The sequence below is a fragment of the Peribacillus butanolivorans genome (assembly GCF_001273755.1).
In the GTDB taxonomy this organism is placed as follows: domain Bacteria; phylum Bacillota; class Bacilli; order Bacillales; family DSM-1321; genus Peribacillus; species Peribacillus butanolivorans.
Genome location: NZ_LGYA01000001.1, coordinates 1,492,710 through 1,608,052 on the forward strand (window position 1 = coordinate 1,492,710; position 115,343 = coordinate 1,608,052).

The following is a 115,343-nucleotide window of genomic DNA, read 5'->3' on the forward strand; positions in this document are numbered from 1 at the left end:
AGTAGACGCAATGAAAGTAACCAATGAAAATAATCAATCATTGATTGGTGAATACAAAGAAAAAATTGATTCGTTAAGCGGGCAAGTAGACGCAATGAAAGTAACCAATGAAAATAATCAAGCATTGATTGGTGAGTACAAAGAAAAAATTGATTCGTTAAGCGGGCAAATAGTTGAACGAGAAGTGCAGCTAAAAGATTTAAAAGAGGTATTAGCTGCAAGACTTGAAAACAGCACAAAAAAAAATGCAGAACTTCATAAGCAAAAAGGCAAAATGAAAGCAACCAATAAAAATAATCAAACATTGACTGAGTACAAAGAAAAAGTTGATTCGTGGCTAGTATCTCAATCAACCAACCATCAAAGTGAACCACAAGCTAAAGAAGAAAAATCGTTGCAGAAAGCAAAAACAGAGCGGAAATCTAAAAAGAAAAAGCTTAAACAATTGCTGAAAGAGCACCCAAAAGCGACAGAAAACGAATTAGCGGAACTATTAGGGGTAGACAGTTCATATATAATCGAGCTTCGAAAAGAATTTTGAATTTGAATAATGTGTTTCGCCCTTAAATTAATTGGAGGATGCAATATAGTAGACCACAGCAAGTGGTCTCTTTTATTTGTTTTCGGGTTTCAAAAAATCCTTTTGTCCTAATTTGTGAGGACCTGGAAGGATACTCGAAAATTTTAAACGGATTGTACCGGAGCAAATATAAGCCGAAGTCGCTGCTAGGAAGCTTGAAAACATTTGAAGTTCGATATAATTTCTCAACTGTTTTCTTAGCTCCTGGTGCAACCGGCAATTACATTTACCATCATTTTACTATATGACTCGTGAGTTGTTGAAAAGAGGTTTTATATGATCAGTTCTGTATCTACTAATCAATTAAATAAATCGATAGAGTTGCAAAGGGGTTATTTTAAATCTGAACTTTTGAAAATGAATTATTTCAAAACTCCTGAGGGTCGACAATTATATGAACTTTCCTTATCCGAATAAGAAAGCATATTTGATACTTAAAAAGCAAAAGCCAAAGCGAGGAAAATACATGACTCGTAAAGGAAAACGTCGGTTGAAGAAGTCTCTGGTAAAGAGAAAAAAGGATAGGTTGACTCGTGCATTCAGAAACATTTTTGTTATGTCGGGTTATTTGGAAGAGTAGAGGAGGACTGTTATTGATGGCAAAAAAAATTCAACCGGTTATCATTCGTCGTCAAAGGAAGTATGAAGCTGAGCAAGCTATTAATGATGTTATTTCTCCTTTTAAACAGCAAAATCCTCAATCTGAAGTGCTTCATAATCTTTTATTCGAACAGAGGAGATTCAAGGTAAAAGAGGGAGAAATAGGTGTTCTGCTCATTTTAATATATGTGTCAAAGATTGAAAGATAAAAATATTATCTGTTTTGATGGAAAGGCTGTATAAAATGTTCATATTCCAACATTCCCAGTTTGAAATATTACTTATTACACCGTTTTTTAATCTGATAATCCTCAACGAACTGTAAAACAATTTTTCACTTGATAGGCTTCTTTCCTCTCTCTTGTTAGTGGTAATCAGACTTTAAGTGCCTGTCATTACAACATAGTAGGGCCTGACTAATCCAATTTTACTAATTTTAAGGCAGATGGGAAAAGGCAGATTATTTAAGACGTTTAGGATAAGATGAGTCCCCTTCTTTAATTTTGGAAAAAAGATTTAATCTTGTTTCATCAGGTTTATTTTCTGATTGCATTTTCGAATTAATATTTAATTTGGTGGAGAGTTGTGTAAGTGCATGCTGAATTTTTTCTATATCTTCTTTGGTTGCGAATTTCTTATTATTAGTAAGTAAATATCCTAATTGTCCACTGGGTTCGATAGTGGCCCATTGTACATCTTTTATATTTTCTATCCCATTTTGTCGTAGGAGCATTTCAAGTGCATCAACAGAAAGTCGAAGTTTTATTAAATTTTTTTCATTTATTGAGCCATTCTCGATAACAATCTTTGACTTGCCAGTTAAAAAAATTTCGGCAACATCCCATTTCATTTGGATGTATTCAATTAGTAGTAAAGTTCCAATGAGAATGGTTGCAATCGCAAAAGTAACCCAAAGATTTTCGCCAATAACAGGGTGTATTAAAAGGGTCCCTATAAAAATCATGATAACAGTTGTTTCAGTAGTCATTTTGGAGACAGACCTTCTACCTGAAATGCGTATTAATAATATTCCAAAGATGACAATTAACATCGTTTTCCATATCCAACTTATATCCATAATATAGCACCGCCACGTTACTTGGTGCTATATAGTCTTTGATTAATAGTTAGTTGATATACAGTTTTGATAAAAATAATGCGGGACACAGACGAACGATATCGCAGATCGAGGGAAAGGAAGGTATCAACGATATGGGCTATTCCCGAGAAGAACAAGAAACTTTGTTGATTGATTTTTGACAACAGTACAGGCAAGTGGAGCGTTTACTTTACTTTACTTTACTTTACTTTACTCTACTGTTCCTAAACACATTTGAAAACTCTCTAATTTCCGTCCTTGTGTTCAAATGTGTAATAAAAGGTCTTGATATATATCGTTAGCCTGTTTTAACTTAGGGCTGATAGAAAGGCACTTATTTAGCACTTCTGATTCAGTGCCGATGAAGCGGTCGCAAGAATGAGTACACAATTGGCAACCATTGCAACTGATATGAATCATCTATATAATTAGATGAATTACGTATAAATGGAATCCCTAATAAGGGCCATTTACTCGATTTCATAGATGAAATAAATATGATGGATGTGCATCGGCGAATCAGTTTAAACTCGTAAATGTGAATGATGACAAATTCAAAGCTTAACAAAATCGGAGGAATAAAAATGGCAAAACCAAACATGTGTCAAAGCTGTGGAATGCCCATGAAAGTGTCAAGTGACTTTGGAACTGAAAAGGATGGGACACCGTCAGAAAAATACTGTCACTATTGTTACGAAAATGGTAAATGGATACAGCCTGATGTAACATTCGATGAATTTTATGCATTCAGTTTAAAAAGGTTTCAGGAATCAGATATGAATCGGGTTGAAAAATTTTTTCTCAATAAAATGTATACAAAAAAATTCTTAAAAAAATTAGAGCGCTGGCGCTAAAACACAAAATTGTGCAGGTGATGAATATGAAAACAAAATCAAAACCAAAATCAGGTGGTTGGAATATTACCTAATCAAACAATCCCATCCGTCCGAGAAAAAAACTGGAATCTTAAATTATTGGAATAACGCAGGAGTTGTAATTCTCTAAGGTGCATGAGTAGAGTTCTAACTGCCAATTGGAGGGCTTTTTTTATTTCACTAACGAAGAATTTATGTAAATTACTTCAACTAACAGATGCTTATCTTCAATAAGACAACTAAAAGATATTCCGTAATCGGGCGCTTTAATGAAGTAACTAAAGCCTAATTTCTCGGTGTTAAAAGCGAGAGGCTTTTTATATTTGGATTTCTTTACCGTTGTAAATCTGTATTTTCCTGATGTTACTCCCTTAGAGTATGTTTTTTTCAAAATATTGGTTATACACCTTTATGTAGATACGCTAAAAGCGACAGCCTTCACACCCTAAAAGAAGGGGAAAGGTTTGTTTCAACAACTTAATTACTTTCCTCTCGATCGCCTTGTTCGTTAAAAAAATGCAAGGCAATATACTGTGACAGTAAGCCATGACCAAAATAAAAAAGCATGGACTTCCAGCCTTCTGAATCAGGAAAACCTACATTTGGATAAAATATAAGATGAAAACCTATCAACACTCCATATAAAAACGAAAGCGTGGAAGATACTACAAAAATTCCTTTGACTATTCTCTTAATCATTCCAATACCACCTTTTTATATGCTAGGGGTACAGACATATCCCGATCAAGCTAAGAAACAGAAATCAGGTCACCGCCAAAACAATAATGTTACAAGTAGTCCAAAATTTCGTTTTGTGGGTGCATAAAATTTAACTTGATGGCGATGTGGTAGGACCCCATGAAAGGACCATAGAAGTGAATGAAGGAACCAAAATACAGATTCATTGTCCAATTGAGTTTACACTCACGAACCGAAAGTTTTTTTTCGGAGTGTATCTACAGCTAAGAGCAGCAGAGGCAGTAAAAGACCGAACGTAGCAGTAAATATATACCCCGTTTTTAGAGTATACTCACCAAGATACGCCGTATTCGGTACCGACACAAGGGAAAAAGCCAATAGAATCATACCCAAAGGTAACGTTAAAAAACGATAGTCTTTCAAGTTCAATATCTGGGCTATACCCAAATTCAATACATAGAACAACATGCTCATCTTAAAAAAGGTCGATATAAACCATATTCCAGCAACAATCGCTTCAATTCTTGTAACAAAGTCACCAACATTTATTTTTTTTGCCAAAAAGTAAGTTGAATAAATTTGTCTTGCTGCCTGATCCACGCCAAGAACCAGAATTGATAAGAATATAATGACGGATAAAAAAATTCCCCCGAGCAGTATTGCTCTATATAAAGATTTTCCGGCCTTTTGGGTCCAATTTACATAAGGAAAGATCATTAAAAAAATAACAGTATCAAGAAATGGAAAACTGAGGAAATGGATCCCAGCGATCAGTACAGGTTTAATCCCTTCCTCGAACACAGGTTGAAGGTTTTCAAACTTTAGCTCTGGAGTTATAAACACAACTAGAAGGAGAAAAAGAAAGATGACCAATGGGAATAAAATTTCCCCAGAACGTGCTAAAACTTCAAGTCCAAGCCTTACGCCCATAAGGGTAATTCCAAAAGCAAGAATGTAAATAGCTTCAATAGGGGTTTCGGGCATAATTTGTGTTTTCATAAAATCCCCTATGTTATAGAGCGTAAGGGAAGCAGCGACGACTGGAAAAGTCAAAAACAAGAGAGAAACCGTTTTTCCCAACCATACACCTAGAATTTCCTCCGTATATTCGATAAGGGTCATATTAGGGAAGCGTCTACCCAACAGTACGTATAAGGACATAATGGACAGCGCTACCCCTACTGTCAGTATAGCCGTTATCCAGGCATCCTGTTTGGCCAGGGAGACAAGAATTGATGGAATCACTAAGATTGCGCTACCGATGATATAAAGAATCACCAACACTATAAATTGCCTTTCCGTAATTTTCACGTTATCCATCATCTTTTTCCCCCCTTTACAAAAAAATTATTTCATTTCACATTATTATCAAATACGCTACAGAATAATCATCCATCACCGCCCGCCACCTATTCCGTTACCGTAGTACAAAAAAGTTGATCATGCAATCACCCTATAGAGAACATATTTCCTAACCAACTCAACAAGAGTAAAGCCAATAAGGATTCCTATAATCGGTATAAAGATTGGTGAAATTTGAATGGTAACAGTACTGACCGTTTGTTGTACGTCGGCATTTTTGTCATAGGTATCGCGTCTTGGTTGGACTTTCTCGGGGTTGTTAAAGGATTGTGGATATATCATGTAGACGTGCTCTTTACTATTCCAGCCTACATACTATGGGATTTCTCCGTTCTACCCGTGACTGTTATGTTTTTGCTGCAATTTCAGCCGCAAGTTCATCCGTTCTGGAAAGCATTGTTTTTAGCTGGCGGTTCAGCTTTTGTGGGGGAACCTTTTTTTAATTGGATAGGATTCTTCGAACCGTTGAAATGGAGTCCTTTATTTTCTTTCCCGATATATGCCACGGCTTATTACTTATCGATCCGGGATCGGTTTGAGCCTCTTCGTTAGAAGGCTTCTTTTTGTAATAAAGGATAGCTTTTTTCGTTTTGGGGTATTCGAAAATTTTTGCTTGATGGGCATGTGGTAGGACCCCAATAGGAACAAACTGTGCGGTAACTAAAAAACTAAATCGCAACAAAAGTCGTCTCTAAATTTTGAAACGGCTTTTTATTATGCATAAATAGAGCGTTCAAGGAGGTCATGTTTTGACAATTGAAATCGGTGTAATAATCGCAACTGCTAGTGTTATTATTGGCTTCTTTACATTTAACAGAAATAGGGACAAGGATGTTAAAAGTGATGCTACAGAATCGGCAATTATAAGAACAAAATTAGACAATATTGGTCAATCAGTTGATTCAATTAGGATTGATTTTAAAGCTAGTGACCAACGTTGGACTGCATTGTCAGAGACTGTTATTCGTATAGATGAAAGTACAAAACAAGCACATAAGCGCATTGATCAAATCGAAAAAAAAAGAGATGTTTAATATAGAAAACGAAGTCATGCATCAAGTATTAATTTTTACAACTATTTTAGCACCAATAGTAGCAGCAGTGGTTCAAGTCGTTAAGCAAACCGTTACTATACCAAACAATATTTTTACCTAACTTAAGCTTGGTAATCGGACTAGGAATAGGTTCAGTTTCTTTTCCATTCACATATATGGATATTGTTTTGAGGTTATGGGCTGGTGCATTCGCTGGTCTTGTGGAACAGGGCTTTATGAGTTAATAGCAAAAAGAGAAGGAACTTCAAAATAAGCTGCCCGTTGGGTGGCTTTTTATTTTAGGATCTGTTAATGGATGTTGTTGATTTTCTTATGGAACTAATGGGGCAAATTAGATAAAAAAGGCCGACCAAAAAAGGTCGGCTTTTTTCATACTATTTTTAACAACAGGCGCCATATCCGTAACCGCCGCCGTAACCGCCGCCGTAACCGCCGCCGTAACCGCCGCCGTAACCGCCGCCGTAGCCGCCGCATCCACCAACAAAGCTAGCTCCAACAATGATTAAGAGTATGAACAAAACGACTATAAAGGCGAAACCTCCACCAAATCCAAAGCCGTCGTCACACCTTGATTCACAACCTGACATAAAAACATCTCCTTGTTTGTTTTTAAGGAGGAAATACTTAAATGGGTTATATTACCTTATGCTCTAATCAGGAAAATGACACTTAATGTGTAACAAAGCCTTATTTAAATAAAAAGGAGACGATGAATGATGAACTTTACTAAACTACCCCAATTAGTCGATATGCGAGGGGAATTAAAATCTAAAGGCATGTATTCAAAACGTTCTAAAACAATCGCTCACCGTGTATGGCATCATTCACTTACAAAAAAACATTTGCCCGGATCTGATGCAGCAAGTTTCGCGGATTACCATGTAAACACGATGGTGTGGCCCGGGATAGGATATACATTCATCATTGAACCTAAGAATGTTATTAACACGCCGAACGGAAAAATGGCTATGATTGTATATGCGAATGATATAGACAAACGCACTTATCATGTAGGGAACAGCAATCAATTTTCGCTTGGTATCTGTGTTGCTGAAGACTATCGATATAATATAGATGAAGCCACACTTGCAAGTATTGCAGAACTTCACACTGCACTTGTTAAAAATGGGATAGGGAAGTGTGATAAAGCCCATAATGAAATGCCAGGTTATAGTTGGAAAGCTTGTTGTGAGTATAACTACAGAGAAGTTTTTGATTGGAAAGGTTCAAAGAACACCAGCTAAACCATCTCCGGCACCTGATGTTTACACTATCCAAGAATGTGAGAAAAGACGGGTGTCTGTAAATTATACACAATCTGGATTATAACCAATTCAAAGGGGTATTTTAACCTTATTTTGCATCGGAAAGGCAAACAAAAGTGGATGAATTAATAGCTCTATTTTAGAGGGAACGATTTCCGAACGATAAACGGACACTGATTCATTTTGCATGTGATAAAGTAATAGTATGGAAGTTTTGAAGAAGACTTCTAAATAAGGCGTGATGGTTTTTAGCTGTTGCACCTTTCCCTTTTTACCTGAATGATTTATCATTTCCCGCCAGAAGACAAAGTTATTTTTTGGCAAACATACGTTCGATAGTTAATAATAACTATAAGGAGGTGAAACCAATGGTCGTAAACAAAGCTTATAAATTTCGAATCTATCCAACTAAAGAACAACTAGTTCTAATCAATAAAACGATCGGCTGCTCCCGTTTTGTCTTTAACTTCTTTTTAGGCAAACAAAAGGAGAAAGATGCCTACTGGTATATTTGTGAAGAAATGAAGCAGAACGGCCAATTACCCTCTAATGAATGGAAAGGTTCTTTTCTGGATAAATACGCAACAATCAAAGAACTTCCGGCTTTAAAGAAAGAGTATTCTTTCCTGAAAGAAGTAGACAGTATTGCCTTACAGAAATCGGTGGAAAATTTAGCAGATTCCTATAGTCGATATTATAAAAAGCAAAATAAGTCACCACGCTTCAAATCGAAAAAGAATCCTATCCAGTCCTACACGACTAAACATACGAATGGAAATATCGGAATGATTGGAAACAAAATCAAATTGCCAAAACTCGGTCTAGTTCGTTTTGCTAAAAGCCGCGAAGTCGAAGGGCGAATCATCAATGCCACAATCAGGCGGAACCCTTCGGGTAAATATTTCATTTCCGTTTTAGCGGAAACCAATGTACAAGTACTTCCTAAAACGAATCGTTCGTGCGGTGTAGATGTTGGTTTGAAGAACTTTGCTATTCTTTCAGATGGTACGGTCTATCAAAACCCAAAATTCTTCCGGACGGTCGAAAAGAAATTGGCCAAAGCACAACGGATTCTTTCAAGACGACAAGAAATAGCTTTGAATCAAAATAAACCATTGGCTGAAGCCAAAAACTATCAAAAACAAAAACGAAAAGTGGCTATCCTACACGAAAAAATTTCAAATGCCCGAATGGATTACTTACATAAAGTTTCTACCGAAATCATCAAAAACCACGATGTTATTGGAATGGAAGACTTGCAAGTGTCGAATATGATGAAAAATCACAAACTAGCTAAAGCTATTAGTGAAGTATCTTGGTACCAATTCAAAAAAATGTTGGAATACAAAGCAAAATGGTATGGTAAACAAATCGTGACCGTATCTAAAACGTTTGCTTCTAGCCAATTGTGTTCTAGCTGCGGTTACCAAAATAAAGACGTTAAACATCTGAATCTTCGTGAATGGGATTGTCCTTTTTGTTCTACTCACCACGATCGAGATATTAACGCAGGGCTCAATCTAATGAATGAAGCCATAAGGCTTCCCCAAGCAACCACGAATATTGAACTACCCACCACTTATCGACCTTACGGTCTGATTGAAGTGGGGGATTCCTAAGAACATTAGCCTATCGGCCAATTTTTAATGCTTGATAAAAAAATCATGATGAAGGATAGCAAGAGAAACGCTTCTGAAGCTATCGTCAAAGTTACCAGATTGCTCATAATAATTCACTCCTAATCATAGTTGCATAAATGGAATACATTTTTTTAGATGTGTTCCCTTATATCTATGTTCCATTTCGTCCCTTTTTCATAAATCCCAAAATATTTTTTATTTACCTTTGTTTGCTGCTGATTATAGAAACTACTGCGGCAGATGCATAACTACATGATCGTTTAACAAGTGACCCGGTTAGTGTAGCCGTGCTGTCTGGTTTAGAGTGAATATTGGCATCACTCAATACCAAGCAGGGTTGAGAATCAAAAAAACCTTTTTTTTTGCCTAAACAGTTAGACATAAAAACTTTATTGTTCAACTCGATTATTTAAGGGGCCTGAAAGCTTTATAAAGAAACGTTTTGACGATACGATGGTGACGAGTTAATCTCCTTATGTCTTGAAGATAACTCAGAGGGGTGTTTTTGGCTAGATTCAAGCGGAATTCGATATGGAATAGTAATGTTTATACATATAAAATCGAAACAATGACCGTACAAAACTTCCATTAATTTGGGTGTTAAAGATTAGCCTAAGTCATAACCGAATTTACAAAGTGACTCGTTTGAGTCGCTTTTTTGTTTAAAAAAAGAGGCAGTCCAAATCAAAGAAATGGAAAATGTGCGCTAGGAGCATCACCCTCCAATTTTAAAATCCCAATTAGTAACAGCTGAATGGATTGTTTATTGGTTTTAATTACTGTATTTTACCAATTGGCTCCAGTGATGAAGTGAATCATTTGAAAATTAACCACTTTTCATATAATCTTACACATAATGGTTACTAAAAGTTAGCTTTCTCAATAAATAAGAGGTTAACAGGAGGAATTCAAATGAATCAAATAAAAACTAAGCTTTTTGAACCTGTAACAATTGGTGCATGGGACTTAAAAACAAGAACAGCAATGGCTCCTATGACCCGGTCGTTTGCTGATGATAAAACTGGTGTTGTGAATGACCTAACCGTAGAGTATTACCGAAAGCGAGCTCAAGATGGAATCGGACTTATCATTACAGAAGGTGTTGTGATTTCACCAAGAGCAAAGGGTAATCCTGGCGTTCCAGGGCTCTACACTCAAGAACAAATTAATGGTTGGAAAAAAGTTACCGAAGCTGTACACGCTGAAGGCGGAACCATTATTGCGCAAATCTGGCATGTCGGCCGTGCAAGCCACCACGAAATTGCAGGAGGACTTCCACCACAGGCTCCTTCCCCTTTTGCTGCTGAAGGAAAGGTTTCAAGATTCGGAAAACCTTTTGATATTCCTGAGGAAATGACAGAGACAGATATTGCAGAAGTAGTCAACCAATATGCGCAAGCTGCAAAAAATGCGATGGAAGCTGGCTTTGACGGCGTGGAAATTCATGGTGCACACGGCTACTTAATCGACCAGTTTAACTCTGACACTTCCAATAAAAGGACGGATCGGTACGGCGGTGATTTAAAACAACGCCTGACATTTATGAAGGAAGTGCTAACAGCAGTCATTGATACGGTTGGAGTAGACCGTACCCTTATTCGTTTCTCGGCTTTAAAAATTGACCAGCCATCTTACATGTGGGAAGATCCTGAATCAGCGATTCAAACGTTTATTGAAGCTTTTAAAGAAACAGGCGTCAAAATGATTCACCCTTCTACAATGGAATTTACCAAACCGATTGCCAGAGGGATAACCATGCATGAATTGGTACGTCGCCACTGGGATGGAGTTATAGTTGGTGTAGGCGGGCTTGATGCTGAAACAGCAGAGGACGCACTAAAAAAAGGCACCATTGACGTTGCCGCGATTGGCCGTCCGCTTATCGCCAATCCGGATTATCTTGCACGAATTAAGCAGGATAAAAAACTTGTTGATTACGAAGCAAAAAAACATTTAATTCAATTGGTTTAATAGAGAAAAAACAGGAAGCTGACTTGTTCATGTCAGCGTACCTTCTTTTCGGGGCAGGTTAGTTTTGAGGTTAATTAGGGGATTTGCAGGAATGGGAGTAAGTATGGTAGGTACAATTATACTTGGAATAAGCCTAATAATCCTAATTTTAATATTAATTACAGATTCAAATAAGAAAGAAAATTGAAAAGAACCATTTGATTGATTAATGATGTTCTTCTTAAACTAACGAGAGCGATACTTCAATAAGAGGTATCGTTTTTCTTATTGAGTTAACAGGTGCGTGAAGGATTCCTAGACAAAATGAAAGAACGAGCTTTGAACATCCTTGAAGGAAAAGACCTGGATGACCCTTTATTCCCTTTCATCTGCAAAATTGATGACCCTAACGAGGTTGATAATCCCGACTTTTGGGAAAAGGCGAATCCTATGTTCAGCGAACCAAGGAGCCCATATGCCAAAGGATTATTCAAAAGGTTTTAACTCAATTTAAGCAACTTGCTAATAATCCAGCCAACCGAGAAGAATTCATGACCAATCGGATGAATCTTCCGGAAGTGGACTTGGCAAAAAGTGTAGCCAGCTGGGAAGATATCCTGGCCACAAACAGACCATTCCCTGACTTATCGCACCGAACCTGTGTAGGCGGTTTGGATTTTGCCAGTATCAAAGACTTTGCTGCAGTCGGGTTGCTTTTTAAAGTCGGTGAGGATTACGTTTGGAAATCCCATTCATTCGTAAATGATTTTTGGATGCCGTTACGCTAAAAGTACCTATCAAAGAATGGGAACGCCTAGGGCACCTCACTATTGTGGATGAGCCTGTTATTGATATCCGTCATATTGTTAATTGGTTTGTAGAGATGCGTGAGCAATACGGACTGACGAAAATTGTAGCTGATACTTTCCGTTTGGATTTAGTAAGAACCGCATTAGAAGCAGAGGGATTTGAATTAGAATTTATCCGTAATCCTAAAGCCATTCATTCATTGAAGGGGCCTACGTAAATTCTTCAGATCAGAATATTATAAACTTTGGACCAGCTTATTATGGAACCACCTTTGATAGATTACAAAGAATAAAAGCCAAGTATGATCCCGAAAATCTTTTCCACTTTCCGCAAAGTATACCTCCTAAATTTTAAATCTATCTTTTGTATTTATCATTTTTTATGTATTCAGATATCTAGAATTGTTAGTAGGAAGTAACAACTTCCAAAAACCCGCATTATAGTACGACTAAGATCAACATTAATGTTAAACAAAGCCTTAAAAAAAGGAGGTGAGAAATTGGGATTTCTGGATTTCGTGAAAAGCAGAAATAAAGAACTTGAATTCATGTTGGACTTTGATTTAATCGAAGACACTTCCAAGAAATTTCAAAATGAAACAATTATCCATTCAACCATGTATCAATATGATTGGCCGCACTATCAGCCAATCAGAATTTTATGTATCCCATTCATCCACGCCTGTTCCTTGGGAAAAAACCAAAGTTCCACAATGATCAATCTTTTTTTAAAATAACAATCTTAAATCTGCTGGAGAAGAATCCATTTTGATCAATCTTTGAACAGCTCCCTGTCAAGTAGACAGTGGAAATAATAAAAAAGCTTTAAGCGACTTGAGCCCTGTATTCCAATGGGCTTAAGCCGTTTAATCTTTCTTGGTAACGTTCGTTATTGTAAAACTGGATATAATCATTTACCGCTTGTTGTAACGCTTCAAATGTCTCATACTTATGTAAGTAATACTTTTCACATTTCAACGTCCCCCAAAACGATTCCATTGGTCCATTATCTATACATTTTCCTACACGTGACATGCTATGAATCATTTTTGCTTTTTCTATTTTTCTCTTAAACCCATGTGATGTATATTGATACCCTCGATCACTATGAATCAATGGATGTTCATTCTCTTTTAATATAGTGATAGCTTGATTCAATGTTTGAAATACCAATTTATTATTGTTTGAATGTCCCAATACATAACTAATAATGGAGCCATCGTAAAGATCTAAAATGGCGCTTAAATACGTTTTCCTTCCGTTTCCTAATTTGAACTCTGTGNTGCATAGATAAATGCGTTTTATGTGAAGTTTCTAATGTACCGAAAAAAGAATGGAGGAATAAAGCTTATGTGCTGTAAGAAGAGAAGGAGGAACTCATGAATTGGTTTAGCATTTTATCACATGAATCATACATGCTCCACCATTATTTTAAAACGTTCTCTTATTCTAAAAAGCTCGTATTAGCCGCCCTTTTTTCTGCACTTGCAGCTATCCTGCAGTCAACCGGAAACTTTCTCCCAGGGATCGGTTATTTAATCAGTCCTTTTGCCACTCTCCCTATCTTGATTTGTACCATTATATCTATTCCCTTTGGGCTTCAAAGTTATGTTTTAACGTTTCTTTTATTGATTCTGATCCAACCTGGCGAATCATTTGTTTTCCCGTTTACAACAGGGATAGTAGGTTTAGGACTTGGAATAGCTCTTCTTATTTTAAAAAGACGAATTGGCATCATAGTTTTTACGTCTATATTATTAATGGGTGGAATTTGTTTTCTTCTATCTTTAGAATATTTCATTCGAGCCATAGAAAATACTCCCCTTAGATCAACAGATTTTTATTTTTTATCTGTCTACCTAATGGGGAGCATATCATCTTTTTTCAAAATGGATTCTTTTTATTAAACGAAAAATATGGGTTTGCGAGATATTTTTTGATTAAACTTTATTTAAAAGCTACAAAAGAAGCTGCATAGGAGGTAAGTATGAGTGAGAAAAAGGAATTAACAAAAGAGGAATTGCAACAGAGAGTCAAATGCTTAGAATATGATCTAAATAAATGGATTAAAATCGAAAATAAATTAATAGAGAAGATAGCAAGGAAAGAACATGAGAATACTATTATATCTGTTAAAATAGAAGAAATTTCAGAAGGCTTTGTAGCCTTGCAAAAACAACAAGAAATTACTGAAGACACTAAGGCCTAATTAAAGGCTTTTTTTATTGTCCTTAAGGAGTGTAGAAATTGAAGAATTAGAAGATGAAATAAAAAATAAAAATAATTAAGCACTAAGAAAAAGAGTGATTTTATCAAGAAGAGATTTATCTGGTATTAAGTAGAATTTTATAGTTATAAATCATGGAACAATTTCAAAAACAGTACCTTGGTTAAAATCAGTCACTTTCATAGAGCCATAAACCCCTAAATATAGTCTTGTTTGATCCAGATTCGTTCCCAAATTAACATAATAAGCTGATTGAGACCCAAAATTATAATCGGTTTCAATAACACTAAAATCATTTAGTTTACAATCTGTACTTACCGTGGTATAAGCTAAAACCCCTCTAACCGGAGGCTGAGATTCTTTATCCTTGGCAAGATCGGTAAACACAACGCTTCCCGTTAAATTGGGGATTCCATTTCCCATATATGGCTGAACTCCTGTAAGTGCAGTTCCTCCAAACTTATCGGGGCGGGGATCTTTATGAAAATAACTAGTAATAGGCTGAATACGCTTCACTGAAGAATTTATTGCTTCATTGTAATAAGCAATTGTTTTCTCATCCAAAGTTGGATTTGCAGAGCAGCCCCTTATAAACGAAGTAGGAAAAGCACCTTCCCAGCCTCGCCAGCCAAAGTTAATAAATCCTTCTAGGTCAGGTTTAGATTTCATTAAAGAAGCTTGAATAAGCTGAGTAACCGGTATTGGTTTATAATGAACGAATGAAAAAATCGACTCTACCAAATCCTGTCCGACATTTCCCACATATTTGATATACTGATTATAAAACTTTTGAAATGAAATGCCTGGTATATTGCGAACCCCTTTGGCAATTACCGTAAGCGTTTCCTGAATAGGTGCGGGAAGTTCATTAAAACGTGTGATTACCGGTGGATTATAGATAAATGTATTCTTAACTACATCAATTTCAATTATTTTACCAGCTATTTCCATATCATCCTGGCTTAAATTAAATGGATCATAGCCTGATCCACCATCTCCGGTTGTTAAAACAAGGTTTCCGGTTTCAGGTGAAAAGTTTAAGCTATTGACACCATTATGATTAAAAAATGGTCTTCTTAAGTTAAGTAATGTTCGGCGTTTTTGAGGTTGACCATTCGATTGTAAATTCCATTCTTCAACTGTATCAATATGATCATATTGATTTTCTCTATTTATCCATCTTAGGTTTAAAGTTCTGGGATCACACGGGTTAGGCCTAAAAGGTTCAGAAAGAGCACCTGGACCTTGTGTTCCAGCTACTGAATAATGAAGATAAAACAGACCGTTATAATAAAATTCTGGATGAAACGCTAGCCCTAGCAATCCTCGTTCATCATATCCACCACGAGAAACACCTAGTTCAGAATCACCAAGTTTTATGATTCGCGGGCGAATATCTAAAAAAGTCCTTATAACCCCGTTTCCTATGTAAAAGATCTCTCCTACCTGAGTTGCAATAAATAATCTTTCAATTGAGTCACCCGGAAGTATTGCTGTTTTCAAAACAGTGGGTAAATTTATTTTACTTACAATGGGCCGTAAACTAACCTTAACTTTTATCAACTAACTTTACACTCCTTCTTATTGTTTTCTTTTTTAAGAATATGATTAGAGCTGTTCTATTAGAATCAAATTAGGGCCGGGGAATTTCGGGAATTTACTTAATAATATAAACATATATAGAACAATCTCTTTCTAAACATCTTCAATATGAATTTCAGCTTGAATCCGTATTTTTGTCGGTTGTCCTTCATAAATAACATCTAAGGTTCCAATTTCTTTTACTTCGTTATTTTCTTTCATTAAATAGTATTGATTTCGTCTTAACTAAAAACTGAATCCAATATTGAAGATGATAGCGTTTTAAAAAAAGTTCTCCCTCTTCAAGACCAAAATTCAATCCTGCTGCAAATGATGCTTCTTCGTAGTCATTTGTATTACTTTTTTGTTAACGATAAAAATAGCCGGACAAACGTTGGCTCGTTTTGAACGTCACAGTTCATCAAATATATTCGATTTTTCAACTCAACAGTCATTCGGCCATGTCGGTGAAAGGTTTATCGACCAAACCAGGGATATGGACTTTGTATCCGCGGAAAGAACTTTGGATTTAAAGTCGTACGAGTCAATCTTAAAACCGGCAAATGTTAGTAGGTATAAGTGATGTAATGATGGCGATTGCATAGATAAATGCGTTTTATGTGAAGTTTCTAATGTACCGAAAAAAGAATGGAGGAATAAAGCTTATGTGCTGTAAGAAGAGAAGGAGGAACTCATGAATTGGTTTAGCATTTTATCACATGAATCATACATGCTCCACCATTATTTTAAAACGTTCTCTTATTCTAAAAAGCTCGTATTAGCCGCCCTTTTTTCTGCACTTGCAGCTATCCTGCAGTCAACCGGAAACTTTCTCCCAGGGATCGGTTATTTAATCAGTCCTTTTGCCACTCTCCCTATCTTGATTTGTACCATTATATCTATTCCCTTTGGGCTTCAAAGTTATGTTTTAACGTTTCTTTTATTGATTCTGATCCAACCTGGCGAATCATTTGTTTTCCCGTTTACAACAGGGATAGTAGGTTTAGGACTTGGAATAGCTCTTCTTATTTTAAAAAGACGAATTGGCATCATAGTTTTTACGTCTATATTATTAATGGGTGGAATTTGTTTTCTTCTATATATTGTCCATTTCCCTGTTTTAGGACCAATCGCCAGTACATCTCTTTCATTAAAAGTTATAGGATTTATTTACATTTTTTCTTTTATATATAGCTGGGTATGGGTTGAATTAAGCAGGTTTATCTTTAAGAAATGGTATAAATTGATGGGGAAAAAATAGGTAAGCAAGTTTAGGGCGCATTGCCAGGAATAAGAAATGCGCTCTTTCTTTGTAAAGGTTCATATAGTTTAATAAGATGTTAGTCACAAAAGAATTTCTTGTAAACAAGTAAACTCATATTAGGATCATTTTCGCTACTCCGCTAACGGGCTCTTTAATGAAGTAACTAAAGCCTAATTTCTCGGTGTTAAAAGCGAGAAATTAGGCTTTATATATTTGGATTTCTTTACCGTTGTAAATCTGTATTTTCCTGATGTTACTCCCTTAGCGTATGTTTTCCGCATTTTGTTGGTAGGACCCGAATAGGAACAAACTGTGCGGTAACTAAAAAACTAAATCGCAACAAATTTCAAGTCGTCTCTAAATTTTGAATCGGCTTTTTATTATGCATTGAGCGTTCAAGGAGGTCATGTTTTGACAATTAAAATCGGTGTAATAATCGCAACTGCTAGTTTTATTATTGGTTTCTTTACATTTAACTGAAATAGGGACAAGGATGTTAAAAGTGATGCTACAGAATCGGCAATTATAAGAACAAAATTAGACAATATTGGTCAATCAGATGATTCAATTAGGATTGATTTTAAAGCTAGTGACCAACGTTGGACTGCATTGTCAAAGACAGTAATACGCATAGATAAAAGTACTAAACAGGCACATAAACGTATTGATCAAATCGAAAAAAAGGGAGAGATTTAAAATGGATAACGAAATCATGCAGCAAGTATTAATCATTACAACTATATTGGCTCCCATAGTCGCGGCCGTGGTTCAGGTCGTAAAGCACACAGTCAATTTACCAAACAACGCTTTACCTATACTAAGTCTAGTAATCGGGCTAGGGGTAGGTTCTGTTGCTTTTCCTTTCACAGATATGGATATTGTCTTAAGGTTATGGGCTGGTGCATTCGCTGGTCTTGGTGGAACAGGGCTTTATGAGTTAATAGCAAAAAGAGAAGGAACTTCAAAAAAAAGCTGCCCGTTGGGTGGCTATTCTTTTAAAAAAAGAGGAGGAGATTAATATGACAACTATAAAAGGAATTGATGTTTCACATTGGCAAGGTGTAATTAATTGGAACAAAGTCGCAAAAGATGGTGTGAAGTTTGTATTTATTAAAGCTACCGAGGGAACGAGTTATTCTAAGCTTTCCTACTTTAAAGAAAATGCTCCTAAAGCTTTGGCAGCGGGATTAAAAGTGGGGGCCTATCACTATGCTAAGTTTGCTACTGTAGCAGAAGCAAAGGCTGAGGCTGCGTATTTTATAGATTCTATCAGTTCTATTGGTTTAAATTACCCTGCTGTTCTTGACCTTGAAGAAAACAAAAAAAAGGCAAAGAAAAAGACACTAACTGACGCCGCTATTGCATTTTTAGAGGCCATTGAAGATGCAGGACATACTGCTATGTTATATACAGGTAAATCCTTTCTTGAGAATGCTTTAGATGAATCAAGATTGAAGAAGTATACTTTGTGGATTGCTCGATACAACAGCACATTGGGACGTAGCGCAGATATTTGGCAACATTCTGATTCAGGTAAAATAAATGGTATTAGCACAAAGGTAGATTTAAATGTAGCCGATAGGGATTTCACGGACACAGAAAATACTGTTAGCCCGCCCAATACATCCAGTACATCCACAACAACTTATACTGTAAAAAAAGGCGACACACTTAGCTTGATTGCAAAAAAATACAAAACAACAGTAAAAGCCCTAGTAAGTCTTAATGGAATTAAAGACCCAGGCAAAATTAATATCGGTCTGAAACTAAAAGTCACTGGATCAGTATCAACAAATAGTACAAAAAAATATCATACTGTTAAAAGTGGCGACACCGTATCAGCATTAGTTAAAAAATACGGAAGTTCCACAGCCCAAATTAAAAATTGGAATAGTTTAAAGAATATCGATAAAATTTATGTCGGACAAAATTTACGTGTGAAATAAGTAAAAGCCCTTCTCTTAATTGAGAGGGGACTTTTTAGTATTTAAGTCTTATAATTTAAAATTTTTACCATTTATATTGATTGCTATTTCTTCTTTTTTCTGATTTTGTTTTGGAGCTTCTTCTGGTTTTACACGACTTGTATTCGGTGTGTAAGTTTGGCGAGTTATAGGATGAGGTGGTCCAATTACGACTGATTCTTTAATTGGAGTTAATACATCGGCTATTTTTGTAGCATCAACACCATATGCTAGTTGGAAAACTTCTGGAGGTGTTAGTCGTAACGTATCAGAACCTTCTGCTGTTTCACGTTGGTCATTGTTAAAAAAGAGGTGGAGATGCAATTTTTCTGATTTAGGTATAATCCAATGCCACCAAGCCATCGGAATAAAAACAACTTGACCAGGTTTCACCATATAGGTATGCAATTTATTAGTATCTGGGTCAATAAGTGAGATTTGGGCTTCACCTGAAACTATAACATCTAACTCCCAAGCGTTAGGATGCCAATGAGGTTCCCGAATATGTCCCTTTGTAAGATAGAGGTCTGCAAAAGCACCTCCCACCATTGCAGGAATTTGGGTCGAGGTTATCTCATATAAAACATTTTCAGGGTCTCTTTGGTGGAAGATACTATTCTTTGAGTCAAAAAAGAGATTAGGTGTTCCGCTTGTTTTTTTTATGTTTGTATTGTCAGGGACAAATCCAGTGTTCCTGTTCAAAGGTTGGTGAGTTAAAGGAATAGGCGGTCCAATTACGACTGATTCTTTAATTGGATTTAATGCACTGGCAATTTTGTTAGCATCAACACCGTATGCAAGTTGGAAAACTTCTGGTGGTGTTAGTCGCAACATGTTAGAACCCTCTGCTGATTCAAATAGGTCATTGTTAAAGAACAGGTGCATATGCAATTTTTCTGACTTAGGTAAAATCCAATGCCACCAAGCCATGGGAATAAAAACAACTTGACCAGGTTTTGCAATATAGGTATGCAATTTATTAGTATCTGGGTCAACAATTGAGATTTGGGCTTCACCCGAAATAACAACATCTAACTCCCAAGCGTTAGGATGCCAATGAGGTTCCCGAATATTTTGTAAGATAAACGTCACTAAAAGCACCTCCCACCATTGCAGGAAGTTGTGTCGAAGTAACCGTAAATACAACATTTTCAGGGTCTCTTTCGTGGAAGATATTATCCTTCGAGTCGAAAAAGAGGTTAGGGGTTCCACTTGTTTTTTTTATGTTTGTATTGTCAGGTACGAATCCAGACTTCCCCATGAATCTTCCTCCCATTGCCTAAGAATTTTTATATAATGCGAATAATAAGGTATCACTATAATGTTATATGGGATAACGACATGCAATATGAATCAGATAAGTACCTATAAGCACCTGAAACCTATTACATAAAATGAACATAAGGTGAAGGTTGTAATAGGGAGCTTCTTATCTTTTTCGTTTACACTACAATAATTACTGGTGGAACAAGTCACAAAAAACTTAACCTAGTTAATAGGGTGCTTTTATTAAACAGGGGGATGATCGCGACGGCATCTTTCTTTTCTTTTGATTAAAGAGGCGGGGCGTTGGATATGATGCCGTAAGTTATGAGGAATCGTATACGACATAAAAACATCAATTTTCATAAACATAGGCTATAACCTATAACCTATTAATAGGTTGGCGAGGAATTTCAGTCAATTGGGAATACTACCTTCATTACTGGGGTGGTTATTGACTTTAAAAAAACAAACAGCACAGAAAATATTCATTACCGGTAACTGGATACAAGCGTTAGGTGGACTTATTAACGTGGGACACGGAATCGAGCTCAATCCCTTCCCAGGCCATTCAGAAAACATTATTGGAAACCTATTTCAATCTACAGGAAACTCATTACAGGCTATTGGAGGAGTATATGAATTAGAAAAGAACGGAAACACGGATAATAACTCAAAATTAGCTCAAGATTAATCGGGTGATTATCGGGCAGTATTTTAATTCTAATGGATTTAGCAGCTGCCTGATTAATGCCCCAAAAAAGGTTTCCACTAATTCAATTAAATAAATCCATAGTTTTGCGAAGGGATTTTTATAAATCTGAACTTTTGAAAATACATGACTAATAAAAAGAAACGTCATTTGTGTAAATCTTTTCTATCGGGCTTGTTGCTTTCTCTTGAAAATTAGACGGAACCAAACAAACTGTATCAAAACTGCAATAATTACACCGACCAGAGTATCTGTCATTCTATCTATGGCATAATGTTTCGTTTGGTGTTCAAGTACAAAGACAAATAATATCGTGAGTGCGACTTGATGAATTACTGTTTTGTTAAATTTTAACCACTGTGTGATATAACATCCTAAAAGAATTAATAGTCCTAAATTCCATCCATTTATACTCATATGTCTTGCAATGAGTACAATAACGGAAATACCAATCATGGTTCCAATTACACGTTGTATGGATCGTTGGACCGTTATGTCAATTGTTGATTGAAGGCATAGGATGACGGTGAGTGGAGCTAAGTAAGGATGATTAGAACCCAATAGTTTTGATAATTCCCAGGACAGAGTAGAACCTATTGCCATTTTCCATATTAGAATTGAAAAGTTCTTATTTAGAACGTCGTGTTTTTTTGTTTTCATATTCACCTCGGTGTAATATTCTACCTTTTTATAGAATCCTTCCTATGGTGAATTTTTATGTATATGGATTAATTGTTTTTTTATGTAGTTGAACAAGCCTAAGAAGAAAAAGAAGATGACCAAAGCATGACGCTAAAAGGGAAACGTCAGGAACAAGGCTATTAATGTCCAGGCATATGCAGCCGATTATATTTCGTCGTCAAAGGAAGTATGAGGCTGAACAAGCTATCAAGGATTTAGAGGCGAGAGGATTTGAGGTTATTTCTCCTCTTAAACAGCAAAATCCTCAATCTGAAGTGCCTCATAATCTTTCATTCGAACAGAGGAGATTCAAGGTAGAAGATTTTTCTTCTCCTTGGATTGCTAAGTTAAGAAGAATCGAAGAGTAGACACAAACTGTGCAGTGAAAAAGTAAATTGGAATTTTCCAATCAGCTCCTGTTTTTTAGATTTTTACCGGTTTCAGTACCCGCATTGAAAATAGATACTACCATAATAAAGAAAAAAGAATTTGTATTGCTGAGTGGGCTTTCCAATATCCCAAAAAATTCATGAACACAAGAATGACAAATAAAAGAGCAGTAACTATGGTTATAAAAAGGCGTACGTTAAGAGACATTTTATTCCCTCCTTATATATGTAAAATATATTTATAAAAAGGTTAACATGACAAAGTTGGTGTTAAGACCATTAATTGATTTTATTACTGCACAGTTCGAATAAGCCATGCATTAGGCAATTAAGGAGGGTGCTATATTGAAGTACATTTGCAATGATTGCATATTAATTTTTGAAATCCATGGGAAACTAGCTCCTCGTAAGAAGGCCCATTGTACATTACGCCTTTAAATAAAACAGCAATCGGAGAGCAAAAACATTATAGAAATTATTATTGGTAAACAAAGAAATGGTCCCATTGAAACCATATCACTTTTATTCATCAAAGAATATGGGGTGTCCTACAATCTGGAGCGCAGACATGACGGTTAGAGAACTTTATCATGAGTCCGTCAAAAACAAGCATACATCACTCCGTTTGTTGATTATTTCTGGTATAGAAAAAAACACGGTCAACTTTACTGACGATAAATCAGTACTCGATCTTTTTTTTAGAAGAATAATAGGCCGAGAATGAATGAGTTGTTGAAAGAATATCAGAAAAGTATTTATGGGTCAGCTATATGATGCTGCACAATCTCAAAACCAAAGGAAACGGAATTTTGTCTTAGGAAAGTTGATAGCACTTTAAGTGACTCACTCCCATCACGGACAGTCCATTGAATTACTGGATTATGATGATTTGAAATATGAGTTAGTTCTATCAGCGTATAAAGAAATAAATGCAACTAGTGACGCAAATATGTGGTTTTAGGAGGAAAAGCAAATGTCAAAAATTATTGATTTAAATACTTTCGCAGAAGAAAAATAGGGGGTGGATCAAGTGGCATAGGAAGCGAAAATTAGTTTAGAAGCAAATATGATTTATATTGTGAGCAACCGAAAACTCACTCCGATGATTCTACCAATTGGAGTTTTCGGGGAAACAATGATTATGTGGCAAAACGATAATGCTGTTCCAAAAGAGTGCATCGGAAAATCAAAGAACCAAATCGATTAAAAGAATGTTTGGATTGCGTTTAAAGTGGCTGAAGAACAGTGGACAATGACTGTGAAGGAAGAGTGTAGAAAAAGTAACTTCCGGAATATAGGATCAGTTTGATATGGACTTTTGATATTTGTACAACCACTTATCTAATTCTTGACTAGATTTAATCGTTTCGGGATGAGAAAGTCCTTTTAAGGTTCCAATTTCAATCAAATGGGCTCTCAAGCAATCAATATTGCTTTTCATTAAGGGATAACACTTCAGTTTTCAAAACCTTTCTCTTGTTCATTTGTAATAATCTTCAAAAAATAAAATCAATAGGTAATATTATAGATAATTTTTAACAAAGAGACAAGAGTTTTACAAAATCTTATCAAACAACTATAACTAGACCCTTATCATTATTGACTGAACCTCATATGTATAAGGATAAAATTACCGTTCAGTATGAATAAGCAGCCCATAAACCATTTTTTCATTTTTGAATTAATGAAATATGAAAAAGAATGTAACGAAGTAGGTGTATTGATATATTCAAACTGTGAGAGAAGGAGAAAATTAATAATAAAAGCCCCTAATAGGGGCTTAAATTTAATATCTGAATGGCATCGGCGGACAACAAGGATTATATGGCACTCCACAAATAATGTTTTGAGTGCAACACTAATTCACTGTTCTGTTCGGAGCCGACAAAAAAGGTGAAACAGACAGCCGGGATTCTCTAATCAAACGATATTTGGCAAGCTTTATCTAGGAAAAAATGAAGGAGAGCAAGGTGTAGTTGAAGGATAATGATAAACTATAAAGCTGTTGTAGTTGAAGATATTCCCGCTTACAGATTAGTAGTATTAGCAATCGAAGATAAAGAAAAGAAAATGAAATTAATATTCGTTTAGCTTAGAAGGAGAAGTACCTGACTTTTTAGCAACAAGAGCGATCAAAGAAGGCGAAGCAGTCTATGTGATTATTAAGAATAGAGAAACGTGGAAGGTCGAAGCGGGAGCAGAAATTCAAGCAGGTGTTTCTGTTGAAACTGGTGAAGATGGAAAAATCGTTGAAGCTCTTGGAGAAGATGCGCCTCCTATCATCGGATATTCAATAAATGCGGCAATTGCAGGGGAAGTTGTTAGCTATGTCCGTAATGTAAAGGGCGGAGGAGAAGGTGTTCCGGGTCCGCAAGGCTCAAAGCGACAAGGGTGCTGGGAAGAACAGTGGAACGAAATAGTAGCGAGAGTAGGGACACTAGAAGGATAAAGAGCTCCTGCTATATCTTTATTTATTTTAATGCTCTATTAAAGGATGTTGTTGAATAACTTGTCCTCAAAAGGGTTTGTATATTCTTCTTCTGTCAATAATGGTTATGAAATCACAAATGAGCTGAGTGAGCCAGAAAAAAGGAAACAAATTTTGCTCTTCTTTGTTTTTTTACCGTTTGTATATAACTTAACGTTATGTCGTGAAAGGAACTTATCATAATGCTCGAGAAGGGTAAAATCGGAAGCCGTCAACTGACGATATTAGTGATATTATATACGGTTGGTGATTCTATTTTAGTTATTCCCTCCATTGTCGCTTCTGAAGCAAAACAAAATGGTTGGGTTTCTGGTATTTTTAGCGTGGCGATAGCACCGTTATTGGTTGTCTTTTTATATGACGCTTTAAGGAAATGCTATCCTGATTTAACATTAGTGGAATACAGCCAAAAAATTTTGGGTAAGTGGCTGGGAATAGCGATTTCGCTTCTATTTATAAGCTACTTTTTTATAACCACAGCGACTTACCTGAGAGAAATTGGTGATTTTATGACAAGTCAGATTATGCCTGATACTCCAATTCAAGTGATCATGTTTCTTTTTATGAGTATCGTCCTCATGTCCGCACGTCTCGGTTTGGAACCTTTGGCCCGAAGCGCGGAAATATTGTTTCCTTTTGTTGTAATACTTTTATCATCATTGATGATTCTTCTATTGCCTGAGATTAAATTTCAAAATCTGCAACCCGTCTGGGAGGGAGGATTGAAACCAGTTATACGGGGGTCTATACCATTTATTGTCTTTCCCTTTATAGAATCGGTTGCGGTTCTGATGATCCTCCCGTTCGTGAGTCAAAAAGACAGAATAAGAAAAAGTCTGTTTGTCGGTCAATTGTTGGCTGGAAGTGTTTTGATCATAATAACAATGTTAGCCATTCTTGTTCTTGGTGTCGATTTAACAGCAAAAGAAATTTATCCAAGCTATAAATTGGCTCAGAAAATCAATATCGCTAATTTCCTGACGAGGCTGGAAGCAATACTAGCCATAATTTGGTTCATCACAATTTTTTTTAGATTTAGTTTGTTTTTTTATGTGACCGTTTTAGGTCTGGCACAAACGTTAAAATTGCAAGATTATCGTCCTCTGGTTTTTCCATTTGGTATGATTTTGCTTGTCTTTACATTGATTATGGCACCCAATACCGTCTATTATAGTAACTTTATTTTAGAGATCTGGCCTTTTTATGCTATGACATTCGGGTTTCTGTTACCATTGTTATTACTAACAATCGCCAAAGTTCACAAAAAATGATGGACCAAACTAAGATTGGGTGTTTTTTAAAAGTAACTTGTGTGAAATTCTGTAATTTTTACACAAACCATCCAAGAAAACCTTTATAGTTATCTTAACAATACACGCTATTAGAAGCTTAGGTGTTATACCATTAAAGGGTGCAGTTCTTTAATAAGGCATGCTTTCCTTATTGAACTAACAGTTGAAATAGTTCCACAGGATGAACTAAAGAAGACCACAATAAGTGGTCTCTTTTTATTTGTTCAAAAATTAACATCAATGTTTATCAAAGCCTAATTTAAAAAACGAAGGGATGTTTTGAAATGGCAAATTTAAAAAGACACATGATCGAATTGGTAAAGGATGTGAAGGAAGGTGAAGGAAGGTGAAATTGAAACGGTAAAGTATACAGAATGTATTAATACGTGGGGAGGTGAACTTAGGGACCGTGTGGAAATTGAGGATAATAGGATAACTGGTCGATTTATCGACATCCTGCCTAGAAGAGGGGAAGACATAGGTAAACGGTGGGAAATTGATAAAGGCATCCTATCTATTACGGAAAACAAGAAGCAGAATTCCACGAATGTACGTATCTCTAGGTAATGAACCTAAACATCCTCCTTATCTTTACATAATCTAAATCAAATAAAGAATTAGGGGGGAATTACTAAAAATGTATGAATTAATAATAAATGAAGATATAAATGCAAATGATTTAAGAAGAATTGCTGTTGGTGGTATTGGTCACGTCGGAGGTTTTGGTCACTTCGGAGGTTTTGGTGGTGTTGGTCACGGTGGTGTTGGAGGTAGTGGTGTTGGAGCTCCCGTTGGAGGTGGAGTTCCTTTTGCAGAAGGTCTTGCTGCAGGAGCGTTGTTTGCAGGACCCTATTATGGTGGCTATGGATATGATGGTTATGGATATCCAGGATATGCTCCATACCCATACCCATACCCATACCCATATTCATACTACCCTTATTGAGAAAAGAAGTTAGTGGCTAAGAGCAACTATGTGAGAGCGAATATGAAATTGTATAGATACTTCTAATTTTAAAGCCCTTCTCATTAGAGAGAGGCTTATTTATTTTTAATAAGGCAAATCATCCTCAATTATAGCCCTACCCTTCTTAATTAACTCCGTAATATTATTATCTCCGTTATAAACCACTTTATCTATCCTGAAATCTTTACTAGAACCAAATTCATTTTGAATCTGTTGAATCCACTCGTAGGCTGCAATTGCAGCGGCCCAATGATCTTTCTTAAATTCTGAATTGAAGACTGGAAACTTCCACTCTGCAAGAAATTAGTTGCTCTTGAATGTAAGTGAACCTTGATATTTATGTTCAACCCTAAATACCTCCTTATTGACTAATACGGTATCTGCTCTTGCTGTAGAATATGGTAGCACGATTAAACAAATAAAGGATTGGAATAAACTTGATAGCAAGTATTCAATCGGAATCGGAAAAAAAATCCGTGTAAAATAAGAAAAAAGCCCTTCTCTTTTAAGAGGGGTCCATTTTAATTGATTATTATTTCATTTTTGATTGTTTAAAAAATCAACGTTAGTTTGATTTATTTTTTTGATAAGCGTAAAAATATGGATTCGCATTAAAAAAATAGAAATTGAGATTAAAAGTAAAAAATTTAGAGGGTGATACAAGGCATAGATAAACTTGCCTGTCCAAGATCCTCTAGTCATTGAACAAACCTTGATTTCACTGTTTACCTAATATAGATTCTCCATTCACTCAAACATATTTGCTCAAGTGTGAACCGACGACTGGAAAACTACGTCTCTGTAAAAAGTTATTTCCCTTTGCGTGTAAGTTGACCACAATATTAATGATCATGTTCTATCACCTAAACAAAATTCAAATAACTCCTCACATCTATTTCTCAATCAAGGGTTAAAATAATTACTCATTAAAAACTAACAGGACCCCTCATATTCGAGAGGGGGTATTAGTTCGTAACAAGAAGTAAAAAACTCCACGGATGTACATATTTCTAGGTAATGAACCTAAACATCTTCCTTATCTTTACATAATCTAAATCAAATAAAGAATTGAGGGGGAATTACTAAAGATGTATGATTTAATAATAAATGAAGATATAAATGCAAATGATTTAAGAAGAATTGGTTTTGGTGGTGGAGGTCACTTTGGAGGTTTTGGGAGACCATTTGGATTTGGGAGACCATTTGGATTTGGAAGACCATTTGGTTTTGGGAGACCATTTGGATTTGGATTTGGATTTCCTTTTCTAGGAGGTCTTGCTGCAGGAGCGTTGCTTGCAGGGCCCTATTATGGTGGTGGCTATGGGTATGATGGCTATTATGGATATGATTATGGATATCCAGGATATGCTCCATACCCAGCCCCATATTCATACTACCCTTATTGAGAAAAGAAGTTAGCGGCTAAGAGCAACTAAGAGAGAGCCAAAAATGAAATTGTACAGATACTTCTAATTTTAAAGCCCTTTTCTTTTAAGAAGGGCTAATTTTTATTTAAAAAGGTAAATCATCCTGAATTACGGGCCTAACCTTCTTTTCTAACTTCGTGATATCATCGTCTCCGTTATAAAGACTTTATCAATCCTAATTCATCACTAGAAGCATGTTCCCTTTTCATCTGCTGAATCCATTCGTAGGCAGTAATTGCAGTTGTCCAATCTGGATCATTCTTGTAGTGTGAACCGATGACTGGAAAACTACCACTCTGTAAAAAATATTTCCTTTTGCGTGTAAGTTGACCTCAATATTAATGTTCATGTTCTATCACCTAAATAAAATTTTAATAACTCCTCACATCTATTTCTCAATCTAGATTAAAATAATTATGTATTTCTTCGTATCCATACCGACTAATTAGACTAGTGATATAGCTATTTATAATGCTGATCAGTAATTTGATAGAGCTGTCAGGAGGAAATAAGCAGGAAATTATCTCCTAATATCGAACTGTTAGATAAAGGAGATGGTAAAAATGAATCTGAGAGTTAAATATAGGCTTTTTATTCATGTTGACGGAGGTCTTACTCCCGAGAAATATGACCGATACGAGATACTAAACGTCAGAGAAGATATTGATCCTGATGATACTAAGGATTACCAAGAACTTAATATAAAGTTAGGAAAGTCGATTAATCGGCCTGTAAATGAATTTAAAATGAAAAGCTTTGAACCAATGTAGGAGCATCCTTGCGATGGTGTTTTTTACTTGCAGGAAATTATCTCCTTTAGTCGAAATGTTGTTTGATTAAGGCATAGAAAATTAATAAATAGCAAAGGGACGGCACTCATGAAGAGAGTGTCGTCTTTTTATGGATAAAGAAGGAAATAACCTGTAGTTTGGAGAATATGACGAGAGGGGGTGGGATAATTGCGACAAAATAGTGAACTGGTTTTAACTAAAGAGGATATTTTAAGAATGATTGTTAAACACCTTGATGTATTCCCGTTAACTAGTCTAGAGGCTATTAGAGAAGTGATTAGGAGTTCTTTAAAACAACAGGGCTTAATATTTGGGGTAACTGAACATTCAGGTGGCGGTACTATAACCAATAGAGAAAGAATATCAGATGAAGATACCCTTTTAATTAATGATTGTATTTATGACCTTTTATATACCCGTGTTATCACGCCTGGTATTAATGATGATAATCTTGATTTACCTTGGATTCATGTTTCTGATAAAGAGAAACTCAAAACATACCTAAATGAATAGTAATCATTTTAGTTCAAAGCACTCATTTCATTGGGTGCTTTTGCCTTTTTTAATAAAAGGGGATTATCTCTTTTGTCAAATTGAGTAGGCGACAGGAGTTAATGACATGAATACATTGAAACCTATTTATGTAATATTAAATGATCTTGAAAAAAACGAGGAGGAACGACCAAAATTAATAAATTATTAATGGTGCGTGAATCAGCAATAATCAAACTTGGTGTCGGTTTGGGCGGGGCTATACCTACGTTAAAAGGATGCAAGTCTAGAAGAGAATAATTAATAAATTTAAAATAATGGCTAGAGAAAGGAGAGACTTTTTAAAATGATAATTCGAAAGCATAATAATGGGTGCTTTTCATTTGCAGGAAATTATCTCCTTGTGCCGAATTTATAGGACAAAGGGAGTTGATAAAATGGATAGTAGTCAATTATCAATTTTTACGTTGGAAACACTAAAAAATCACAAAACAAGTACAGGTGTAAGTGTAAACCAATTTTTAAAACAAAAACATCCTAATGGTGATTGGGTAGTAAATAAGGATGAAATAGGTTATTACGTAAAAGTAGCACATTTAACAATGAAATATCGATGGAAAATAGTTGGTGAAGTTATAGAGGCTATTAATGGTAGAGCTGTACAACTTACACCAGATTTACATCCAAATAAAGTTAATATAGACGCTAAAAGAGAAAAGGTCCAATTAATGATCTATGATTTTGTTAGAAATACCTTTGGAGAGATTGAAAGCATGGAAGAATCCATTAAAAAAGCTTCTGTAAAATTCAATCTTACTGAAAAAGAGGTTGAGGCAATATATCTATCCAGAGAGGTTTAAACTCAAGTTATACTAATACGATATAGTAGCAAATGTAATTATAACTAAATAAAACTGCTCCCTAAGTAAGGGAAGGTAAAAAGGTGTAGGATGATTTAGTCTATGTTTTCACAAAATTTTCTAGGAATCACTTAGAATTACAAGGTGCGTTGTAAGTACTAGGGAAAAAGCGAGTTTGCCAAAGCTCTAAATTCAAAGGAGATTTCGAAATAGTCAATGGATTAAACCAAGTACAATAGAAGCCTTCTTAGCAACAACAAATCCAATGTGAAATGAGATTCACAAGCAGTTCGCAGCTCATACATCCCGATTTCATTTATAAGCAGCCATACTAATTGGGTATGGCTGCTACTATTCCCTTTTTATTTTTCCGGGATTGTGAAGGGTGATTAATGTGTTTTGTAACTCGTAATAATACTAAAAGCTCTTCAATTTCCACTTCAGAGTAACCTCTAAAGATCAAAAATCTTCTTTTCTATTTGAATTTTTACAAGTATCTAATAATCATTTCTATGAAAGACCTAAAGATTACAATTGTTTTATTCGCTTCGATGTCCTATAAAAGTTATTTCTGGTTAATTTTATTTTTTCTACAATCCACGTATTCCATCTCCAGAGATGGTAATGAAATTTTCTTCTTTTATCCCCCGTTTGTTTAATAAATATTTTGATTCATATATTCCTTTATTCTTTTAAATTCCGTATAAAAAATCAATGGCAAAATGATCATAAAAATATACGAAATTGCATGACTATTATTCATGGAGGTATCAAAATATGGAGGGAATTATCACTTAAAAGAACTACACTAGAGACTTTCCCTCTACTAAGTAAACAAAGCTTAGGTCTTCTCGTACTCTAAAGTCGAGGGTGATTTTTTAAGAATACTAAATTGTATTCCATCATAATATGCATTAGTTGAAATTATGGAGTAGGTGGCAATGTAAATGGGTTTTGTGGAGATGATACCAGGACGTTTGTACATTGGAGGACGAATTTCTTCCGATGATTGGGGTTTTGTTCAGAGAAATATATCAGTCATCGTGAACTTACGTACGAAACCTGATCGTCCTCCATTTGATTTTTCAAGAAGAATAATGATATGGGTTCCTATTACTATATGGGTAACTCCTAGTTTAGAATTGGTCGATAACTTGATCAAACAGCTTAATCAATTGTTTGACCAGGGCTATCGAATATTAATTCACGATACGTTAGGAATACAACGATTGGGCTTTATCATTACTGCATTTTATATGCAAAAATATAGATTAAATCGAGAAGAGGCCCTTTACTTGGTTAAACAAAAAAAAACTGATATAAAACCCACTGAAAACTATCTGCAATTGCTAACTCAGTATGAAAAATATTTAAACCTGTAAGAAAAAGACCCATGTATGTACTTATAACTGTCAAACAGACAGTTATAAAAAAAGACTAGGTAGCTATCGAGATTCGATATTCAATCGGAGCTCGATCATTTAGTCGTTTTTGGAACTTGTACGATAAAAAACTAGAAGCTCTTGGTATTATCCGCCAGGTAGCAATGAGGAGAAAAAATATGCTGCAGATTGCTAACGCCATTATTATTCAACCAGTGAAAGATGAAATGTCCGGGCTTTAAAACAACTACACTAGTGAATCTTAATTTAGATAAATCTTTAGATGCAGCTTTTTTTACACTGAGCCTGCCTTATTTACAGTTGATTTCCCATGCTTTTTTATAGCGTTTTGTATATCAATCAGGCATTTGCAAATGAAAACTAAAGATCTTTCATAAAGGTTGAATCAAATAAAGGGATGGACTTTTTTTATTCATAAAAGAACGCTTGTTTGTATATGTATTTGATAAAATTCAGCAGTTTTCATTAGAGAAAAAGAGCTAAATAGCAAAAACTCCTTATGAAAGGAGTATTTTAATTTATTAAATATATAAAGGTTTTTTAGGGACGAAATATAATTGCTATATACAGAGGGAACTGCCCATTATGTCGAATATTCATTATAAATTTCCTAGAAACTGATAGCTATTTATTTTATCACGTTTTGTTGAACACAAAATGATTGTTATTGGTGATAATTAGGATAGATGACGTTTTGTAAGAAAATCACTTCTCTTTTTAAGGATTCGGAAACTTGGAGTAATGAGTTCACATCCTTTTGCAATGAGGTGATTTGATTTTCCATTTTCCTCATTTTCCTACTTTGTTCCTTTGCTTCTTGTTCTTCTTTTTTTTCTAATATAGCGGATTGTTCTATTTCAATCGCGACACCACTTGATGAAACTAAGTCACCAATTGTAATTATAATGGCACCTATTAAAGCTAATGCAAAGCCTACATTTGATTCTGAACCTGAACCTGAACCTGAACCAGAACCAGAATCTGAACCAGAATCTGAACCTTTTCCTTTTCCTTTTCCTTTTCTTGAACTTGTTCCTGAACCTGTTCCTGCTCCTGATGTATCGGGGTTTTCTAACTCCTCTACTTCTTCAATTTCTTCTACCTCTTGAGCTTCTACTGCAATCCCAAGAACAGTAAGAATGTTTCCTATGTTAACAATCAATGAACCAAATAAATCAATCTTATCTCCAATATTAGTAGGTAAGGAATTTAAAATATGATCTTCTTCGGGTTTCCACTGGTTCAAAACTTCTCACCTTCTTGGCTATTACTTTATTTTTTTAAATAAGCTCAATGTTGCCACATTTAGCTCTAGTTCAATGTCTTTTAATTTGGAAATTGCATTTTGTATATCGTCTTCATTCAATTCTGTTAGGGTTTCATTATCAATTCTCCATAATAAATTATTCAAACAATCTAAAATTTCCTTGAATGATTTTATTAATAATCCATGTTCCCCATCCAAAAGATATGGGGGAACAATAGTCTCTAGAGATTGGACACTACACTGTCCTACACTAATCGCATTTTTTAAATCTATACAGTACTGGTCATAATCAGAAATTATTCCATCAATATAAGTAGGATGTACCATATTAGAGATATAAACTAAATTTCCTCCCACCAATTGTAGAGTTTGCCCGTATTTCTTTAAATTTCTTCTCATATAATTTCCTCCTGATAACCAAAACACATTGGGCTTTTATCTTTGATAATGTATGCAATGGAAATAAAATGGTTCAAATAAAAAGTAAGAGTTCATTTGTATAAAATAATGATAAAAACTTCTCATTTGTGAGGGCTGTTTATGCTAATGTTCCCCTGTAAAAAAGGGGATTTTCCACCTACAGCATGTTAATACCTTTCACCACTGTTTGAAACATGGGTGGGGAGTTTTCAAAGAATCGCGACAAAGTACTTGGATAATTGCTCCTATTGGTACCGTTGGCCCGAATTGGGTAAGAACTTGGTTTTCATCAGTTAGCTAATGCAAATTCAATGGGGTATGTTCGTTGATGGGATAAATAAATAATATTGGGCACTGGTTTAGATACATTTAAGTAAATAATGAATATTGGATGTATACGATAGGTGGCAAATGAAGTATTAATTCATTTGAACGAAGCTAAAGAACATTGGGAAAAAAGTAGTTTTTGAGACAATTCTTATTCAGTTAACGGGTAGCGTAATTAAATAAGGAACACGAAAATTATCAATCTTTTTTATTAAAGAATAATTGGATTAAATATTATAAGAGCAGGTTTTGAACAATCATTTTTCAAAACACGCTCTTTACTTTGTTCGTTTATTAAGGGAGCATTAATTAAAAATATATTTTATTTCAAAACTAAAATTTTTACTCACTTACATTAGTAATATATGGTATTATTTAAAATGGTATTATTTTCTAAAATATACAATCTGGGGTGAAATTTACATGGAGTTTTTTACTAAGTGGTCGTTTAAGAACAAGGCAGCTGTTTCATTAGTAACCATTTTTATTTTGTTGATAGGAGTTGTTAGTTATTTTAAACTGCCGATGGAATTTTTACCATCTGCTGATAATCCACAAGTTACGATTGTCACAATGGGGCAGGGCACTGATTCGAAAACGATGGAAACGCAAGTTACAGATCCGATAGAAAGGGTTGTTACAGGAGTAAAAGGAAAGAGTTCAGTATACTCCACCACTGGAGATGGATTTTCAAAAGTAGATCTATTCTTTGAATCGGGATCTGATATGAAACAAGCAAAACTTGATGTTCAAGAGGCTTTAGACAATGTAACATTGCCTCAAAATATTGCAAAGCCTACTGTTACACAGCTTAATACCTCAATGATTCCTATTTCATTTATAGCTGTGACTTTTAAGGACGGATTAACAGCTGAAAATCTAGACTTTGCTAAGAAAGAATTAGAGCCTCTATATAAAGATATTAAAGGAGTTTCAGATGTACAGACATTTGGAGTTTCCCAATCTGTTCTTTCAGTTAAAGTGGATAATAAACAATTGGCTAAAAAGAAAGTCTCCATTCAAGATGTAATGAGCGTCCTTAACGGTCAGAATACAGCTCTAGCCGTTGGCGAGAAGGTGATTGATGGGAAGACAAGTAATATTAAGGTTATCGGTGATTTAACGAGTATTGAAAAATTAAAAGCGCTAAAGGTCACTTCAAAGGTCACGCTAGGAGAGATAGCAAAAGTTGACGAAGCGAAGAATGGTAACCTCATTAGTCGTTTTAACGGAAAAGAAAGCATTGATATAAGCATTATTAAGGACAGCCAATCAAATGCTGTCACAATCAGTAAAGAAGTTGAAAAAGTATCAAAAGAAATTAATGAAAAGTATCCTGACCAGAAATCAACTATCTATTTATCTACAGCTGATATGGTGGAGACTTCTGTTCAGACGATGGTTAAAGAAGTGCTACTTGGTGCACTATTCGCCACTATTGTGATTATGGTCTTTTTACGAAATGTACGGTCTACATTTATTACAATCGTATCCATACCTTTATCTCTTGGCTTCACGTTATTTTTGCTATCATTGTCGGGAGTGACGTTAAATATATTGACGCTAGGCGGTGTCGCTGTTGCGATTGGTCGCTTGGTGGACGATAGTATTGTTGTTATTGAAAATATTTTCCGGAAAATGCAACAAGAGAAGATTTCAATCCAATTGGTGATGGATGCAACAAAAGAAGTAGGAGTGGCGATAACAGCTTCAACACTTACTACTGTAGCCGTCTTCTTGCCAGTAGCTTTATTGAACGGAGGGCTTCAAGAATTTCTACTGCCTTTTGCTTTAACGGTCACTTATTCTTTGCTAGCTTCTTTAATTGTAGCATTAACTGTTGTTCCGTTAATGAGTGCAGGATTACTGAAGAAAGCGAAGTTGCCAAAACATCGACCAGCTAAGCGTTTTACTAAGTTGGTTACTTGGTCATTAAACCATAAATGGATGGTCTTGATTGTTGCATTGCTGTTGTTTGTCGGTTCAATTGGTACATATTTTGCTATGCCAAAAGGAGCAATTGATAATTCTTCAGCTGACTATGCCTCCGTGACGTTAACTTATCCAAATGATCAGCCCTTTGATAAAGTAAAAGAAAAAGCGATTGAACTCGAAGAAACGATTCAAGATATGAGTGAAGTGGATAATGTGTTCATGCAATTAGGAAACTCTGCCGAAGCGGCTCAATATGGCGCTGTCACATCACCTACAGAAGCGACTTTTGGTATCTTAGTGAAGGATAAAGCAAACATAGATACAATCTTGGGGGAAATCGAAAAGCAAAAAGAAAACTATCCTGATGCGAAGCTTACAGCCACCGCTTCTTCATTTATGATGGGGGCATCAAAGACGAACATTACGATAGATGTGATTGGCAGTAATGTTGAAGATTTGGAGTCGACAGCCAATAAGATCAAACAAAATATTCAAGATATTAAAGGAATTGAAGATGTTACAACGAACCAAGACGAAAAGAAAACCATTTATTCATTCAAGGTAGATCCGGCTAAAGGCAACACAGAACAAATAGGGCAACAACTAGGTATCATGCTTAATAGAACCCCAATCGGCAATATTACCTTGGAGGATAAGCAGACACCTGTAGTCCTTGAACCAATCTTAGATCCTAAACAACCAAAGGATTTAAAGAATATTCCTATTATGACAGATGGTGGTTTAGTCCCGGTGTCAAAAGTTGCTTCTTTAAAGAGTGAAGAGAGTGCAACTACCCAGTTCCATAAAGACGGAGAAACGTATCTTCAATTAACTGCAACCGTAGATCCGGCTAAGCTTTCTGATATTGCAAGCAAAATAAATCTTGAGATTTTTGGAGACAAGGAGAACAAAGGCCTTGCTATTCCGAAAGATGTAGATATATATGTTGGAGGAGCTAGCGCTCAGCAGACAGATGATTTTACTGATTTGTTCCTTACCATGTTAATATCTATAGGTATTGTCTTTCTAATCATGGTTATAACATTTAAATCGATTAAAGCACCGATTGCTATTTTATTTTCATTGCCGTTCGCTGCTATTGGAGCAGTGTTAGGATTGGTTATCAGTCGAATTCCAGTGGATATTACAGCGCTGTTGGGTGCGCTCATGTTAATTGGAATTGTGGTGACAAACGCGATTGTGCTTCTGGATAGAGTCAAACAAAACGAACAAAAAATGATTATTCGTGATGCAATTATTGAAGCAACGGCTACAAGATTCCGTCCGATTATTATGACGGCTGTAGCAACCATTTGTGCAATGCTGCCTCTTTTATATAAAAAGGCGGAAACAGGAAGTCTGGTTTCACAAAGCTTAGCCATCGTTGTCATTGGCGGGCTAGCTGTTTCTACACTGCTCACACTTATCGTCATTCCATGTATATACGAATTGCTACACTATAAAAAATCGAAAAAACAGAGAAAGAAAAAGAGAGAACCCGTTAGCGAAAACATCGAGATGTAAGGGAGCTTAATAAAAAAGTTTGTAGAGAAAGCGACGCTTTCTTTACAAACTTTTTTTTCTTTAAAATGGATATAAAACTTACAGTTACAAGAGCCAGTCAAAGAATAGGGAAGATGGCCTTTAGATTCTTGTTTTTCCTGTAGTCCTTTAGATTCAGTGTAGATATATCTCAAAATGCATATGATCATCTCATGCTTTTTAAATTTTATTTAAAAAATAGTTGACTTCTGTTCAACCTGTAACTAAAATAGTTACAGCAGAGGTGATAAATAATACAACCGCAAGAAGCAATGGAACAAGTAGTTACATCACTACTAAATCAAATACATGCTGCACAATGAATGTGTAGTTAATCAATTGCATTCTATATTGTAGAGAAAGCATATTTTTTTACCTTTATTGTAACTAATTAAGTTACAAGTGGAAATTATTGATAAAAAGAGAGGAACATAATATGACTGTAAAAATTAAAGCTTATTCTGATTTCATATGTCCATTTTGTTTTTTAGGAAAAGGTCCTTTAGATGAAATCGTAAAGGAAAAAGATGTAGAAGTAGAATGGATGCCATTTGAATTGCGTCCGAGTCCATATTCCAAAATTGATCCATGGCAAGAGCCTGAAAAATTGAATTCATGGGATTCTTATATTCTTCCTACTGCGAAAAAGCTCGGAGTCGATATGCGTTTACCACGTGTTTCTCCACATCCATATACACATTTGGCTTTTGAAGGGTGTCAGTTTGCAAAGGAGCATGGAAAAGGGAATGAGTTCCACAGCAGAGTGTTTACGGCATTTTTTCAAGAGGAACAAAATATTGAAGATATTGAAGTATTAACAAAATTAGCAGGTGAAGTTGAACTGCCTGAGGATGCTTTTAGAGAAGCGTTAGTGTCACGTAAGTATCGCGAAGTACATCAAGAAGCTCTAAAACATGCTTACGAAGAAGCTAACATTATGGCTGTTCCAACGTTTATTATTGGTGATGAAGTTATTCAAGGACTAGCTAGCAAAGAAAGGTTAGCACAAGCCATTGAGAACGAAGCAGAAAAAAATAAACAAAATGAATTTGATGGCTTGCAATGTGATATGAAGGGAAATTGCTAATAACAGTTTAAACTATTAGAAAAAATCTATGAATATATAATTATAAAATTAAACATAATTTGGAGGAATCAAAATGTCAGTAACTAAAACAAATTTAAAAGACGCAATCATCAATCGTCGTTCCATTCGAAAGGTGAAAAAGAACGAAAATATTACGAAAGAAAGAATCAAGGAAGTATTAAAAACCGCAATACATGCACCATCTTCATTTAATATGCAAAGTGGACGTATAGTGGTAGTGATGAATGACGAGCATGAAAAGTTTTGGGATATCGTAAAAGAAACACTTCGTTCTCGTGTTCCAGAAGAGAACTTTGGAGCGACTGTAGAACGATTACAAGGTTTTCGTGATGGAGTAGGTACAATTCTATTCTTTGAAAACCAAGAAACAATAGAGCAAATGCAAGATAAAGCACCATCATATAAAGAACAATTTCCATATTGGTCCCATCAAGGAAGTGCAATGTTGCAGTATGCAATATGGATGTCTTTATCAGCAGAAGGTATTGGGGCATCTTTACAACACTATAATCCAATTATTGATGAAGAAGTAAAGAAAACTTGGGATATTCCAGGGAAATGGAGTTTAGTAGCCCAAATGCCATTTGGTGAGCCGAATGAACAACCGGGAGAAAAAACCTTCTTACCTTTCGAAGATGTTGTGAAATTTTATTAATACAAGCAAGTATTTGAAAGAAAAAAACATGTCAAATTTACAATTTGAAGTCTATACAGAATCTACGTCAGTATATCAAGCAGATTTTGGTACATGTTTAGGAACTTCAAAATAAGAAAATAGTGAAATTTAATCAATATGGGGATAGTCATTTTGTTCAAAAGGCTATTACAGTCTAAAAAGATCAAGTTTCTTAATGTAACATTCCAACCATTAAATAAAAAGAGCCTGTTTACTTTTAACGTAGCAAAAACTGCCTCTTTTTTTGTCGGCATTTGCTAAGTTGGATAGTAAATTAGTAAGGAATTTTAAGTACTGGTGATCTATCAGCTGAAGAAAGGCATCTCATAATTAAATTAATAGTAAACAGACCACCATTTAAATTTTAGATGGTGGTCTGTGCTTATCATTGATAAGAGTTATTATCCAAATTTTATATAGTTAGTTTCAATTGTCTGCGATATATTGTATGGCCCCTCATCTTTATTTGAAGGTATGACCGTTGTAATTCCAGACTGCGGATAATAAGAAGAGTTAAAACTGACACCTGGGTCATAACCCATGACATGATATTTACAAATTGTATTATCCTTCTTACTTATCCAAATCCCGTATCCATAATATTCTTCGTCCTCCTCACAAATGTGAGGGGTCAAAAGTAGATGGGTTGTCTCTTCATTTAAAAGTTTATAGCTAAGTAGAGCTTCCCAAAACTTCATCATATCAGGAGCCGTAATAAATGCTCCTCCATCTGCCCCACCTTGAATTGGGACGGCATAATTATTGGTTTTCCATGTTCCAGCGTCCTCTAAATCTATATAACCAATTGCGGTATTTTTAGGTAGTCTATCTAAAGAGAAATAACCAGAATCATGCATATCACACTTTGCAAAAAGATTCGTTTCTATATATTTAGTAAAACTTATACCTGTTTGTTGCTCAATAATTAGTCCTAATAGAATATAGCCAGCATTATTATAATGAAACCTTTCTCCAGGAGTAAACATCATCTTATTATTTTGAAACATAGGTAAAAAATCAGATAAACTTGTTAGTAGATACATCGGTTTTTCTTTCCAAAGGTCTTCAAAATTCTCCATTACAGCTTCATCAAAATAATCAGGTATCCCTGAACTATGTGTTAGAAGATGGTGGATCGTTATATCTTCATCGAAATTTGGAAAATTAAGGTCTAAGCAATCTTTAAGCCTTGTTTCGAAAGCAATATCTCCTTTTTCTACTAACTGACAAATCGTTACCGCTGTAAACAATTTACATCCAGAAGCGATTCCAAACTTAGTGCTAATTTTATTTTTTATTTCATCAGCTCTGTTAGAAAAACCAAAGGCAGCCTCATAAACGTAATTATTTTTATTCTTTATTAAAATAACACCAGAAAAGTCTATCTTACTTGTTAAATCTACTATATCTTTATTTTTATTTATCATGAAAACACATCCTATATCTGATTTACCAATCTTTTTTACTGAGTAATTATTAGCTACTATTTTAATTAACTGTTCCAGGACTCCTAATAATTTTATCACATTATTTTTATTAAATGGAATTTTTTACTAAATTAATGAGATATCCTAGCAATTTAACTAATACTAATAAAGGAGGGTTTATTGAAAAGTTCAAGTGAAAATCTACTAGGATTGCTTGAGGTGGTTGAGTCTGTGTTGCACCATGATAGTTGAAGCCAGACATATTTTTAGTTGTTATCGTTGTTAACCTATTGTCCATTGATGATACTTTGGCAAAGAACCTTGAAGATCATGGAGTGTTATGTCTTCCTTTTTTTGTTGTAGAAATATAATTTCAGTTTTGATGTTCTTTCTGCATAGACTTAGTTTGGAGATAAATAGTTGACAATGAGAATCATTTTCATTTATATTAAGTATATACTGAAAGTGATTCTCAATTAGGTGGGTGATATAGATGAAGGTATTCATTGGCTACGTCAGTTTATCCGGTAATACCGAGCAAATGGCTGTAAACATAAAGAATAGAATGAAGGCTGCAGGCTGTAAAGTATATATGGAAAGATTGGACATGGTAGAAGTAGATACCTTAAAGGATTTTGATTTGGCCTTTATTGGATTATATACATGGAATAAAGAAGATTTGCCATATGAAGCAAACGAATTTTATGAAGAAATTGAACAAGTAGATTTTAAAGGAGTAAAAGTCGCATTTTTTGGTGCCGGCGACTTGACCCATACAGAACCTTGCGCCGCAATAAATATTCTTTCCGATAAAATGAAGGAATATGGTTTTCATGTATTTAAGAAAATATTAAAAATTCATCAAGAAAGCTCTACATATGATCAAATAAAGAAATGCGAAGATTTTGCAGTTTATGCTCTTATATGGGGAAGCAAGAGGAAAAAATGGCGATTTCTCTCGTGGAATCGGGTGTTAAGCATCCCGAAATGCCAAAAGTCTGCATATTTGTAAAGGGGGCCGCTTGATGAATACGCAATTAAGTATAAAAGGAGAAGTAAAAAAAGATCAGCTTATACAAGAACTTCTGAAATTTGGGATATTTAAAAAATATAATAAACAACTATATGAACTTCCAATTGTTGTCCTCCAAAAAGAATTCAATCACTTAAGAGGTGAATAAAAAATGTCTAGAAAAAGGAAATCTTTTAATGAACTACTCAAAGAAAACCGCGAACATTTGTTGCATGACAAAAGTGAGTTGGAACGAATTTTTACAAAAATAGATCAAAAAGCGATTGTTGAGTTAAAAAAAGATCAAGTACAATCATAATAGACAATGACTTAAACATCGTTTGATAAATAGTTAAACAGTTTATAAAAATGATGAACCGAAATCAAAATGTGATTTCGGTTTTTTTACTTATCGGGCATTCTTTCATAAATCCTAATACATATACCAACTGCTCGATAAATCTCCGGAAAAAATCCTCTATAAATTATTTAAGGGCTAAATGAGTATGTCGTTTAGGATCTTTTTTAACTAGATCTTCAGTTACGTCGTTAAATCCAAAAATCATTGTTTAAGTCTATCTCTTTATAAAAAAGCGTTCCTCTCCTACGAGCACAAAGGGTGACTTCATCCTTGCATATGTAAAAAGAATTGCAAAGTTAAAAGAGTATAAAAATGTGTAAGTGGTTGTTAAATTTGAAGATGAATAGAGAATAAAAACTGTGAGAAAAGAATGAGAAAACTAATAAAAAACCCCAAATAGGGGTTTATATAGTTAATATCTGAATGGTCTTCGCGGACAACAAGGAGGTTGTGGCACTCCACCAACAAACCTTTGAGTGTAACACTCATTTACTACAGATACATTATTGGGGGAATGATGTATATACTTTTTGACATGTCTATTAACGATTGTAGTATGTGTCGGATGAACAACAGGTATTACTGTGTTCGTGACATTGGTTTTAACAAATTGTTTTGTGGGTGAAATTTGAGGTGGACTATGCTGAAAAGGAAAAGTTTGTGGCGGACAATATTGTGGTGGACATTGACCATTGTGTGCATTAGCCCATGTTCTATTATACATTTCAAAACCTCCGATTCTTATTTTATAAGTCATTGATAGTTTATGAAATACAATAATAAATGGACTAGTATAAATGCCTCATTTCAAAACAATAACATCGAAAAGGTTAACTTTGAAAATTATCAAAAATATATAATTTTCATCTTGGTAATATTACTCAGTACGGCTAAAGCATAATAAAAAATAACGATTCCGGATAAGAAATAGTTACAAAAGTTAATCGGGGCTAAGGGAAATGCAAAAGAAAATTCTATCTATTGTCAGTAGAAGTAGTGATCCAAAGGCGGTTCCAATGAACACGATAGACCAACTAACATCTATACTTTTTCAAAAAGCAGCCGTTTTGCATCTTTGGTTCTAGAAACAGAGAACATGTACATCCACATCTGTTTATTTTGTGCCTAAAATGGAAGGGGGTATCGATGGAAGAGACGTAGTTATAAGAGGGTGAATTTGTGTAGGATTATCAAATCTAGTCTTTTAAGTTTAATCTACCTATAAGTGCAATGACATACGGAAAGCTATTTATTAGGCTAGCATTTAATTTGAATAGTGCACTACTAAAAGAGTAGACTAAGTTTCGAAACAAGTTTACGAATATGTAGGGCAAGATGTTGATATGGACACCTGGCCCCTTTTAATTTTTAGGTAATGTATGTAGATTAAGGTGTCCGATTTCTTGATTGGTTTGTGGAGGGAACCAAAGAGGTAGTAATACTGTTACAGGTTTAAGCGATAATACGTATCTTGCCTTAATTGTTCATGGGCAATCTATAGGCTGTGGAATGTCTTTGAGCGAGTGATTAGCTCTGTCTTCATTAGCAAGCTTTACCATATCCGTGTTGATGTGGTCACTTCTACATGCGGTACATTAATCAAACCCCACAGGAAGTCATTGATCGACTTCTAGTGAGGTTTTAATCTTTTGTTTAGCTTAAAAAATAAAAATTATGAACAAATTATCATTTAAATATATTTATACTGATAATTGGCATAGCAAAAACATCAATAAGAAACGCACCTACTATAGGAACGATTAAAAACGCTTTACTTGAAGGCCCATATTTAGCAGTGATTGATCTCGATGGTCATATTATTATTTCTTGTCTACACACATGAATACTTCATTTATTAGGTTAGCAGCTAGTTTTACCGTGCGATTATCATAATCTAATGATGGATTTACTTCACAAATATCAAATGAAATAGTTTTCTTATGTGAAGTAATTTTGCGAATTAATTCTCTAACTATTTTTCCAGAGAGACCAAATGAGGAAGGTGCACTAACACCTGGTGCTTCAGAAGCGTTTATAACATCCATACAAAGTGTTAATATAATACAATCCTTTTGATTTATAAAATTTTGAATTTTCTCTTCATTTTCATTGGAAATCTCATTTACTAATTCATCTTCATAAATCCAGGAACAGTTAAGTGAGGTAGCGGTGTTAAATAATTTTTTTGTGTTTCCATAACGTTGAATACCAATAGGTAAATAACTTGCTTGACTATCATTGTCCAATATTTGTTTAAACATTGTTCCAGAAGAAGTCATTTGGTCATAAGAACGTAAGTCAAAATGAGCATCAATGTTGAGGATCCCTATTTTAACATTTGGTCCAACATGCGACCTTACTCCTAGATAATGTCCATAAAAGGTTTCATGTCCGCCTCCCAAAATAACAGGAAACATATTTTTAGTTAATATTTTCTCAACGTGACTTCCTAATTCAGCTTGAGCTGCTTCTAACTGTTGATTTTCACAAATGATATTTCCAAAATCAACTAGACTATCTGCTGATTGGCCGTGCCAAGATAAAGAAGATAAGGATTTACGTATTTCATTTGGAGCTTCTTTGCTTCCAAGTCTTCCTTTATTCCTGCGCACGCCTTCATCACAAGAGAATCCTATTATCCCGCATGAATCATTTGTTGATGTTTTTGAATGATCACTAACTATTTGATGAATTCTAAATTCATCTTTATCTATTAAACTATCTGTTCTGCCTTTCCATAAATCCATATTTGGTACTGCATACATTTATTATCCCACCCTAGAAATTATTTATTTATTAGAGTATATCTGCTATTATTTATAATATCCAATACCTATTTTCAATATATTAATATAAAAAAACTATAAGTGGGGGTGCATTTTTGGATATTAGGCAACTATCTTATTTCATTTCTGTAGTAGAAAATAAGAGTTTTTCAAAAGCAGCAAAAAAATTGCACCTTTCTCAACCCTCGTTAAGCAATGCAATTACAAAATTAGAACATAATATTGGATTTCCTTTACTTGAACGGTCTACTCGTTCTGTTCGACTATCAGATTCAGGAGAATTATTCTATCAAAGAGCAACTGAAATATTAAAAAAATTCCAACAATTTGAAATAGAATCGGCAGAAATACAACAAGTTGGAAATAAGCAGCTGTCTATCGGAATTATTGAATCAACAAAACATTGGATATCTCAGGTAATTAGAGATTACAATAAACATCAATCAATAACTCATTATCAATTAGACGAAATATTAAGTAAAGATAATGTAATTAACGCATTACTAAATTATAAAAATCATCTTGTTTTAACAAATCAAGAAATTACTCACCAAGAATTAAATGTACAAAAATTATATTCTGAAAAATTATGTTTAATTGCAAATGTTAATCATGCACTGTTCAAGATACCGAATATTTCATTATCGGATATTCAGCCATACCCTTTTATTATATGTTCAGATGGGTTTGAAACGAGGAATAACATTTTCAAAGCCTTTGAAGCCGAAAATCTATCTCTCGATGTACAATTTTCCGTCGAACGCTTTGAAACAATTTGTGAACTAATTTCAAATGACTTAGGTATCAGTATCTTACCTGAACGATATTGTGAAAGTATAAATGATTCTAGATTGCACTTTGAATATTTGGATTCATCATATTTTAACCGTACTGTGTATCTAGTTACATGTAAGAATCGTTTTGTTGCTCCACATGTTAACTTATTTATTAAACATATTTTTGATTTTCACAATCTCGAAGTCCCAATAGAGTAAAGCCTATTGGGGCTTTTTTTGTAGTAAGAAAGCTATAATCCGAGGGTCCCATATGACGTTCACATAATAGGGGTGGAGGATTAAGCACCTATAGAAGTATCTCGTTTGTAAAATGTTATTCCTGAAAAGTATGATTATTATCCCCAGTGATCTAGAAAAACACCAGTTTCATGATTCTTTATATCACGAAACAATAATCCGAAGGGGGTAACTGGGCTTTTCGTATGTTGTCTCTAACAGCCCAAAATTAAAAGAGTAGCAATTGCTACTCTTTTAATTTTTAACCAGTCCTATTTTAATTTAATTCTAATTGAATTGTAGTAACAATATTAGCATCATCGATCCATAAATAAACATTCTTACATTTGTGCGTGAAATATCTAATTGCAAAAGTATCTTTTAAAGAATCTTCTAAAGTCCAACTGGATATGGCAAGAGAAATTATAGGACCCTGTGATGTGTTATTTAAACAATCTAACACCTCATCGAACTCCATATCTTCGTATTTCTCTATAAATTCAGATAATATCTTGTATGATTTTTGAGGTCTCCATTCATATTGTGTGTTGTTAATTGTCCCATATAGATTTTTTATTATTGGATTTACCTTATTCGATCTGATAAAAGAGAGAGATTCTTGATTCGGCTTACTTAACATTATTTCTGATGGTAATTCGTTTTCTAATACAATTTTCGTGTTGTCAAAATGCATAATAATTTCTTCGATTACTTGATTATCAATTCTATTATCGACAAATAACGAAGTAACACTATTATCATCTTGAGAACCCAACAATAAAAAGAATTGAGTTAATAGTGAATATTTTTTTTGGATATTTGATTCGGGAATACATTCCCTGAACCTGAAATCTAAAAGACTGTTTGTATTGTCTTCAAACTGATTATTTGCTTCAAAAGGTTTCAACCATTCCAATATAGAAAACCACCTAGTATGTTATTAATTTACCTCAAAATAATAAGGTCAATTATGTTAATTAGAGATGCAAACGTTAATCAGTGTAGCTTTATTCTATTCGAATATTAAAGAATCCCCAATATTATATTGTTTTTCATCAATAATTTTATCTTTTTTGTAAAAAATAACCTTGACTTCTTTTTCTTCAAAAGCTTTTATGATGGTATCTTCCGTTATCCCCTTAGAATAGAATATAAATTCGCTCTTATATATATCAGAATTATCACTTTCTTTTTCGGAGGAATTCCCGAACCAATATCTCTGCTGATTATCAATTGTATTAATTACTTTCTTAAAGTCTGGTATATTTACTCTCTTCTTACTAGAACCATCTATCTGGAAGGTAAGAGAAAATTTTCTAAAGTCATCTTTTTTAGGGTCTTTAAGGTAATTCAATTGTACTTCTTTAAATTCATTATCCGTTAATTTATCTATTTGAACATTCAAATTTGCATTTTCCTCTTTACTAGTACTTTTATTACTACAAGCTCCCATAATAGCAATAATTAAGATTAATAAAATAGTTTTAATAAATAAAGCTTTTTTCATGTGATATCTCCTCTTATTATTTTTAACCATAATAAATAATCTAATGAACTGTTTCCCTTATAAAGGGATTGTAAAAGGGGCTAATTGTTAAAATGTCTGTGTCTTAACTTTCCTCTTTAGAAGGTACTAATTTTAAAGCTTTTGTATTATCAAGGACACCATACCCATTTTCATGAGGATTCCCAATTTTTCTGCTGAACCTGCAACATATGGTGTCGCCACAGAAGTTCCGTTTGTATATATATAATTATTGTCAATATACGTACTAAAAACATTTTCACCTGGAGCCACTATATCCAACTCTTTACTAGTAAGCTTCTTGATAAAGTAGGATCAGCTGACAATAAACTAAGGCTAGCTCGGTGGAAAGACGCGGTTCACATCATTTAATAATCTTTACAATTAGCATTTGTCAATGCCACATATGCTAATTGTAAAAAGAGAAATCGAAATGTATCCTTCCAGTTTGTCTTCTCCAGTAGGTGATGGAATAGGACTACCCGTGTATTTTGATTGGAGTTGTTTACATAGATTTTCGATGCATTCCATCTTATTAATACATTTAGGACTAAAGCTGATTCACTAAACGTGATTAGACCCTAATTGTTAAATCATATTTTTCACATCTTTATGGAGGAATTTCCAAATATTTAAAGCTATTCAAATCATTGTTTCCAGAAATAATAAGAAAAAACACAATGGAGAATTCAAATGAAAAACAAAAAAATTTATCAAGTATTTATCGTTACTTTTTTATTTGTGTTAATGATTAATCACACTGTTTATGCAATTGAATGGGAAGATGAAGATGTACCTATAAGCTTTAAAATTGAGATGTTGCCTTGGGAGATTGTAAACAACATTATTCCTAATAAAACAAATTTCACCATTATAGATATTGAAACTGGTTTATCATTTAAAGTACAACGAAGAGCAGGTAGCCATCATGCCGATGTACAGCCACTAACCAAGGAAGATACTCAAATCATGAAGAAAATTTATAATAATAAATGGAGTTGGAATAGAAGAGCTATTATTGTATTAATCAATAATCAAATGATTGCTGCATCTATGCATGGAATGCCACATGGCGCTGGTGCTCTTCAAAATGGTTTTTCAGGTCATTTCTGTGTTCATTTCTCTGGAAGTATAACGCATCGTTTGAAAAACGAAGATCTTTCTCATAAATTAATGGTATTGAAAGCGGCTGGTAAGCTTGATGATTATATAGCAACGGTAAATCCCTATGAACTTATTCGTATTTTTACCATTGCCATTAATCAAGGAAATCAGAAATTATTAGCACTGACCTTATCAAATCCGAGTCATCTTAATCGTGTCAATAAACTTGTTGAAGATATTACATATTTTGGTGTTGTTGACCCTTTAAGACAACCACCTGAGCAACTAAATGGGGTATTTCTCGTGGATGTACCCGTTCAAGTGGCTATCTATAAGAAGAGAGAAGGCAAAGAAAAAAAGGTTATGCATTTTATGATCCGAAGGGACAGTTTGACTGATCGTTGGTTTATTGATCAGGATTCGCTCTATTAAGACTTAAAATAGGATATGTAAAATGAGGAATACATGAAATGATAAATTCCAACCCATATTAAAATAATGTGGGGGTGGTTTCACTGAGATTAACATGGATTGCCGGCCTTTTACTATTCGTTCAACAAGTGTATATTCCTGATAGCTTATCGGTAACCCAGCAAGGACAAACGATTGCTGTTGTTAAACGCGCTGAAGTTTCTATGCCATTTCTAGATGTTCCTATGATGGACGTGGATAAATACAATCAGTTAATCGAAAAAATAGACAGTCAAGTGTATCAAGAACCTGTAAATGCCACAATCGACAAGAATGGTAATATTCTTCCTGGGCGGGTAGGTTACAAGCTATACCATCAAGCATTTAAAGAGCAATTTTTTTCCTTTCTATACGGACGTAGAGAACAGAAAGTAGAAGTTCCCTTACTAGCCATTCATCCAAAGGTTGATAACGAACTACTTGCTCAGATTCGTGTAAATAAGATTGGTGAATTTAGAACCTATTTTAATGTGAATAATAAAAATCGTTATAATAATATCTCGCTCGCTACAGAAGCCATTAATAATTATGTCGTATTTCCAGGTGAGAAGTTTTCCTTTAACCAAGCTGTTGGCAAGAGAACAGTAAACAAAGGATATTTGCCTGCTCGTGTTATCGTCAAAGGAGAGTTTTCTGAAGGGGTCGGTGGAGGGATTTGTCAGGTTTCATCCACTCTGTATAATGCAATCGACAATGCAGGGTTGAAAACAATTCAACGCTATTCCCATACGAGGCACGTTCCTTATGTTCCACCTGGCCGCGATGCTACGGTAAGCTGGTATGGTCCTGATTTTAGCTTTAAAAACAAGTACAATCAACCAATCCTAATTCGTGCTACAACCCAAGAAGGCACTGTAAGTATCAGTGTTTACTCTTCAGAAATGATAAATAATAAGACCCGGAAAGTTCCCTAAGCTACAAGTTAGATATCATAGGAAGCTTTTGATTTTGTATGAATGTGAAAATTGTTGAATAAACTAGGGGCCCACCAATCGGTGGGGCCATATCGTTTTTTTTAGGCGGTATGGAAGTAGCGGAAAATGATGATCTGGTAAACTGGAGGATCCCAGGCAAGGTCTTCAAAGGACTTGGGTGGAGCGATGGATCTTGTCAACGGAGCGAACAAATGAAAGAAGCCGTTGGTGATGGTGTTGAATTAATAGGATATCTAGACATCAGCTTTTGTTTATTTAATCGCTTGCGCTGTTTTTACCATCAATGCAGCAACGGGACTTAATTTGAAAAAAGGTCTTTCCTTCAAAGATCCATTGGTAATTAGCAGCGGAAAACAAACGTGACGAAACAATAAAATAATGAATATGTTTATCAAATTTCCAACTTTGTTATTCATGCGATGTTACGAGGCAATTCACCATCAATTTATCGCTAATACCTTTATACAGTAAATTCTTACTGAATCATGGTATTATTGTTTATTCAACTAAAATTAAATTTTATCATCGATTAATAAAGAGCTGATAATAGATGAAACAGAAAAATTTAACCAGATTTTTCTTTTCATTATTCGATTTTGTGGGTATAATATATTAAATCATATTAGAAGGGATGATGGGTGGCCGATGAAGTTCTAATCTTATTTCAAACATTTGAGAATAATTTTTCAAATTAAAAAATAGGATTAGTCTGCCCATTTTCCATATAATTTTTTAAGCTATTCATTAAATAGCTTATTTTCATTATGAAAAATGCAACTAATCCTTCCAAATTCATTTGGGAGGATTTTTTTCTCCCTGAAAAAGAAAGGGTGATACGATGAAAGAGATCGTAAAATTAAATCAAATAAATTTAGAAATTATGGACCGTATTATATTTAAAGATCTTAACGCAACTATTGGTCGTGGAGAAGTGATTGGTCTAGTTGGCCGTAATGGTAGCGGAAAGTCCACGCTATTACAAATTTTACTTGGACATGTAAAACTATCTGAGGGACAGGTTGAATGGGGAAATAACAAAACCGAAGTCTTTTTAGTGGATCAGGAGAAACAAACATACGCATCTGAGCATGTTACACAATTAGAAGCTACTCTAATGGCGAAATGGCATATTCCAGATGTTCCTTACGAAGTGTTAAGTGGCGGAGAAAAGCTCAAAATACGTCTTGCAAAAGGTTTCGCGTTAGCACCGCACTTACTCTTATTGGATGAACCAACAAACCATCTAGATATAGAAAGTACGGAGCTATTAGTTAATCAAATAGAAAATTATACGGGTACAATCATTGTCGTTTCACATGACAGATATTTTTTGGATACTGTAGCGACGAAAATTTGGTCGATTGAAAATACGAATTTATTCGAGCAAAAAGGAAATTATACACATTATATAAAGATTCGAGAACAAAGAAGATTAACTCAACAAAGAGAGTACGAAAAACAACAAAGAAAAATGGACCTTGTAGAAAATCAAATAAACGAACTGACATCGTGGTCGCAAAAAGCGCATGCACAATCGACGAAGCAAGAAGGATTTAAAGAATATTACCGCCTAAAAGCGAAACGAATGGATTCTCAAGTCAAATCTAAGCGTAAACGTCTTGAGAAGGAACTTGAGAAGACGAAGGTTGAACGTGTTGAGGAAGATTATCTTGTTCGATTTTCGTTAGAAGCTAATACGAAGGTCGGCAAAAGATTTTTAGAGGTAAAAAACTTAAAAAAGGAGTTTGGGGAACGAATATTATTTGAACAGACGAATTTAACAATTCAGCACGGTGAAAAAGTAGCGCTTATTGGCCCGAATGGTAGTGGGAAAACGACATTTTTAAATATCGTAATGGGCAATGAGTTTACTGAAGGGGACATTTGGGTTTCCCCATCTGCGAATATTGGTTATTTAACGCAGCAAGTATTTGACTTGCCTCTAGAGCAAACGCCTGAACAATTATTTAAACGTGAAACATTTAAAGAACGGGGCAAGGTTCAGAATTTAATGAAGCATTTAGGATTTACAGCAAGTCAATGGTCTGAGCCAATTGAACAGATGAGTATGGGAGAGCGCGTGAAGTGTAAGCTTATGCTATATATACTGGAAGAAAAAGATGTACTAATTTTAGATGAACCGACAAACCATTTAGATTTGCCTTCGAGAGAGCAATTGGAAAAAACGTTAGCAGAGTATACCGGTACGTTGGTCGTTGTTTCACACGATCAATATTTCTTAAGTAAAACGACTTCAGTTCAGTTGATTTTTGAAAATCACCGTATTCAAAAGAAATTAAAGCAATCAAATGAAAAGGTTGATTCACTTGCAGAACAGCGCTTAAAGCTTGAAACAGAACGACAAGAAGTATTAGGGAAATTGAGCTTTTTATCATCCAAAAGCCCAGAGTATATAGAGCTCGATCAAAGATTCAATGAACTTACAAAAAAGATTAAGAGATTAGAAAATCTATAATTCAGTAACGAATGCACTTTAGTGGAAATTAAACGAATTTGATTTTAGTTTTATTAATTGTATTTACTCTGAACGAATCATATTAAAGAGCTTAAAAAGGAGGTACTACGTTTTAGATAGTATCTCCTTTGGGTTTCTTAAAGCAAAATAAAAGACTTTATTATCTCTGTATAGCTGCCAGTTTATCTGCTATTTGTACTGCCATTCAGTTAGCTCTCCTTTATTAGGTCTTGATAATTTCAAAATGGAGTAAATTTATTACTTAGGGTACAACTTTGTATTACATCCACAACAGACTCTTTTAAATCCAAAAAACCTTGTAATCCTTGATAGACAAGGATTACAAGGTTTATATAAGATAATTCTGACTTGAACTAGCAACTGTCAATCATTCCAACCTATTTGGAACAATTAAGAAGCTAATTTAGCTGATTTTGAAACTTTTTCAGGAAACCATAAACTCACTACAATACCAACAATAAGACAGATAAAGAAAGTGGCCGCTTTAGCAGTCACGATGGCTTCTAAAGGAGAAGTGGTCCACAGGATGGCACTGATAAACCCTGTAATAATAGTGGCTACTACGCCTGTGCCAGATGTTTTTTTCCAAAAGAATATAAGTAAAATGACGGCAGAAAATGTATTGCCGACTCCTGCCCAAGCAAAACTGACCATATTATAAATAATGGAGCCAGATGCTAACGAAACAACAATACCTACAAGACCAGCTACAATGGCAATGCAACGAGATAATTTCACTAAGGTTTGACTCTTTATCGTCATACCCATTGCTTTATGAACAATATCTTCACTTACTGATGTTGTAATAACGAGTAATTGAGAAGAAGCTGTTGACATGATAGCAGCTAAAATTCCTGCAATGATGATTCCTGCAACCCATGGTGGCAACAAATCGAATACCATATGAGGCATAATCATTTCAGAATCTTCAATCGTTCCTTGTTTATAGATAACGGAAGCAAAAATGGCAGATAAAAAGGCACCGACGTAGACAATTAATGTCCAAATAATCGCAACAATTTTTCCTGTTTTAAGTTCTTTTTCATCCTTTAACGCCATAAAGCGAGAGCTTAATTGTGGCTGTCCGCCAAGCCAGCCAAAGAACCAAGAAAGGTTCGTAAATAGCATGGCTCCGATGGCTAGTCCAGATAATCCTCCTATCCAACTATCTGCACCACTTCCCATTGAACTTAAGGTATACGAAATCGATAAATCATTTTGTTGAATTTCAAAAAATCCTGCAATTGGAACGATAATAAACGCTAAAACCATTAAAAAACTCTGAATTGTATCTGTCCATACAACTGACATAAACCCACCCATACAAGAGTAGGCAATAATGATGAGGGCAACTACAATTGTTCCTACCGTAATATTAAGTCCAGAAAAAGAATAAAGAGTTTTACCAACACCGGAAAATTGAGCTGCTAAGTAGCAAGTAAAAAATATGACCATAATGATCGATGACAACCAACGAATCAAATTAGTGTGATTAGGAAATTTCACAGCTATATAGTCGGTTAATGTATACACTTTATATTTTTTTGTTTCATTCATAAATCTTTTGGCTAGAAAGATCCAAGAAAAGAGGACGCCTATAAACATTCCCGATAAGATCCATATTCCTGACAAACCTGTTACATAAATAAAACCTACTGCCCCTAAGAACATATAGGCGGATTCACCTGTAGCTCTTTCAGAAAAAGCTAGTGCCCAACCAGGTAACTTATTTCCACCGAGAAAATAATCAGCGTGGTCCAATTTTTTTCTACTAAAGAGCACACCCACTCCAAGCATTAAGAGAAGGTAAATGATGATTTCGGCAAAAACAATCGAGGATCCTGAAAAATTCATTTTATTATCTCCTTTATAAATTATATTAAACAAAGTTGTATAGTGAGAATAAATACAAAATTTTTTTCCCATCAGGGATTATTCATGGTTAACATCTAATTTCAAAAACATGATTTAACCCTTGATTTATATAAATAACAGAGCCAGATTTTGAAAAAGTATAATCATAAACAGGCTCTGAACATACTACAATGATATATTCTTTAGTTTTTGTCTAATTGTAGAATTGTTAAATATAAGACTTTAGCGGCTTTTTCAATATCATACTCTGAAGAAAATTCCCTTGGATTATGACTGATCCCATCTTTCGATCTAACAAAAATCATACCAATTGGGAATCGATTTTTAAACTGCATGGCATCATGTCCGGCACCGCTAGGTAAAGAGACGATGGATTCACCTAATTCTTGAATACTTTCCTTTATGACATCTTGAATGTTGTCTTCACAACGAACAGGTGCAACACGTTGTAATACAGAGATTTCTAAGTGTAATTGTCGATCATTAGCTATCTTTTTTGCGAATTTTCTAATCTCTTGTTCGACTTGATCTCTGGTTTTTTCATCGATATCTCTAATATCAATTGTCCATTCCGCCTCACCAGGAATGACGTTCACGCCGTTTGGTTTTACAGAAAGTTTGCCCACGGTAGCTACAGATGAAGGGGACTCCTTAGCTATTTTTTCAACCTCTGCAATAATTAAACTAGCTCCTACTAAAGCATCTTGTCTTTGATTCATCGGTGTTGCACCAGCATGCTCTGACAGTCCTGTTAATTTGAACTGAAGCCACACCGGACCAGCGATACCAGTTACATTACCTACAGCTGCTTCATTATTTTCAAGAACCTTTCCTTGTTCGATATGAACTTCTAAATAGCACTTTACGTTTTCTATTTTCGCACTTTGGAGATGCTGCTTTTCTAATCCATAATCCCTCATAGCTTGTTCAATCGATATTCCTTGATTATCTACTTTTTTTAAATCATTGGATGTCAATGTACCTGCGACAGCTCGGCTCCCAATCATACCAAAGCCAAAACGGGTTCCTTCCTCATCCTTAAAGGCAACAATTTTAACAGGATGTTTCAGTTCAATTTCTTTTTCTTTTAACGAATGTATGACTTCAATGGCGGTTAAGACTCCTAAACTCCCATCATACTTTCCGCCATTTGGAACGGTATCAATATGTGAACCTATTAAAATAGTGGGTAAATCATTTGTAGTCTCTTGACTCCCAATCAGATTGCCCACTGTATCAAAATGGACGGTTAAACCAGCAGATTCCATATATTGTTTAACTCGTTCATTTGCTCGTCTCTCATCACTTGTATAAGAAAACCGATTTATGCCACCATCTTTTGTTTTTCCAATGACGGATAACTCTTCTAAATGGGTATTCAATCGCTTGATATTAATCATTTTTTTTCTCTGAATCTTTTAATTGAAAACGAAAATGACATTGTCCTTCTTTTAACACAAATTGATCATGTACGACGTTAAATTTATTGTTAAAACCATGAGCAATTGCATCATCTATCACTTTACAATAAACAAGTCCGTAAGCATGCATATCGTCATCAGCCCATTGTTGGCCTAATGGACATACTGTAAATGTTTGCTCGATTTCCTCAGATTTATTCACCGTTTCAATGGTAAACAAATCACTTCGTCCCATATCGTAGTTTGTTAAGTATTGATCAATTGTGTTGTCCGCCCCATTCACTCTGGCTCTTTGTGCAATACCACGTCCACGCTTTTCACCAAATTGCCATATACCTTCTTGAATAGCTGCATCTCCTTCATCGCCATAAGTATCTACTATAGCTTTCGTAATTTGGGCAAATAATCTTGCAAATAGGGCAAAGGGTGTAAGATTTTCATACTTATTTTGACTGTTATGATCTTTAGGAATATAGTCAAATAACGTATGATTTTCTCTTTCTGTCGTTGCTTTTATCGCAATCTCTTCCGCGTCTTTATATCCAAAATTATCAATTCCTTGTTGCAGTAATGCCTTTCCATTTTCTTTATATTTCGAAACAACGATTTTTTCTATTTCTGTAAATAATTTAGCTGTCATGACTTCCATGGAATATGGTGGGATAACATGATTCGTTTTACTCAATTTAAACACTCACTTTCTATTTTTCATTTTTTAGTATAATTCTAGCTTTCGTTTAAGTTAGTTTTTTAAATTTATAAAACCGATAAATTTACTAGCAATTGATTAATTGTTATTATAAATTCAATTCTTTATATAAATCAAATGAATAATTGTAATATAAAATATGAAAAAAATTAATAGTTGGAGTGACTATAAATGACACTGATCAAATATGAGATCTTTAGAACCGTTGTAGAAACAGGAAGTCTATCGAAAGCAGCGGAAGTAGTTGGATTAACTCAATCAGCTGTAAGTCATGCAATAGCAAGTCTTGAGTCCGACTTCGGTTTTTCGTTGATTACTCGGGGACGTTTAGGTATTCATTTAACCAGCAATGGAGAAAAAATGCTGCTTTATATGCGAGAAATATTAAAATGTAATGAGCTGATGATGCAGGAAGTATCTAAAATTAATGGACTAGAAACAGGTATCGTACGAATCGGTACACTTCCAAGTGTGTCTATTCAATGGTTGCCTATGATTATTAAGCAATTTAATATAGATTTCCCGTACATAGAAATAAAACTATTTGAAGGAGATTACGATGAAATTGATCAATGGATCTCGGATGGAACCATTGATTTTGGTTTTATGTCCTTGCCAGTTTCAAAGGCATATGAAGTGATTCCGTTAAAAAATGATAGACTTTTGTGTATTTTACCGGATACGCACCCTTTAAATCAGCAAGATATCATTTACTTAGATCAACTCAAAGATGAATCTTTTATCATGCCTAAATCAAGCATCGATAAGGATGTTCGAAGAATTTTGAAAGAACACAAAATCAAACCAAAAATCAAATATGAAATCGCTGAAGATCAGGCGATCATTTCCATGTTGCAAAATGGTCTTGGAATCAGTATCCTCCCTGAAATGATACTGTATCGTATCCACGAGAGTATTCGAATAATCCCTTTGGAAGGTAATTATTATCGCACCATTGGAATTGCAGCCACTTCCTTACGTTATATGTCACCAGGATCGAAAAAAATAATTGAGTTTATTCAGGAATGGTTAAAATGAAACAGCTCTTAAGCACATAAAACAAACTATTTGTCGTTGTCACACTTGTATTAATTGTATATTTTCACCAAATGAACAGAAAAGGTTTGCGGAAGCCCTTAATGCTGTTGAATATTTAGCATCTTATATCAACTAAGGATCATGATATTTTCATGATTCTTTTTTATTAATTAAAAGTTAATGGATGGTAAAAAAATTGTTTAATTGGATGGTGATAAAAATATTAAATCATTTATTATTATAGAGTCGATTCTAATCTACCAATCACATAAATGGCTAAATAATGATTATTTATTGGTTAAGTGAGTGAATTGTTTCACAATTATCTCTTTATCATGGGATTTTTCATATAGGAAAATTTCAAATCTTTTTATAGTTTATTTTAGTAGATGAGTAAAAAACTAATTAGTAGATGAGTAAAAAACTAAATAGATGAGTAAAAAAACTAAATCGATTTGAAGGAGTAGGCAATGTACAACACCAACCGGATAAGGTCTCGTAAAGCACTGGATAAACTTAAGCCGCATACACCAGGTAAACCATTATGGGAAGTTAAAAAAGAAATAGGGCAGAAAAGGGTTATTAAATTAGCTTCTAATGAGAATCCTATTGGACCATCACCGAAGGCAATCGAAGCTATAACAAAAAGCTTATCCAATCTAAATCGATATCCTGATGCTCATGCAGCTAAGTTGAAAAAGACTACCCGCTTATCCTTATCTACTCAGCAATTAATCATAACAAATGGGGCAGATGAATTGATCACCCTTATTTCCACTAATTCCCATAGACTTTTGCGGACTTCGGTCTATATGACGGGCTACTCGAAGCACCTCCCTACTCCGCAAGCAGCGACCCACACAGCCCACTGACAAGGTACGTATGTTATATACTAGCTTTTGACTTTAGTAGTGTGGAGGTAGTGGATAGATGACTGAATTGGTAACTAAAACAGGGAATAATGAGACTGTGGCATATGTGGTAGATCGGTTTATTCTGGCAAATTTAGAATATAATCAAATGCTTGAACTTTCACATTCAATGAAGTCTTCATTTGAAGTAGATTCAGAACAAGAAGCAGAAGAGCTGGTTAAGAATTATTTACTATCACTTGGACATGTTTTAACGGTAGATTAAATTATCTACCAGAAAAACAGGTTGCAGCCAGTTAAGAAGTTGAAATGCATGTTGCAACTAGTGAAGAAGTACAAGTAAAGAAAAAAGTTGGTGGAACAAAATATTTTCAAAATGAGAAGGGAAAAACAATCCTTCTTTTTTTAATTGAATTTTTGAATATTAAAATTCAATTTATTCCTCCTAGTGTATCTATAAAATAAAGTTTAATCAAAAACGTTCAACAAACTCATATTCTACGGCACAAAAAAAGAAACCATTTTGAAAAAAGGTTGATCAAAATGGATTCCTCTCTTTTTGAATGAATATTCCGTTTTATAAAAAAGTTTGATTAAAAATCACTTAGAATTCTTTAAAAGCATCAAAACGTGGCAACTTTTTTGTACACATTGCGACTTTATTCAAAACATCGCATCTTTTTTATCAACATCGTAACCCTATACATTCAACTCAACTAGTAGAAGAGATTTATTATCATAAGACCAAAAGATACTTTTAAAACGATGCTTTACCCTGTAGCCTATCGGTTCGATCTTAACCATCCTTCATTTTAGCCTTTACGAATCAATCCCAGGTCCTTTTTTTCATTCAGTTAGTAAATTAATCAAAAAAGATTAAATGCATATCATTGTCAGTCCTTGATTTCGCAAAAAATTCCGCTTCATTTCCTCCATCAACAAAGTTACCAATACCCCAGAAATACCCACATTTGCCTCGTTCTATATATCTTGTTCCTACATAATCATTATAACTATCAGGATCGTACTCCCATAATTCAATTTTTAACTTACCAGCTGGACCCACGTAAGGATCCCGACAAATCTTATAATCTCCACCAGTAGAGGCATACACATCACTTTCAGCACCATTAGAATAAAGAGTTTCTTCTCCTAAGTAATCCCAGCCGCTTGCAAATGTAGAAGAAGGGAACAACAACGCAGCTACCAAAGCCACGACACTCATATTAAACTTTTTCATGCTCATTCCTCCTCTCCCGTTTTGACTTGAAAAATATTATTCTACATAAAAAAGTTTGATTAAAAATCACTTAGAATTCTTTATTCGAAAAGGAATGAAACGGTGCAACTTTTTTACAAACGGTACGACTTTGTTTCAAATCTACAGAATATATTAAAGAAGTAAACAAAAAAGAGAAAGAAGGAACCGGGAATTTCCAAGGAAGGTTGTGGTGAACATCAAGGTTAGGAATTTTTATTATCTGATTGCAGGCGTCCTTGCGATGCTGTTTGCCGTCACGCACGCATGGAACGGGCAATCCGCTGTGCTACAGACGCTTAACATTGAGGCGATATCCGTGGGTACCCAGACAGTATTCACGTATGTCTGGCACATCATCACGGCGGAAAATCTGGTCTTCGGCATCGCTTTCATTTTCATGTCATTCCAAACCGAGCAATCAAAGATCCGGTTTGCCGCATGGTTGATCGCGGCGATCCTGATCGTCCGACTGATGGTTATTCTTAGTGTAACGGCATTGCTTGACGTATCCGGGCTTACGGATACGCTTATAGATTCGATTGCCATCGTAATCTATGTCGCCCTCATCATACTGGGCACAAGAAAGGGTCCCGCCAACGATTTGACGTAAAACCCACGCTAAGGAAGATCCTGTAACGTTTCTCTGTTTTAGATAGAGATTTTGAATAAGGGAAGAGTTTAAGGATTGAAAATCACTCATTTTAACCATCATTTTCGAGTAATAGGAAAATTTCCTTAAATGAACGTTTTAGGAAAACCCTTATTTATCAAGGGGTTGATCCTTAGCGTAGAAAATGTGATAAATGGTTGGAGCTACCCCTAAAGGTGCGTTAGCGCCATAAGAAGGCCGCCAATTGGCGGCCTTCTGAATTATATCTAGATGATACTGTCCAAAAGAAAACTTTTGGATAGCGTCTTTGCTTTAATTTTTTTATCTGGCTTATTAAGCTAACGAGTGGCGTTGGTTCAAGAAGAAGACCCCGTCTTGGAAATCTTTTTAATGTACGAAAATTTATATAATCATACATTCAAATTAGAGGAAAAAAATAACCTTGTTCAACCAAAGAGGTAGTTTAGTTATAAAGGTTGGAACTATTATGCAATGTAAACGTCTCTAAATATATATGGAGGTGGAGTAAGATCAGAAAAATTATAAATTTTACTTTTCTTTTTGTTTTTATGTTGCTATTGGTCGGTTGTATGGGAGAAGATACAGAACAATTAACAAGAGTGGATGTTCAAAAAATCGATGCAGAAGGAAAGTACGAAGAAGCTTTAATGATAACAGATAACGAATCAATAGAATTGTTAAGCGAGGCATTTAAACAAATCAAATGGGACAATAGAATGGTCAAAATGGCTAGAAAACCTGATTTAAATGCTACTCTATTTTACACTTTTGATGAAAATATGCCTGAAAGAATTGTTGAATATGAAATCTGGTTTAATGAAAACGGTACGGCGATAATTATTAGCAATAATGAAAACAAAAGTTATGGAGAGTTGGATAATGAGGGTGCAAAAACTCTAATAAATATACTCTTAAAGTAACGGGTTCGTTAGTGCCATTAAAAATGCTGTTTCTTCTTCACTAACGGGTGCTTTACTTCAATAAGGAGGGTTGCGAGGCAGCCTTTTTCTTATGGCACTAAAGGGGCAGTACAGCGAAATAAGACAAGTGGCATATTAATCATGAGGTGGACTTTATGTGGTACAAAATTCTGTTTTTACTGGTCATGGTTAATTCTTTTTATAACGGTCAAAGTATGACAACAGTATTCGCAGAATCCAAAAAGGTTATTTTAAAATCAAAAGAAGCCAATGTTATTTTATATGCTATTGACCTAGATAGAAAAAACGGCATGTACAGAGATTTCGAGATGAAGATTGAAGGGGGAACAAGATATTTTCCTTATTGGGTGAATGAAACCAATCCTTCATATGTCCCAAGACTCCTATACAATGACTTAAATCAAGATAAGAAGAAGGATTTAACTATTGTATTAACAAAGGGTTATGGCACAGAGGCTTTAGATAGTGAAGTCCATGTACTAAATAAAACCCAAACCAATATAGGTGAGATTTATGAAGAGGTTCTAGTAGACAATCCCATAGCGATTATTTTGAAAGATGTTAAAACAAAACTGACACAACTGAAGCTGTAGTGTCAATTGGCGATAAGATAACGGTAATTAATATCGAAAAGTTTCAAATCCCCCCAGACCATTTGTTTAATGATGTTGCTTTTGGCAGTATCGTCAAATTTGATGTGGTTGATAATCATTTGGTGGCTTCTGTAGGTGGTCAAATTACTCCCGCCATGTTCATTGGTACGATTGAAATTTCTTATGAATTTAAAGATAAAATGTATCAAGCAAAGAAGATTGAGTTTAAATCAGAATAAATAAGTTGATACGAAGTTTTTCAACTAACAAGTGCGTTAGCTTAAGATCGGAGCTGTCTTTAAGGCAGCTTTTTCAATAATGGTAAGTCGAAACTCCGCCTTAGTGAAAGGATGTTTACATCAACAGAATATTAATCAGTAAAAAGGAAACCTTAATGTTAATAAATTGAAATTAATATTAGTATTATTATTTTGTTAAGACGTGGGTAATAAAATACAAGATTTTTATATTTACTAAGGAGGAAAGGAAAAGGATGAAACAAACAATAGCAGATTTACTGATTGATTCTTTGCTGAACGCTGGAGTAAAACGGATTTACGGGATAGTGGGTGACTCACTTAACGCTGTTTTAGATTCCATTCGACGTTCGGGGAAGATTGATTGGATATCGGTGAGGCATGAGGAGGTTGCAGCCTTCGCTGCGGGTTCTGACGCATTATTAAGTAACAGTATCGCAGTTTGTGCAGGAAGCAGTGGCCCGGGGAATCTTCACCTAATCAATGGACTTTACGATTGTCATCGAAGTCGAATTCCAGTGTTGGCTATTGCGGCACATATACCAAGTAATGAAATTGGAGGAGACTATTTTCAACAAACAAATCCTGAGCATTTATTCAAGGAGTGCAGTCATTTCTGTGAGGTTGTGACAAAACCTGAACAGATGCCCCGCATGGTTACGATGGCTCTACAACATTCCATTTCACGAAAAGGTGTCTCTGTCCTCGTTCTTCCTGGAGATGTTGCTTTACTCGCTGACAATGAAAGTGTTCCTGAACAGGTAATCCACATAACACAGCCGGTTGTTCGACCATCTGATGAAGAGTTAAAACGCCTGTCAGAATATCTCAATAGTGGTAAACGCATTACATTATTGTGCGGGGCAGGTTGTGAAGGAGCCCACGCTCAGTTGATGCAGCTTTGTGACAAACTTAAATCGCCAATGGTCATTGCACTTAGAGGGAAAGAACATCTGGAGTATGATAATCCATATTTGGTGGGACTAACGGGTCTTATTGGATATTCATCTGGATATCATGCCATGATGGATTGTGATGTATTATTAATGCTTGGTACCGACTTCCCATACAGGCAATTTTTACCTAAAAAATCTATTATTTTACAAGTTGATATTCGAGCGGAACATTTAGGCCGCCGAGCAGCATTAACCTTTGGACTTTGTGGAGACGTTAAATATACAGTTGAATCACTTCTTCCTCTTTTAAGTGAAACACATGACACTCATCATCTAGATAAATTTGTTTCAAATTATCGGGATGTTCGCAGGGGATTGGATAAGCTTGCAATAGGGAAGCCAGGAAGGATGCCGATTCATCCGCAATTTCTTACTAAAGTAATAAGCAATCTCGCCAGTGAGAGCACAGTGTTTACATGTGATGTAGGTACACCAACTTTATGGGCTGCACGATACCTGGAAATGAACGGAAAAAGACGACTTCTGGGATCTTTCAATCACGGTACGATGGCAAATGCTTTGCCTCAGGCAATTGGAGCCCAGGCTGCGAGACCGGAAGTTCAAGTAGTTGCACTGTCTGGAGATGGAGGACTCTCAATGTTAATGGGAGATTTATTGACGCTTCGGCAGCATAAATTACCGGTAAAAGTAGTTGTATTTAACAACAATGCTCTAGGTTTCGTAGAACTCGAGATGAAGTCTTCAGGCTACCTAGAAACAGGGACAGGTCTTGAGAATCCAAACTTCGCTGATGTTGCCCAGGCGATGGGAATAGAAGGAATTCGTGTAGAAGACCCGGCAGATCTTGAGAATGCAGTGAAACGAGCGTTTGCACATAACGGCCCAGTTGTACTTGACGTGGTAGTAAACCGCCAGGAGCTGTCACTTCCGCCTAGTATCAAATTAGAACAGGCACAAGGATTCACTCTTTGGATGCTTAAAGCTGTGCTGAATGGCCAGGGTAATGATATTGTGGAGCTGGCTAAGACCAATCTCATCCGATAGTATGTAAGTAAGAGGCAAGTGTTAATAGAAAGCAAATAAGGTGAAGGTTAAAACATAAAAAAATGCAGGCAGGTTGAACATTAGCCTGCTCTGATACTGTAAAATAAAAGGGCTGTGTAAATCTGCATGAGCACAAATAGGGCCTCATATTCTTTTTTTCTATGTCTTCTTCAAAATAGAAATTATTTCTTTTGTGGGTTCTACGAGGGATGCCGAAATAATAAACGAGTCGCTACTTTTGGAGGTAAAAGAACCACATGATCATTTTGCCTGATGCTGATTTAGACTAAACCGTTAATGCCTTCCTAGGTGCAGCGGTATGTATTTAGCTAGCTTCCAATTTTAAAACCTCTTTTTTGCTAGAGTGGCATAATATATATTCCTATAATATCTATTTCAAAGAAAAGCTCGATAGAATATATGAATAATCTTTAATCCGTAAATATCTGTCCAACCCAATTTTTGTTTTTTTAAGACTTTCAAAAATTAAGGGTTAAAAATGAAGTATAGATAGACAAAGGGAAACGATCATACTGGGGGAGTTCAACAAGAAGATTGCAAAAAAGACCGCCTATACTGGCGATCTTTTGAATCTACGTATAAAAAAAATGCAGCATTTTTTTCTCTCTTGTTTTGTTAGCAAATAGTTTTTCTATAAGAGTTGGCATAATCATACCATATACCCCATATCTTCCTGCATTCATAGCGGAACTAGGAATATAGGGAAGTAAATACTTAGTAATTTTTATTGGAGTCCTAATATGAGAGATAAATAAACGCATAGCACTAATAGGATACACATAAAAAAAGAAACGACAGCAGGGGCTTTCTTGATGAATGAAAAAATAGTTAAAACTAAGAATAAAAGGGCTAACAAAATAAGAGTCATACTTGTTGAGTTTAAAACAAGTCGAACAGTCATTTCTGGCTGAAACTGCCCTTGATAAAACATCGTAAATAATTTAGAAACCACTTCACTTGTTACAGTAGTTTCGTGTGGTGGTGATTGTTGTCCTAATGCTGCAGTTGCTGAAAATATAAGCAGAATTACGATACTTTCTACTCTTGCCCAAGGTTTTGGATTAAAGTTTATATCTTTCTCTAATTTCCTTTTCATAAGAATACTATTGATTACTGCGTAAACTAATAAAGGAATAATCAATATATGTTTAAACAATAGTGCTTGTCCATAAGGAATCATCCAAGAATTAGGATAATCCTTAAACTCAACAACAAAGGTCATTAGTATAAGACCTGTCACAATAGTACTTGCAAAGCAAACAATAGCAACAGGTGTAAACCATTTTAAGAAATTCAACCAATTAGAATGATTTTTTGAAAACCAACTAACAACGATTAGTATCCCTGTCCAAACACTAACAGCAGTAAAATGGGCTGATTGATTTAAAAAGCCCTTCACCTGATCATACGAACTGGCGTGACTTGACCAACCAAGTGCAAGAATTAATATGAGCGTGAAGATAATCCCAATGTAAGAATAGAGAGCCCTTTTTCGATAATCAAACCAAACCACTAAAATAAATAATAAATTCGAGAAAATGTAAGTAAAAACCCACGCTTTTCCCACTTCAAATGTAAAAAGAACAGACTGAAGGGTTTGAGCAAATCCAATATCCTCATAAAGGTATAAAATCAATTGTAAAACGGGGATAAACGAAAAGATGGCTATACCCCCTATAGCCATCATTAAATAACCCTTTGGTACGTTTATATTCGGTCGATAAGAGCTTGGCACAAGATATAAGAGAAAGCTGCCGATGAGAAGGGCAAAGCAAAGATATAACAATGCCTCACTAATGATTCCTATTAAGAACATTTTATTTTTTCCTTCTCATTACCCATATGAAACTTCCAACAACGATCACAATTAATACACCAATGATAGATGGAATTATATAGGATGGCAATTTGTTTTGTTCGATTTTCTCTTTTGGTTCATTTGCTGTTTTTGGTTTATTTTCTTCTACTTGTTTCGCATCTTCTTTTTTTGGTTCCTTTTGTACTTCTGCAGGAGTTTCGGTAACAGGCATATCTACCGAGAAGGAAAAATCTCCATCAATAGGGTGCCCATCTGCTCCGATAATCTTCCATTTCGCTTGATATTTCCCATTTTCTAAAGGATTTGAAAAACTACCTACCATTTTATTCTCTGTTATAGAGATATTTTTAACAGGTATTGAATCTCCATTTAAATTTTGAATCTCAAATGTACTGTTCTGTTCTATCTTTGATTCAAAAGTTAATGTGATTTCTTGCAATTCCTCTTTAACGATAGCTCCATTTTGAGGAGATGAGCTTTCTAAACCAGTGTGAGCCAAAGCATTGTTTACAAATGCTAGGAAGAATATAAACGTAAATAAAAATAACTTTTTTATCATAATTAACCTCCAAATAGTAATAACGCACTCATTGTATCAGAGTGGGTATTATATTCAAACCATCATTACAACAAATTTTCGACAAATTGGCAAACTTGGCATAAACAAAATATTTGAGTGAGGTGGAACAATAGGAGTGAAAAGATTTTAATTTCAACTCAAAATGACAATAGTGAGGACTTTTTGATATGACGAGGAATAGGGAAATCGAGTAAAAGAGGAATTGAAAAAAATTCAATCAACCTTAAATCCTCAAATCACTCACTTTTATAAAAATTTAATACTCGTTAACATCGCAATGTAAAAGGTAAACACAAGCAAACCACCTCATAATAACCCCATCCATGCGCTTGTTTTTCGATAACTAATGAAAAGATAAATTAAGAAAAGTATCGATAAATAAAAATATTGCTGATACAATTCTACAACTCAAATGTAAGAGGTAACTATACATACAATTTGGGAGAGAGAAGGTTTATCCCCTTATTCTTCAGAGGTCTTTAATGGATTAATTGATAACATTTGTATCGCGCGTGGGTATGAATTTTGTTCAATAGTTGAACCAGCAGGAACTGTAATTACTAATTGCCTACACCTGCACCTCCAGGAGTATAGGTTAATAGATCATCCATCTATAGTACTATAGTACACCATTAACATAACCATTAAAGTAACTATTATCTGTTGCTAAAGCCGGAAGTGTAGTAGCATCTGCTCCTGTGTCAGTCCAGAAGTCTTCAACTGCAATTGTTAAATTCCTGCACCTGTAACAGTGGCAGTAACTTCATTGAAGAACCTTACAACAGATGGAAACAAGGCAACTTGTGCAATAGGAAGTGAAAGCCTCTGACGGGATTCGAACCCGCACTCCTTTCGTAAGCATAGGATAGGGGAGAACACGCTTCCCTACGGATTTTCACCGGCAGGAATTGCACCTGCCGCAGCTTATTTGCTTTTCGGTGCTTCTGAAACCCTTACCTTGCGACCCGGTGGCTACAATGTTTTCCGGCGCTCTTCCCTTCTAGAGCTACAGAGGCGAAATATAATACTCTAATTATACGAATCTTATAAGTGGTTGTGAACGATAGTATAACCGAAATTAAAAGAATGAAAAACCTGACTTGATAAATATTAGAATCCTACGATAAAAAAGGGTTCTTCTTATTGTGCGGTAGATTTTGTGGGATTGCTGCAAAAATTAATAAAGGTCCAACCTGGTTGATAGATGAAAATGACCAGGGCTTCCTTGATAGAGAAATAAATTAAATGACAAAACATCTAAAAGAGGGTGAACCTTCGCCCATCTTAAATTGCTCACGATTGGAATTATCAATCGTATATTTTTATTGCTTGAACTACTTTTCCTAATATTCGAACCCGATCTTTTTTGATATTATAAGTTTTTTCTTCATAAAATGGATCTGTGCTGGATGGAATCAGTGTGATGTTTTCTTCGAAAATGTTCACTTTTTTGACTGTAGCATCATGACCATTTACTAAGACCACACCAATTTTACCCCTTTCAACATAGGTTGTTTTTTCAACTAGGATAAGTGAGCCGTCGCTGAATTCTTTATTCATGCTGTTGCCATTTACCTTAAGGTAAAAATATTCTTTGTTTGTATCTAGCATAGAATTTAAAGTAGGCATATAGGCTTCAATATACTCTCGGGCAAAATTCGGTTCACCAGCAGGGATATTTCCGTAAACACCAATAAATCTGACGTTCTTCTCGTTTAAATATTCCATTGAAGGATCATCTTCAACTGTAGGTGATCCTTCAATGAGATGTGAAAGCGGTATATCAAAGCACGTAGACATCAGGCTTAATTTATCCATTAAAGGTTTGTTTCGCCCCGATTCCCAGGCTGATACTGCTGTAGGAGCAACTTTTAATATTTTTGCTAAATCTTCTTGGGTCATTCTTCGTTCTTTTCTTAACTTTTTAATTCGTTCTCCAATGTGCATATTTCTTCACCTCTATCTTGAATATACACTATGAGTGAATATGAGTAAACTTAAAGTGTGTGAATTTTACAACAATATGTTGTTAACTATACTTCAAGTGTGATATTATTTTTTTAGACAGGAGGTGACAAGATGTGACAAATATAAAGTTTACAATCAAACAGGCGAGAAAGTATAAAGGTTTAACACAAGAAGAAATGGCAAAAGTGCTAGGAATGGCCAAGAGAACCTATATTGATTACGAGCAATATAAAATTCCTTTACGTATTGATAAGGCTTTTTTGTTTGCAGAGTGCGTTGGTTTTTCGATTGACGATATCATTTTTTTTGACCCTGACATACACTTTAAGTGTAGTTAAGGGGCAAGTTTACCATCTGACTTAACAACAAGTGATTGAGCAACCCTTTTTGAATGGGGTAATAAAACCACTCAATTATATGGGAACAAAGGCGAACGTTTTAGGATATAAAAGAACATTGCTTTAAACATCTTTGGGTGAAGGGATTATCTAACAGTTCGGAAAATAAAACACTTGTATAACAATATGGCTGATGGTCGTATTAAAGGAATTAAGTCATATGAGTGATGTTATCTTTTGGTTAATGACTGAAGAAGCCGGATTTATTATATTGAAAATCATCCGAAAGTGCCACTGGAAAACCAGACTAAAAATAGAGTTTTCTCAAAAATCCATACTTATGATGATTTGAGAAAACAATTGGGAAGGTGGATAAAGTGGAAAGAGAAATTAAATCATTTGAGGTAGTTTCAGGAGCAGTTGTTAATACCATTTCGATTGGTAGAGAATTTGGTGGAGAAATTGTTGAGGACATTATCTTACACGATGGAGTATTCAAATTGTTTAATCGCAAGGACGAGCTTATCACAGAAATTAATTTACCTGTTGTTGGTGTGAAATACGAGTATAAAGGAGGCGAGTTAAGTGCCTAAAGAAATCAAACATCCGAAAATTTCTCAGACTCTAAAGTTAGGTTTTCTTAGCTTTAAAGCGCAACCAGAACATGCAGGCATTGATTATTATGGCCATGGAATTTTATTGGGTGATTCAATTGTAATGGATCCATCCACAGGTGAAGTTGTGTTGAAAGTAAACCTAGATAGTTACCTTAGTGAAGTTTACGGTTTTTTATTTAAAACTGCTGATTAAAAAAGGACTCTTGGATCAAATCCAGAAAGACAATCTATTTGTTTTTGGAAGGCAACATGAGTTATTGAAAAGAAAGGATTTAATTACAATCTATGAAATGAATTATATAGTACACTAAGACTAGGAGCAATTGGACAGTGGCGCATTCGAAGAAATTGCAAATAAGATTAATAAAAATATTTGAGCCCTCTTTCCTTTGTAGGAGATAGGGCTTGTTCCTTATAGAAAGGCAAATCATCCTGAATTTCATGTCTAATCATCGATAATAATACCCTAATTTCAATTTAATAATCTTCTCTAAGAAAGTGACTTTAATCTTTTGGATACATTCGGATGTGCAATTGTAACTGTCCAGCGGAGATATTTACCTAATATAGTAACAATTAAAGAAGGTAATATGTATATAAAACGTATAAAATGTTAAACCCTCTAGCGCAGGTTCTTTGCTTATTGTCCTATCTGCTTCTGTTCAATAGTTGTGTGCTATATTTGAAGTGAAGAATTTGAAATGCTGTCACCCTATCCTTTGTATGGAAATTAATTCGACAAAACATAGAAAACTTCTATACTATCGGGAATTCACTACTCCTAAGCAAAAGAAAAGTTGAAGTTGTGAAAAAAAAAGCCTTTGGGGAAAATACAAAACAAATGGCTTTTTTTATGAAGAAATCTTATTCTGAAAATAGGCAAATATACGATCTAACTAGAAGAACAAAATAAGAATCAGTATAGGTCAATCTAATTAATGTTGGCTTTTTTGTTCGATAATGGGATGATGCCACAAAGAAAGTTAGTAAGCTGATAATGCAGTGATTTAAGAATAATCTAATTAATAATTTAAAGTAATATATTCTATTAGAGGTGTTGGATTATGAGGTCGTTCAAATATACAGTTTGTTTTATTAAGCAAGGGAGTAAATTGCTCATGCTTAATAGAGAAAAAGCGCCAATTATGGGAGTTTGGAACGGTGTGGGAGGAAAAATTGAAAGAGGAGAATCACCAGAGGAAGCTGCTCTGCGTGAAGTAGAGGAAGAAACTGGTATACACTTAGAAGATTTTTTCTCACAAGGTACAATAACATGGGAAACTTCAGAGGGTGTAATCGATGGGCTTCATGTTTTTTTAGGTGAGTTAGATAGCAGTCATGTCTATGAGACACCAAAGAAAATGCGAGAAGGTATTTTAGATTGGAAGTCAATTGACTGGATACTCGACTCTCAAAACCTTGGTATTCCAGAGAAAATACCTCACTACCTGCCAGTATTATTGGAAAAGGAAGGGGTTCATATCTTCACCTATATGGATGGTAAGATGATACATGATGCTAATTAGATATCATTAAACTAGAGCTTTGATAAGTTTAATATGAAAAATGATAAGGTCAGCATAAACATTATTGACTTTCCTATTATGGGGTTGTATTGATTGAGTCGACATTTTATAATGTTGGCTTTTTGTTTTCTCATCCTAATGCCGATAAAAATGTTGTAACCCTTTTTTTGAACCAAAAATTGGCCGAAGTGCACCTGCTACAGATTTTACGAGATTTTATTTATGAGAGTTCCTCTTAAATGAGATGGACCTATGTTTATTAATAAGATATAGATATACTAGTCATACTTTATCTCTACCTTGTTGAAATATCTCTAGTTTTTTTCACTCATTTTTAGAAAGATTGCAGGTAATAGATTGCTAAAGCACAAATATACACTTAATAAAGACTTGTAAAATGGTAAAAGGAGGTTTTGGATATTCGGAAAATTCAAAAAGAGGTTTAGGAGGAGATAATAATTGAAAAGAAATTTAATTAAATATATCGTTTTTCTAGTCCTCATTTCAACAATATTAGTTATGGTTAAGCCAGACATTACCTCGGCAGGAAAATTAAAGCCGCCATCTGAAACTTTCACACCAGGGGATTGGTTTCTAGGAGATATCCCGCCTAATCTAGATGTAAATAAACCACCAATCGTATTTGTTCAAGGGAAAAATGGTAGTTCAACTAGCTGGTACGGAGAAACGGAATATCATGGTGTCAATGATATGTATACAAAAGCATATGAAGCGGGTTACCAAACTGTTTTTGTTCAGCTCTATGATGCGGCCGGAAATGGTTCAGTAAGCCAATATACTAATGGTAGGCTATTAGCATCACAACTTGCTGAAATCAGTAACCATTTTGGGGGAAAAAAAGTTAATATTATAGCTCATAGTAAGGGAGGGCCAGACACTCAAGCAGCCCTTGTTCACTATGGAGCACATCTTTATGTCGGAAGGGTTATCACTCTGGCTTCTCCTCATCATGGTTCTAACTTAGCTGATTTAGCTTATAGCTGGTATGCGGGTTGGCTGGGTTCGTTGCTTGGTCAAAAAGATGATGGAACATACTCTTTGCAAGTAGGAAAAATGGAAGAATTTCGTTCAGTCACAGATAACCATGTAAACTCTCGAAAAAATAAGTATTACACCGCTACAGGAATGAATAGAGGTCCAGCTCTTTCCGCTTTATCAATGGGAGGACAATATTTATCTTCTTATGGAGAAAATGATGGTCTAGTAAATGTATGGAGTGCAAAATTACCTTATGCTTCCCATTTATTTACTGATCCAAACTTAGATCACGACAACATACGCATAGGTTCTGCTGTCTTTTCAAGAATTGAACCATACTTAAGAAGTGATTCAATTGCTGGAGTTCCAAGTTTAAATACTAATTCAACACTACAAGTTCAAGATGAGATTATCAAAACTGATATTTCTCAAACAGTTCATGGAGGAATGCTGCAACAACATGCCTGGATCAAGCAAACCTTCAATGTTAATGAACCAACCTCTGGTAATGTAACGATATACACAGCCTCAGATGATGTAGAGGTGGAATTAATTTCTCCATCTGATCAAACGTATTTACCCTCCTTACAAGTAAACTCTACTGAGAATAAATCATCCTTTTTTTCTGGTGCAACTATCCAAACATTTAAAAGAAATAGCCTTGAAGTTGGAAACTGGAAGGTACGAATGAAGACAAAGTCACCAAAAGATGCATTCCTGTTAACAGCACAATTTAATGAAAGGGATCCCATTACATTAAGTATGTCCGGGAAAGTAAAACAAAAGGATGCAAAATTCTTAATAAAGACTCCGATGAAAAATAAATATAAGTCAACTAGCACCACCTTTACTGTTCATCTTATTGATGAAGATGGAAATGAAATTGCTAAAAATAGCTCAATAAAGGAAATTGATACAGAGAATTTTTCGGGTGCCTTTCCAGAAGTGCCTAAATCAGGTGTTTATAATATAACGATTGATGTAAAAGAAAAAAATATAGATGGTACTGAAAGAACTCGTACTTTGATTCGCTCAGTCTATATTGAAAAATAAATAAAAAAATTAGGAAATAGCCTTCTCTTTATTGAGAGGGCATCTTGTTTAGGGGATACAGGGAGAAGAGCGTTAGGCAGAAGCAATAAGGCTCTCTTTATTTTATTTAAAGATTACCACTTAGGTAAATTTGTTAATAAAACAATTCGATGTGTGTATTTTTAGGAATTAACTATGTAGGCTAAACTTGAATTCAAGAGGAGAATAAGGTTTAAGAATATTTGCATCTGCAGAAAAAGCTGCAAACCGCTGTTTACTTAATCCTTATTTTGATTAGAGTCTCTATATGACAAAATGGCAGTTTTGAGCGCAGCATAATTGCCTATGCTTGCGTAACCATAGAACCAGCCCATGAAAATGCCTGCTATAAAGTGATGACGATGGCTAATGAAAATGGAAATGATTAAACCTAGAACTATAGCAATTGTAGGTATGAATTTTGGAGGGATATGAAACATGATCTTCAAAATTTGAGTCAAGATTATGATAGTTGGGATGGCTATTACTGCATCCCAAAAGTTTGTATGGATGGTTGGGAAATCCAAATAATAACACCACTTTCACGAGAAAGTAAAGGAAGGTTTATTTAATTAATTTTTACCATCAATAAAGTATTTATACCTTAAGATTTAGACCGATTAAGAGGAATGTTTAAATGCTCTTGATTTGACTTGGTTTGAGGGTTTTTCATGGTTCAAAATAAAAAACATTGAATCCATTACATAATGGTGGATTCAATGTTTTTTTTGATGTAAGTCATCCCAAAGTTCTTCCATTAATCCATCCATTTCTTTTCTTTATTTATATTGTTCTTCCTAGGATACCTCGATAGTAATACCTTCAAAAGTTAATACGTCTCCGACTTGAGTATATTTCGGAAGTGAGTTTCTGGACAGTCTTTCCTTTCCCCGTTTACTTGAGCTAGTTCACCTACAAAACGTTCAATTATCTCATAAATCATCCTTTTTCACTGTCTTTACTCTTATAGATTTAAAGATTGCCCGATACACCTTTTACGAAACAGATATTAAACGTTTAACTACAGTAGAAGTAGGAGAGCAGTAAAAAAATGAGTGGGGAGCAAGATTTGGTTACTCTCTCTTTAATTTGGTTTTATGAGTAAAAACTTTCCTTAAGCACTTTCATCCGTACTGAAAGATCGAAATTATAAACGAGGTATTTTGCCTTTTTAATACATAGGTACTGTTAACTGAAATATGAAGTCAAAGATCGCTTGATAGATTAAAGATAAAAAGTAGATACACCTATTAAAAACGATTTCTACTAAAAAATAAAAAATTCACAAAAACATAGTCTTCCATATGCATATTGAAGGAATATGGGACATAAATTAGACAAACAAAAAAAAGCGCAGTTAGCGCTTTTAGTGTATTTGTCTATACAAGCCTATTACTTTTCCAAGTATCGTGACACCTCTTAAAATAATTGGTTCCATATTTGAATTTTCAGGCTGAAGCCGTATGTAATCCGGTTCCTTAAAGAATCGTTTTACCGTGGCTTCATCATCTTCAGTCATGGCTACTACGATATCTCCATTATTGGCATTGCTCTGTTGTTTCACGATGACATAATCTCCATCATGAATTCCTGCTTCAATCATACTTTCTCCCATGATTTCGAGCATGAATACATGATCATCATGAGGAACCATACTTTCGGGAAGCGGGAAGTATTCTTCTATGTTCTCAATGGCGGTTATCGGCATGCCTGCTGTTACTTTCCCAAGCAACGGCACGTTAACGACATTAGTCTTAGGTATAGTGTTAGCTTCCTCTATGTTTAAGATTTCAATGGCCCTCGGCTTAGTAGGATCACGTCTGATTAGTCCTTTACTTTCCAAACGAGATAAATGTCCATGGACCGTTGAACTTGATGCAAGTCCCACTGCTTCGCCAATCTCTCTTACGGAAGGTGGATACCCTTTTTGGCGAACCTCTTCTTTAATGAAATCAAGAATATCTTGCTGCCGTTTTGATAGTTTAGTCATATGTGCACCTCTTCTCCAAAGTTCTTTGCTTTATTATAGCATGGCCCCTATTTCTATACAAACATAAGTTCGAATTTTGTTGTTGACTGAAACAAACGTTCGTACTATAATCTGGGTATAAGATACGAACGAACATTCGCTTTGGAGGGATATTTATGAAAAAGTTGTACAAAAATTATATTTATACGATTCTATTAGCGGGATCAGTATTTATCTTTTCTATTTTATTCTCCTGCACATTAGACAAAAATCAAAATAATAATTTTCTTTCAATAGAAGTAAATGAAGGTGATACCTTATGGGAGATTGCAGAAAAATATGAAGAAGCTGATTTGACAAAAAAAGAATTCATTGGTTGGATAGAAGAGCACAACGAAGTCAGTGCAGATTCAATAAAACCTGGTCAAGTCATTGTCATTCCGGTTAAAAATGAAAAACTTGTTCAGAATTTGGCCAGTCAGCAGTAAGTAGTAAAGGTAGGGTATTATGAAAGCAGTAATCTATTGTAGAGTAAGTACGGAAAAAGAGTCGCAGGAAACATCGTTAGCTAGGCAGGAAGATGAATTAGTCAAATTAGCTGAGAAAATGGATATAGAAGTAGTATCTATTATAAAAGAGCAAGCAAGCGGTTACGAATTAAACCGTGATGGTATTTTTGACATGCTGGATCTATTTAAAACTAAAGAGGCTGAAGTTCTATTAATTCAAGACGAAACGAGACTAGGCAGAGGAAATGCAAAAATTGCTCTGTTTCATGTTGTTCTTAAAGAAGGCGTTAAAATCTATACACTTTCCCATGATGGGGAACTTGAGCTATCGGATTCAGATGCTATGGTTATCCAAATAGTCGGCATTGTAGAAGAATATCAAAGGAAACTACATAATTTAAAAATTAAACGCGGGATGTTACGAGCAGTGGAAAAGGGGTATCGCCCTCAAAAAAACCTTCAAAACCAGAGGAATTCTACTGGAAGAGACCGTAAGGAGATACCTATTGAAGAAATTGTTAAACTTCGGGTAAATGGATTGACGTTTGCAGAAATCGCAGCCACGTTAAGGGGCTTTGGCTATAATGTATCCAAAGCTACAGTTCACAGGCGCTTTCTAGAATATCAACAGAATACACCTGAAACTCAATCATAGAACTTGTAATTTCGCTTTTTTTTTAATACCATGTCAATATCCGTACATTAGAAGGAGCGAAATTATGCTATCAAAAGAAAAACTAGCCCGTATTAATGAACTTTCTAAAAAGGCTAAGGCAGAAGGCTTAACAGAAGTTGAGGCTAAAGAGCAAACCCAATTGAGAAGTGAGTACTTGGAAACATTCAGACGTTCTATGTCCGATACGCTGGAACATGTGAAAGTTGTTGATCCGGAAGGAAATGATGTCACACCTCAAAAGATTAAAAATATAAAGGAAAAAAGAAACTTACATTAATGAATGGGGCTATCTGATGGAACTTTTCATTGGCTGGCCTTCTTATGGTCTTTAGAATTAAAAGGAGAATGCATTCATGTATGTATTCTCCTTTTTAGCTTAACCTAAATAGTGGACTTCTCTAGTTACTAGAAAATTGAAATATTGGGGAAGGATTTAGTGATTTTAGTTGTGATATTAAGCAGGTCACTATAATATAAAGAGGTACATTACAGGAAGGGATGTTTTACAATATGTTAGATAAATTAGATGCACTTTCTATCAATACAATTCGTACATTATCGATTGATGCAATTGAAAAGGCTAATTCTGGTCATCCGGGAATGCCAATGGGTGCAGCCCCGATGGCGTATAAACTTTGGACTGAATATATGAATCATAACCCTAAAAACCCTGATTGGTTTAATAGAGACCGTTTTGTTCTTTCAGCTGGTCATGGATCTATGCTGTTATACAGTCTTCTTCATTTGTCAGGGTATGGCTTATCCATCGATGATTTGAAGAATTTCCGCCAATGGGGCAGCAAAACTCCTGGACATCCGGAGTTCGGTCATACAGCTGGAGTTGATGCGACCACAGGACCACTAGGACAAGGGATTGCAATGGCAGTAGGGATGGCGATGGCAGAACGTCACTTGGCTGAAAGTTACAACCGTGATTCTTTTAATGTGGTTGATCATTATACATATAGCATTTGTGGAGATGGAGATTTAATGGAAGGCGTATCTGCAGAAGCCGCTTCATTAGCTGGACATCTTCAGCTTGGAAGACTTGTTGTTTTATATGATTCAAACGATATTTCACTTGACGGCGATTTAAGCCAATCATTTAGTGAAAGTGTAGCTAACCGTTTCAAATCGTATGGCTGGCAATATCTGCGCGTAGAAGATGGAAACGATCTTCAGGAAATTGCGAAAGCAATTGAAGAAGCAAAGACTGACGATGCTCGCCCAACATTAATAGAAGTGAAAACCGTAATCGGTTATGGTTCACCAAACCGTTCTGGTAAGTCTGCTGTTCACGGTGCGCCGCTTGGTGCAGATGAGTTGAAACTGACTAAGGAAGCATACAAATGGACATTTGAAGAGGATTTCTATGTTCCTGAAGAAGTGTACTCCCACTTTAATGAAGCTTGCGTCGAAGCAGGCAGTAAAAAAGAAGAAGCTTGGAACGAACTGTTTAAAAATTACAAAGAAGCACATCCTGAGTTAGCTGAACAATTAGAGCTGGCTATAAAAGGTGAATTACCTCTTGAGTGGGACCAGGAAATTCCGGTCTACGAAGAAGGAAAAACATTAGCTTCCCGAGCTTCAAGTGGAGAAGTCCTAAATGCGATTGCCAAAAAGGTTCCTAGCTTTATTGGTGGTTCAGCAGATTTAGCCGGATCTAATAATACAGCCATTAAAGGTGAGACAGATCTATTACCGGGTAATTATAGTGGACGTAACATTTGGTTCGGTGTTCGTGAATTCGCTATGGGAGCAGCTTTGAATGGGATGACCCTTCATGGTGGTTTAAAAGTGTATGGCGGAACTTTCTTCGTATTCTCTGATTATTTACGCCCGGCTATACGTATGGCAGCGTTGATGGGTCTTCCTGTTACGTATGTATTTACTCATGACAGTATTGCTGTAGGGGAAGACGGACCGACACATGAGCCTATTGAACAATTAGCTTCATTGCGGGCAATGCCGAACCTTGGGGTAATCCGTCCGGCTGATGGTAATGAAACAGCAGCAGCTTGGAAAGTGGCGATGGAGTCAACTAATAAACCGACTGCCCTTGTTCTAACACGTCAAGGATTGCCAACGATAAAAAACACTTCTGAAACTGCTTATGAAGGTGTTTCAAAAGGGGCTTACATTATATCTGCTTCTAATAAAGATGAAGCGGATGCATTACTTCTTGCGACTGGCTCTGAAGTAAACCTGGCTGTTGAAGCACAGAAAGCATTAGCAGCAGAAGGAATTGAAGTTTCTGTTATCAGCATGCCATCATGGGATCGCTTCGAAACTCAATCTAAAGAATATAAACAAAGTGTAATCAACCCGGCTGTTAAGAAACGTCTAGCAATCGAAGTGGCTTCACCGTTTGGTTGGGATCGTTATACTGGCGATGAAGGCGAAATCTTGGCAATTAATCATTTCGGTGCCTCTGCACCAGGTGGTAAGATCATGCAAGAGTTCGGATTCACTGTAGAAAATGTAGTTGCTCGTGTAAAAGAAATGTTTAAATAAAATTCGGAACTGACACCAAACTAGTTTGGTGTCAGTTTTTTTATCGAATCTTCTTAAAGCATGTTGAAAGTGCCCATTATTTACGGTAAATCTTCTATTCGACAAAAAAAGAAAAATATTTCTCCAGCAAACAACATATCTTGTTGGTTTGTCAATATATAATGAGAATAAATAATTTTCGTTTAAATATGTCAATTAAAGGGGAGTAGCCATTATAATATAGAAAATAATGGCGGGTTATCGAAAAATAAAAATGTTCTGGTTTCCAAAATAGGAATGCTAGGAGGCATTGGCTAATGAGAACCTATCAAATTTTTTTAATCGAAGATGAATTTGCCCATCATTATTATGGAAGAGAAAAGCTATTTTTCAATTTGTTTTTGGAGTATATTCAAGCAAGGGGCAGACTGAAGAGTATTTTGCAAAAACAAATCGAATTTGTCACCAAGACAGTCCCTATTATCCAATTGCAGGTAGCCATTGAACAGCGTTTGCAAAAAAAGATGAATTTTTGGTCTCAGAATGGAAAATACTATCTAGAAAAAACGAGTGGATCAAGCAAAGCAGTATTAATCATCCATGATGATTCTATTACCCTTAAAGCTGATGGAGACTATGAAGCCGAGACAGCGTTCTTTGAATGTATTCGCAAATATGAAGCGAGTTTTCTGGCCATTGATTTTGAACACGAAAAATATGGTTGGTTAAAACCGATAAAAGAAAGAAAATTTGTCTAAATGGGGGACTTTTCAGTAGCGGGTATTGTATAATAACCTTTGGTCTAGTACACTGATGTTAGACAACATGAAGGAGGAAATAGTATGTGGGTTTACATTCTAGTTGGCGTACTGGCATTGATTGCTGGAGTAGTGCTGGGATTTTTCATCGCTCGTAAATACATGATGGATTACTTAAAGAAAAATCCGCCAATTAACGAACAAATGTTGAAAATGATGATGATGCAAATGGGTATGAAACCATCCCAAAAGAAAATTAATCAAATGATGAGCGCCATGAATAAACAACAAACAAAGTAAACCTTTAGCTTTAGGGTTTATCAATTGATTGATAGCAATTATAAGATAAGCAAATCATAAACTACCTTATAGAGTGAAACTTTCATCATAAATGGCTATTGTTTTTGCTTTATCTTTTATCAGACTAATTCGAAACCTCTTTCTCTGACTTAAACTAAACCAGAGAGAGGGGTTTTTTTGTGTTGTTCGTGGATTATGCCAAGAAAGGGTTTACCGAGAAAATCTTGAAGAACAAAAAGCAGGAGAATAAACAGTTGAAGAATTACCTCAATGATAGAGCTATTACTGAATTAGAAAGTATAACTACACATGACTTAAAGGCATATGTAAGGGTGAAACAAAAAGCAGGTTACAAACTCAGTGTATCGTTTCTATGTTTAAGATGATTAAGAAATTTTTGAGTTGGTGTGAGCGAGAGGAATATATAAAGGTAAACGTTGCGACAAAGGTTGAAGCTCCAAAAGTACCACGGAAATTGTTGAAGGGTTTCAATGCTGAGATGCCTAAAGAAACTTATTTAGGTCTGTGGAGAAAAAGCTAAATGAGAGTATGATTCAGCGGGAAGGGAGTATTCGCAAGGCTGCAAGGTAATGGGTGTTTCTATACGACATTAATCCGCAAAATGAAAAAACACGGTCTTAAACCTCTAGTCAGGTGGGGGCAGTCTCGCTTGAGCCCTGCCATTCACACTGAAGAAAGCTAGTTCCTAATTTGGACTATAGCTAATATCGGTTTCATCTTTTCAACTCAAAATATTATCCAGGCAATAGCTTCAACACAAGATGATGGTAAGGCTAAGAAAGCAAGAATGTATGCGGGTTTCCTTGTAATTACCATTGGTATCATTGCAGCCTTGATTGGGATGAATGCTTCAATCGTTTTTCAAAACATCTTGCTAACAGAAGAAACGCTGCTGTCTTTGGGACAGTTGCAGTTTCAACAATTTGGTCGGCAATCCCATTTTTAATAAAGATAATAATGACAAGGAATCTCTGCAATTTTCACGATTTGCTACAATTTTTATGGGACTGATTCCAATCCCATTTTCGATCTTTGCACGAGAAATATTAAGTACGGCCTTCATTGCTAGACTCTGTTTCCAACAATTCGGTAAACATTCACAATGACATATACATCAAGGGGATTTGAAACGGTTTTGCCATTCATTAGTACAGCCAATTTCATATAAAAATCAGTCACTCATTTAGATATACATCTTTTAAATGACCGGAACGTACGACTTTAGTTTCTAAATATTTTTCATTATACTCGGAGATATCTCCCCATAACGGAACTCTCCCTGCAACATTGGCACCTGACTTTTGAAGGGCTGCTAATTTTCTCGGATTGTTGGTGATAAGAGTCACTGGATTGGACCGCAGTTTTTTTAACACTCGAATGGCGTCATCATAGTTACGGGCATCATCAACAAACCCGAGCTCCAAATTCGCTTCCACCGTATCCAATCCATTTTCTTGCAGAACATAAGCCATGGCTTTACTAAATAAGCCGATGCCTCTTCCTTCGTGATTCGCTAAATAAAATAAAGCACCGGTTCCTTGAGCCGCAATCATTTTCATAGCCTGCTTTAATTGAAATCCACAATCACACCGTTTGCTGCCAAAAATATCGCCAGTATGGCAAATACTATGCATACGGATAAGGGCATCGGCAGAATGCTGAAAATCTCCATACAGTAACACACTGGATTGCTGCATTTCCGCTAAATTGGAAGAGGCCAAAGTTTCAATGATCTTTTCCGTATTATAAGAGCCGTCATCACAAAAATGACCTGCCATATTCTCACAACGTAACCAGCAATACCATTGGAATATGGTTGTTTCTCCCTCTAAGTTAACGGGTAATTTGATAGGGCCTACTAAATAAATGGATTTTTCACCACTTTTAATAACGTTAATTTTACCTTCTAATATCAAAGCCACTTTTTCATTAATCATATAAACTTCCTCCTGATGCTTCAAAATATTATTTTAGGCAATTTATACTACGCTTAACAGTTCTGTTCATATTGTACCCAATCCATTCTTTTGTGAATCTTTTGTTTTAATAAGAGGCAGGAAAGAATAATCTAACCGTTTAAAAGGTTTTTGGATGCTTTCTTTCCGAATTGTTTGAGCATATAGGCATTATCTCAAGCTGAAATAAAACCAAGGGGCTGAGAAATAGAAAGAACACCTATGCTACGTGTTCAGACATGTAGTTTAATTTTACATGAATCCTTATTTCGGAATAATAATACATCCATGGATTTAATATGGTAACTCTTTTACAATTAGAGAGAGATGATCTTCTTTGAGCTTTGAATCCTTCCGACTTTTGCGCGGAGTGAAGGATCCTATTTAAGACATTTCCTTGACAGTTTCCCTTACGGGATATGCTCTAATCATGCCTTTTTCTTATCCAGGCTATGCCCTACCGGTATTAGAGAAAGTATCTAGAGGTGAAATGGATTGTGTGATTTTAGTTTGTTTATGATCAATTATCACTTAAAGAAAAAATGGGCGATCAATTCCCCATGGATATAAAATCTTTTCTGGGAATATAATCCTAAAAATAAGAATAAAGATTGACAATCATCCATTAGCATAATACGATATTTTACAGAATAAAAAGAATTATTCGTTTATTTTTTGCTGCAATTCCAAAACCCGGTTTTATATTATAAAACAAAAACCTCCTTGTATATACATATTATCCAAGCGTTAACTCTGGCTTTTTCTTATTTTGGAAGCGCTGCCAATTATGGCGTTTTAAATAACAAGGAGGGATAAGGTATGGAAGCAGGAATAGAAACAAAGCAAGAAAAGCCATTAAATATTGGCCGGAAATTTCGCTGGACCGTCGTCATCTGGTTATTGATCGGAGGAATAATAAACTACCTAGATCGGGCTAACCTCTCCATTGCAGCTCCCGAAATGATGAAAGAACTCGGACTAAGCGTAACCGAAATCGGGTTATTGGGAACCTTTTTTTCTTGGAGTTATGCATTAATGCAGCTTCCTTCCGGCTGGCTGATCGATCGGTTCGGTACCAAAAAGGTGTATACAATTGCGCTTATTTGGTGGAGTGGTGCGACCATTTTAACGGGAGCTGTTCATAAAATGAGTTCATTTATTGCTGCACGGATTTTACTTGGAGTAGGTGAAGCACCTTGTTTTCCGACGATGGCTAAGATCACATCGTATTGGTTCCCTAAAAAGGAACGAGGCTTGGCAACTGGAATTTGGGATTCTTCGTCCAAATGGGGCCCAGCCATTGCACCGCCACTGCTCGTTTTCATTATGGTGACTTTTGGGTGGAGAGCATTGTTTTATATAACTGGTGTGATCGGCATTATATTCGCGATCGGTTTTGTGATTTTTTATAAAAATCCTGAAAAAAGTCAAAAACTTTCCAAGGAGGAATTTGAATACATTAAGTCGGAAGGAGGTGGAGTGGAGCAAGGCATTCAATCATCAAAAATCAAATGGGGTTCGTTATTTAAATATCGAAGTGTATGGGGAATGATTCTGGGCTTCTTCTGTACCATCTGGATCTGGAATATTTTCCTTGTCTTCCTGCCCCTATATTTGTTCGATGTCCATCATGTCTCACTAAAAGAAATGGGTATTTATGCTGGTATCCCTTGGCTTGGCGGAATCTTTGGCAATATTTTCGGAGGATATCTTACTAAAAAATGGGTGGACAAGGGAATTACTACACCTATTAAAGCAAAGCGTGCGTTAATTAGTATATGTGCCATCTCGGCCGCTATTGTTGTATGTGCCGTTCCGCTTGTCAAAGGACTCGCTATTACCTTAACATTACTGACCCTTGCTCTTTGTTTTATTTCTGCCATTACAGGTAGTGCGTGGGCACTTGCTGGTGACATTGCCCCTCCTTCTATGGTTGCTTCTGTAGGTGCCATTCAGAATTTTGGCGGTTATTTTGGTGGAGCCTTTTCCCCCGTTGTGGCAGGCATGATTGTGGATGCAACTGGATCTTACTCCCTTGCCTTTATATCTGGCGGTTTAATCGCCGGATGCGCCGCAATCTGTTATTGGTTTATTGTAAAACATCCTATTCAAGAATAGTGTAACGAAGGAGGACATAAATTGATTCCAAAAGTGTATATAGCAAGACCAGTACCGGCTGAGGTGGAAGCATATATTTCGCAGTATTGCCAGTGGGAAAAATGGAATGGCCCTGAACCGATTACCCGAAGCCAGCTGTTAAAGCAAATTTCCGATGCTGACGGACTGCTCATCACCGGGGAAAAAATTGATGATGAATTTCTGGACCATGCACCAAACCTAAAGGCTGTCAGTAATATCTCAGTAGGCTATAACAACTATGATCTAGAGGCAATGAAAAAGAGAAACGTAATCGGTACGAATACACCGGATGTGCTCGATGAAACCGTGGCCGATTTAGCTTTAGCCTTAATGCTCTCAGCAGCTCGCCGCCTTCCGGAACTGGACAAGCTTGTAAAGGACGGCAAGTGGGGAAGTAAAGGTGATGAACCCCTCTTTGGCGTTGATGTTCATGGAAAAACATTGGGCATCATAGGTATGGGTAGGATTGGAGAATCTATTGCAAGACGAGGGAAATTCGGTTTTAACATGGAGATTTTGTATCATAACCGGCGAAGAAAACCAGAAGTAGAGGAAACGGTAGGTGCAACCTATACCTCTCTAGAGCACCTTTTGCGGGAATCAGATTTCGTTCTTTTAATGGTCCCTTATACCCCTGAGACGAAGAAGCTTATGGGACGGGAGCAATTTGCACTGATGAAAAAATCTGCAATCTTTATTAATACATCTCGCGGCCAGACGGTGGACGAAAAGGCCCTCATCGAAGCACTGCAAAATAAGGAAATCCTTGCAGCCGGTTTGGATGTATTTGATCAGGAACCCGTAGCCCCTGACAATCCGCTCTTAACCATGCCAAACGTGGTAACTCTTCCGCATATAGGTTCAGCTACTCATCAAACACGATATGATATGGCTATGCTAGCGGCGAAGAACCTTGTAGCAGCGGTTACAGGAAGGGAGATAGTGAATGTCGTTCCTGAATTGAAAGGACTTCGGCCACTTAAAGAGTAAAATTGGTGCAAGGCACCAATATGGAAATAGGAGATGTCCTCACAGGTATCTCTCACACCATTTAACGATCTTCCCGGCTCTTATTACATGTAAGGATCACGGTAATGATTAATGAGAAAAAAACTATTATTCTAAGTTTCTCGAATGTTGGAACAAATTAGTCCATCTTGAAAAAAATCGATAAATCAGCAAATAATGAGAAGACTTTAGATGATGTTATAATGATTTTTTCTGATTGGACAGAGGAACCTTCAGCTACTAAACTATTCTAGTAGGTAAATAATTGTAGTAAATTCAGCTACTAAACTATTCTAGTAGGTAAATAATTGTAGTAAAGCATTAAAAGAAGATATTTGCTTATACACCATGATTTATTAATGGTGTATTTTTTTTGCATGAGGGCAATATTAATCATTGATTAAATGAAATTAATAAGAGTAGGTTTGTCTGTTGGATCAAGCATTATTCTCAATAATAACATAGTAGATTTCGAAGGAGATGATCAATGAAAAGAATGAAATACGTAGTAGACAAATTCTCTAATTCCATCATTAGTTATTCGTAATAGTTGCGGATATTGAGAAAAAAGCTTATATCTCTAAATCAGGGAGTGTTCCTTCAGGGGAAAAATGGCTTGCAAACGCAAAAGGCAATCCAAGCATCCCAGCTAGTTGCGCACTGAAGCCGCTAGAGCCAAATAACCAAATCGGAATGTTTAAGCCATTTCCCGGTATAGCTTTTACATACATTTTTTCAGAAGCTAAAGCTGGATTAAAATACGCTGTTGTTCTGGAAACTCTTGACCATTACTTTGACGGACACGTCTTATAGCATATGCAGTACGTTGATCAGTACCAGGAGCTCGCCAAGTCCCAAATCAATTCGACCAGGAAACAAGGATTCGAGCGTTCCAAATTGTTCTGCAATAACTAATGGAGCATGGTTCGGGAGCATAATTCCTCCTGAACCTACATGAATCTTTGAAGTACCTGCTGCTGCATGTTCAATCATTACTGATGTAGCGGTACTAGCGATAAGGGGCATATTATGATGTTCAGCCAACCAAAACGATTATACCCTAAGTTCTCAACATGTCTTGCAAGATTAAGTGTATTTCTTAAAGATTGAGCAGGTTTTCCTCCAAGTACAATGGGAGAAAGATCAAGCATGAAAGGGAATATCTTTTATTCGTATCGAACGAATACTATTAGAGTCACTCAATAAATTCAACTTCTTTCTATAAAAAAACTTGATGTTACGGAGGATGGAAGGTTGTTACTCACACAATCCCTCCAAAACATAAAATACATTCTAACAGCTGTTTTTGTTGTTTCGAAATAAAACGATTTACTAAAATAAAGTTAGGCCTGACATAGATAACCATTAGTGAGTTTTTTAGTTGACATAGTTAACTGTAAATATTAAGATTACAGTAATCTTCTTGAGGAGGATGCGAAAAAAGTGAATAGTGATTTTACAATAGCTGTGCATAGTTTAATCTATTTAGCATATTTACCAGATCATATGGCCAGCAGTGAGTCTATCGCAGAAAACGTTTGTACAAACTCAGCTAGAATACGTAAAATGATGAGTTGCTTACGAATTAATGGATTTGTTAAGACAAAAGAAGGTGTGGGCGGCGGCTATATTCTTGACTGTAACCCTCAAGAGATAAGTTTGGCTGATATTTATATTGCAGTCTCACATGGAACCCTGAAACCAAATTGGTGTACAGGTGATCCGAAGAAAAAATGTGTTATATCGTCTAATACCCAGATGGTTATGGATGAAATTTTCGATGAAGCTGAATTATATTTTGAAAAATATTTAGAGAAAATTACCCTTAGCACTTTTTTGGAAAAAATTAAACAATGTCCTTGATATTGATTTAGTTTTTTCTTTTATGCTTACTGTATATTTTATTTTTACAGTTTAACTTTTAAATTGAACTGTGACTAAACATTTAAGGGGGGTATTTATAGAGATGGCCGATAAAATTCGATTTGAAAATGGGGATTGGGTACAGGGAAGGTCCAGAGAAGGAGAACTTATCCACGGCTTTGTTGAAATAGTTAACTCTAATCGAGAAATTGTAAAAGTGAATGTGGTGGAAAGTGACAATGAAAAAGCGGTTGGAAAATCGATTTGGATTCCAAGTAAATGGACTGAAAAGCTTCCCGATTTATCAATTAGTAACGAAGCTCATCTTTTAACATTAATTGATTTGGCCTTACTTTCAAAAGATGAGGCGTGGTTTATGGAATTGTCCGAAAAATTAGCATCTATTAAAAAACATCCAAAAATGAATACTAGAAAATCTGAGTTTCTTATCCCAGGAAATAGGATTGGAAATCTGGATGTAAATAGATAAAGTAATTAAAAATATAGATTGATATTTTAATGGATAATATTAGAGGGGGAAATGATTATGTCAATAATGCATGTAACAGATCAAATTTTTGCTAGTGAAATTAAAGAAGGTTTAGTGTTAGTTGATTTTTGGGCTCCTTGGTGCGGACCTTGTAAAATGATTGCGCCAGTGCTTAATGATATCGATGTTGAAATGGGTGATCAAGTTAAGATTGTTAAGCTTAATGTAGATGAAAATGCAGATACTACAAGAAAGTATGGAGTCATGGGTATTCCAGCACTTATTCTTTTCAAAGATGGAGAAATAGTGGATCAGGTAGTAGGCTATCAGCCTAAAGAAGCTTTAACAGAATTAATTGCAAAGCATGCATAATTTGATTCTGATATACAAGTTATTACCTGGATCTGTTCATTCCACTGCACAAGAAAAAAATATAGCCAATCTTAACCAATGCCTGTCACATGATGAGATAACATAATTAAAATGGAGGAATACAACTAATGAATTCTAAATTTACACCATTATTTGAATCGTTTAATTTAGGAAAAGAGGTACATTTAAAGAATCGATTGGTTATGGCACCAATGACAAACTTCTCTTCGAATCCTGACGGTACAGTTACCGATGCCGAAATTACCTATTATGAACGCAGGTCAAGCGGCGTGGGTATGGTTATTACAGCATGTACCTATGTCACGGCAAATGGTAAAGGATTTCATGGTGAATTTGGCGGTGATCGGGATGATTTGATTCCGAGCTTACGACGCTTAGCTTCAGCGATTAAAGCGAAAGGGGCAAAAGCAATTTTACAAATTTTCCATGGCGGCCGCGAGGTTCCACCTGAATTAGTACCAAATGGAGATGTTGTAAGTGCCAGTAATATTCCTTCACAAGGCGATGGTAAACCTGTTCCACGTCCACTATCTGAAACAGAAATTAAATCGATTATTACTGATTTTGGAGAAACCACTCGACGTGCTATTGAAGCAGGTTTTGATGGTGTCGAAATTCATGGTGCCAATGGATACTTACTTCAGCAATTCTTTTCACCGCATTCTAACCGTCGAGAAGACATGTGGGGTGGAAGTCTAGAAAAACGTCTAACTTTTCCAATAGCGGTTGTAGATGAAGTGAAAAAGGCAGTTGCTAAACATGCCAAAAAGCCGTTCATTGTAGGATATCGCTTTTCACCAGAGGAGCCAGAAACACCTGGAATCACTATGGATGATACACTGGTATTAATAGATGCCCTCGCAAAAAAAGATCTTGATTATCTTCATGTTTCATTAATGGATTTCTGGTCAACAGCTAGACGAGGAGCCGAGGCTAACCGTCCTCGAATAGAAATCATAAAAGATCGTGTAGGGGATCGAGTTCCTGTCATAGGTGTTGGTTCCATCTATACAGCAGATGATGCGATCAAAGCTCTTGAAGCAGGTGTTCCTTTAATCGCATTAGCCCGTGAACTCATTATTGATCCTGATTGGGTTCAAAAAGTGGAGCAAGGCAGAGAAACAGAAATCGTTACTAAAATAAACAAGAATAATCAGCAGCAACTTGATATTCCAGATCCATTATGGCAAGTGATTATCAATTCTCCAGGATGGTTTCCAGGTGTTGAATAAAGCATAGTGGTATACCGAGTTACCAATTCATATAGCTAAACAAAAAGGCTGTCGTAAATACACGACAGCCTTTTTGTTTAGCGGAAAACCAGATGAGAGTAGGGATTTTTTATACAGAAATTATCCCTAATACATTATTGAAATTGTACCAAAAAGTATAGTGTGGACAAAAAATTAGAATTAATATAAAAATAAGGATAACTCAAAACAAACAATATCTTCAGGCTGATGTTATAGCGGTAGGAAATAAATATAGGCTATACGATTACTAGGGAAGTTAGTTCTTATGAGTTATCTCATATTTGATTAATTGAAATTAAATCTCTCTTTAAAATGGAAATCTAATTCAAATAGATTGTTTTCATCTGTTAAATATTTATAATCGATATAGGTTTTTTCTTTCTTTGGCATTTCATCTACAAAAGGCGAGTAAGTACGGAAAAACATTTTGTTTTTCTTTTCATCGAATTCTACAAGTCTCAGCCAGCCATTTCCTCCTCGGTAATTTGCTTGATAATTGACTAGCATTTGAATGACATCGTTCCCCGCTGCGTTTTGTTTGACTTGGTGTGCTATCCCAAAATAATGTCCATTAACCGTCATAAACACTTGGTTGTAATCCTTTATAAGTTCATCCCAGATCAGTCGGCCGTTAGACGACTCAACGGCAACAGTTTTATTATTTTCAACCTCAGGATAAATAATATCATGAGAAACGATAATAGTCGGTTTATCTTTATGTTGATTTAAAACATCTTTTGACCATTGCAAGTCTTTTTGAAGATTTTTCATATCAACTATTAAGACTAAGTATTCATAGCTTCCTGCTTTAACAATTGCATAAGAGCCATATCCCGAATCAGAAGAGCCCTTATAGTATTTTTTATTCGCAAAACGTTGCGGTCCATAATATGTTAAGAATGGATCTCCGTCAGCATAGTCATGATTCCCTGCAGCCATCATATAAGGAATTTCTTTATTATCTATATAGGAAATGGCTCTAAGGGAATTCTGCCATTGCACTTTTGAATTACTATCGACAATGTCTCCAACAAATGTGTTCATTACAATATTGTTCTTCTTAGTGTTTTTTGCAATCCAATTCATTTGGCTATTAAATATCTCTGGATTCTGGCTAGAATATTTTTGCGTATCTGGGACAAATAGAAAATTATAATTATTTTTGTTTGTTAGAAATGGAATTCTATCGTTTGTTCCTTTGAATGGTTCGTCTTCTCGAGCATCTTGAACAAGCCATTCTTTTTCAGTCAAAGCCTCATTAGCAATTCGTATTTCTTGGATGTTACCTGCAAATAGTGCATCTAATTCATTTCCCCACTCAGATGCCCCGATATTCCAGCCTTTACCTTCTATAGTTGCAATGCCTACTACCTTTTCTGACTTTCCATAATCACTAATGCCATTTACAGTTAAAGTGGTCGTTTTACCGTCATTAACAACCGCCAAATGATACCATTCATCAGCATTTAAAGAACGAGACCAGTTTCCCACATTATAGTTTAGATTAGAGGGATGACTTGTCCATTGAATTTCTTTATCACTAGATATAGATAATGTAGTAAGGATTTCTTTCTCGCCTTCCACTTTATTAAGATCAGCAGCCTGCCCTTGTCTTGTTAAAATTCCCATCCAGCTATGTAAACGGTCTTCAAAATTATTTGGTAATTTAATTACAGCCTCGATTGTAAATCCTTTATCAAATTGCTCCTTATTAATAGGTGCTTCCTTTATTGTTTTGAAATATCTTCCTGAAGGGGCATTTTTGTAATTAGCGAATTGCAAGCTATCAACTTTTTCTTGATTATGATAATCTTCTTCAGACCATTTAATCATATTTTTTAATTCTGGCGAGGCTTGATCTCCAATCGTTACTAACTCTAAATCATTTCCTTGTTTACTTGCATCTTCAATAATTAAATTGCCTTTATCGATTGAACCGCTTTTCACATGTTGTTTCGAAAATTTCCAATCTGCCACGATATTACTTCGATCTTTTTCAGCAACAGAATTTGAGGCAGCTGCCGAATTAGCAAAACCAGGAACAATCATACAAAAAAGCGATAAACCAATAAATGCTTTTTTCATTCTCATAAAACATTCACCTCGTTAAATTTTTATAACATAATAAAGGATATCAATTATAGATTTATTCTTTCATGAAAATAAGTAAAGGTTTTGTAAAAAACAAAAGCTGGTTCAGAAGGCTCTGCTTTTTGCATCCATCTGTGATAGTCCACTTAGCTCTTTATAACTTATTAGATGGAATGAATAAAATAATGCATGATGAAAACTAAAGGATTAATAAAGACAGGTGATGAGAAGAAAGCCAAAGGAGACAAGGAATTATAAAGAAATATAGAGAAATTTAATATCAAATTTATTTGCAGCTTTGGAAGAAAAATATAAGAAGTCAAATTAGTATTTGATTTAATTTTTTATTATAAAATAAGTAAGTTTAATGGCTAAGATGCACCAAACTGCCATCTATCATTCAGGGATATAAATAAAAATAATTAGAAGCAAAAACAGGGAGCGGGTTATTCCCCCACTCCGTTTTCTTATAGTAAAGAATAAATAGTGCATAGCCTAGAAGTTCAATGAATTATGGATTTGCTGCTTAATTCCTATATCCTTACAATTTCTATACTCTTAATCGTTCAACTTCTTTAATGAAAAAAGGTATTCATTGTTATATAAATTTGCAAATCCTCTTAATCATAATTGCTAATATAATGTACAAAAAAAGCAAAATAACAATTGGTTATTTTTTCTGCTTCAGGTAACAAGCGTAATGTCGTATCTAAACGAATTGGTTTGCAACATTATTGATCCATTAAGAGAGGAAGTCGAGGGTAGTCCAATAGTACAGTTAGCGAATGACACTTTTCTAGAAATTATTGAAAAGATTGTGATACATAGTACACGTTCGAGAAAAAGAAGAATGGTTAAATACAAAAAGGCCATAGAGTAGTGTATTGCATAATCAATGAATGATCTGTTTGTAATCACTAAACAAATTAAATGAAGAGGAGGAGATGACTGGATGCAGCCATTCAAACCAGGAACGAAAGTTGAAATAAATGAAGCTTATTACAATCATTTAAAAGAAAAGTAAATCGTATATCTGTAAGTATCAACCCCTATTCCCCAGAAGGAAATTACGATTGTACTTTGGGTTGAAGTAGGAACTAATAGACAACACGTATTTTGTATAAAATCATTATCGCCAAAAGTATTTCAGATTGTTGATGTGAATCATTATGAATTTTGGAAATCCCTTTATAATCAATTATGTTGTTGATTTTACCGGTCTCATTTAATCTAGCTATACTTTGTGACCATTTACGGTAACAAAATTACTCTTAAACTATATACATTTTAACTAGTTAAAAAGAGCATCGAATATACGATGCTCTTTTATTTTTCCATCTAATACCTGTACTTATTAGGAAACATTTTATCGGTAAGGCTTTTCTGATGACAGTATCTTGTCGTTATCTTACCTTTACATTTACTTAAAACTTTAATAGAAGCTAAAATAAAAGGGCATCAAGTGAGTATTGGCCAGCTCCTGTAATCGCTACACCAATCGCAACGGCAAGGATTGCAAGATTATATTCATAGCCATTTTGAGTTGACCAGTAGCCATTTGCTCCGTGAACTTTAACGATAGCAACCAACATTGTAAGGGCAATTAAAATACCTGCGAGCGGTGTAAAAAGACCTAAAGCAAATAAAGCACCACCAATAAGCTCTGATAGACCAGCAAATAGAGCCATTGTAACTCCCGGCTTCATACCAATTGAATCAAACCAGCCGCCGGTGCCCTTTAAACCATAACCTCCAAACCAGCCAAATAATTTTTGTGCACCGTGTCCTACAAACGATAAACCAATTACTACCCGTATTACTAATAAACCTATACCAATCATATTTAATTCCTCCTGGTAATATTTTTAGATATCTTTAATTCGAGATATATATGAAAAAAATATTTACATTAATAAATAACGAATCTTTGGATATTATCTCGAATTAAATTATCTTTAATTAAAGATAATAGTTTATTACCTTTTTGTCAAACATAATTTTAGCGCGATAATATTATGTACTGAACTCAAGGGGCTATTTAGAAAAATCTTTTATCACACTTTTTTTGCTGTATTCGTTAACTAGTCATTATTAAATAAAACCATAAACTTGTTGTCCCAAATACTCGAAACAGGTTGTAGGAAGAATTGTTCAGGAACGATGAAAAAGAATAAAGGATAGTGGATAGAGGGGAGACTTTGTCAACCATTTTCAACTTGATGGTATTCTAGATCTTTCTTTAGAAGGGTTACTATAACAGCATCATGAAAAGCAATAGAAAAACAAAAAGCGTTATCAACAGTATCGAAGTAATTCAGACGGTTAATTAGTACAAAGCCAAGGTGTTTGATTAGAACTTCTTATAAGAATCAAAGAAAATTTAGATCACCAACTTTTAAGCCCTTTTCTAGTACTCGTTTACCTTGTTTAACGAGTGTGTCTGTAATTCCTATCATGATACCATTTGATCTGAGCATGGCATATATGAATCCACTGCAATCAAAATGACCTTTTTCAATATCTTCTGGTAATCGACCTGCACCACATATTCGAAAGGATCTTATTTAACAGGGAAAGTCCTAAATAAACCGGGTGAGCTATTATTTGAGCGAAATAGCAAGTCAGATACCGTTACACATTCATAGCCATTTTTATATAAATAATCCAAAGTTGTTTCTAGTGCTTTTACAGTTTGGGGACGATCGGTCCAATCATGCAAGAGAATGATGTCACCTGCTCGTAAGGATTTAATAATATGATTCGAAATTGTATTAGCTGCAGGTCTTTTCCAGTCTTGTGGGTCTTGGCTCCAGGACCAAAGGACAACTTTAAACCCTTTTTTAACAGCTGTATTAATGATTAAATCGTTATGAAAGCCTCCTACAGGACGATATAGAGAAGGTTTATATTTGGCAATTTCCCAAATCACTTTATCTGTTTGATCTAATTCAGAGGATAATAAAACAGCACTCATATTTTTGTCATAAATATGATTATAAGTGTGATTAGCAATTTCATGACCTTCTTTTACTTCTCTCTCTAAAATATCGGGATAACTTTTCACTTTATTACCAGAAACAAAAAACGTTGCTTTAGCATTATATTTGGCCAGTATATCAAGGATTTGAGGGGTGTATGAAGGATGAGGGCCATCATCAAAGGTTATTGCAACGATTTTCTCCTGGGTATTCCCTTCCCAAATAACATTTCCTGTTTTTTCGTAAACCTCCCGACTAGCGGTTGTAGCTTGAATGTAATTACAGTCGTAAAAGTAAAAAAGGATGAAAACTGAAAAAGCCAAAAATAAAGTTCTCAAAATAATGCCCTCCTGTACATGTATATACGACATAGTATATGGAGATTAATTTTTTTTATTAAATTGAGCAAATTACTTCTTGGAAAGAGAAATTAGGGGAAAACAACAATTGTCTCATGATTTCTGTACCCGAAAATTCATCCATCTTAGCTGGATCCCCAGTATTCTTATTGTGACAATCCTCGAATCGTCTTCCATTTTGATATAGAGACATGAAAGTATGTAATATCTTATAAAGAAAAAAATAGGCCTTAGCTTACAAAGCGGTTGCCTATTTTTTTATGTTAATGGTTATAGAAAATGTTACGTAAGTGATTATTTACTAAGTGGAAATTGGAAGGAGGAACACGAAAAAAAGGGGGAGAATGACTGGTAGCAAAAAGCATATAATGAAAGAAGTATTATTAATAAGAGATAAACTGGTAAGAAATTAAAGGGATAATTAAAAGTCTATACCAGTTTTATAAAAGAGCTCATTATACTTATTTAATAATTGATCAAGCTGCTGGCTATATTCTATCGCAACCTTAGAGTTTAAGCCGTCTTTAGCGACAATATTGATAAGCTCATTTCTCTTTAATTCAATCTGTTCGAGAAACTCATTTTTTTTCGCCATTTATATATCCTTCCTGTACCCAACTATTCTTAAGGTATCCTTTTATGAGCTAGTTGTAAATTTTGTATGAATATAACAATTATATAGGGTTGGTCTAATGAATTCAAATAAGTTACCCTAATGGTAAAAAACAACAGTGCAACCTAATTTTCGTTATTTGGTTTTTAAGTTTGTCATGAAATATTCACAGTTCCAAAAATGTATTTTTTTATCTTATTTGTTACAATGTTTATAGGTACTTACATAGGAGTGAGGGTTATTGAATGATATTAATATTTTCTTAGCTTTTGGAGCCGGTTTTTTGAGTTTTATATCTCCGTGCTGTTTACCGCTATACCCAGCCTTTTTATCTTATATCACTGGTATGAGTGTTGGTGAGATTAAATCAGAGAACGCCATGCTCCAAAGAAGGAGCATGTTGCATACTTTGTTCTTTCTACTAGGTTTTTCTTTGGTTTTTATTGCAATAGGGTTTAGCACTACATATCTAGGTTCTTTCTTCTCAAATTACAAGGAATTAATTCGTCAAATTGGTGCCATTTTAATTATCATTTTTGGGTTATTTATTGTGGGGGTCTTTCAACCAAAGTCCTTAATGAAAGATAGCCGTTTCGAGTTTAAAAACCGTCCTAGCGGATATATTGGTTCGATTTTGATTGGTCTTGCTTTTGCTGCTGGATGGACGCCTTGTGCAGGTCCTCTTTTGGGTGCTGTCATCACTTTAGGTGCAACCAACCCAGGCGCGGCCATGAGCTATATGACTGCTTATATTTTAGGATTTGCCATACCATTTTTCATTTTATCCTTCTTTGTCGGAAAATTGAAATGGATTAAAACATACAGCCAATATATTATGAAAATTGGCGGATATTTAATGATTCTAATGGGCGTAATTTTATTTTTTAATTGGATGACCAAAATAATTGCAGTCCTATCTAGACTATTCGGGGGATTTACTGGGTTTTAGTCCATGGATAAGTTAATTTTTAAAAATATTTTAATAGAATATTCTGTTGATAGTTCTTTATATCTGTTTTTTTGTGTTAATTTACTTATATTATCACATTAAATCATTTGATTTTAGGTCTTAAGTCATATACCCTATACTTATTATTGAAAATTATCATTACATTTCAATACGATTAGATTTCGCTTTCTGTTGTTTGAAATGAGGAGGAACGGCAATGGCCCGAATATTAGTAGTTGATGATGCTAAGTTTATGAGAATGACACTTTCGAAAATATTATCAAAAGCAGAACATGAAGTAATTGGTGAAGGCGAGAACGGGAAAGAGGCAATAGAATTATTTCGTAAACTAAATCCCGATCTTGTTACAATGGATATAACAATGCCAATCATGAGCGGGCTAGATGCGGTTAAAGAAATTAAGAAAGATTTTCCTTACGCAAAGGTTATAATGTGTTCAGCGATGGGACAACAAAAAATGGTTGTCGAAGCTATTGAGGCAGGGGCAAAGGACTTTATTGTAAAGCCGTTTGACGAATGCCGAGTAGTAGATGCTATCAATAGGGTGCTTGATTAAAACACTCTCCTTGTTTATCTGATTTAGGTAATATATACTTTGTTTAATAATTGAAGTGATATATAATTTTTCATGGTACTTACCTATTTTAGCTAAAAGGATGATAAAAATGACGATATATATATCTACAGGTATAGCGATTGTGATGGCTATGGGTGTTTTCATGTTTCGAATGAAGGAAACAAAAAAACCAGTGAATGAAAAAAAAATCATATTACCCCCACTCTTTATGAGTACGGGTGCTTTGATGTTTCTTTTCCCAATGTTTAGGGTCACTAGATACGAATTTCTAGAAGCTCTTGTAGCAGGGATGGTATTTTCTATCCTCTTAATTAAAACATCCAAATTCGAAGTTCGAAATGAACAAATTTATATTCAGAGGTCTAAAGCATTTATATTCATTTTAGTCGGACTAATGGTGATACGACTTGTTGCAAAGCTTATACTGGGAAGTACAATTGAAGTTGGCGTGCTTGGTGGAATGTTTTTCCTTCTTGCTTTTGCGATGATTGTTCCATGGCGAATAGCGATGCTATACCAATACAAAAAAGTCAAAGCGGCCTACTTAAGCGAAAGTAATATGGTGTAAGTTTTAATTAAACTAAATATAATAAAAAACAACACCTGCCATTTGGAGTGACCCCTGTCAAATAGACAGAAATAAAAAAGACCAATTAAGCAGCCTGAGTTCTATATTGATATGGACTCAGGTTGTTTAATTTTTTCTGGAAGCGATGATGGTTATAGAATCGAATATACATACTTACAGCACCTCTAACCTCTTCAGAGGTTCGGAAGGAGTTCATATAGAAACACTCCGATTTAAAGTGGCTGAAGAAATTCTCCATACAAGCGTTATCCCAGCAGTTTCCCTTTCTTGACATACTGGATTGCATCTTATATTTTTTCAATAGGTTATTATATTNCGTTACTGCCTCCATTCCCCCTTTTACATCTTTAAGAGCTTTTTTAGCATTTCGTTCTCCGCCTCTAAACGTCTGATTTTTTCTTCAGGATCCTCCGGAGCTGTTCTTGGTCTGCCCTTACCAAGACCCTTCGCTTTCCCTCGTTTCTCTTCCAAACCCAGTATGCCTTCATCTTCAAAGTACTTAACCCAGCGGCGGACTTGATTTTTATCAATTTCTAATTTATCAGCGACCGATTGATAACTCATATCTCCATTAAGGTATAAATCAACGGCCTGCTTTTTGAATGCTTTATCAAACGTTCTTTTAATATTACCCATAGAAAAATCCCCTCCATATATAGACAGATTAGTGTGCTTTCTTTTTTCTGTCTACTAAAAGGGGATCATATCAATTATGTCGGGTGTTGTTTTTGTACAATGGATCCGAAAAAGGGAATTAATTCAAAGAAACATGTCAGGTTTTCCTGTGCACGTTTTTTTTGATATTTTCAAGGCTGAATCGTTGGCGTGGGACGCCTGAGGTGATAACATAACTTTAACCACAAATAAAGGAGATGTTTAGTAAGATGGTAGATGAAGTCATTTTGGACGATGTATCACTGCATGTTACTGATTTTCATGCAGAAGTTATAAAAGATTCTGAAGGTAGAGAATTCAGAAAAGTCAGTTTTAATTTCGAGGTAACTAATAGTGAATATCATGATATAACAACACTGCTATATCAAATGGTATTTGATATAAAGATCCCTCAGTCAAACGAGGAATTTCGCGGAGAGATTTTTAACTATGCTACTTCGGTTACGAATCTTTATGAAGAAAATGCTGTGGGAGATTTTTCACTAGTCTTATTGGAAGTAAACGAACAAGAATGATTCTATTGCCAGCCTTGTAAAGATATGGGTTACTGTCTATAATACATAGTAACAATTATTCTATACATATGAGGTGGTTCTTTGCTTGGAGGCTGGTTTTTATGGTTTATTCTATTTTGGGTAGCCCTATTAATAATCTTGATGAGCATCGGTGGTTTTTTCATGTTTCGGAAATTCTTAAAAAGGTTTCCTAAAGAGGATGGAAAATCCGATATGGATTGGGAAGAATATTATTTGGACCAAACAAAGCACTTATGGTCAAAGCAGCAAAAGGATTTACTTGAAGATTTAGTGAGCCCTGTACCAGAACTTTTTCGTGATGTTGCACGACATAAAATTGCTGGTAAAATCGGTGAATTGGCGTTAAAGGAAAAAGCGGGAGATATTACAGAAGATTTAGTAATACGTGGCTATATCATTGCCACGCCCAAACGTGATCATAAATTTTTACAAAAAAAATTAGCTGAACGAAAAGTAAATATGAGTCCATATGAACATTTATTTAGCTGATATTAAGGAGAAGGTAGACTCTTTAGAGTGTGCCTTTTTTTTGTTTGAAAAAAGATGTGCTTCAAATCATGGTAAAAATTAGAACGTTTGTACCCAATCCATGCTATCCTTTCAAATTTTGATATAATAATAGTAAGTAAAAATGAGGACGGAGTGAAACTATGAAATTTATCCATACGGCTGATTGGCATTTAGGGAAAATTGTTCACGGGGTACATATGACAGAAGATCAAAGACATGCACTCCTGCAATTTATTGAAATAGTAGAAGAAGAGAAACCGGATGCAGTTGTGATTGCCGGTGATTTATATGATCGTTCTGTTCCACCGACGGAAGCGGTAGAGCTTCTTGATGAAATTCTTTATACCATTAATGTGAAAATGAATACACCGATCGTTGCGATATCGGGAAATCATGATTCGGCGGAGAGGCTGTCATTCGGTTCATCATGGTATCGTCATAGCCAGCTATACATTCATGGGAAATTGACAAAAACATGTGAACCGGTCCGTATTAAGGGCGTGAATTTTTATTGTGTCCCATATGCAGAACCTGGTACCGTTCGCCATCTTTTTGAAGATGAAAGTATTCATTCTCATCAAGAAGCAATGAAACGGATAACTGGAACTATTGCGGAAACATTCAATCCGAATGAACCAAATGTTTTCGTTGGACATGCCTTTGTATTAGGTGGTAAAACGAGCGATTCAGAACGTGTTTTGTCAGTAGGCGGTTCTGGGTGTGTTTCATCTGATTTATTTGATGCGTTCGACTATACGGCACTTGGACATTTACATAGCCCAGATGCGATACGCCATCCAAAGGTATATTACTCCGGCTCACTATTGAAGTACTCTTTTTCTGAGGCCAAGCAAAATAAGTCGTTATCCATTGTCGAGATGAAAGAAGATGGCAGTTTCGATATGCGATATCGATCTTTGATGCCTATGCTTGATATGAGGGAACTGGCAGGCACAATGGAAGAGTTACTTGACCCTGCTTTTTATCAATCACAAAAAATAGATGACTATTTAAAAATAACACTAAATGATGAGGGATCACTCATCGATCCGATTAATCGCTTACGCCAGGTCTACCCGAACGTACTTCACCTAGAGCGGAAATGGGATTTGGCTGACCTGAGAAGAAAAAAATCCTTTTCTTCTGTAAAGGATGAACGAAAGTCCGAATTGGATTTGTTTGAAACGTTTTACCAAGAGATGACAGATCGAGACTTTGATTCTCAAAAGCAAGATTTGATGGTTTCGGTAATTGAAGCTGTGAAGAAAGAGGAGGCTTTAAAATGAGACCTCATATTTTAACGATGCAGGCATTCGGCCCATATGCCGGAAGAGAAACTATTGATTTTAATACCCTAGGAGAAAGAACTATGTTTGTCATTTCTGGAAAGACGGGTGCAGGGAAAACAACGATTTTTGACGGGATTAGCTTTGCGATATATGGAAAAGCAAGTGGTGAAGATCGAAGTGGGCAAGATTTACGAAGTCAATTTGCCGAAGATGATATGTTGACGGAAGTCTCGCTACAATTTACACTGCGTGGAAAAACATATTTGGTAACTCGTTCACCACAACAGGAACGAAAGAAGAAATCGGGCGATGGCACGACGACAGTTGGTGCGAAAGCTGAATTATATGAGCTGTTGCCAGAAGGAAAAAAACTGCTAGGTGCCAATGTACGCGAGGTTGAAGAGAAAATCAAATTACTTATTGGACTTGATGCCAATCAGTTTCGGCAAATTCTGATGATTCCTCAGAATGAATTTAGAAAACTGTTAACATCCGACAGTAAGGATAAAGAACAGATACTTCAGAAATTATTTCATACCGAACTTTATAAACGAATAGAAGAAAAATTAAAAGAAGAAGCTTCAATTCTTAAAAAGAAAAGTGAAAGAAGTGCACAGCGGCGAATTGAATTAATGAAAGGAATCAAGCCGGGTAATCATGAAGGACTGCAGGAACATTTGGAGGCAGAAGAGCCAAATGAACAACAGATTTTGCCGCTCTTACATTCTGTTATTTCGGCAGCAACAGAAAGAAGTCAGTATGTTAGCAAGCAAATACAGGAAAAGCAAGAAGCTCGAGATCAAGTTAACCAAGAGCTTTCAAAAGCGGTGGATTTGTTAAATAGGTTTACTGAAAAAGAAAGGCTGAGAAGGGAAAAAGAGATCCTTGAAGCGAAAAAACCTGAAATAGATGAAGTAAAAGAACAAATTAAAATGGCGCACAAAGCGGCTTCTCTAGAAAAGCAAGAGCAATATTATTTGCGAATTGGTAAACAAGTACAAGATGTAACTACAGAACTTCAAAAATTAAGTGAGCAGGAAGAGAAGTTAATGGATGAGCGGATTAAGAAACAAGATTCCTATGAACAGGAATTATTGAAGGAAGACGAAAGGGAACGGGCGGTTCGAAATGTGCATCAACTTGAGCAGGTAAAAGATGCTGTGATGACATATGCGAGTTTAAAAGCGCAAGTTCTTTTAGATGAAAAAGAGTGGCAGACTAGTAAGCAGCTTCGTGAAAAAAATGTATCAGAGCATAGTGCAATTGAAGCGGAAGCAGAAAAAGTTGGTCTTGAAAAATCAGAAGCGGAAAATGCAGCCTTTCTTTATAGTGATATGGAAAGAGAAGTCGAAAAAAATCAGCATTTGTTATTAGAAATGAAAAAGCTTCAAGATGTTCTTTCAGAATCACAGGGCACAAAGCGGGTGTTAGATGAAAAGAATAACCGGTACCAAGAGCTTCTTAAAATTCAGCTTCAGGAAAAGGAAAAACTAGAGGCTCTTAATGAAAAGTGGCGCGCTGGTCAAGCAGGGATGCTAGCGTCCATGTTGCACACTGGTGAAAATTGTCCTGTGTGCGGATCGGTGAGTCATCCTAAACCCGCCAAAATGCATGATGAGATGCCAGCGGATATGGAATTAAAACAGCAGGAAAACAATCTGAAGTCTGCAGATCAACAAAAAAGTCAAGCTGAAAGTGAATATTATCAAGCGGAATCTAAGTTCAATGCACTAATAGAGTCCTCTCAAGAAAAATTGGCTGACTTACAACAGGGTTTGCCACAGCTTTCTTTAGATCAAATTGATGCTTACTTGAATCAGTTCGAGCAAAAAGGAAAAGAGCTGCAAGAAAAGTTACGGATATTGAGGCTTAAGAAGGCCGCGTTTAGTGAATTGGAAAGAAGGTTGCTTGAATTAAAAGAGAAAGCAGTCCACCTAAAAGCGAATAGAATATCTTTAGAAGAAGTAGAAGATCAAGTCAAAACCAGGTATATTGAAAATTCTACAAAGCTTAAAGGATTAACCGATTCTATGCCAGAAGGAATCAGGACTGAGGAAGAATATAATGCAGCATATCAAGCGGCCGTCAAAACGCAGAAACGTTTACAAATTGCATTAGAAGAAGCACGAAAAAATCTTCAAATGGTTAAAGAAAAAGAGTCGGGCATCAATGCGAAAAAAGAATCACTAACTGGAAATATAAAAGCCTTAAATCGTGAATTAACAGAGGAACGGGAAAAGTTGATTACGGATATGACCAAACAAGGATTTGCCAATTATAAAGAATATACAACAGCCAAAAAGTCAGAATCGGCTCTCGAATATATAGAGAGTCAAGTTCTGCAATACAATCAAAGTTGGCAAAGCGTTCTAAGTCTATTTCATGATTTGGAAATGAAATTAAAAGATGTGGTCAAGCCGGACCTTGAAGGGTTGAAAAAGACTTTTGAATTCATAGATCGTGAATTGGAATTGTTACGCAGAAATCAGAATGAATTACTGGCTGACAAGCAAATAAACGAAGAAATTGAACGAAAACTGGAGCTAATTAGGGAAGAGCAGAAAAGTCTAGATGAAAGGTACAGTATCGTTGGTCATCTGTCCGAGATTTCTAAAGGTCAAAACTCCTTCCGTATTACTTTTGAACGGTATGTATTGGCGGCCTTTTTAGATGATATCCTAAAAGAAGCCAATCTAAGATTGTTGAAGATGACTAGCGGTCGTTATCAGCTTTTACGGAAACTGGACCCAACGCGAAGGAATATTCAAAGCGGTCTGGAGTTATCTGTATATGATCAATATACGGGCCAGGAACGGCATGTCAAAACGCTTTCAGGAGGCGAAAGCTTTAAGGCGTCGCTTGCACTTGCTCTAGGGCTTGCTGATGTTGTCCAGCAGAATGCAGGTGGCATATCACTTGAGACCATGTTCATTGATGAAGGTTTCGGTACGCTTGACCCTGAATCACTCGACCATGCGATTGAAGCATTAATGGATATACAGAGCACCGGAAGATTGGTTGGCATAATTTCTCACGTTCCAGAATTAAAGGAACGAATCGATGCCCAGCTTCAAGTCATTTCTACACAAAAAGGAAGTCGAACTTCATTTTACTTTGCGGGCTAATCAAGATAAAAAAAGAATGGCTAAGGAAGCAGGCAGCTTCCTTAGCCATTCTTTTTATTATGAAGAAAGAAAACTACTCAATATTAATATCGTCAGCTGTTTTTCCGGGGGAAAACTTATGGATGCGAATCACCAATAACGGATTTGAAAATTCCGCGGTAATCCTACGTGAGCAAATTGAAAAGGGGAAGGGGATTTTCCTCTGTGTGGGTAATGTATCCGCTTTATTTTCAAGAAAGGGTTTATGATTATCGTCAACGATGATCGATAACTCATTATCACTTAGGCATACTTTAATATCTTTAACATCATGATTTTCTAAAACCGCTTCCACCATATACTCATCTTCACTTTCGTATATATCAATTGAAAATAGTTGATGATCCAACGCACTTGTTTCCGGGTCCAGAAAAAACTTTTTCACCCATTCATCAAACTTTTCAACCTCATTCATTTGCGATCCATGTAAATTGTCTTGCATGTTGATACCCCCGGTTTTTCCTTTGTATATATTATATGTTTGAAGTATGAAGAATGGTGATTGAAAAAAATAAAAAGTTATGACATAAAGTTCACAATCTGAAAACGATTTAAACTATAAATATATCCTGTTGGTCTGTTGTTAGAGGACAACCTAGTGTCAGTCTAAAAGGGGGAACTTTAGAGAGATGCGAAGTAACAATCAGGTAAAATGAAATAAAAAGCATACCAATGAAATTAGACTACTTCAGTCTCAAGAAAACAGAGATAAAGTAGCCTGAAATAATTTTTTTGTATTTTTTCTTTATACTCCTCGATTACTTACTTCTTTAAATAAAATACCATGATTTAGAAAGAACGATTCATTGCCTTCGTATGTTCAGACCCGTTATATCCCAATTTTGCAGACATGCTTTGACTCGTTTCCAACACATTTTTAACGAGGATATTGAGTCTTTCAGGTGTCAAATTAAAACTTACAAAACCAATACTTATGGCACCTGACACTTCTCCAAAAAAATTCAAAATTGGGGCAGCGACGGAAGACGTCCCTTCAGTTCTTTCACTGTGACTAATCCCATATCCTTTGGAATTCATATCCTTTAAAACTTCTAAAAACTCTATTTTTTCCTTTTCAGGTAAAAGGGTATCAATAACTTTTTTTGCCTGTTTTTCTGGCATGTAGGCAAGCATCACCTTATTGGCAGCACCGACATGAAAGGGTATCCGTGAACCAAGTTGATCATAGACTCGAATAGGATTTCTTTCACTATCAATCCGTTCAATAATAAGGGATTCCAATCCCATCGGACGGTAAAGAAATACGCTTTCCTCTACTTTATGCATAAGCCTTTCTAATTCTGGCCTTATTATACTAATATAATCCAATGTGTCATACATTTTTAGGCCATATTCCATCCAAATATCTCCTAATCCGTATCGTTTAGATTGCTCATCCTGCTTAATTAAACCGTGCTTACTCATGGCTTTTAATACACGATGAATGGAACCAATCGGAAGATCACATTCCTGAGAGAGTTCTGTAATAGATAAACCGTTTTCTGATGATTTAGATACCAGCATTTTAACTACATTCATAGCCCTATCAATTGTTTGCATGTATATACCACCATTCTTTAAGGGATGATTTCAGAAAATTCTTAATATATTGACATTATACCATTTTAAAATTTATAATTTAATAAAATTTCCATTTTAAGAAATATAATTCCATTATGCGGAAAAGGAGGAGATTATAATTTATCGTTCATCTATGAATAAGCCCATAAAACGAGTAATTATTAAACATCCAAGAGAAGCATCTATCAGTCAAGAACATTTAAGGAAAGAGTGAGGGGGAATTATCAATGTACAAAAATGTAATTGTAAAATTACCAAGCAAAAGTTATGTAAATGGACTAACAACATCCAATTTAGGAACTCCGGATTATGAGTTATTACTAAAACAGCATGAAAGTTATGTAGAGGCTTTGAAAAGCTGTGGTGTCTCCGTTACATGTTTGCAAAAAGTGAAGAATTTCCTGATTCAACATTTGTTGAAGATGCAGCGGTCTTAACTCCAGAATTCGCTGTTATTACGAGCCCGGGAGCAGATACAAGGAATGGAGAAATAGTAGAAATAGAATCTGTGTTAAAGGATTTTTATGAAAAATTCAACTACATAAAAACACCTGGAACATTAGATGGAGGGGATATTCTTCAAATTGAAAATCATTTCTATATTGGTATTTCTGAACGTACAAACGAGGAAGGACCACGCCAACTAAAAGAAATAGTAGAATCAGAAGGTTATCAAGCAACGATTGTTCCACTGCAGAAATTTTTCCATTTAAAAACAGGCATTGCTTACCTTGGTAACAACGCTATTATTGTTGCAGGCGAATTTATTAATCATCCTGAATTTGATCAATATAAAAAAATTATCGTTCCAGAAGAAGAAGAAGAATACACCGCTAACTGCATTTTAGTAAATGGTTCCCTTATCATACCGAAAGGATATGAGAAGACAAAGCGACAAATTGAAGAGGCAGGCTATAAAACAATTGAATTAGAGATGACAGAGTTTCAAAAACAAGATGGAGGCCTTAGCTGCTTGTCCCTGCGTTTTTAATCCAAATTAAAGGGATAAGTTTTCAAACCTTGAAAAAAATAAATTCCAGATTTTATTTAAATTGAAAGAGGTGATATTTAATGAGCCATTTATTATGGGGATCAAAAGAAACACTTCGAAATCTGTTATGTGAACTTGTTAGTTGGGACAGCCGGACACTCACAGATGGAGAACGGAATTTTGCGTATAGATTGAGAGATAAATTATACGAAATTGAATACTTCCAACAAAATCCTAATTACGTATCCCTTCATGAAGTGGACCTGGGGAGAAACTATGTCACAGCCTTTTACAGAAATCCAAAGGTAAAAGATACCGTTGTATTGATAAGCCATTTTGATACGGTCCAAACTGAAGAATATGGTGATTTAGAACCTCTTGCATTTTACCCGGAAGAACTCACGAAGGCACTTCGTACGCGAAAAGCCGAGTTGCCAAATGAAGCATGTGATGATCTTGAATCAGGAGAATATTTGTTTGGCAGAGGAACAATGGATATGAAAATGGGGCTTGCCCTTCATATGTCAATAATAGAAAAAGCTATTTTCGAACAATGGCCTATTAATCTTATCCTCCTTACCGTTCCTGACGAAGAAGTAAATTCTTCAGGAATGAGAGCGGCAGTTTCGGGACTTGTCCAAATGCGGGATGAATATGACCTTTTTTATAAACTGTTTTTAAATGGCGAACCTTCCTTTTCACAGAAGCCTGGCGATTCTAAATCATATATTTATTCTGGAACAATGGGTAAAATCATGCCGGCTGCTCTTTTTTATGGAAAAGAAACACATGTTGGTGAACCTTTTAAAGGAATAACAGCTCCCTATATTTCAAGTTTCCTTACTCAGCTCATGGAGTGGAATACCCTTTTTAGAGAAAAGGATCTAGGTGAAACTACCCCGTTACCAGTAGCATTACAACAAAAAGATTTAAAATCACAATACTCTACACAAACGCCATATAGGTCCGTTGCGCTTTATAATGTCTTTGTCATGAAGCGAAGTGCCTCTGACATAATGAATCTGTTTGAGAAAGTTGCACAAGAAGCAGCCGCAGCATGCAATACATCCTATAAAGCATTGTGCCAACGTGAACAATTGAATGGAGTAGGAGAGATCCAAGTATTACGCTACGAAAAATTGGTCGTATATGCAGAGCAGAAGTTAGGAAAGAGACTTGTAGAAGAAATAAAGAATGAGGTGAAGGAGAACTTTCATTGGGATGAGCGGGAAAAGTCTTTACGAATTGCCGATAAATTGTTGATTCAATGCCAGGAACTTGCACCAGCGATTGTCATATTGTTTGCGCCACCTTATTATCCTCCAGTCAATACATCACATGATCCGCTTATCATCGATTCTATTAATAAAATAAAAAAAATGGCAAACAAAATTTCTATGGACATCAATCATATTCACTATTTTAATGGTGTTTGTGATTTGAGTTATGTCCATTATAACAATCATGATGATGGTTGGTCTGCTTTTGAACGAAATACGCCCGTTTGGGGAGAAACCTATAATATTCCCTTTAAAGACATGATGAAACTTCAAGCACCCGTTTTTAATGTAGGGCCTTTTGGAAAAGATGCACATCAACGTACGGAGCGACTTCATATTGAAAGTGCCTTCGTTCAGACCCCGATGATGATTGAGTGTTTACTGAAAAATATGTTTACAGATGCAAATACCATTTAATGAATCTTGCAATCTGATTGCACAAGTATATAGTGCATTTCCATTAGATAGACGGAAAAAGAAAGTAGTAGATTTATTTTAAACTTTAACTGGGGGTCAAATATGAGTAATTCAACTATTCAGCAAATCACATCCAATTCTCTTGAGCAACAACCTATACCAGACAAACAACCAAAAAAAGCGAAAGGAAAGGAAATCAATCCTTTTGTCTTAATGTTCATCGTCATTATCATTGCCACCGTTCTAACCTATGTTTTACCCGCAGGTCAATATGAACGAGTTGAAAAAGACGGTCGTACAATCGTGAATCCTAATTCTTTCGAATTTGTTGATTCGTCACCAGTTGGACTACTAGATATGTTTAGCAGTGTACATTTAGGCATGATTGAAGGAGCTTCCATTATTCTTTTTGTATTTTTGTTCGGAGGCGCTCTTGGAATAATGCAAGCAACTGGTGCATTGGACTCCTTAATAAAATTTGTTGCAGCACGATTAGGAACCAAAGAAAAAGTGTTAATTCCGTTAATGGTATTAATATTTGCTTTATTAGGTACGTTGATCGGTTCTGCTGAAGATGCCTTAGTGTATATTGCAATTGTCGTGCCTATGAGTATAGCGTTAGGGTTCGATGCAATGACAGGTTTCGCAATTGTGGTGCTCGGAACTTTATCAACGGGTTTTACTTCTGGTATAACAAATCCTTTTAATGTGGGCATAGCTCAAAGTATTGCTGAATTGCCCATGTATTCAGGTATGGAATTACGAGTTGCCATTTTCGTCGCTTTTTATATCGTAACTGTAGTATATATTTATTTTCATGCGATGAAGGTAAAGCGTAACCCGACATTGGGTGAATTCGGTAAATTCAAATCTAGTGCGCATACGGAAATTGATTTGAATTTCAAATTAAGTAAAAGACATCTTCTTGCGTTACTTCTTCTATTGGTGAATTTCATCGTGTTAATTTATGGCGTTATTAAATTAGGTTGGTATATTAGCGAAATTAGCGGATTATTCTTAATGTGTGCAATCATAATGGGCTTTATTGGAGGGCTGTCACCTTCTAAGATGGCTAATGGTTTCATTTCAGGAGCGAGTGACATGGTTTCTGGAGCACTTATAATTGGTGTCGCACAAACAATCTTGGTTATTTTCACGAATGGTGGTCTACTGGATACAATTTTATATTATACGTCTGGATTAGTTGAACAATTGCCCCCTGCAATTAATGCTTTAGGAATGTTTATTTTACAAATGCTCATTAATTTTGTTGTTCCATCTGGAAGTGGACAAGCTGCACTCACCATGCCAATTATGACACCGTTAGCAGATTTAGTCGGTATGTCAAGACAAACCGCTGTGTTAGCATTCCAATTAGGGGATGGCTTATCTAATATGATTTTTCCTACTTCCGGAGTACTAATGGCCGGTTTAGCAGTAGCAGGGATACCTTTTACCAAATGGGTGAAATGGATCTTTCCGTTTTTCCTAATTCAAATGGCCGTATCGATAATCTTTTTAATTATTGCCCAAGCTATTAAATATGGTCCTTTTTAACGTAAAATATGAAATAATAAATAAATATATATATATATAAGGAGGTCTTTCATTAATGAAGACAATGGAAAAGGCGATTATGAATCAGGTAATCTCATGGAGGCGCCATATACATGAAAACCCCGAGCTTTCCTATCAAGAGCATAATACATCTGATTATATTTACAATCTATTAAGTACATTTCCAGGATTAGAAGTAACGAAGCCAACAGAAACAAGTGTATTGGCAGTATTAAGAGGATCGAAGAAAGCTGATCAGAAAAACTATACCATTGCGTTTCGTGCAGATATAGATGCATTGCCTATTCAAGAAGAAGCTGATGTGGACTTTAAATCGAAAAATCCAGGAGTTATGCATGCCTGTGGACATGATGCACATGCTGCCATGTTATTGGGTGCTGCAAAGATTCTTTCTGAAAAAAGGGAGGAGATTTTTGGGGAAATCAGATTTATCTTTCAACATGCTGAAGAATCCTATCCAGGAGGGGCATCAGAATTAGTGAAAAGCGGTATCATGGAAGGAGTTGACTATGTATTCGCTCTTCATGTTTCACCTTATGAACGAAAAGGGACAATTTGTATCAAAGATGGGGTATTCTGCGCGGCTGCTGATGACTTTGAAATTAAAATAATTGGCCAAGGAGGACATGCTTCTACTCCTGAATTAACAATCGACCCATTAATCATTGCAGCTGAAATCACAACCAATCTTCAACATATTATCTCTAGAAAACTTTCTGCACTTAAAGCACCCGTGATTTCCGTTACTACATTTCATGCTGGAAGTGCTCTAAATGTAATACCAGAATATGCAGAGCTTGGCGGGACAATTCGATCTCTAGATGGAGATAGTCGCGTAAAATCTAGAGAATATCTAGAGAAAATTGTAAAAGGGATTACTGATGCACATGGAGCAAGCTATGAAATCAATTGGTTATTAGGTTATCCTGCTGTGGTCAATAACAAAACAGTAGTAGACATCTCTCGGGAAATTGTAGAAGAAATTTGCGGGAAAGATAACCTGATAAACGTCGAACATCCAATGTTTGGGACTGAGGACTTTTCTGCCTACTCCGAAATTGTTCCAGCTTCGATGCAATTTATAGGTGTTCACAGTGATGAAATAGGAAAAGCGTATCCGCTGCATCATCCTAAATTCAAGATTGACGAAAGTGCCTTGCAATACGGAGTAGAATATTTCGTAGGAGTTGCAAGGAAATTGTGTGGGCACTAAATAGTTATTTAAATGAAAGCAGAATTCATTTACCCGTACAAAAGGGCGCCATTGTTAAGTAACGAAAGCCGGATTTCTCAGTGTTATCAGTGAGGAATTCGGCTTTTTAATATTGAGGTATTGTTAACGTTATAAATTTTCGTATCAAAGAGTAGAATAAAGCTCAATCTTAGAGCTAACTATAAAACTAAAAGAAGAAACGAGGATAAATGATGATTAACATGCCACATCAAATTATGATAAACGCGCCTGCTGAAAAAGTATACGAAGCCATAACCACGACTGAAGGATTTAAGGGGTGGTGGACGACAGATGCTAAAGCTGAACCTCAAGTAGGAAGCATTGCTGAATTTGGCTTTTACAATCGAAAAGCTATTTTCCAAATGCACATTGATCAGCTTGAACCAGGTAAGTTGGTAGTATGGACAGCTCAACATGATATGCCAGGATGGAAAGGTACAAAAATTCGTTTTGATTTGAATGTAAATGAAAACGGAGTGACGATTGTAAACTTTAATCATTCTGGATGGGAGTCAATGGAAGGACCATATGCGATGATTAATACAACTTGGGGTTCACTTATGTACATTCTTAAGCAATATGTGGAAGGAAAAAAACCAGGTGTGTGGCATCAAGGATAAATAAGATATAAAGCAGAAAATGTATTTTTATAGAAGGACAGCAGAAAACGTAGCAGAAACATATCATATTTCCCGTAAAGCTCAAGATGCATTTGCATTGGAAAGCCAAAGGCGGCCAAAAACTGGCGATTGATTCTAGAGATTTCAATTCACAAATCGTTCCATTGGCTTGTTTTGTGATTATTCTAAATGTCGGCGGTAGTTGAGTAAGTATCACTATACCAATTTCAGGTGCAGACTCAGAATAAGACCTTCTATATTGCCTCATTCATTTTTCAAAAGCATTTACAGGTATAATCAGTGCTGCTTTAGAATTGTATGCTTTCTAGAAGATTGAAAATCCCATCCTTGCCCAGTTGGATGGGATTTTTCTACTCTGAATGAGAATAATATGACTCATAAGAAAAACAAAAATTTGTATAAGGAAAAAAGAAGGATGAAACTCGTGGATTCCGAAAAATCCCACCCTTATCTATTGAGAATTATTCTTAACTCTATTAAAAATTCAAAAATGAATTATTGGTTTTTACATGAATCCTTAAAAGTAAGGCTTTTTAAGAGAATAAAATTCATTAATGAATTGACTCATTTCGTAAAATCAAGCTGTTTACACCTATATATGTCTTGGCATGCAAGTTGCATTGATAAATAAGTATAAATCGAAAATGGAAAAATATGAAGATTTGTTACTAAGAGGAGGGATAAATGGTGCGAAAAACAGTAACTCAACCATGGAAGCAATGGTATGAAGAAAAAATGAAGTTCTTACAGCTACCGGAAATATCCGTCTATACACTACTTGATAAAACAGCCAAAAAGTTTCCTGATCATACAGCCATTATTTTTGAAGACAATTTAATAGACTATAAAAATCTGAAATTGCAGGTAGACAAACTTGCAGGAAAATGGAAAGAGTTGGGTTTCGTGAAAGGAGAACGAATTGGTCTGATGATGGCCAATCATCCTTATTTTATTGTCAGTTATTACGCTGCTCAGGCGCTTGGGCTTATTGTTGTACAGCTGAATCCAATGTATAAACCGAGAGAACTATTGCAAATTTTAATAGACTCAAATGCTAAATATATTGTGTTTGATCAAACTGCTGCGAATACAGTTGAAGAAACGAAAGGGATATATGACTTTGTAACTTGCATTAATACAGATGACGAGCAAAATGACTCTCATTCTCTTCGTTCAATGATTGAATTTGGAGAAGCAATTAAAACGCCTGAATGTATAAATCCCTATGAAGATACTGCTGTTATTCAATACACCGGTGGTACCACTGGGAAGATGAAGGGGGTTATGCTTACTCATTATAACTTGACCTCCAACGTCGTACAGAGCTTTGAAATGTACGGGGATTCAATGATACCAGGTGAAGAAATCGTCTTAGCATCGACACCTCTATATCATGTTTATGCAATGACAAGTGCAATGAATCTAGGTATCTATATTGGAGCCTCTATTCTATTATTTCCTAAATTCGAGGTCCAAAATGTACTTGATAACATTAAAAAGTATCGTCCAACTTTTTTTCCAGGAGTTCCAAAGATGTATAACGCTTTTGTCAATCACCCGGAAATCGAAAACTATGGACTGGATTGTTTAAGAAATTGTTCTTGCGGATCAGCTCCACTTCCAGTTGAGGTTATGAAGCGATTTGAGGTGCTGACCGGTGCCAAAATTGGTGAAGGCTTTGGTTTATCAGAAGCTTCTCCATCCACTCACCGTAATCCACCCTTTGGGAAAAGGAAAATAGGAAGCATTGGCATTCCCTTTCCAGGCACAGACTGTTTGATTATTGATGATGATAATAATGAAGTTCCAAACACAGGTGTTGGAGAATTGCTTATAAAAGGCCCACAAATTATGAAAGGTTACTGGAATAATGAATCTGAAACAAAAAAGGCATTACAAAATGATTGGCTATACACTGGTGATCTCGCTGTGATGGATGAAGAAGGTTATTTCTACATTGTCGGGAGAAAAAAAGAAATGATTATTGTAAGCGGGTTTAATATTTATCCCCAAGAGGTGGAAGGAGTTCTATATGAACATCCGACTATTAAAGAGGCTGCTGTGGTGGGTATACCTCATAAAGAAATAGGTGAGGTAGTAAAAGCATTTATTGTACCGAAAGAAAATGCCTCCATTGATCTTGATGAAATAGAAGGATATTGCTATTCCCAGTTGACCCCCTACAAGGTGCCAAAAGAATTTGAAATTAGAAAAGAACTGCCGCGGAACACAGTCGGAAAACTATTAAAAAGATTGCTTATTAAAGAAGAACTTGAAAAGGAGGAGAAAAGTGATTAAGGAAGAATGCATAGTTTGAAAGAGTAGCAGAACGGGATCCAACATGCATATTTTGTATACTCCCACGATTTAAAGTCATTTTATAAGGTATTCATTCAGAAAGATAGGGGCAAGAAGACGCTGTCATTGGGAGAACAGATGATGAAAGTAGTTCGTTTAGTATTAATTAAAGAATCAATTATTAGATTAAATTCGAAGTGTGTGAACACACAAAAAGAAAAGAGGAATTCAAATGCGTTGGGTTGTTCTCATTCTATTATTCTTTGGTGCCGTTATTAACTTTGCTGATAAATCAATCATCGGACTTGCAGCTGTACCTATCATGAAAGAATTTGATCTTTCTTATGCTGAGTGGGGACTTGTCGGAAGTAGTTATTATTGGCTATATCCAGTAACAGGTATTTTCGGGGCAGCGTGGGCGGATCGGCTTGGGGCAAAAAAAGTACTTGGATTCATCATGCTGACATGGACGGTTTTGCAATTCGGGGTTTTGGCCATTGCAGCGTTGCCGTTTCTGATTCTCTACAGAATTTTACTAGGTGCATTTGAAGGGCCATATAGCCCAGTTGCTTACAGTCATGCGGATAAGTGGTTTCCTCCAAAACTAAAAGGGTTTGCTAATTCGGTAGTGGTTGGCGGGGGAACTGTTGGGGCGATGATTGTTGCACCAATCCTCGTTTCTTTAATTACCATTTTCGGATGGAAGGTTGCCTTTGCCGCTCTTGGTGTAGCAAGTCTTGTTTGGTTCTTCCTATTTCAATTTTTAACGAAGGAAAATCCTGTTGAAGTTTATGAAAATGTACAGAAGAAAAAGAAAGATAAACTAGAGAAAATTAAAGTGAAAGATTTCCTGGGACTTCTAGCGTCACCTACTGCTTTATTTACTACCCTCGCTTACTTTTCAACCTATATTCTTGTTGTTTGGTTTTCAGTGTGGCTGCCTATTTATTTAGTGGAAGCCGTTAAGATGACACCCGGTCAGATGGGATCGAGTGTGGCAATAATCGGAGTCGTTTCCGTTTGTATTTATATGGGTGTTTCTATGCTGTCTGATTATTTATTTAAGAAAAATCAAAATTGGCGGTCATCAAGAGTATTCGTTGTAGCTGGTGCAATGATCTTGGGTGCAATATTTTTTTCATCAATCATGGTTTTTCAAAATCCAATTTGGGTGATTCTTGCGATGTGTTTAGCAAAGGGCCTTACATATGCCATATTACCAATAGGCCCAACGATTATGATAAATGAGATGCGTGAACGCGGTGGATTGATGACAAGTATTTTAACTTCATCAGGTAACATAGCAGGGATTATTGCTCCTCTTTTAACCGGCTATATCATAGGTTTAGCTGGAGGAAATAAAATATTGGGCTACAACTTATCTATTTTGTTCATGGCCATACTTGTTTTGGCTTTTGGCATACTATTTGCCATATTTGTAAAACCGTCTAAATCAAAAGGAAATAAAGATGAACAGAAAGACTATAATCTTAAATCCTCATAAGCTTGGTCTCAATAGCTGATTTTAAAATGATACTAATGAAAATAAATGACAGTTATTTTCTTGAAAGCCTTGATATGAAAAGGGATGAATTACAAAGAAAAAGGAGCGGATGGAGAAATGAATAGAGATGCGGTCATTGTTTCAGCAGTACGAACAGCAATTGGGAAACAAGGAGGCGAACTAGCGTCAGTTCCCGCCCACGTATTTGGTGCTGAGGTGATAAAAGAAGCTTTAAAACGAGCGAATGTAAATCCTGAAATGGTCGATGATGTTATTTTGGGGAATGTTTTAAGCGGCGGTGGAAACATCGCCAGGTTAACCGCGCTGCAAACAGGCCTTTCTATTCAGCTGTCGGGCCTGACTATTGACCGTCAGTGCGGATCAGGAATTAATGCTGTCAATCTAGCTGCTCAGGCAATCTGGGCAGGTGATGGAGAAGTTTATATTGCAGGTGGAGTTGAAAGCATGAGCAGGGCGCCTTACTTGATGGATCGCCCAGAAAAAATATATAGTTCAATGCCCCCGAAGTTCAGAAAATCACAGTTGTCTCCAAAAGAAATCGGTGATCCGCCAATGGGAATAACCGCTGAAAACTTAGTTGAAAAATATGAGGTCAGCAGAGAAGAACAAGATGAATTCGCTTTCCAAAGCCAGAAAAAAATGGCCAGAGCAATGGAAGAGGGCCGTTTTAATGAGCAAATTGTTCCAGTGAGCATTCCAGTTAGAAAGGGAGAGCCTATCGAATTCAAATTTGATGAACATCCACGACCGCATATAACTAAAGAAGGGCTAGCAAAATTATCTCCAGCGTTTTTAGAAGGGGGATCCGTGACCGCTGGCAATAGTTCAGGGTTAAATGATGCCGCATCTGCCCTGGTCATAATGTCGAGGGAGAAAGCAGAAAAATTGGGGACTAAGCCGCTAGCAACAATTAGAGCACATGCTGTTGCAGGTGTAGATCCAAACATTATGGGAATCGGACCTGTTCCCGCTATAAGAAAG

General features: G+C 35.5%; 114 protein-coding genes and 11 pseudogenes (1 of these 125 only partly in view). 84 read left to right on the plus strand and 41 right to left on the minus strand.

Annotation, left to right across the window (positions count from 1 at the left end; translation table 11 throughout):
* From AKG34_RS07125 to AKG34_RS07130, 4 genes and pseudogenes are all read left to right on the plus strand, one after another.
* A pseudogene (locus tag AKG34_RS07125) lies at positions 1 to 541 on the plus strand (hypothetical protein); the annotation flags it as partial.
* An 83-nt stretch (positions 542 to 624) separates the two neighbouring features.
* A pseudogene (locus AKG34_RS28615) lies at positions 625 to 860 on the plus strand (ERCC4 domain-containing protein); the annotation flags it as partial.
* On the plus strand, positions 857 to 997 hold the full coding sequence (fbpA, locus tag AKG34_RS29235) for a Fur-regulated basic protein FbpA (RefSeq protein WP_083450694.1): 141 nt from the start codon (positions 857 to 859) through the stop codon (positions 995 to 997). The pseudogene AKG34_RS28615 and the gene fbpA, both read left to right, overlap by 4 nt.
* Positions 998 to 1,176: 179 nt before the next feature.
* Positions 1,177 to 1,389 carry a hypothetical protein gene (locus tag AKG34_RS07130; RefSeq protein WP_053345445.1) on the plus strand — a complete coding sequence of 71 codons (213 nt, stop codon included), beginning with the start codon at positions 1,177 to 1,179 and terminating at the stop codon, positions 1,387 to 1,389.
* Between the two features lie 251 nt (positions 1,390 to 1,640).
* Here the strand turns inward: AKG34_RS07130 and AKG34_RS07135 are convergent, their stop codons facing one another.
* Positions 1,641 to 2,258: a DUF421 domain-containing protein gene (locus tag AKG34_RS07135; RefSeq protein ID WP_053345446.1), complete on the minus strand. Its 618-nt coding sequence runs from the start codon at positions 2,256 to 2,258 to the stop codon at positions 1,641 to 1,643.
* 605 nt (positions 2,259 to 2,863) lie between these two features.
* Here AKG34_RS07135 and AKG34_RS07140 point away from each other — a divergent pair.
* Positions 2,864 to 3,133, plus strand: a complete 270-nt coding sequence (locus AKG34_RS07140) for a zinc ribbon domain-containing protein (protein ID WP_053345447.1) — start codon at positions 2,864 to 2,866, stop codon at positions 3,131 to 3,133.
* A 498-nt stretch (positions 3,134 to 3,631) separates the two neighbouring features.
* On the opposite strand, the gene AKG34_RS07145 is transcribed toward AKG34_RS07140, so the two are convergent.
* From AKG34_RS07145 to AKG34_RS07155, 3 genes are all read right to left on the minus strand, one after another.
* Complete coding sequence (locus AKG34_RS07145) at positions 3,632 to 3,853, minus strand: hypothetical protein (protein ID WP_053345448.1); 222 nt, start codon at positions 3,851 to 3,853, stop codon at positions 3,632 to 3,634.
* 225 nt (positions 3,854 to 4,078) lie between these two features.
* Complete coding sequence (locus tag AKG34_RS07150) at positions 4,079 to 5,176, minus strand: GerAB/ArcD/ProY family transporter (protein ID WP_053345449.1); 1,098 nt, start codon at positions 5,174 to 5,176, stop codon at positions 4,079 to 4,081.
* Between the two features lie 117 nt (positions 5,177 to 5,293).
* Complete coding sequence (locus AKG34_RS07155) at positions 5,294 to 5,497, minus strand: hypothetical protein (protein WP_053345450.1); 204 nt, start codon at positions 5,495 to 5,497, stop codon at positions 5,294 to 5,296.
* On the opposite strand from AKG34_RS07155, the gene AKG34_RS29570 reads away from it, so the two are divergent.
* The gene (locus tag AKG34_RS29570) at positions 5,456 to 5,767 is read left to right on the plus strand and encodes a CBO0543 family protein (protein WP_379147290.1); all 312 of its coding nucleotides are present in this window, start codon (positions 5,456 to 5,458) and stop codon (positions 5,765 to 5,767) included. The two genes, AKG34_RS07155 and AKG34_RS29570, sit on opposite strands and share 42 nt — an antisense overlap.
* A gap of 197 nt (positions 5,768 to 5,964) precedes the next feature.
* Positions 5,965 to 6,249: a hypothetical protein gene (locus AKG34_RS07160; protein WP_053345451.1), complete on the plus strand. Its 285-nt coding sequence runs from the start codon at positions 5,965 to 5,967 to the stop codon at positions 6,247 to 6,249.
* Between the two features lie 494 nt (positions 6,250 to 6,743).
* Here the strand turns inward: AKG34_RS07160 and AKG34_RS29575 are convergent.
* Positions 6,744 to 6,857 (minus strand): annotated as a pseudogene (locus AKG34_RS29575) (YjcZ family sporulation protein); the annotation flags it as partial.
* A gap of 126 nt (positions 6,858 to 6,983) precedes the next feature.
* On the opposite strand from AKG34_RS29575, the gene AKG34_RS07170 reads away from it, so the two are divergent.
* The 6 genes and pseudogenes from AKG34_RS07170 (at position 6,984) to AKG34_RS07205 (ending at position 12,671) form a co-directional block, all read left to right on the plus strand.
* A complete protein-coding gene (locus tag AKG34_RS07170) occupies positions 6,984 to 7,514 on the plus strand; it encodes a peptidoglycan recognition protein family protein (protein WP_053345453.1) in 531 nt (176 codons plus the stop codon).
* Positions 7,515 to 7,903: 389 nt separating this feature from the next.
* On the plus strand, positions 7,904 to 9,154 hold the full coding sequence (tnpB, locus tag AKG34_RS07180) for an IS200/IS605 family element RNA-guided endonuclease TnpB (protein WP_053345455.1): 1,251 nt from the start codon (positions 7,904 to 7,906) through the stop codon (positions 9,152 to 9,154).
* A 933-nt stretch (positions 9,155 to 10,087) separates the two neighbouring features.
* Positions 10,088 to 11,146 (plus strand): alkene reductase, encoded by a 1,059-nt coding sequence (locus AKG34_RS07185; protein ID WP_083450695.1) that lies wholly within the window; start codon positions 10,088 to 10,090, stop codon positions 11,144 to 11,146.
* Positions 11,147 to 11,425: 279 nt separating this feature from the next.
* Positions 11,426 to 12,146 (plus strand): annotated as a pseudogene (locus tag AKG34_RS26610) (terminase TerL endonuclease subunit); the annotation flags it as partial.
* Positions 12,131 to 12,289: pseudogene (locus AKG34_RS26615) on the plus strand (BBE domain-containing protein); the annotation flags it as partial. The pseudogenes AKG34_RS26610 and AKG34_RS26615, both read left to right, overlap by 16 nt.
* Before the next feature lie 145 nt (positions 12,290 to 12,434).
* Positions 12,435 to 12,671 carry a hypothetical protein gene (locus AKG34_RS07205; protein WP_053345460.1) on the plus strand — a complete coding sequence of 79 codons (237 nt, stop codon included), beginning with the start codon at positions 12,435 to 12,437 and terminating at the stop codon, positions 12,669 to 12,671.
* A gap of 88 nt (positions 12,672 to 12,759) precedes the next feature.
* On the opposite strand, the gene AKG34_RS07210 is transcribed toward AKG34_RS07205, so the two are convergent.
* On the minus strand, positions 12,760 to 13,216 hold a 457-nt coding region (locus AKG34_RS07210; RefSeq protein ID WP_161804960.1), incomplete at its 5' end, for an IS3 family transposase.
* A 97-nt stretch (positions 13,217 to 13,313) separates the two neighbouring features.
* On the opposite strand from AKG34_RS07210, the gene AKG34_RS07215 reads away from it, so the two are divergent.
* Both AKG34_RS07215 and AKG34_RS07220 read left to right on the plus strand, forming a co-directional pair.
* The gene (locus tag AKG34_RS07215; RefSeq protein ID WP_053345461.1) at positions 13,314 to 13,841 is read left to right on the plus strand and encodes a hypothetical protein; all 528 of its coding nucleotides are present in this window, start codon (positions 13,314 to 13,316) and stop codon (positions 13,839 to 13,841) included.
* An 80-nt stretch (positions 13,842 to 13,921) separates the two neighbouring features.
* Positions 13,922 to 14,143: a hypothetical protein gene (locus AKG34_RS07220; RefSeq protein WP_053345462.1), complete on the plus strand. Its 222-nt coding sequence runs from the start codon at positions 13,922 to 13,924 to the stop codon at positions 14,141 to 14,143.
* 150 nt (positions 14,144 to 14,293) lie between these two features.
* On the opposite strand, the gene AKG34_RS07225 is transcribed toward AKG34_RS07220, so the two are convergent.
* Entirely contained in the window at positions 14,294 to 15,724 is a 1,431-nt protein-coding gene (locus AKG34_RS07225; RefSeq protein ID WP_053345463.1) for a PQQ-dependent sugar dehydrogenase, read from the minus strand.
* A gap of 712 nt (positions 15,725 to 16,436) precedes the next feature.
* Between AKG34_RS07225 and AKG34_RS07230 the strand changes: the two genes are divergently transcribed.
* The 3 genes from AKG34_RS07230 to AKG34_RS07240 all read left to right on the plus strand — a co-directional run bounded on the left by AKG34_RS07230 (position 16,437) and on the right by AKG34_RS07240 (position 18,952).
* The gene (locus AKG34_RS07230) at positions 16,437 to 17,003 is read left to right on the plus strand and encodes a hypothetical protein (protein ID WP_053345464.1); all 567 of its coding nucleotides are present in this window, start codon (positions 16,437 to 16,439) and stop codon (positions 17,001 to 17,003) included.
* A gap of 700 nt (positions 17,004 to 17,703) precedes the next feature.
* Positions 17,704 to 18,024: a holin gene (locus AKG34_RS07235; RefSeq protein WP_379147241.1), complete on the plus strand. Its 321-nt coding sequence runs from the start codon at positions 17,704 to 17,706 to the stop codon at positions 18,022 to 18,024.
* A gap of 1 nt (position 18,025) precedes the next feature.
* Complete coding sequence (locus AKG34_RS07240) at positions 18,026 to 18,952, plus strand: glycoside hydrolase family 25 protein (RefSeq protein WP_053345465.1); 927 nt, start codon at positions 18,026 to 18,028, stop codon at positions 18,950 to 18,952.
* Positions 18,953 to 19,000: 48 nt separating this feature from the next.
* Here the strand turns inward: AKG34_RS07240 and AKG34_RS26620 are convergent, their stop codons facing one another.
* On the minus strand, positions 19,001 to 19,672 hold the full coding sequence (locus tag AKG34_RS26620; protein ID WP_053348024.1) for a cupin domain-containing protein: 672 nt from the start codon (positions 19,670 to 19,672) through the stop codon (positions 19,001 to 19,003).
* Positions 19,673 to 19,693: 21 nt separating this feature from the next.
* A pseudogene (locus AKG34_RS28630) lies at positions 19,694 to 20,231 on the minus strand (cupin domain-containing protein); the annotation flags it as partial.
* Between the two features lie 456 nt (positions 20,232 to 20,687).
* On the opposite strand from AKG34_RS28630, the gene AKG34_RS07255 reads away from it, so the two are divergent.
* Positions 20,688 to 20,927, plus strand: coding sequence for a DUF6944 family repetitive protein (locus AKG34_RS07255; RefSeq protein ID WP_236694879.1), 240 nt, complete (start codon positions 20,688 to 20,690; stop codon positions 20,925 to 20,927).
* 183 nt (positions 20,928 to 21,110) lie between these two features.
* Here AKG34_RS07255 and AKG34_RS07260 read toward each other — a convergent pair whose 3' ends face one another.
* Positions 21,111 to 21,605, minus strand: a complete 495-nt coding sequence (locus AKG34_RS07260; RefSeq protein WP_053345467.1) for an FUSC family protein — start codon at positions 21,603 to 21,605, stop codon at positions 21,111 to 21,113.
* A gap of 164 nt (positions 21,606 to 21,769) precedes the next feature.
* On the opposite strand from AKG34_RS07260, the gene AKG34_RS07265 reads away from it, so the two are divergent.
* Positions 21,770 to 21,994, plus strand: a complete 225-nt coding sequence (locus tag AKG34_RS07265) for a hypothetical protein (protein WP_053345468.1) — start codon at positions 21,770 to 21,772, stop codon at positions 21,992 to 21,994.
* Positions 21,995 to 23,315: 1,321 nt separating this feature from the next.
* Here AKG34_RS07265 and AKG34_RS26630 read toward each other — a convergent pair.
* Positions 23,316 to 23,456, minus strand: a complete 141-nt coding sequence (locus tag AKG34_RS26630; protein ID WP_083450697.1) for an aspartyl-phosphate phosphatase Spo0E family protein — start codon at positions 23,454 to 23,456, stop codon at positions 23,316 to 23,318.
* A gap of 666 nt (positions 23,457 to 24,122) precedes the next feature.
* On the opposite strand from AKG34_RS26630, the pseudogene AKG34_RS07270 reads away from it, so the two are divergent.
* The 5 genes and pseudogenes from AKG34_RS07270 to AKG34_RS07290 form a co-directional block, all read left to right on the plus strand.
* A pseudogene (locus AKG34_RS07270) lies at positions 24,123 to 24,464 on the plus strand (hypothetical protein); the annotation flags it as partial.
* A gap of 221 nt (positions 24,465 to 24,685) precedes the next feature.
* A complete protein-coding gene (locus AKG34_RS07275) occupies positions 24,686 to 25,774 on the plus strand; it encodes a GerAB/ArcD/ProY family transporter (RefSeq protein ID WP_053345470.1) in 1,089 nt (362 codons plus the stop codon).
* Between the two features lie 357 nt (positions 25,775 to 26,131).
* Positions 26,132 to 26,362, plus strand: coding sequence for a hypothetical protein (locus tag AKG34_RS07280; protein ID WP_053345471.1), 231 nt, complete (start codon positions 26,132 to 26,134; stop codon positions 26,360 to 26,362).
* A gap of 70 nt (positions 26,363 to 26,432) precedes the next feature.
* A complete protein-coding gene (locus AKG34_RS07285; protein WP_152952252.1) occupies positions 26,433 to 26,741 on the plus strand; it encodes a hypothetical protein in 309 nt (102 codons plus the stop codon).
* Positions 26,742 to 27,850: 1,109 nt separating this feature from the next.
* Positions 27,851 to 28,168, plus strand: coding sequence for a hypothetical protein (locus AKG34_RS07290; protein ID WP_053345472.1), 318 nt, complete (start codon positions 27,851 to 27,853; stop codon positions 28,166 to 28,168).
* Between the two features lie 226 nt (positions 28,169 to 28,394).
* Here AKG34_RS07290 and AKG34_RS27880 read toward each other — a convergent pair whose 3' ends face one another.
* Positions 28,395 to 28,538, minus strand: a complete 144-nt coding sequence (locus AKG34_RS27880) for a hypothetical protein (RefSeq protein ID WP_161804907.1) — start codon at positions 28,536 to 28,538, stop codon at positions 28,395 to 28,397.
* Between the two features lie 214 nt (positions 28,539 to 28,752).
* On the opposite strand from AKG34_RS27880, the gene AKG34_RS07295 reads away from it, so the two are divergent.
* The 4 genes from AKG34_RS07295 to AKG34_RS07310 all read left to right on the plus strand — a co-directional run bounded on the left by AKG34_RS07295 (position 28,753) and on the right by AKG34_RS07310 (position 31,714).
* Entirely contained in the window at positions 28,753 to 28,959 is a 207-nt protein-coding gene (locus AKG34_RS07295) for a hypothetical protein (protein WP_053345473.1), read from the plus strand.
* A gap of 189 nt (positions 28,960 to 29,148) precedes the next feature.
* On the plus strand, positions 29,149 to 29,493 hold the full coding sequence (locus AKG34_RS07300) for a hypothetical protein (protein ID WP_053345474.1): 345 nt from the start codon (positions 29,149 to 29,151) through the stop codon (positions 29,491 to 29,493).
* Positions 29,494 to 29,909: 416 nt separating this feature from the next.
* On the plus strand, positions 29,910 to 30,332 hold the full coding sequence (locus AKG34_RS07305; RefSeq protein ID WP_152952253.1) for a hypothetical protein: 423 nt from the start codon (positions 29,910 to 29,912) through the stop codon (positions 30,330 to 30,332).
* 947 nt (positions 30,333 to 31,279) lie between these two features.
* The gene (locus AKG34_RS07310) at positions 31,280 to 31,714 is read left to right on the plus strand and encodes a protein-tyrosine phosphatase family protein (protein ID WP_053345476.1); all 435 of its coding nucleotides are present in this window, start codon (positions 31,280 to 31,282) and stop codon (positions 31,712 to 31,714) included.
* A gap of 685 nt (positions 31,715 to 32,399) precedes the next feature.
* Here the strand turns inward: AKG34_RS07310 and AKG34_RS28450 are convergent.
* Positions 32,400 to 32,981: a hypothetical protein gene (locus tag AKG34_RS28450; protein ID WP_053345477.1), complete on the minus strand. Its 582-nt coding sequence runs from the start codon at positions 32,979 to 32,981 to the stop codon at positions 32,400 to 32,402.
* A gap of 21 nt (positions 32,982 to 33,002) precedes the next feature.
* Positions 33,003 to 33,401, minus strand: coding sequence for a hypothetical protein (locus tag AKG34_RS07320; RefSeq protein WP_053345478.1), 399 nt, complete (start codon positions 33,399 to 33,401; stop codon positions 33,003 to 33,005).
* A gap of 157 nt (positions 33,402 to 33,558) precedes the next feature.
* On the opposite strand from AKG34_RS07320, the pseudogene AKG34_RS28640 reads away from it, so the two are divergent.
* From AKG34_RS28640 to AKG34_RS07335, 4 genes and pseudogenes are all read left to right on the plus strand, one after another.
* Positions 33,559 to 33,710, plus strand: a pseudogene (locus tag AKG34_RS28640) (IS1595 family transposase); the annotation flags it as partial.
* Positions 33,711 to 34,172: 462 nt separating this feature from the next.
* Complete coding sequence (locus tag AKG34_RS07325) at positions 34,173 to 37,208, plus strand: efflux RND transporter permease subunit (RefSeq protein WP_053345479.1); 3,036 nt, start codon at positions 34,173 to 34,175, stop codon at positions 37,206 to 37,208.
* Positions 37,209 to 37,662: 454 nt separating this feature from the next.
* Complete coding sequence (locus AKG34_RS07330) at positions 37,663 to 38,313, plus strand: DsbA family oxidoreductase (RefSeq protein WP_053345480.1); 651 nt, start codon at positions 37,663 to 37,665, stop codon at positions 38,311 to 38,313.
* A 73-nt stretch (positions 38,314 to 38,386) separates the two neighbouring features.
* The gene (locus tag AKG34_RS07335) at positions 38,387 to 38,989 is read left to right on the plus strand and encodes a nitroreductase family protein (RefSeq protein ID WP_053345481.1); all 603 of its coding nucleotides are present in this window, start codon (positions 38,387 to 38,389) and stop codon (positions 38,987 to 38,989) included.
* 422 nt (positions 38,990 to 39,411) lie between these two features.
* Here AKG34_RS07335 and AKG34_RS07340 read toward each other — a convergent pair whose 3' ends face one another.
* On the minus strand, positions 39,412 to 40,437 hold the full coding sequence (locus tag AKG34_RS07340) for a serine hydrolase domain-containing protein (RefSeq protein ID WP_053345482.1): 1,026 nt from the start codon (positions 40,435 to 40,437) through the stop codon (positions 39,412 to 39,414).
* 493 nt (positions 40,438 to 40,930) lie between these two features.
* Between AKG34_RS07340 and AKG34_RS07345 the strand changes: the two genes are divergently transcribed.
* The 3 genes from AKG34_RS07345 to AKG34_RS27405 are packed head-to-tail and all read left to right on the plus strand — an operon-like array spanning position 40,931 to position 41,768.
* The gene (locus AKG34_RS07345; protein WP_053345483.1) at positions 40,931 to 41,449 is read left to right on the plus strand and encodes a flavodoxin domain-containing protein; all 519 of its coding nucleotides are present in this window, start codon (positions 40,931 to 40,933) and stop codon (positions 41,447 to 41,449) included.
* Between the two features lie 13 nt (positions 41,450 to 41,462).
* Positions 41,463 to 41,618 (plus strand): Fur-regulated basic protein FbpA, encoded by a 156-nt coding sequence (locus tag AKG34_RS26645; protein WP_083450699.1) that lies wholly within the window; start codon positions 41,463 to 41,465, stop codon positions 41,616 to 41,618.
* 3 nt (positions 41,619 to 41,621) lie between these two features.
* Positions 41,622 to 41,768 (plus strand): FbpB family small basic protein, encoded by a 147-nt coding sequence (locus AKG34_RS27405; protein WP_152952254.1) that lies wholly within the window; start codon positions 41,622 to 41,624, stop codon positions 41,766 to 41,768.
* A 454-nt stretch (positions 41,769 to 42,222) separates the two neighbouring features.
* On the opposite strand, the gene AKG34_RS26650 is transcribed toward AKG34_RS27405, so the two are convergent.
* Complete coding sequence (locus AKG34_RS26650; protein ID WP_330219141.1) at positions 42,223 to 42,567, minus strand: CotD family spore coat protein; 345 nt, start codon at positions 42,565 to 42,567, stop codon at positions 42,223 to 42,225.
* Between the two features lie 202 nt (positions 42,568 to 42,769).
* On the opposite strand from AKG34_RS26650, the gene AKG34_RS29240 reads away from it, so the two are divergent.
* A complete protein-coding gene (locus AKG34_RS29240; protein WP_269083722.1) occupies positions 42,770 to 42,895 on the plus strand; it encodes a hypothetical protein in 126 nt (41 codons plus the stop codon).
* Between the two features lie 735 nt (positions 42,896 to 43,630).
* Here the strand turns inward: AKG34_RS29240 and hutG are convergent.
* Positions 43,631 to 44,575 carry a formimidoylglutamase gene (gene hutG / locus AKG34_RS07350; protein ID WP_053345484.1) on the minus strand — a complete coding sequence of 315 codons (945 nt, stop codon included), beginning with the start codon at positions 44,573 to 44,575 and terminating at the stop codon, positions 43,631 to 43,633.
* 116 nt (positions 44,576 to 44,691) lie between these two features.
* Between hutG and AKG34_RS07355 the strand changes: the two genes are divergently transcribed.
* Complete coding sequence (locus tag AKG34_RS07355; protein WP_053345485.1) at positions 44,692 to 45,591, plus strand: LysR family transcriptional regulator; 900 nt, start codon at positions 44,692 to 44,694, stop codon at positions 45,589 to 45,591.
* A gap of 295 nt (positions 45,592 to 45,886) precedes the next feature.
* Here the strand turns inward: AKG34_RS07355 and AKG34_RS07360 are convergent, their stop codons facing one another.
* The 3 genes from AKG34_RS07360 to AKG34_RS29425 form a co-directional block, all read right to left on the minus strand.
* Positions 45,887 to 46,525, minus strand: a complete 639-nt coding sequence (locus tag AKG34_RS07360; RefSeq protein ID WP_053345486.1) for a hypothetical protein — start codon at positions 46,523 to 46,525, stop codon at positions 45,887 to 45,889.
* 96 nt (positions 46,526 to 46,621) lie between these two features.
* Entirely contained in the window at positions 46,622 to 47,116 is a 495-nt protein-coding gene (locus tag AKG34_RS07365; RefSeq protein WP_053345487.1) for a hypothetical protein, read from the minus strand.
* A 132-nt stretch (positions 47,117 to 47,248) separates the two neighbouring features.
* Positions 47,249 to 47,416 carry a S8 family serine peptidase gene (locus AKG34_RS29425; RefSeq protein ID WP_330219142.1) on the minus strand — a complete coding sequence of 56 codons (168 nt, stop codon included), beginning with the start codon at positions 47,414 to 47,416 and terminating at the stop codon, positions 47,249 to 47,251.
* Positions 47,417 to 47,827: 411 nt separating this feature from the next.
* Here AKG34_RS29425 and AKG34_RS07370 point away from each other — a divergent pair, with 411 nt between their 5' ends.
* The 4 genes and pseudogenes from AKG34_RS07370 to abc-f all read left to right on the plus strand — a co-directional run bounded on the left by AKG34_RS07370 (position 47,828) and on the right by abc-f (position 52,120).
* Positions 47,828 to 48,670: a hypothetical protein gene (locus tag AKG34_RS07370; RefSeq protein WP_053345488.1), complete on the plus strand. Its 843-nt coding sequence runs from the start codon at positions 47,828 to 47,830 to the stop codon at positions 48,668 to 48,670.
* 83 nt (positions 48,671 to 48,753) lie between these two features.
* Positions 48,754 to 49,623: a VanW family protein gene (locus tag AKG34_RS07375; protein WP_053348026.1), complete on the plus strand. Its 870-nt coding sequence runs from the start codon at positions 48,754 to 48,756 to the stop codon at positions 49,621 to 49,623.
* A gap of 98 nt (positions 49,624 to 49,721) precedes the next feature.
* A pseudogene (locus tag AKG34_RS28650) lies at positions 49,722 to 49,836 on the plus strand (succinyl-CoA--3-ketoacid-CoA transferase); the annotation flags it as partial.
* A 646-nt stretch (positions 49,837 to 50,482) separates the two neighbouring features.
* On the plus strand, positions 50,483 to 52,120 hold the full coding sequence (gene abc-f, locus AKG34_RS07385) for a ribosomal protection-like ABC-F family protein (RefSeq protein WP_053345490.1): 1,638 nt from the start codon (positions 50,483 to 50,485) through the stop codon (positions 52,118 to 52,120).
* A 411-nt stretch (positions 52,121 to 52,531) separates the two neighbouring features.
* Here abc-f and AKG34_RS07390 read toward each other — a convergent pair whose 3' ends face one another.
* The 3 genes from AKG34_RS07390 to AKG34_RS07400 all read right to left on the minus strand — a co-directional run bounded on the left by AKG34_RS07390 (position 52,532) and on the right by AKG34_RS07400 (position 56,122).
* On the minus strand, positions 52,532 to 53,995 hold the full coding sequence (locus AKG34_RS07390; protein ID WP_053345491.1) for a sodium/proline symporter: 1,464 nt from the start codon (positions 53,993 to 53,995) through the stop codon (positions 52,532 to 52,534).
* Between the two features lie 203 nt (positions 53,996 to 54,198).
* On the minus strand, positions 54,199 to 55,416 hold the full coding sequence (locus AKG34_RS07395; RefSeq protein WP_053345492.1) for a Zn-dependent hydrolase: 1,218 nt from the start codon (positions 55,414 to 55,416) through the stop codon (positions 54,199 to 54,201).
* Complete coding sequence (locus AKG34_RS07400) at positions 55,409 to 56,122, minus strand: L-2-amino-thiazoline-4-carboxylic acid hydrolase (RefSeq protein ID WP_053345493.1); 714 nt, start codon at positions 56,120 to 56,122, stop codon at positions 55,409 to 55,411. Before AKG34_RS07400 ends, AKG34_RS07395 begins: the two co-directional genes overlap by 8 nt.
* Before the next feature lie 195 nt (positions 56,123 to 56,317).
* On the opposite strand from AKG34_RS07400, the gene AKG34_RS07405 reads away from it, so the two are divergent.
* From AKG34_RS07405 to AKG34_RS07415, 3 genes are all read left to right on the plus strand, one after another.
* On the plus strand, positions 56,318 to 57,184 hold the full coding sequence (locus tag AKG34_RS07405) for a LysR family transcriptional regulator (protein WP_053345494.1): 867 nt from the start codon (positions 56,318 to 56,320) through the stop codon (positions 57,182 to 57,184).
* Positions 57,185 to 57,654: 470 nt separating this feature from the next.
* Positions 57,655 to 58,056: a hypothetical protein gene (locus AKG34_RS07410; RefSeq protein ID WP_053345495.1), complete on the plus strand. Its 402-nt coding sequence runs from the start codon at positions 57,655 to 57,657 to the stop codon at positions 58,054 to 58,056.
* Between the two features lie 58 nt (positions 58,057 to 58,114).
* Positions 58,115 to 58,321: a hypothetical protein gene (locus AKG34_RS07415; protein WP_053345496.1), complete on the plus strand. Its 207-nt coding sequence runs from the start codon at positions 58,115 to 58,117 to the stop codon at positions 58,319 to 58,321.
* Between the two features lie 597 nt (positions 58,322 to 58,918).
* Here the strand turns inward: AKG34_RS07415 and AKG34_RS07420 are convergent.
* Positions 58,919 to 59,296, minus strand: coding sequence for a YndA family protein (locus AKG34_RS07420; RefSeq protein WP_053345497.1), 378 nt, complete (start codon positions 59,294 to 59,296; stop codon positions 58,919 to 58,921).
* Positions 59,297 to 59,504: 208 nt separating this feature from the next.
* On the opposite strand from AKG34_RS07420, the gene AKG34_RS07425 reads away from it, so the two are divergent.
* The 5 genes from AKG34_RS07425 to poxB all read left to right on the plus strand — a co-directional run bounded on the left by AKG34_RS07425 (position 59,505) and on the right by poxB (position 63,700).
* Positions 59,505 to 59,927 carry a hypothetical protein gene (locus AKG34_RS07425; RefSeq protein ID WP_083450701.1) on the plus strand — a complete coding sequence of 141 codons (423 nt, stop codon included), beginning with the start codon at positions 59,505 to 59,507 and terminating at the stop codon, positions 59,925 to 59,927.
* A 590-nt stretch (positions 59,928 to 60,517) separates the two neighbouring features.
* Positions 60,518 to 60,868, plus strand: a complete 351-nt coding sequence (locus AKG34_RS07430) for a YhfM domain-containing protein (RefSeq protein WP_152952255.1) — start codon at positions 60,518 to 60,520, stop codon at positions 60,866 to 60,868.
* 155 nt (positions 60,869 to 61,023) lie between these two features.
* Positions 61,024 to 61,482, plus strand: coding sequence for a hypothetical protein (locus AKG34_RS07435; protein WP_053345499.1), 459 nt, complete (start codon positions 61,024 to 61,026; stop codon positions 61,480 to 61,482).
* Positions 61,482 to 61,721 carry a hypothetical protein gene (locus AKG34_RS07440; RefSeq protein WP_053345500.1) on the plus strand — a complete coding sequence of 80 codons (240 nt, stop codon included), beginning with the start codon at positions 61,482 to 61,484 and terminating at the stop codon, positions 61,719 to 61,721. The genes AKG34_RS07435 and AKG34_RS07440 overlap by 1 nt, the downstream gene beginning before the upstream one ends.
* Positions 61,722 to 61,975: 254 nt before the next feature.
* Positions 61,976 to 63,700 (plus strand): ubiquinone-dependent pyruvate dehydrogenase, encoded by a 1,725-nt coding sequence (gene poxB / locus AKG34_RS07445; protein ID WP_053345501.1) that lies wholly within the window; start codon positions 61,976 to 61,978, stop codon positions 63,698 to 63,700.
* Between the two features lie 745 nt (positions 63,701 to 64,445).
* On the opposite strand, the gene AKG34_RS07450 is transcribed toward poxB, so the two are convergent.
* The 4 genes from AKG34_RS07450 to AKG34_RS07460 all read right to left on the minus strand — a co-directional run bounded on the left by AKG34_RS07450 (position 64,446) and on the right by AKG34_RS07460 (position 68,067).
* Positions 64,446 to 65,537, minus strand: a complete 1,092-nt coding sequence (locus AKG34_RS07450) for a CopD family protein (RefSeq protein ID WP_053345502.1) — start codon at positions 65,535 to 65,537, stop codon at positions 64,446 to 64,448.
* Between the two features lies 1 nt (position 65,538).
* A complete protein-coding gene (locus tag AKG34_RS07455) occupies positions 65,539 to 66,099 on the minus strand; it encodes a copper resistance CopC family protein (protein WP_053345503.1) in 561 nt (186 codons plus the stop codon).
* 640 nt (positions 66,100 to 66,739) lie between these two features.
* Complete coding sequence (locus AKG34_RS29580) at positions 66,740 to 66,847, minus strand: DUF4183 domain-containing protein (RefSeq protein WP_407946278.1); 108 nt, start codon at positions 66,845 to 66,847, stop codon at positions 66,740 to 66,742.
* A 581-nt stretch (positions 66,848 to 67,428) separates the two neighbouring features.
* Complete coding sequence (locus AKG34_RS07460; protein WP_053345504.1) at positions 67,429 to 68,067, minus strand: LexA family protein; 639 nt, start codon at positions 68,065 to 68,067, stop codon at positions 67,429 to 67,431.
* 134 nt (positions 68,068 to 68,201) lie between these two features.
* Between AKG34_RS07460 and AKG34_RS07465 the strand changes: the two genes are divergently transcribed.
* The 5 genes from AKG34_RS07465 to AKG34_RS07485 all read left to right on the plus strand — a co-directional run bounded on the left by AKG34_RS07465 (position 68,202) and on the right by AKG34_RS07485 (position 72,621).
* Entirely contained in the window at positions 68,202 to 68,426 is a 225-nt protein-coding gene (locus AKG34_RS07465) for a helix-turn-helix transcriptional regulator (protein ID WP_236694881.1), read from the plus strand.
* A 377-nt stretch (positions 68,427 to 68,803) separates the two neighbouring features.
* Positions 68,804 to 69,019: a hypothetical protein gene (locus AKG34_RS07470; RefSeq protein ID WP_053345505.1), complete on the plus strand. Its 216-nt coding sequence runs from the start codon at positions 68,804 to 68,806 to the stop codon at positions 69,017 to 69,019.
* Positions 69,012 to 69,236: a YqaI family protein gene (locus AKG34_RS07475; protein ID WP_236694882.1), complete on the plus strand. Its 225-nt coding sequence runs from the start codon at positions 69,012 to 69,014 to the stop codon at positions 69,234 to 69,236. Before AKG34_RS07470 ends, AKG34_RS07475 begins: the two co-directional genes overlap by 8 nt.
* Before the next feature lie 871 nt (positions 69,237 to 70,107).
* The gene (locus tag AKG34_RS07480) at positions 70,108 to 70,569 is read left to right on the plus strand and encodes an NUDIX hydrolase (protein ID WP_083450702.1); all 462 of its coding nucleotides are present in this window, start codon (positions 70,108 to 70,110) and stop codon (positions 70,567 to 70,569) included.
* A 519-nt stretch (positions 70,570 to 71,088) separates the two neighbouring features.
* Entirely contained in the window at positions 71,089 to 72,621 is a 1,533-nt protein-coding gene (locus AKG34_RS07485; RefSeq protein ID WP_236695000.1) for an esterase/lipase family protein, read from the plus strand.
* A 257-nt stretch (positions 72,622 to 72,878) separates the two neighbouring features.
* Here the strand turns inward: AKG34_RS07485 and AKG34_RS07490 are convergent, their stop codons facing one another.
* Positions 72,879 to 73,166 (minus strand): hypothetical protein, encoded by a 288-nt coding sequence (locus AKG34_RS07490; protein ID WP_053345508.1) that lies wholly within the window; start codon positions 73,164 to 73,166, stop codon positions 72,879 to 72,881.
* Positions 73,167 to 74,005: 839 nt separating this feature from the next.
* Positions 74,006 to 74,629, minus strand: a complete 624-nt coding sequence (gene lexA / locus AKG34_RS07495) for a transcriptional repressor LexA (protein WP_053345509.1) — start codon at positions 74,627 to 74,629, stop codon at positions 74,006 to 74,008.
* Between the two features lie 155 nt (positions 74,630 to 74,784).
* Between lexA and yneA the strand changes: the two genes are divergently transcribed.
* From yneA to AKG34_RS27885, 7 genes are all read left to right on the plus strand, one after another.
* Entirely contained in the window at positions 74,785 to 75,096 is a 312-nt protein-coding gene (gene yneA, locus AKG34_RS07500) for a cell division suppressor protein YneA (RefSeq protein ID WP_053345510.1), read from the plus strand.
* Positions 75,097 to 75,115: 19 nt separating this feature from the next.
* Positions 75,116 to 75,772, plus strand: a complete 657-nt coding sequence (locus AKG34_RS07505; RefSeq protein WP_053345511.1) for a YneB family resolvase-like protein — start codon at positions 75,116 to 75,118, stop codon at positions 75,770 to 75,772.
* Positions 75,773 to 75,836: 64 nt separating this feature from the next.
* Positions 75,837 to 76,070, plus strand: a complete 234-nt coding sequence (locus AKG34_RS07510) for a DUF896 domain-containing protein (protein ID WP_053345512.1) — start codon at positions 75,837 to 75,839, stop codon at positions 76,068 to 76,070.
* Between the two features lie 233 nt (positions 76,071 to 76,303).
* A complete protein-coding gene (tkt, locus tag AKG34_RS07515) occupies positions 76,304 to 78,307 on the plus strand; it encodes a transketolase (protein WP_053345513.1) in 2,004 nt (667 codons plus the stop codon).
* A 296-nt stretch (positions 78,308 to 78,603) separates the two neighbouring features.
* Complete coding sequence (gene sirA, locus AKG34_RS07520) at positions 78,604 to 79,044, plus strand: sporulation inhibitor of replication protein SirA (RefSeq protein WP_053345514.1); 441 nt, start codon at positions 78,604 to 78,606, stop codon at positions 79,042 to 79,044.
* Positions 79,045 to 79,128: 84 nt separating this feature from the next.
* Positions 79,129 to 79,344, plus strand: a complete 216-nt coding sequence (locus tag AKG34_RS07525) for a YneF family protein (RefSeq protein WP_034312934.1) — start codon at positions 79,129 to 79,131, stop codon at positions 79,342 to 79,344.
* A gap of 808 nt (positions 79,345 to 80,152) precedes the next feature.
* Positions 80,153 to 80,311 (plus strand): hypothetical protein, encoded by a 159-nt coding sequence (locus AKG34_RS27885; RefSeq protein ID WP_161804908.1) that lies wholly within the window; start codon positions 80,153 to 80,155, stop codon positions 80,309 to 80,311.
* Positions 80,312 to 80,540: 229 nt separating this feature from the next.
* Here the strand turns inward: AKG34_RS27885 and AKG34_RS07535 are convergent, their stop codons facing one another.
* Entirely contained in the window at positions 80,541 to 81,302 is a 762-nt protein-coding gene (locus AKG34_RS07535; RefSeq protein WP_053345516.1) for a GTP cyclohydrolase II, read from the minus strand.
* Between the two features lie 837 nt (positions 81,303 to 82,139).
* Here AKG34_RS07535 and AKG34_RS07540 point away from each other — a divergent pair.
* Both AKG34_RS07540 and AKG34_RS07545 read left to right on the plus strand, forming a co-directional pair.
* Complete coding sequence (locus tag AKG34_RS07540) at positions 82,140 to 83,438, plus strand: MFS transporter (protein WP_053345517.1); 1,299 nt, start codon at positions 82,140 to 82,142, stop codon at positions 83,436 to 83,438.
* Between the two features lie 21 nt (positions 83,439 to 83,459).
* Positions 83,460 to 84,449, plus strand: a complete 990-nt coding sequence (locus tag AKG34_RS07545; protein ID WP_053345518.1) for a 2-hydroxyacid dehydrogenase — start codon at positions 83,460 to 83,462, stop codon at positions 84,447 to 84,449.
* A 593-nt stretch (positions 84,450 to 85,042) separates the two neighbouring features.
* Here AKG34_RS07545 and AKG34_RS07550 read toward each other — a convergent pair.
* A pseudogene (locus tag AKG34_RS07550) lies at positions 85,043 to 85,670 on the minus strand (MsnO8 family LLM class oxidoreductase); the annotation flags it as partial.
* 240 nt (positions 85,671 to 85,910) lie between these two features.
* On the opposite strand from AKG34_RS07550, the gene AKG34_RS07555 reads away from it, so the two are divergent.
* The 4 genes from AKG34_RS07555 to AKG34_RS07570 all read left to right on the plus strand — a co-directional run bounded on the left by AKG34_RS07555 (position 85,911) and on the right by AKG34_RS07570 (position 88,445).
* Positions 85,911 to 86,330 (plus strand): RrF2 family transcriptional regulator, encoded by a 420-nt coding sequence (locus AKG34_RS07555; RefSeq protein WP_053345519.1) that lies wholly within the window; start codon positions 85,911 to 85,913, stop codon positions 86,328 to 86,330.
* Positions 86,331 to 86,433: 103 nt separating this feature from the next.
* Complete coding sequence (locus AKG34_RS07560; RefSeq protein WP_053345520.1) at positions 86,434 to 86,820, plus strand: IDEAL domain-containing protein; 387 nt, start codon at positions 86,434 to 86,436, stop codon at positions 86,818 to 86,820.
* A 57-nt stretch (positions 86,821 to 86,877) separates the two neighbouring features.
* Positions 86,878 to 87,192, plus strand: coding sequence for a thioredoxin (gene trxA, locus AKG34_RS07565; RefSeq protein WP_053345521.1), 315 nt, complete (start codon positions 86,878 to 86,880; stop codon positions 87,190 to 87,192).
* 128 nt (positions 87,193 to 87,320) lie between these two features.
* Positions 87,321 to 88,445: an NADH-dependent flavin oxidoreductase gene (locus tag AKG34_RS07570; protein WP_053345522.1), complete on the plus strand. Its 1,125-nt coding sequence runs from the start codon at positions 87,321 to 87,323 to the stop codon at positions 88,443 to 88,445.
* A 306-nt stretch (positions 88,446 to 88,751) separates the two neighbouring features.
* Here AKG34_RS07570 and AKG34_RS07575 read toward each other — a convergent pair whose 3' ends face one another.
* From AKG34_RS07575 to AKG34_RS26665, 5 genes are all read right to left on the minus strand, one after another.
* The gene (locus AKG34_RS07575; protein WP_236694883.1) at positions 88,752 to 90,557 is read right to left on the minus strand and encodes a laminin G domain-containing metallophosphoesterase family protein; all 1,806 of its coding nucleotides are present in this window, start codon (positions 90,555 to 90,557) and stop codon (positions 88,752 to 88,754) included.
* Positions 90,558 to 91,999: 1,442 nt separating this feature from the next.
* Entirely contained in the window at positions 92,000 to 92,398 is a 399-nt protein-coding gene (locus tag AKG34_RS07585; RefSeq protein ID WP_053345524.1) for a DoxX family protein, read from the minus strand.
* 528 nt (positions 92,399 to 92,926) lie between these two features.
* Positions 92,927 to 93,121 (minus strand): NlpC/P60 family protein, encoded by a 195-nt coding sequence (locus tag AKG34_RS29585; RefSeq protein WP_407946279.1) that lies wholly within the window; start codon positions 93,119 to 93,121, stop codon positions 92,927 to 92,929.
* On the minus strand, positions 93,118 to 93,858 hold the full coding sequence (locus AKG34_RS07590) for a polysaccharide deacetylase family protein (protein ID WP_377443964.1): 741 nt from the start codon (positions 93,856 to 93,858) through the stop codon (positions 93,118 to 93,120). The genes AKG34_RS29585 and AKG34_RS07590 overlap by 4 nt, the downstream gene beginning before the upstream one ends.
* Positions 93,859 to 94,315: 457 nt before the next feature.
* Positions 94,316 to 94,489, minus strand: a complete 174-nt coding sequence (locus tag AKG34_RS26665; RefSeq protein ID WP_082527497.1) for an aspartyl-phosphate phosphatase Spo0E family protein — start codon at positions 94,487 to 94,489, stop codon at positions 94,316 to 94,318.
* A gap of 259 nt (positions 94,490 to 94,748) precedes the next feature.
* Between AKG34_RS26665 and AKG34_RS07595 the strand changes: the two genes are divergently transcribed.
* The 3 genes from AKG34_RS07595 (at position 94,749) to AKG34_RS07605 (ending at position 96,622) form a co-directional block, all read left to right on the plus strand.
* The gene (locus tag AKG34_RS07595) at positions 94,749 to 95,456 is read left to right on the plus strand and encodes a cytochrome c biogenesis protein CcdA (RefSeq protein ID WP_053345525.1); all 708 of its coding nucleotides are present in this window, start codon (positions 94,749 to 94,751) and stop codon (positions 95,454 to 95,456) included.
* A 217-nt stretch (positions 95,457 to 95,673) separates the two neighbouring features.
* A complete protein-coding gene (locus tag AKG34_RS07600) occupies positions 95,674 to 96,033 on the plus strand; it encodes a response regulator (RefSeq protein ID WP_053345526.1) in 360 nt (119 codons plus the stop codon).
* Between the two features lie 109 nt (positions 96,034 to 96,142).
* Entirely contained in the window at positions 96,143 to 96,622 is a 480-nt protein-coding gene (locus tag AKG34_RS07605; protein ID WP_053345527.1) for a CcdC family protein, read from the plus strand.
* A gap of 85 nt (positions 96,623 to 96,707) precedes the next feature.
* Here the strand turns inward: AKG34_RS07605 and AKG34_RS26670 are convergent, their stop codons facing one another.
* Both AKG34_RS26670 and AKG34_RS07610 read right to left on the minus strand, forming a co-directional pair.
* Complete coding sequence (locus tag AKG34_RS26670; protein WP_407946280.1) at positions 96,708 to 96,929, minus strand: IS3 family transposase; 222 nt, start codon at positions 96,927 to 96,929, stop codon at positions 96,708 to 96,710.
* A gap of 53 nt (positions 96,930 to 96,982) precedes the next feature.
* Entirely contained in the window at positions 96,983 to 97,279 is a 297-nt protein-coding gene (locus AKG34_RS07610) for a transposase (RefSeq protein WP_053345528.1), read from the minus strand.
* Between the two features lie 248 nt (positions 97,280 to 97,527).
* Here AKG34_RS07610 and AKG34_RS07615 point away from each other — a divergent pair, with 248 nt between their 5' ends.
* The 4 genes from AKG34_RS07615 to AKG34_RS07630 all read left to right on the plus strand — a co-directional run bounded on the left by AKG34_RS07615 (position 97,528) and on the right by AKG34_RS07630 (position 102,778).
* Positions 97,528 to 97,833 (plus strand): DUF3219 family protein, encoded by a 306-nt coding sequence (locus tag AKG34_RS07615; protein ID WP_053345529.1) that lies wholly within the window; start codon positions 97,528 to 97,530, stop codon positions 97,831 to 97,833.
* Between the two features lie 81 nt (positions 97,834 to 97,914).
* The gene (locus AKG34_RS07620) at positions 97,915 to 98,343 is read left to right on the plus strand and encodes a DUF2621 domain-containing protein (RefSeq protein WP_053345530.1); all 429 of its coding nucleotides are present in this window, start codon (positions 97,915 to 97,917) and stop codon (positions 98,341 to 98,343) included.
* A 161-nt stretch (positions 98,344 to 98,504) separates the two neighbouring features.
* Positions 98,505 to 99,650, plus strand: coding sequence for an exonuclease SbcCD subunit D (locus tag AKG34_RS07625; RefSeq protein ID WP_053345531.1), 1,146 nt, complete (start codon positions 98,505 to 98,507; stop codon positions 99,648 to 99,650).
* Positions 99,647 to 102,778 (plus strand): AAA family ATPase, encoded by a 3,132-nt coding sequence (locus AKG34_RS07630; RefSeq protein ID WP_053345532.1) that lies wholly within the window; start codon positions 99,647 to 99,649, stop codon positions 102,776 to 102,778. The genes AKG34_RS07625 and AKG34_RS07630 overlap by 4 nt, the downstream gene beginning before the upstream one ends.
* A gap of 73 nt (positions 102,779 to 102,851) precedes the next feature.
* Here the strand turns inward: AKG34_RS07630 and AKG34_RS07635 are convergent, their stop codons facing one another.
* Both AKG34_RS07635 and AKG34_RS07640 read right to left on the minus strand, forming a co-directional pair.
* Complete coding sequence (locus AKG34_RS07635; protein ID WP_053345533.1) at positions 102,852 to 103,259, minus strand: Hsp20/alpha crystallin family protein; 408 nt, start codon at positions 103,257 to 103,259, stop codon at positions 102,852 to 102,854.
* Between the two features lie 347 nt (positions 103,260 to 103,606).
* A complete protein-coding gene (locus tag AKG34_RS07640; protein ID WP_053345534.1) occupies positions 103,607 to 104,377 on the minus strand; it encodes an IclR family transcriptional regulator in 771 nt (256 codons plus the stop codon).
* Between the two features lie 248 nt (positions 104,378 to 104,625).
* On the opposite strand from AKG34_RS07640, the pseudogene AKG34_RS07645 reads away from it, so the two are divergent.
* The 9 genes and pseudogenes from AKG34_RS07645 to AKG34_RS07680 all read left to right on the plus strand — a co-directional run.
* Positions 104,626 to 105,389: pseudogene (locus AKG34_RS07645) on the plus strand (dimethylarginine dimethylaminohydrolase family protein).
* A gap of 80 nt (positions 105,390 to 105,469) precedes the next feature.
* On the plus strand, positions 105,470 to 107,086 hold the full coding sequence (locus AKG34_RS07650; RefSeq protein WP_053345535.1) for a M20/M25/M40 family metallo-hydrolase: 1,617 nt from the start codon (positions 105,470 to 105,472) through the stop codon (positions 107,084 to 107,086).
* Between the two features lie 102 nt (positions 107,087 to 107,188).
* Entirely contained in the window at positions 107,189 to 108,643 is a 1,455-nt protein-coding gene (locus AKG34_RS07655) for a YfcC family protein (protein WP_053345536.1), read from the plus strand.
* A gap of 55 nt (positions 108,644 to 108,698) precedes the next feature.
* Positions 108,699 to 109,877 (plus strand): amidohydrolase, encoded by a 1,179-nt coding sequence (locus AKG34_RS07660; protein WP_330219143.1) that lies wholly within the window; start codon positions 108,699 to 108,701, stop codon positions 109,875 to 109,877.
* 212 nt (positions 109,878 to 110,089) lie between these two features.
* The gene (locus AKG34_RS07665; protein ID WP_053345537.1) at positions 110,090 to 110,518 is read left to right on the plus strand and encodes an SRPBCC family protein; all 429 of its coding nucleotides are present in this window, start codon (positions 110,090 to 110,092) and stop codon (positions 110,516 to 110,518) included.
* 19 nt (positions 110,519 to 110,537) lie between these two features.
* Positions 110,538 to 110,651 carry a thiolase family protein gene (locus tag AKG34_RS28655; protein WP_083450707.1) on the plus strand — a complete coding sequence of 38 codons (114 nt, stop codon included), beginning with the start codon at positions 110,538 to 110,540 and terminating at the stop codon, positions 110,649 to 110,651.
* Positions 110,652 to 111,223: 572 nt separating this feature from the next.
* Positions 111,224 to 112,837 carry a long-chain-fatty-acid--CoA ligase gene (locus AKG34_RS07670; RefSeq protein WP_053345538.1) on the plus strand — a complete coding sequence of 538 codons (1,614 nt, stop codon included), beginning with the start codon at positions 111,224 to 111,226 and terminating at the stop codon, positions 112,835 to 112,837.
* A gap of 232 nt (positions 112,838 to 113,069) precedes the next feature.
* Positions 113,070 to 114,341, plus strand: coding sequence for an MFS transporter (locus AKG34_RS07675; protein ID WP_053345539.1), 1,272 nt, complete (start codon positions 113,070 to 113,072; stop codon positions 114,339 to 114,341).
* Positions 114,342 to 114,458: 117 nt separating this feature from the next.
* Positions 114,459 to 115,343, plus strand: partial view of a thiolase family protein gene (locus AKG34_RS07680; RefSeq protein WP_053345540.1) — the 5' portion only. 285 nt of this gene lie beyond the right edge of the window; 885 of the gene's 1,170 nt are visible here — the first part of the coding sequence; its start codon is at positions 114,459 to 114,461; the stop codon falls past the right edge of the window.

What these genes read in the sequence shown, in the direction of transcription:
- AKG34_RS29240 (WP_269083722.1), top strand. Translation starts at nt 42,770, where the DNA reads ATGCAAAAGAAAATTCTATCTATTGTCAGTAGAAGTAGTGATCCAAAG.
- AKG34_RS07665 (WP_053345537.1), top strand. Translation starts at nt 110,090, where the DNA reads ATGATTAACATGCCACATCAAATTATGATAAACGCGCCTGCTGAAAAA.
- hutG (WP_053345484.1), bottom strand. Translation starts at nt 44,575, where the DNA reads ATGTATGCAGTACCAAATATGGATTTATGGAAAGGCAGAACAGATAGT.
- AKG34_RS07185 (WP_083450695.1), top strand. Translation starts at nt 10,088, where the DNA reads ATGAATCAAATAAAAACTAAGCTTTTTGAACCTGTAACAATTGGTGCA.
- AKG34_RS07485 (WP_236695000.1), top strand. Translation starts at nt 71,089, where the DNA reads ATGGTTAAGCCAGACATTACCTCGGCAGGAAAATTAAAGCCGCCATCT.
- AKG34_RS07415 (WP_053345496.1), top strand. Translation starts at nt 58,115, where the DNA reads ATGACTGAATTGGTAACTAAAACAGGGAATAATGAGACTGTGGCATAT.
- AKG34_RS26665 (WP_082527497.1), bottom strand. Translation starts at nt 94,489, where the DNA reads ATGGCGAAAAAAAATGAGTTTCTCGAACAGATTGAATTAAAGAGAAAT.
- AKG34_RS07510 (WP_053345512.1), top strand. Translation starts at nt 75,837, where the DNA reads ATGCTATCAAAAGAAAAACTAGCCCGTATTAATGAACTTTCTAAAAAG.
- AKG34_RS07540 (WP_053345517.1), top strand. Translation starts at nt 82,140, where the DNA reads ATGGAAGCAGGAATAGAAACAAAGCAAGAAAAGCCATTAAATATTGGC.
- AKG34_RS07630 (WP_053345532.1), top strand. Translation starts at nt 99,647, where the DNA reads ATGAGACCTCATATTTTAACGATGCAGGCATTCGGCCCATATGCCGGA.
- AKG34_RS07420 (WP_053345497.1), bottom strand. Translation starts at nt 59,296, where the DNA reads ATGAAAAAGTTTAATATGAGTGTCGTGGCTTTGGTAGCTGCGTTGTTG.
- AKG34_RS07655 (WP_053345536.1), top strand. Translation starts at nt 107,189, where the DNA reads ATGAGTAATTCAACTATTCAGCAAATCACATCCAATTCTCTTGAGCAA.
- AKG34_RS07295 (WP_053345473.1), top strand. Translation starts at nt 28,753, where the DNA reads ATGAATCTGAGAGTTAAATATAGGCTTTTTATTCATGTTGACGGAGGT.
- AKG34_RS07615 (WP_053345529.1), top strand. Translation starts at nt 97,528, where the DNA reads ATGGTAGATGAAGTCATTTTGGACGATGTATCACTGCATGTTACTGAT.
- AKG34_RS07220 (WP_053345462.1), top strand. Translation starts at nt 13,922, where the DNA reads ATGAGTGAGAAAAAGGAATTAACAAAAGAGGAATTGCAACAGAGAGTC.
- AKG34_RS07230 (WP_053345464.1), top strand. Translation starts at nt 16,437, where the DNA reads ATGAATTGGTTTAGCATTTTATCACATGAATCATACATGCTCCACCAT.
- AKG34_RS28655 (WP_083450707.1), top strand. Translation starts at nt 110,538, where the DNA reads ATGTATTTTTATAGAAGGACAGCAGAAAACGTAGCAGAAACATATCAT.
- AKG34_RS07140 (WP_053345447.1), top strand. Translation starts at nt 2,864, where the DNA reads ATGGCAAAACCAAACATGTGTCAAAGCTGTGGAATGCCCATGAAAGTG.
- AKG34_RS07130 (WP_053345445.1), top strand. Translation starts at nt 1,177, where the DNA reads ATGGCAAAAAAAATTCAACCGGTTATCATTCGTCGTCAAAGGAAGTAT.
- AKG34_RS26650 (WP_330219141.1), bottom strand. Translation starts at nt 42,567, where the DNA reads ATGACTTATAAAATAAGAATCGGAGGTTTTGAAATGTATAATAGAACA.
- AKG34_RS07610 (WP_053345528.1), bottom strand. Translation starts at nt 97,279, where the DNA reads ATGGGTAATATTAAAAGAACGTTTGATAAAGCATTCAAAAAGCAGGCC.
- AKG34_RS07260 (WP_053345467.1), bottom strand. Translation starts at nt 21,605, where the DNA reads ATGAAAACAAAAAAACACGACGTTCTAAATAAGAACTTTTCAATTCTA.
- AKG34_RS07635 (WP_053345533.1), bottom strand. Translation starts at nt 103,259, where the DNA reads ATGCAAGACAATTTACATGGATCGCAAATGAATGAGGTTGAAAAGTTT.
- AKG34_RS07395 (WP_053345492.1), bottom strand. Translation starts at nt 55,416, where the DNA reads ATGATTAATATCAAGCGATTGAATACCCATTTAGAAGAGTTATCCGTC.
- AKG34_RS07535 (WP_053345516.1), bottom strand. Translation starts at nt 81,302, where the DNA reads ATGATTAATGAAAAAGTGGCTTTGATATTAGAAGGTAAAATTAACGTT.
- AKG34_RS27880 (WP_161804907.1), bottom strand. Translation starts at nt 28,538, where the DNA reads ATGAACATTAATATTGAGGTCAACTTACACGCAAAAGGAAATATTTTT.
- abc-f (WP_053345490.1), top strand. Translation starts at nt 50,483, where the DNA reads ATGAAAGAGATCGTAAAATTAAATCAAATAAATTTAGAAATTATGGAC.
- AKG34_RS07155 (WP_053345450.1), bottom strand. Translation starts at nt 5,497, where the DNA reads ATGATATATCCACAATCCTTTAACAACCCCGAGAAAGTCCAACCAAGA.
- AKG34_RS07285 (WP_152952252.1), top strand. Translation starts at nt 26,433, where the DNA reads ATGTATGAATTAATAATAAATGAAGATATAAATGCAAATGATTTAAGA.
- AKG34_RS07275 (WP_053345470.1), top strand. Translation starts at nt 24,686, where the DNA reads ATGCTCGAGAAGGGTAAAATCGGAAGCCGTCAACTGACGATATTAGTG.
- AKG34_RS07480 (WP_083450702.1), top strand. Translation starts at nt 70,108, where the DNA reads ATGAGGTCGTTCAAATATACAGTTTGTTTTATTAAGCAAGGGAGTAAA.
- tnpB (WP_053345455.1), top strand. Translation starts at nt 7,904, where the DNA reads ATGGTCGTAAACAAAGCTTATAAATTTCGAATCTATCCAACTAAAGAA.
- trxA (WP_053345521.1), top strand. Translation starts at nt 86,878, where the DNA reads ATGTCAATAATGCATGTAACAGATCAAATTTTTGCTAGTGAAATTAAA.
- AKG34_RS26670 (WP_407946280.1), bottom strand. Translation starts at nt 96,929, where the DNA reads ATGCAATCCAGTATGTCAAGAAAGGGAAACTGCTGGGATAACGCTTGT.
- AKG34_RS27405 (WP_152952254.1), top strand. Translation starts at nt 41,622, where the DNA reads ATGTCTAGAAAAAGGAAATCTTTTAATGAACTACTCAAAGAAAACCGC.
- AKG34_RS07605 (WP_053345527.1), top strand. Translation starts at nt 96,143, where the DNA reads ATGACGATATATATATCTACAGGTATAGCGATTGTGATGGCTATGGGT.
- AKG34_RS07670 (WP_053345538.1), top strand. Translation starts at nt 111,224, where the DNA reads ATGGTGCGAAAAACAGTAACTCAACCATGGAAGCAATGGTATGAAGAA.
- poxB (WP_053345501.1), top strand. Translation starts at nt 61,976, where the DNA reads ATGAAACAAACAATAGCAGATTTACTGATTGATTCTTTGCTGAACGCT.
- AKG34_RS07305 (WP_152952253.1), top strand. Translation starts at nt 29,910, where the DNA reads ATGGATAGTAGTCAATTATCAATTTTTACGTTGGAAACACTAAAAAAT.
- AKG34_RS07135 (WP_053345446.1), bottom strand. Translation starts at nt 2,258, where the DNA reads ATGGATATAAGTTGGATATGGAAAACGATGTTAATTGTCATCTTTGGA.
- lexA (WP_053345509.1), bottom strand. Translation starts at nt 74,629, where the DNA reads ATGACTAAACTATCAAAACGGCAGCAAGATATTCTTGATTTCATTAAA.
- yneA (WP_053345510.1), top strand. Translation starts at nt 74,785, where the DNA reads ATGAAAAAGTTGTACAAAAATTATATTTATACGATTCTATTAGCGGGA.
- fbpA (WP_083450694.1), top strand. Translation starts at nt 857, where the DNA reads ATGATCAGTTCTGTATCTACTAATCAATTAAATAAATCGATAGAGTTG.
- AKG34_RS07370 (WP_053345488.1), top strand. Translation starts at nt 47,828, where the DNA reads ATGAAAAACAAAAAAATTTATCAAGTATTTATCGTTACTTTTTTATTT.
- AKG34_RS26630 (WP_083450697.1), bottom strand. Translation starts at nt 23,456, where the DNA reads ATGAAAAGCAATATTGATTGCTTGAGAGCCCATTTGATTGAAATTGGA.
- AKG34_RS07450 (WP_053345502.1), bottom strand. Translation starts at nt 65,537, where the DNA reads ATGTTCTTAATAGGAATCATTAGTGAGGCATTGTTATATCTTTGCTTT.
- AKG34_RS07460 (WP_053345504.1), bottom strand. Translation starts at nt 68,067, where the DNA reads ATGCACATTGGAGAACGAATTAAAAAGTTAAGAAAAGAACGAAGAATG.
- AKG34_RS07435 (WP_053345499.1), top strand. Translation starts at nt 61,024, where the DNA reads ATGTGGTACAAAATTCTGTTTTTACTGGTCATGGTTAATTCTTTTTAT.
- AKG34_RS07405 (WP_053345494.1), top strand. Translation starts at nt 56,318, where the DNA reads ATGACACTGATCAAATATGAGATCTTTAGAACCGTTGTAGAAACAGGA.
- AKG34_RS07330 (WP_053345480.1), top strand. Translation starts at nt 37,663, where the DNA reads ATGACTGTAAAAATTAAAGCTTATTCTGATTTCATATGTCCATTTTGT.
- AKG34_RS07675 (WP_053345539.1), top strand. Translation starts at nt 113,070, where the DNA reads ATGCGTTGGGTTGTTCTCATTCTATTATTCTTTGGTGCCGTTATTAAC.
- AKG34_RS07310 (WP_053345476.1), top strand. Translation starts at nt 31,280, where the DNA reads ATGGGTTTTGTGGAGATGATACCAGGACGTTTGTACATTGGAGGACGA.
- AKG34_RS07340 (WP_053345482.1), bottom strand. Translation starts at nt 40,437, where the DNA reads ATGATAAATAAAAATAAAGATATAGTAGATTTAACAAGTAAGATAGAC.
- tkt (WP_053345513.1), top strand. Translation starts at nt 76,304, where the DNA reads ATGTTAGATAAATTAGATGCACTTTCTATCAATACAATTCGTACATTA.
- AKG34_RS07410 (WP_053345495.1), top strand. Translation starts at nt 57,655, where the DNA reads ATGTACAACACCAACCGGATAAGGTCTCGTAAAGCACTGGATAAACTT.
- AKG34_RS07570 (WP_053345522.1), top strand. Translation starts at nt 87,321, where the DNA reads ATGAATTCTAAATTTACACCATTATTTGAATCGTTTAATTTAGGAAAA.
- AKG34_RS07390 (WP_053345491.1), bottom strand. Translation starts at nt 53,995, where the DNA reads ATGAATTTTTCAGGATCCTCGATTGTTTTTGCCGAAATCATCATTTAC.
- AKG34_RS07430 (WP_152952255.1), top strand. Translation starts at nt 60,518, where the DNA reads ATGGGAGAAGATACAGAACAATTAACAAGAGTGGATGTTCAAAAAATC.
- AKG34_RS07290 (WP_053345472.1), top strand. Translation starts at nt 27,851, where the DNA reads ATGTATGATTTAATAATAAATGAAGATATAAATGCAAATGATTTAAGA.
- AKG34_RS07650 (WP_053345535.1), top strand. Translation starts at nt 105,470, where the DNA reads ATGAGCCATTTATTATGGGGATCAAAAGAAACACTTCGAAATCTGTTA.
- AKG34_RS07345 (WP_053345483.1), top strand. Translation starts at nt 40,931, where the DNA reads ATGAAGGTATTCATTGGCTACGTCAGTTTATCCGGTAATACCGAGCAA.
- AKG34_RS07640 (WP_053345534.1), bottom strand. Translation starts at nt 104,377, where the DNA reads ATGCAAACAATTGATAGGGCTATGAATGTAGTTAAAATGCTGGTATCT.
- AKG34_RS07265 (WP_053345468.1), top strand. Translation starts at nt 21,770, where the DNA reads ATGTCCAGGCATATGCAGCCGATTATATTTCGTCGTCAAAGGAAGTAT.
- AKG34_RS07525 (WP_034312934.1), top strand. Translation starts at nt 79,129, where the DNA reads ATGTGGGTTTACATTCTAGTTGGCGTACTGGCATTGATTGCTGGAGTA.
- AKG34_RS07215 (WP_053345461.1), top strand. Translation starts at nt 13,314, where the DNA reads ATGAATTGGTTTAGCATTTTATCACATGAATCATACATGCTCCACCAT.
- AKG34_RS07240 (WP_053345465.1), top strand. Translation starts at nt 18,026, where the DNA reads ATGACAACTATAAAAGGAATTGATGTTTCACATTGGCAAGGTGTAATT.
- AKG34_RS07325 (WP_053345479.1), top strand. Translation starts at nt 34,173, where the DNA reads ATGGAGTTTTTTACTAAGTGGTCGTTTAAGAACAAGGCAGCTGTTTCA.
- AKG34_RS07150 (WP_053345449.1), bottom strand. Translation starts at nt 5,176, where the DNA reads ATGATGGATAACGTGAAAATTACGGAAAGGCAATTTATAGTGTTGGTG.
- AKG34_RS07335 (WP_053345481.1), top strand. Translation starts at nt 38,387, where the DNA reads ATGTCAGTAACTAAAACAAATTTAAAAGACGCAATCATCAATCGTCGT.
- AKG34_RS07320 (WP_053345478.1), bottom strand. Translation starts at nt 33,401, where the DNA reads ATGAGAAGAAATTTAAAGAAATACGGGCAAACTCTACAATTGGTGGGA.
- AKG34_RS07625 (WP_053345531.1), top strand. Translation starts at nt 98,505, where the DNA reads ATGAAATTTATCCATACGGCTGATTGGCATTTAGGGAAAATTGTTCAC.
- AKG34_RS07505 (WP_053345511.1), top strand. Translation starts at nt 75,116, where the DNA reads ATGAAAGCAGTAATCTATTGTAGAGTAAGTACGGAAAAAGAGTCGCAG.
- AKG34_RS07660 (WP_330219143.1), top strand. Translation starts at nt 108,699, where the DNA reads ATGAAGACAATGGAAAAGGCGATTATGAATCAGGTAATCTCATGGAGG.
- AKG34_RS07585 (WP_053345524.1), bottom strand. Translation starts at nt 92,398, where the DNA reads ATGATTGGTATAGGTTTATTAGTAATACGGGTAGTAATTGGTTTATCG.
- AKG34_RS07365 (WP_053345487.1), bottom strand. Translation starts at nt 47,116, where the DNA reads ATGAAAAAAGCTTTATTTATTAAAACTATTTTATTAATCTTAATTATT.
- sirA (WP_053345514.1), top strand. Translation starts at nt 78,604, where the DNA reads ATGAGAACCTATCAAATTTTTTTAATCGAAGATGAATTTGCCCATCAT.
- AKG34_RS07235 (WP_379147241.1), top strand. Translation starts at nt 17,704, where the DNA reads ATGGATAACGAAATCATGCAGCAAGTATTAATCATTACAACTATATTG.
- AKG34_RS07170 (WP_053345453.1), top strand. Translation starts at nt 6,984, where the DNA reads ATGATGAACTTTACTAAACTACCCCAATTAGTCGATATGCGAGGGGAA.
- AKG34_RS07560 (WP_053345520.1), top strand. Translation starts at nt 86,434, where the DNA reads ATGGCCGATAAAATTCGATTTGAAAATGGGGATTGGGTACAGGGAAGG.
- AKG34_RS26645 (WP_083450699.1), top strand. Translation starts at nt 41,463, where the DNA reads ATGAATACGCAATTAAGTATAAAAGGAGAAGTAAAAAAAGATCAGCTT.
- AKG34_RS07575 (WP_236694883.1), bottom strand. Translation starts at nt 90,557, where the DNA reads ATGAGAATGAAAAAAGCATTTATTGGTTTATCGCTTTTTTGTATGATT.
- AKG34_RS07600 (WP_053345526.1), top strand. Translation starts at nt 95,674, where the DNA reads ATGGCCCGAATATTAGTAGTTGATGATGCTAAGTTTATGAGAATGACA.
- AKG34_RS07145 (WP_053345448.1), bottom strand. Translation starts at nt 3,853, where the DNA reads ATGATTAAGAGAATAGTCAAAGGAATTTTTGTAGTATCTTCCACGCTT.
- AKG34_RS07455 (WP_053345503.1), bottom strand. Translation starts at nt 66,099, where the DNA reads ATGATAAAAAAGTTATTTTTATTTACGTTTATATTCTTCCTAGCATTT.
- AKG34_RS27885 (WP_161804908.1), top strand. Translation starts at nt 80,153, where the DNA reads ATGTATGCGGGTTTCCTTGTAATTACCATTGGTATCATTGCAGCCTTG.